We start from the raw sequence: 98,503 nt of genomic DNA on the forward strand, positions 1-98,503 counted from the left end.
CGTAACCGCCAGGTACGGCGCATGACCGCGGCAGTGGGTCTGCCGACACTGCGCCTGGTGCGCGTGCGTATTGGTGACTGGTCGATCGACGGCCTGGATCAAGGCCAATGGAAGGCAGTGCCGGCGCGTTTATAAGGCGCCGGACTCGATCAGGCCGATCACCACGCTCTTGATGATGAACGCGGCCACGCCCAGGCCCAGCACGAAAAACAGGATGAACGAACCAAAGCGCCCGGCCTTGGATTTCTTCGCCAGGTCCCAGACGATAAAGCCCATGAAAATAATCAGGATAGTGACCAGGCCGGTCATCATCCATTCTTCAAACAGGGCGGGGTCGATGTTGTTCATGGGGCTCTTCCAGCAAGACAAGCGAGCAGTATACGGCAGCGTTACCGACGCAACATTGACCTGAGTCGAAGCACAATCCAAATGTGGGAGGGGGCTTGCCCCCTCCCACATTTGACCTTCACCGGTCTTAAGTGCGCAGGTGGGTCAGGGGCAGTTCGGTGCTGTTCAATACCTGGTTCAGCACAAAGCTGGAGCGCACGCTGGTCACGCCTTCAATGCGGGTCAGATGCCCCAGCAGCAATTTCTGGTAGTGGTCCATATCCGGCACCACCACCTTCAACTGATAGTCCGCATCCATACCCGTCACCAGGCTGCACTCCAACACTTGCGGCAGGGTGCGAATGGCCGCTTCAAAATTCTCAAAGCGCTCCGGGGTGTGTCGGTCCATGCCGATCAGCACATAGGCAGTAAGGCTCAGGCCAAGCATCTTGCGATCCAGCAAGGCAACCTGGCGCGCAATGTAGCCGTCGTCCTCCAACTGCTTGACCCGGCGTGAGCAGGGCGAAGGCGACAGGCCGATACGCTCGGCCAGCTCCTGATTGGAGATCCTCGCGTCGCGCTGCAATTCCGCCAGAATACTCAGGTCGTATCGGTCAAGCTTGCTCATTGGGTTGGCCTTTGTCGTAACTATTGCGGCGAATTATCCATGAAGGGTTAAAAATTGCGCAAGCACTGTTTATTGACGCAATCTTCGCAATCATCTGCCTGGCCGGCACGCCTATGATTACCAACAGAATCACCGCCTGGACAACAGTCCACAGCAGCGCGCCCAATCAGGCCCGCTGCGGCCGCCGCCCCAGCAGGGTTGAGCCGGCCTCCAGGCTGCACACTGTCCACAAGACGGCGTGAGGTGAGCCAACGTCAAAAGCGTTGAGCATGGACGAAGTTCTCAAGGGGTGGCCGACGGGTCGCCCCTTTTCTTTGCGTGCGTCTTTTGCCTTGAGAAAATAGTGCCCGCGACTGATAACCTGCTCGAGAACCGGGTGAGGCTTTTCCAGTCTCATGTGTAGGCCCTAATCCGCAGTGAGGAATAGCATGAAGCGCATCTGGCGTATGGCAGGTGTTGGTTTGCTGGTGGTCAGCGTCGGCACGCAGGTAATGGCAGACGAGCGCGATAACTCACCGGGCCAGGGGCAACGGTCTGAAAACAATCAGCCACGCCCACAAAACCCGCATGGTGATCGCGGTGGTCAGCACGAGGGTGGCCAATGGCAAGGTCGTCCTCAAAGTAATGAGCCAGGACGACCGGCACCGCAACCCTCCAATAATCTACCTATCCAGAGCCGACCCGATACCGTGCGTCAGACCCAGGAGCCGCGCCAGGGTTACTACCGTGATATCCCTCGACGTAACGATGACAATCGGCATTGGGAGGCTGGTGGCCCCGGTTCGCGTCCGGATAATGATCGTCCCGGTGATAACCGCTGGCCAGGCCGCTCGGACGGGCACGGCAACGGCTGGGGCCCCGGTCCGCAGCATCGTCCCGGCTATGTGGTGGATCGCTTCCCCGATCGTAATTACCGCGTGCCGTACCGTGGCCAGGACTACTTTTTCTCCGGCGGCTATTGGTATCGCCCTCAAGGCCCCCGCTACGTGGTAGTGACGCCGCCGTATGGCATCCGCGTGCATTACCTGCCGGACTACGCACGGGAAGTGTGGGTCGGTGGTTCGCTGTTGTTCCTCGCTGCTGGCGCCTACTACGCCTATGAGCAAAGCACCCAGCAATACGTAGTGGTACAACCGCCGACGCAGGTGCCATCACCCCAGCCGGCGCCTCAAGGCAATGGCTATGACGTAGTGGCTTATCCTGCCAATGGCCAATCCCAAGCCCAGGTGCAGCAGGACGGTTATGACTGTTATCGCTGGGCGGTGCAGCAAAGTGGCTTTGACCCGCGCACGGTCACCTACGCCCCTGACCCGGCGGTAGTGCAAACCTACCGCCAGGCCCAGGGCAACTGCCTGGGCAGTCGTGGGTATCAGGTGCAGTACTAGGTCTTGTTGCCGGTGACCACTTCCCGCGGGTCGGCATGCACCAGCACTTCGGCGCGCGGGTAAGCCTGGTGAATGGCGTCGGCGGCCTGGTCGCTGATGCCGTGGGCCACCGACAAGGTCAATTCCCCCGGCAACTCCAAGTGCAACTGCACAAACCAGTGGCTGCCGGAAATGCGTGTGCGCAAGTCATGGGCGCCCAGCACCCCAGGTACGCCACGGGCCAGTTCCAGCATGTGCTGGCTGACATCCGGCGGCAACTCTTCATCCATCAACACCGCGAAGCTTTCCCGGGCGATCTGGATCGCGCTCCACAGAATGTAGGCGGCGATGCCCAGGCCAAACCAGGCATCGACCTGATGAAAGCCAAAGCCTGCCAGCACCAGCGCAATCAGGATGCTGCCATTGAGCAGCAAGTCCGAGCGGTAGTGCAGCGAGTCAGCGCGTACCGCGTTCGAGCCGGTCTCCCGCACCACGCGGTGTTGCAACATCAGCAGGGCCACGGTCAGCGCCAGGGATAAAATAATCACGCCAATGCTCAGCCACGGCGCGCCCACGGGCTCCGGATGTTTGAGCCGCTCAAACGCCTGGAGCGCAATCAGCACCGCACTGCCGCCGATAAACAACGCTTGCGCCATACCTGCCAGCGATTCCGCCTTGCCGTGCCCATAACGGTGATCGTCATCGGCCGGGCGCAGGGCGTAGTGCACCGCCAGCAGGTTCAACAGCGAGGTCACGCCATCGAGCAGCGAGTCGGTCAACCCGGCGAGCATGCTCACCGAGCCGCTGAGCCACCAGGCAATGGCCTTGGTGACAATCAGCACACAGGCCACGCCCACCGAGGCGCGGGTGGCCAGGCGCAGGAGCCTGGCGTGTTCGGGGCTGCTGGTCATGAGCAGTCCTTAAGCGGCTGGCTGCAGGCCCAGGGCCGCCAGTTGTTGCACGCTGCCCTTGAACTGGATCAGGCGTGGGTCATCCAGCGGCAGGGCGCGACCGGTTTCCTTCTGGATGATGCTTTGCAGCTTGGCATTGTCGACCTTGCCGTCGGCACCGATGGCTTCGTGAAGTTTCTCCGGGGCGACCTGGGCGGTCTTGCCCGGTTCGAAGTAAATCGCACCGGTGGCGAAGTCGACGCCGAACGCGATCAGGCCGGGGATCACGTAGAACAGCAAGCCGACGGCATCGAGCACGGCGATGGCCGGGTCGATCTTGCCGTCGATCTGACCACGGCGGTCGGGGTAGAAAATCGACCCGCAGGCGGTGAGTTGGCTCAGCAGGGTGACGGCGAGGACACCGCCGATGACACGGGAAGCGATAGGCATGAAAAGTCTCCTGAACACTATTTAAGGGTGACTATAAGCGAGTCTACAAGGCGATGATGTCCAAATGTGGGAGCGGGCTTGCCCGCTCCCACATCTGACTCTGTTCCCAATGGGATTATGCAGTTCGCCGTTATACTCGCCGCTCTGCTTTGGAGCCAGTATGAATTCGTTGCCGATCGATGATGTTTTACCCGCCCTGCGTGACGCCTTGGCCCATCGCCATGAAGCTGTGCTGGAAGCGCCGCCCGGCGCCGGTAAAACCACCCGTGTACCCTTGGCCTTATTGAATGAAGCCTGGCTCGCCGGGCAAACCATCCTGATGCTCGAACCCCGGCGCCTGGCTGCGCGTGCTGCCGCAGAGCGACTGGCCAGCGAGCTGGGTGAAAAGGTCGGTGAGACCGTTGGCTACCGCATCCGCCTCGACAGCAAAGTCGGCCCCAACACGCGTATCGAAGTGGTCACCGAAGGCATCCTCACCCGTCGCCTGCAAGACGACCCCGCGCTGGAGGGCGTGGGCCTGTTGATCTTCGACGAATTCCACGAGCGCAGCCTCGATGCCGACCTGGCGCTGGCCCTGAGCCTCAACGGCCGCGAGCTGTTTCGCGACGAGCAGCCGCTGAAAATCCTGCTGATGTCCGCCACCCTCGAAGGCGAGCGCCTCGCCAGCCTGCTGGACGACGCGCCGATTCTGCGCAGCGAAGGGCGCATGTTCCCGGTGCAGATGCGCTGGGGGCGGCCGTACCAGGCCGGGGAATTTATCGAGCCGCGGGTGGTGCAGACTATTCTCGAAGCCGTGCATGACGAGACCGGCAGCGTGCTGGTGTTTTTGCCGGGGCAGGCAGAGATTCGCCGGGTCAACCAGCAACTGGCCGACGCCCTGGGGGATCGCCCCGATGTGTTGTTATGCCCGCTGCATGGCGAGCTGGACCTCAACGCCCAACGCGCCGCCATCGACCCGGCGCCGGCCGGCAAGCGCAAAGTGGTGCTGGCCACCAACATCGCCGAGACCAGCCTGACCATCAACGGCGTGCGCGTTGTCATCGATGCCGGGCTGGCGCGGGTGCCGCGTTTCGACCCGGGCAGCGGCATGACCCGCCTCGACACCCAGCGCATCTCCCGCGCCAGTGCTACCCAGCGTGCCGGTCGGGCAGGGCGGTTGGAGCCGGGGGTGTGTTATCGGTTGTGGTCCGAAGACCAGCATGACGGCCTGGCCGCCTATGGCAGTGCGGAAATCCTCGCCGCCGACCTGGCCGGCCTGGCCTTGCAGCTGGCACGTTGGGGAGTGACGCCCAGCCAGTTGGTGTGGCTGGATGTGCCGCCCACTGCCGCGTATGCCCAGGCCCAGGAGCTGCTGCAACGCCTCGGCGCCTTGAACGAAGAAACCCTCACCGCCCATGGCCAGAAAATGGCCGAGTTGCCGGCCCACCCGCGTATCGCCCATCTGCTGTTGCGCGGGCAGGACTTCGGGCTGGCTGCCATGGCCTGTGACGTGGCGGCGCTGTTGGGCGAACGCGATATCTTGCGCGGTGGTGGTGCGGATTTGCACAGCCGCCTGGCGCTGATGTCCGGCGAAGAGCGTGCGCGCGGCGGCCAAGGTGGCGTGCAGCGCGCCAGGCAACTGGCTCGGCAATACCGCGGCTACTTGCGTGGCAAAGCGACCCAGCCGGTGGAGAATCCTGACCACCCGCGCTGGCTCGGCGCCTTGTTGGCGCTGGCGTACCCGGATCGCGTCGCCCAGCAACGTCGCCCCGGTGGCGCCGAATATCGCCTGGCCAACGGCCGTGCTGCGTTGTTCGCCGAGGCCGACAGCCTGATGAAGCAAGCCTGGCTGGTGATCGCTGACCTGGGCAGCCGCCAGGGCCAGCGCGAAGAGCGCATCTACCTGGCGGCGGATTTTGATCCGGCGCTGTTCGACACGGTGCTTGCCGAGCAAGTGCGCAACGTCGACCAACTCGATTGGGATGAACGCGAAGGCGTATTGCGTGCCGAACGCCAGCGCAAGGTCGGTGAGCTGGTGCTCAGTCGTGAACCCTTGACCGGCCTCGACGAATCCGCCCGCAGCCAGGCGCTGGTCAACCTGGTGCGCCGCAAAGGCCTGGAGCTGCTGCCCTGGACCCCGGAACTGCGCCAATGGCAGGCCCGTGTGATGCTGCTGCGCCAACTGGATGCCGGCAAAACCAGCGAGTGGCCCGATATCAGCGACAAAGCCCTGCTCGCCAGCCTGGAACACTGGCTGATGCCGTACCTGGGCAAAGTCTCGCGCCTGAGCCATTTCGCCAACCTGGATATTTCCAGCTTCCTGCACAACCTGCTGCCCTGGCCACTGCCCCAGCGCCTGGATGAACTCGCGCCCCAGCATGTGAAAGTGCCGTCGGGCTCGTCGGTGCGCCTGGACTACAGCGAACAGCCGCCGATCCTCGCGGTGCGCTTGCAGGAGCTGTTCGGGCTGGCGGACACCCCGCGCATTGCCGGTGGGCGCCTGGCGGTGAAGTTGCACCTGCTATCCCCGGCGCGGCGGCCGGTGCAGGTGACGCAAGACTTGGCGAACTTCTGGCGCAGTACCTATGCCGAGGTGAAGAAGGATCTCAAGGGGCGGTATCCGAAGCATTACTGGCCGGATGATCCGTTGGTGGCCGAAGCGACGGCCAGGATCAAACCGCGTAAATAGCCACGATACCGTTCAAATGTGGGAGGGGGCTTGCTCCCGATAGCAGTGGGCCAGTCAACTTATCTGTAGCTGGCCGGCCGCTATCGGGAGCAAGCCCCCTCCCACATGGGTTTCGTGGTACTGGTTATTGCGCAGCCGGCAGCAGGAACCGGGCGATCACCGGTAAATGGTTGGAGATACGCAAGGTGTCTTCCTGCCTCACCTTGGCCTCCACCCGCTTGATGCGCGGGCTGTAGAACAGGTAATCCAGGGTGCGATCCGGGCCATCAAGGCTAGGGTCGTTGGGAAAATGCGTCAGCCATTTCTCACGATCGATCCCACTGGATTCGCTGTTTCTCGGGATCATAGGGTACTTATCCCACAGCAGATGCAACTCACTGTCCGGCGAGTACTGCCCGCGCTTGCCCGCGTCCAGGCGCAGGAATTGCCCCAGTGGCAGCAAGTTGAAATCCCCGCCGATCAACCAGGGCGTGCCACGGCCTTCGAACTTATCCAACAGCTTCACCGTGGCCTGCACCTGTTGTTGCGCCGCCGAGCGGCCGGGCGCGCCGCCATCCAAACGGGTATTGAGCACCGCCAGTTGGCCGCCATCGCTCAAGGGCAGGTACGTCAGTAGCAACGCCGGCTTGGGTTGGAATTGCCGGCTGATGAAGTTGGCTTCGGGGGCCGGCAGTTGCAGGCGTTCGGCGTGTTCGATCTGGTAGCGGCTGAGGGTGGCGAGCTTGCGGCCGACGCTGCCGAAGATATGCAGGTTGGGGATAAAGTCGGCTTTCCAGTCGAACGCCTGGGTGCTGCACGGGTAGAGGTCGACCAGGCGTTCCTGCAACAGGGCAAGCTGGTCCTGGTAGTGGGACGGCTTGGCGCCTTCGTCGAGCTCCTGCAACAGCAGAATGTCGGGTTGTTCGTCGCGGATCACCCGGGCCACTTCATCCAGGCTGGCGGCCATGTCTTCCACTGTGGGACGGTCGTCCGGGCCGCTGCCGTCGGTGGTGTCGTACCAGAATACGTAGTTCTTGCCGGCCAGGTATTGCACATTCCAGGTCATCACCTTGAGCGCCTGCCCCGGCAACAAGGTCGGGGCGCGAGGTGCCCCGCAGCTGACGGGCAAGGTCTCTTTGTCGGCAGGGCGCCAGGTCAGGCTGTAGATCAGCGCCGCCAGCAGGCCGGCGATGATCAACAGGCTCAACAGGGTGATGCGCAATAAACGGGTCATCGGCTCGGCTTATTTGCGTGTCAGAAGAGGCACGGAGCATATCACCGCACGTCGGCGTCGCCACCGATCAGCATGAATAAACGGAACAGCACCACGCTGGTGAACAGTTGCAGGAAGCTGTGGGCGCTGTCCATCAGCAGCCCCAGCAACGGCGCAGGCTCAGGATAGGCCGCCACGCTGGCGCCCTTGAGCAGCCACAGCGGCGTCATCACGCACAGCAGGCACACCAGGATTCGCCAGAAGTGCCCGCGGGTCAGGCGAAAACTTTCCTTCATCGCCTCCAAGGCCGGCATGCCGCGCAGCACCAGCAGGTATTCGGCAAACGCCAACACCACCATCAGCCACAAGCCCGGCAGGAAATACAGCGACAGGCCCAGCAATATCAGCAACGTGCTCATGGCCGTCAGCAGGGCAAAGCGGGGCCACAGGCTCAAGGCCATCGCCCACACATCCTTGATACGGGGCGACTCGCCGCGGGTGCGGGCGTCGAGAAACAGGATCAGGGCGCCGGTGTACAGCGGGTACACCAATAAACCCACGATCACGCTGTAGCCGGGGAACGCATCCGGGCCCAGCGTGTGGTCCAGTACCTGTTGCAGCAGGGCTTCGAGGATTACCAATGGCAGGCACAGCTGGACGATGGCGCCCAGGTTGTGCTGGGTAAAACGGAAGGAGTCGCGCAAAACGTCTAACGGATTCATCAGGTTCATCACAGGCCTGGGAGCAGAGGGCAACACTTTAACCGATCAGGGTCCAAGCGGCGCAAACGTAAACCTTGAGTAAAGACCATTGAAACACCTCGTAACATCCCCATAACTGGAAAGCCCCCGACTTGATCACAGGCGGGACCAGAATTTTTTATCGGCAATCTAACGAGGTCGCCATGAACAGCGAAGAGCAAACCCTGATCGATGGACTGTTTACACGGTTGCAGCAAGCCGAAACGGACTCAGCCCCACGCGACGCCCAGGCCGAAGCGCGGATCAAGGAGCACATGACTCGCCAACCGGCCGCTGGGTACTACATGACCCAGTCGATCCTGGTGCAAGAACACGCGATCAAGAGTCTCGACGCGCAGAACAAGCAGCAGGCGCAGCAGATCCAGCAATTGCAGGATGAGTTGCAACAGGCCCGCGCTCAAACAGCGCAATCGGCGCCGAGCAGCGGTGGCTTTCTGTCGAGCATCTTCGGCGGTGGTTCCCGTGACCCGCAACCGCAGCAGAGCGCTCCGGCGTCGTCTGGTGGCGGCTGGCGTGAACCGGCGCGGCCTTCGTTCGGCCAGCCTGCGCCGCAGCAGCAGAACTACGCGGCGCCACAACAGAACTACCAGCAACCACCCGCAGCGCCCATGGGTAGCGGCTTCCTCGGTGGCGCGCTGAAAACCGCCGCTGGCGTGGCCGGTGGTGTGATGCTGGCAGAAGGCATCAGCAGCCTGTTCAACCACAACTCGCAACAGCCGCAAGTCGTGGAAGAAATCATCCGCGAAGAGCCGGCGCCTGCCAGTGACAACGGCGACTGGGGCAACAATGACCAGACGTTTGCCGGCAATGACAACTGGGGCAGCGACAACTCCGACAGCTTCGCCGACAACGACGATTCCTCCTCCTTCGGCGACGACGACTCCTTCGTCTGACCCACACACAACCGGGGCGCTTCGTCGCCCCGGGCTGATTTTTCGCGGAAACCTCCCCATGGCTGGCATACTGGCGCCTTTGCGGACCTTCGCGTCCGGGGTCCAAGCGGCAGCCATGAGGAAGTGCGGTGAAGAAAATTGCAGTGTTCGCCGATGTACAAAACCTCTATTACACCGTGCGCCAAGCCTATGGCTGCCACTTCAACTACGCCGCCCTGTGGGCTGACATCAGCGCCCGCGGGCAGATCGTCGAGGCGTACGCGTATGCCATTGACCGCGGCGACAGCAAGCAGCAGCAATTCCAGCAGATCCTGCGCAACCTGGGCTTTACGGTAAAACTCAAGCCGTATATCCAGCGCAGCGACGGCTCGGCCAAGGGTGACTGGGACGTGGGCATCACCATCGACATCATGGACGCCGCCGACCACGTCGACGAAATCGTACTGGCTTCCGGTGACGGCGATTTCGACATGCTGCTCGACCGCATCATCCACAAGCATGGCGTCGAAGCCGTGGCGTACGGCGTACCGGGGCTGACGGCCAACTCATTGATCCGCGCCGCCAGCCGCTACGTGCCGATCGAAGGCGCGCTGCTGCTCAAATAAGCGCTGCGGCTCAATAAATTGTCAGACGGAGTAGGAACAGGTTTGGAACGTATAGCGGTCATCGACTTTGAAACCACCGGCATCACCCCGAGCAGCCACTGCCGGGCCACTGAAATCGCGGTGGTCATCCTCGAACGTGGCCAGATCGTGGACCGCTACCAGAGCCTGATGAATGCGGGCGTCAGAGTGCCGGGCTTTATCGAGCAACTCACCGGCATCAGCAACGCCATGCTGCGCAGCGCGCCACCGGCCGAGCGGGTGATGAATGAAGTCAACGAATTCGTCGGCACCACACCGCTGATGGCGCACAACGCTGCGTTCGACCAGAAGTTCTGGGACTTTGAGCTCGGCCTGATCCGCCGCACCCGCCTGCAAAAGTTCGCCTGCTCCCTGCTACTGGCCCGGCGCCTGATGCCGACCGCGCCCAACCACAAGCTTGGCACCCTCAACACCTACGCCCAACTGCCCCATACCGGCCAGGCTCACCGGGCCATGGCCGATGCGGAAATGGCCGCCAACCTGACCGCGCACCTGGCCCAGGAACTGCGACGTACCCATGGCTTGCGCGAACTGTCCCATGAGCTGCTGTGCACCTTGCAGAAAGTGCCAGCGGCCAAAATCAATGAGCATCTGAAAAAGCATCGCGGGTTCTGACCCGGAGTGCATTTTCAAGACCAATGAAACGCCAAATGTGGGAGGGGGCTTGCTCCCGATAGCGGTGGGTCAGATACAGCCAAGCTGACTGACACACTGCAATCGGGAGCAAGCCCCCTCCCACATTTAGTCAAACGGTGCTTATCGAGGCTGCGCACACTTTCGCCATCTCCACCAAATGCATCACCGCCCGCTGCTGCACATCTATGGTCGCCCCCGACGAGTGCGCACTGCCCACCGCGCAATGCAACAAATCCGCCGCATGGGCCAGGGCATCTTCGAAGCTCAGGTTGTCATTTAGGATAAAGGTGGGCGCATCCGGGGCGGATGCTTTGAGGTAGTAGTCGATGGCGTCGGTGTGGGCGGTAGTGATGTCAGGGAATAAATGCCATCACGGCAGCGGGTGACCCCGAGCCACCCTCGAGCGCCAACACGCCGATGACCAGGGTTGCGCCGGTGGCCGGCAGGCGGTCGAGGTGGGTCAGGCACTCCAGCACAATCCCGTTTTCAGCCAGCACTGCGTGATTGATCGCAAAAGTGCTGCTTTGCCCAAAGTCCACGCCGTGGGTATCAATACCCACCCCGGCAACTTGGCGATGCTCCAGCAAAAAGCTGATGGCCGCCTCGCCAATGCCGGGAAAGTGGGAGCCTTGTGCGTCTTGCCCGAAAAATGCCGCCGGATCGTTCCAGAAGTGTTGCCAGCCGGTATACACCAACACCACCGAACCCGATTCGATAAGGCCGTGCTGGTATTCCCAGACGTGAATGTCCTGCGGGCTGATTTCGTAATCCGGGTTGCCCAGGGTTTTACCGCGCACATCGATCACCACCGCAGGCCGCACCAGCGCTTCTGCCGGGTAACCATCAATCCCCATTCCATTGGCATAAAAGCTGTTCGGCGCATTCATATGGGTCGCGCTGTGTTCGCCCATACTGAAGCGACGCAGGAAATAGCCGTCTTGCTCTAACGACGCAACCTCTTCGAATTCCACGGGTGGATCGCCCGGCCACAGCGGGATACGCGGGTTGATCGGGTGGCTGAGACTGATGACCTGCTGAAATTGCAGCTGTTTAACCGCCATGTTTGCCATTCCCCTCCAACTGCCCCAACGGCACCCGCCGCTCTATGGCGCTGGACAAAATAATCGAGGTTTTGCTGAACCCGAACTTCGCCACCCGATTAATCAGGTCTTCCAGCTGCGGCATGGTGCCCACTGCCGCTTGCATGATCACGCAAGGGTCGCCCGTGACCCGGTGGCATTCGGTCAGTTCGGGAATTTGCGCCAGGGCATCGTAAACCTTCTGGCTGCCGTGATTGGTCAGCCGCAGTTCAATCACGCACTGGATCGGCAAACCGACTTTGGATAAATCCACTTTGGCCTGGTACCCGGTGATCACACCGCTGGCCTCCAGTTTGGCCACGCGTTCGGCCACGGCGGGCGCGGAGAGGTTTACCGTGCGGGCCAATTGCGCGTAGGACGCGCGGCCGTCTTCGAGCAGGGCGCTGAGGAGCATGCGGTCGTATTTGTCCATGGTAAGGCTCCGGTTGCGCGTGGCTTTCGAAAGCACGGGTTATAGCCTTCATAACCGTGATTTGAAAAGTGTATGGGCGGTTTAAACAGGTTTTGTAACTTATGTTTATGCACCTGCCTTTCTAGAATAAGGCTCCCATCTCCTGCCATAGAGCCGCCCAATGCCTGGCCCACGTCGCTTTCCCTTACCGTTGATCGCCGCCTTTTTTGCGTTGTATGTGATCTGGGGTTCCACTTACCTGGTGATTCGCATCGGCGTGGAGTATTGGCCACCGCTGTTGCTGGCGGGGATTCGATTTTGCACCGCGGGGGTGTTGATGTATGCCTTCCTCAGGTGGCGCGGGGTGCCGGCGCCGACGTGGCCGCAATGGAAGGCGGCCGGGATGATCGGCATTTTGTTGCTGACCGTGGGCAATGGCGGCGTCAGCGTGGCGGAGCATATGGGCGTGTCGTCCGGCGTAGCGGCGCTGGCCGTGGCGACCGTGCCGTTGTTCACCCTGTTGTGTGGCTTTTTCTGGGGCGCACGTAATACGCGGCTGGAATGGGCCGGGGTGATCCTGGGGATCATCGGCATTGCCATGCTCAATATGGGCAATACTTTGCAATCGAGCCCACTGGGTGCGGTTTTGCTATTGGTTGCAGCGGCCTCCTGGGCCTTCGGCTCGGTGTGGAGCCGGCATTTGCCGCTGCCCCAGGGCGCCATGGCCAGTGCCGCGGAAATGCTCGTGGCCGGTGTGGCGTTGTTGATCGTCAGCGCGCTGTCCGGCGAGCACCTGCAGGCCATGCCGCCGTTGGAAGGCTGGCTGGCCCTGGCTTACCTGACGGTGTTCGGCTCGATAATTGCCTTCAACGCCTATATGTACCTGCTCAAGCATGTACGCCCGGCCGCGGCGACCAGCTACGCCTATGTAAACCCGGCAGTGGCGGTGTTGCTGGGGATTGTGTTCGTCGGTGAGACCATTGGCCTGGAAGAAGCCTTGGCGATGCTGGTGATCATCAGCGCCGTGCTGTTGATCAGCCTGCCACAGTGGCGTAAGCCAAAACCGGAAATAAGGTAAACTGCGGCGCAATTGCGACTTGCGCTGAATTTTTCCTACGGTAAACACATGACTTTCGCCACCCTTGGCCTGATCGAACCCTTGCTGCGCGCCCTTGAGACGCTTGGCTACCAGACCCCGACGCCGGTGCAGGCGCAAGCCATTCCGGCGGTGCTGGCCGGTCGTGACCTGATGGCTGCGGCCCAGACCGGCACCGGCAAGACCGCTGGTTTCGCCCTGCCACTGCTGCAACTGCTGACCCTGGAAGGGCCGAAAGTCGCCGCCAACTCGGCGCGTGCGCTGATCCTGTGCCCAACCCGCGAGCTGGCCGAGCAGGTTCACGCCAGTGTCGCCGAGTACGCCCAGCACCTGCCGCTGACCACTTACGCGGTGTATGGCGGTGTGAGCATCAACCCGCAGATGATGAAGCTGCGCAAGGGCGTCGACATATTGGTCGCCACCCCTGGCCGCCTGATCGACCTGTTCCGCCAGAACGCGCTGAAACTCAACCAGCTGCAAACCCTGGTGCTCGACGAAGCCGACCGGATGCTCGACCTGGGCTTCTCCGAAGAGCTTGCCAACATTTATCGCATGCTGCCGAAAAAGCGTCAGACCTTGCTGTTTTCTGCGACCTTCTCCGATGACATCCGCCTGCTCGCCGGGCAGATGCTCAACGATCCGCTGAGCATCGAAGTCAGCCCGCGCAACGTCGCCGCCAACACCGTCAAGCAGTGGGTAGTGCCGGTGGACAAGAAGCGCAAACCGGAGCTGTTTGTGAACCTGATGCGCAAAGGCCGCTGGAAGCAGGTGCTGGTGTTCGCCAAGACCCGCAACGGTGTGGACGCACTGGTGGATAAGTTGCAGGGCCTGGGCATCAACGCCGACGGCATCCATGGCGACAAACCCCAGGCGACGCGTCAACGCGCACTGGACCGCTTCAAGGCCAGCGATGTGCAGATCCTGGTCGCCACCGATGTGGCGGCCCGTGGCCTGGATATCGAAGACCTGCCGCTGGTAGTCAATTTCGACCTGCCGATCGTGGCTGAGGACTACATCCACCGTATCGGCCGTACCGGTCGCGCAGGCAACACCGGTGAGGCGATTTCGCTGGTGTGTGCCGACGAGGTGAACATGCTCTCGGCCATCGAGATGCTGACCCGCCAGACCTTGACCCGCAAGATGGAGCCAGACTTCGAGCCGGAACATCGTGTGCCTGACACCGATGCCAGCGGGCAGGTCGTCAAGAAGCCGAAAAAACCGAAGAAGCCTAAAACCTCCGGTGGTGGCGGCAAGCGCAACCTGGGCAAGTGGGTGGACAGTGGTGAAGTAGCGCCGGCGGAGCCTTCGATCAAGCCGGTGCGCAAGGTGCCGGTGTTCAATACCGGGCCGCGTAAGAAGAAGTAAGGGTTTTAAGCCAATCTGATAAAGGGTTGATGAACAAAGTGGACGGGGCAATCCCGTTCACTGTGGATGGAATCTTCTTGTAAATTTTTTCGCGTGGAACAACTGAACTCAAACCGTTCGATCGCCACTCAGGTAGGCGTCAGGAAACTGACCGCTAACCAGCAGCCTTTGAGTGGAGGTAATTGATATGGAATTTGCAGCTTCTTTTGCGACGCTATCCTTCAAGCGGGGAGAGGAAACATTCTGCGAGTACCTGAGCCGCGCAGCGCAAACGCATAGAGACACTGCCGCCGCGTCAGAGAGGAGTCATGAGGCGCGTATCAGCGAGCTGGAGAAAGAGCTGACAGATATTAAAAAAAACCAACCAGAGGCTTATGCGCAGCAAATCAAGCGGTATAAAGAATTGGCTTCGTTGCATCGGCATCATGTCAGCGTGAAACCTCACGAAACCTTGCCCCTGGATCAGGTTATCAAAGGCGTTGAATACAAAAGCCAAGAGAAAGGACTAGCCCTTAGTCGTGGCTTCAAGGCCGAGCAGGAGAGCTTGAAAGACCAACCCGTAGCGCTTGAAACGGCGCACCGCACGTATATAGACGCCCTGTCGGTAGCCCTGCCAGAAGGTGACGAGTTCTTGCGAAGGGAACTGGAAGGGTTTGAGCAGAAGTACCCGCATACCCAGGCTACTTGAGTTTTAAGGCTGCCTGTAGCCTGCCGTTCAGGCTGGGCTACGGTAGCCGCGGGGCCTACCGTGGGTGTTTCAACCATTCCAGGACACCACGCCCAGCCGCCCGACCGCTGGCAAAACATCCTGTCAGTAAGTACCCGCCGGTCGGCGCTTCCCAATCGAGCATTTCCCCCGCACAAAACACACCGGGTACTTGCTTGAGCATCAGTCGTTCATCCAATGCTTCAAAGGGCACGCCGCCGGCGGTACTGATCGCCTCATCCAGTGGTCGGGTCTTCACCAGTGTCAGGGGCAGGGCCTTGATATCCACAGCCAACTTCACCGGGTCTTGGAAGTGTTCAGCCGGCGCCAGCTCGCGCAACAGCGCTGATTTGACCCCGTCCAACCCCAACTGACTGTGCAAATGCTTGCTCATCGACCGCGAGCCACGGGGCTTGGCCAATGCTGCCTGCACGTTGTCCAGCGGCTTGCTCGGCAGCAGGTCGATATGCACCGTGGCCGCCCCGTCACGGTTGATCGCTTCACGAATCGGCGCCGACAGTGCGTAGATCAAACTGCCTTCGATACCGGTGGCGGTGATCACACATTCACCCAGCCGAGGCGGATCATCCGCCAGGCCAATGGCGACGTTTTTCAACGGCGCGCCAGCGAATTTGCTGACCATCAACTCGCTCCAGGCCGACACCTCGAAACCACAGTTGCTCGGCTGCAACCGCGCGTAGGGCACGCCTTTGTCTTCCAGCACTTTGAGCCAGGCTCCGTCGGAACCCAGGCGCGACCAACTGCCGCCGCCCAGGGCTAGCAGCACGGCATCGCTGTGGACAACTTTATCGCCGTCCGGGCTGTGGATAAGTAAGCCGCCCTCGGCATTCCAGCCCAGCCAACGATGACGCGTGTGGATAACCACGCCTTGATCACGCAGGCGTTTAAGCCAGGCGCGCAGCAGGGGAGCGGCTTTCATATCCGTCGGAAACACCCGCCCTGAGGTGCCGATAAACGTTTGAATGCCCAAGCCATGAATCCACTCGCAAAGCGCCTGGGCCCCAAACGAGCGTAACAACGGCGCCATGTGCGGTGCACGTTCGGCGTAGCGTGATAGAAACGCAGGGTAGGCTTCGGAATGGGTGATATTCATGCCGCCGACACCGGCGAGCAGGAACTTGCGGCCCACCGAGGGCATGCCGTCGTACAGGTCCACACCCACGCCTGCCTGGCTCAAGACTTCGGCGGCCATCAGCCCGGCGGGGCCGCCGCCGATAATGGTGACGTGTTGAGAAGGGGTCTGAGGCATGGCAGGGCTACGGTCGCTTGAATAGGCCGAGCATTCTACCCGACGAAGGCGCGGCTGCCTGATCAAAAAACGTACAGTTTCCTACAGGCCATACGGTTGCTAGCGTGTAGGGGCTTACGCTCAAGTTATCCACAGGCCGTTCCACAGGCATTGTGGGTAACGCCCACCGTTCAATGACAACCTGATGACGTCCATACCCGTTGTGCGCTGTGGTGCAAGATGCCGTGGCGGCGGGCAAGCGCCGGGCGGTCTTTGCTGTAGCCGCCGCCGATCACGCCCATCACCGCAATGTCGCGGCCCAGGCAGTGGCGCATCACGCTTTCATCGCGGGCGGCGACGCCTTCATCGGTCAGCTTGAGGTAACCGAGGGCGTCATCTTTGTGCACATCCACGCCGGCGTCGTACAGCACCAGGTCGGGCTGGTAGAGCGGCAACAGGTAGTTGAGCGCGTCGTCCACCACCTTGAGGTAATCGGCATCGCCCATGCCCATGGGCAGCGGGATGTCCCAGTCGCTCTGGGCCTTGCGTGCGGGGAAGTTCTTTTCACAGTGCAGCGACACGGTGATGGCGTCCGGCGTGTCGTGGAGGATGCGTGCGGTGCCGTCGCCCTGGTGCACGTCGCAGTCGAAGATCAGCACGCGATTGACTCGGCCGCTGGCCAGCAGGTAGTGGCTGATCACCGCCAAGTCATTAAAGATGCAAAAGCCCGCCGGGTAGTCGTAATGGGCGTGATGGGTGCCGCCGGCCAAATGGCAGGCCAGGCCATGCTCGAGGGCTTGTTCGGCGGCCAGTATCGACCCGCCTACTGCTCGCACGGTGCGGCGGGCCAGGGCTTCGCTCCAGGGCAGGCCGAGGCGGCGTTGGTCTTCGCGGGACAATTGGCCGCTCATGTAGCGTTCGATATACCCAGGTTCATGGGCCAGGGCCAGAATGTCTGCGGGGCACAGCTGCGGGCGCAGCAATTGGCTGTCCTCGGTCAGGCCACTGTCCACCAGGTGATCTCGCAGCAAGCGAAACTTGTCCATGGGGAACCGGTGGTCCGCCGGGAACTCGGGGCTGTAGTCTTCGTGGTAGATCAATGGCAAGGGCATGGGATTTTCTGACGGGAACCTGCGAAGGATCTTAACAGCGCTGTACACTCACGCACATGGCAAGGCAGGGGGGACCCATGGAGCCGATACTGGAATTGGAAAGTGCACGGCTGGTGCTGCGCCAATGGCGCGACAGCGACCTCACGGAGTTTGCGCGCATGTGCGCCGACTCGCAGGTGATGCGTTATTTCCCGGCTAAATTGAGCCACTTGGAAAGCGCCGCGCTGATCGGCCGGATTCGCGGGCATTTCGCTGAATACGGTTTTGGTTTTTGGGCCTTGCAGCGCAAGGACACTGGCGAATTTATCGGCCTGACCGGGTTGCAGAATGTCAGCTTCGAAGCCGGCTTTACCCCGGCGGTGGAAATCGGCTGGCGCCTGGCCCGCGAGCATTGGGGCCTGGGCTATGCCAGCGAGGCGGCCTGGACCGCGCTACGCTGTGGCTTTGATCGCTTGCAACTGGATGAAATTCTCGCCTTCACCACCGAGACCAATCTGCCCTCACAAAAAGTCATGCAGGCCATCGGCATGCATTACGATCCGCAGGCAGATTTTGAACACCCCAAGGTCGCAGCCGATGACCCGCTGCGCCATCATGTTTTGTACCGCATCACCCGCGCCCAATGGTTGGACACGCTGCACGGATAAGCAGCCCGGAATGCCCTATTGATTGTAGGAGTTGCTCTATGAGCCAAGTATTGGAAGATCTGGTGGACTTGCTGACCCTGGAACCGATCGAGGAAAACCTCTTTCGCGGCCGCAGCCAGGACCTGGGCTTTCGCCAGCTGTTTGGTGGCCAGGTACTAGGACAGTCGCTGTCGGCAGCCAGCCAGACCGTAGAAGAGGCGCGGCATGTGCATTCCCTGCACGGTTATTTCCTGCGCCCTGGCGACGCCGCTTTGCCGGTGGTGTATTCGGTAGACCGCGTGCGCGACGGTGGCAGCTTCAGCACTCGGCGGGTGACGGCGATCCAGAAGGGCCATCCGATCTTCACGTGCACCACCTCGTTCCAGTACGACGAACAAGGCTTCGATCACCAGACCACCATGCCGGTGGTGGTCGGCCCGGAAAACCTGCCGTCGGAGCTGGAGCTGACCAAGCAACGTGCACACCTGATCCCCGAGCACATGCGCGACAAGCTGCTGTGCCCCAAGCCTATCGAGGTGCGCCCGGTCACCGAGAAAGACCCGTTCAACCCGCAGCCGTCCGATCCGGTCAAGTACGTGTGGTTTCGTGCCGACGGCGCCTTGGCGGACTCGCCAGCGCTGCATAAGTACCTGCTGGCCTACGCCTCGGACTTCGGCCTGCTGACGACTTCGTTGCTGCCCCATGGCAAGACCGTGTGGCAGAAAGACATGCAGGTCGCCAGCCTTGACCACGCGCTGTGGTTCCACGCTGACCTGCGCGCCGATGACTGGTTGCTGTATGCCATGGACAGCCCATGGGCCGGCAACTCCCGGGGTTTCTCCCGGGGCAGCGTGTACAACCGCGCCGGGCAACTGGTGGCGTCGGTGACCCAGGAAGGTTTGATTCGCCATCGCAAGGACTGGGCATGAGTCTGTCGGACGTTAAGCATTGGGTGTTCGACATGGACGGCACCCTCACGGTGGCGGTGCATGATTTTGGCGCCATTCGCGTGGCATTGGACATTCCGCCTGAGGACGACATCCTCACGCACCTGGCAGCCTTGCCGGCGCCGGTTGCTGCGGCCAAGCATGCCTGGTTGCTGGAGCATGAGCGCGAGTTGGCACTGGGTTCGGTCGCGGCTGAAGGCGCGGTAGAACTGGTGCGTGAGCTGGCCGGGCGCGGTTATCGCCTGGGCATTCTGACCCGCAATGCGCGCGAGCTGGCGCACGTGACGTTAGAGGCGATTGGCCTGGCGGACTGCTTTGCCATCGAGGATGTACTGGGGCGTGATGATGCGCCGCATAAGCCTGACCCGGGTGGGTTGTTGAAACTGGCGGCGGCGTGGGGTGTGGCGCCGAGCGAGATGGTGATGGTCGGGGATTATCGTTTTGACCTGGACTGTGGCCGGGCGGCGGGGGCCAGGACTGTGTTGGTGAACTTGCCAGAGAATCCGTGGCCGGAGTTGGCGGATTGGCATGCCAAGGATTGCTCGGTACTGCGTCAAATGATCTAGCCAAGGTAATGCACTCAAATGTGGGAGGGGGCTTGCTCCCTCCCACATTTTGATCGGGTTCCTTCAGGTGCTACTGGGCAAACAGCACCTTTTCTCCCTCTGGCGAAGTAAACATCTTATCCCCGTCATGCCCCACCCCCGGCACTTCCACCAGCTTGTGACTCAACTGCGGATGGCGCAGCTTGAGGTAGTCAAAGTAGTGATGCCCACGGATCAGCCGGTACGCACCCTGCGCCTCGGCCTCGCAGCCTTTATCCAATGCCGGGTGGTTGGGGTCGGTGTCTTGCTGGCCCAACAGGTAGGTGATGTCGCGTGAAACGTAGGCGTGTTCCAGTTGCTGGGCGCCTCGGTCACCCACGTAATCCGGCAGGTTTTGCATGCCGTATTTCCAGTCATTGAAACCTGGGCAACTGGCCGTATCGAACGGCACCGGCCGCTGCGGGCTGAAGTAGGCGTAGGAGGAGGGGTTGGCGACCACATACCGCAGGCGGATGCCTTCGGTTTGCAGCAACGGGTGGTCGTGGCCGGTGAGGGCAAAGCGCTGCACCACTTGGCCGCCGCCGGAATGGCCGGCGACCACGATTTCTTTCAGCGCCGGGAACAGCGTGCGGTTGCCCAGGTGCTTGATGATCTGGTCGAGGGCGCCGTAGGAGCTGATCTGGCCTGGGCCGGTGGAGGGTTCACCGGCCATCCAGTCGTTGCCCTTCCAACGCAGCACCTGATTGCCCAAGTGATTGCCCTTCACATCCGCCTGATTGAGAAACTGCGGCGCGATCACCAGCGTGTTGGCAGCAACCCCGGCGTGTTCGGCGGCGTCTTCGCCACTGTGCAGGTAGGTCTGCGCATTGCGCAGGCGCCCGTGCACGATGATAAGCGCGCGGGTGACCTTGGGTAACGGCTGACGCCAGTCCTGGCTCAAGCCGAGGCTGAGGTCGCCGGCCTCCAGGTGAAAGCGATCGGGGCTGACCACCTTGACGCCGTGCGTTTTCTCGTCGGCCCAAGTGGTGGTGCAACAGCTGGCTACCAACCCCAGCACTAACCCCAATCGTCTATTCATTCAGAGACTCTTCGCGGTAAAGGTGTCGCATTGAGAGATCTGGCCCTGGGCGAAGCCGGTCTTGAACCAGCGCACCCGTTGGGCCGAGGTACCGTGGGTAAACGAGTCTGGCACTACGCGCCCTTGGCCCTGCTGCTGCAAGCGGTCATCGCCAATGGCGTTGGCCGCGTTCAGTGCCGCCTCGATGTCGCCGGGTTCCAGCCAGTTCAGGCGTTTCTGTGCGCGGTTGGCCCACACTCCGGCAAAGCAGTCGGCTTGCAGTTCCTGGCGTACCAGCAGGCCGCCATCGCCTTGCATCTGCCGACCCTGCTGACGCGCAGCCTGGATCTTGGACGAGATGCCCAGCAGCGTTTGCACGTGGTGCCCGACTTCGTGGGCGATCACATAGGCCTGGGCGAATTCGCCGGATGCCTGGAAGCGTTGGGACATTTCCCGGAAGAAATCCAGGTCCAGGTACACCTGCTGGTCGGCCGGGCAGTAGAACGGGCCGCTGGCCGAGGTGGCGCCACCACAGGCGGAGTTCACCCGGCCACGGAACAGGATCAGCTTCGGGTTCTTGTAGGCCAGGCCGTTTTCCTGGAAAACCTGGCCCCAGGTGTCTTCGGTGTCGCCCAGCACGGCGCGCACGAAGTCGGCCTGCTGGTCATTGGCCGGAGGCGCCTGGCGCGGCTGGGTGCTGACCGACGGTGCCTGTTCCATTTGGCCGCTCAACTGGCCAAGGATCTGCATCGGGTCCTGGCCGGTCAACCAGCCAATGCCCACGATCAGCACGATCGCCGTCAGGCTCAGGCCCTTGCCGCCTCCAAAGCGCATGCCTCCACCGCCGCCGCCACTGTCATCGCGGGCGTCCACCACGTTGTCGCTGCGTCGGCCTTTTTTCCATAGCATGGGAACAATCCTCTGTGTGCTAACCGTGATTGATTATGGTCGGTATTAACGGCAATAGCCTTCGCCAGTGGTGACGATCAGGCAGTCTTTTTTATCCGCCAGCCATTTCAGGCCGGTGGCGGCACCGTCACCGGCGCGCAGCAGTTGTGGGCCGTCGGGGCGGTTGAAGGCGATGCCGTCTTCGGCGGCTTCACCCTTGAAGGTGCCGGAGTCGTCGGCGTCGAGGCCGTATTGCATGGTGAGCAGGTAGTGGCCGCGACCAATGCTGTCGTCCTTGGCGATGGTCAGGTTCAAGCCTTCTACGCCGATCCACTTACCGACCCATTGATCGGTGGGTGGCGTTTGCGGCACGAGGGTGGCCTGTACGGAAGGTGGCGCGGGCTTGGGGGCTTCCTTGGCTTTATCGCAGGCGGTCAGCAGGGCGACAGCAGTCAGAACAAAGAGGATTTTTTTCATTGCGGCAAGGCCTTGATTAAAAAGTGTGCAACGCGGGGGCAAACGTGCAGGGTTGGACTCAATTCCCGTGATTTAGTGCGCTGTTCGCCCGGTGTTTGGTTATGCTCTTGGAGCAGACGCAAGCCCGGCTGCTAGATTACCGGGTTGAGTACCACCGCGTTCAGCTCGCCAGCAAGAGAATTCAATGACTGTCAGTACCCCCCTCTCAGGTGTCAACCATCCCTTCAAAGGTATTCTGCTGATTGTGGTGGCGACGTTCCTGTTCTCCAGCCACGACGCCTTGTCCAAATACCTGGCAGGGTTCTACCCCATCGTAATGGTGGTGTGGGCGCGCTACCTGGTGCACACGTTGCTGATGGCCGGGATCTTCCTGCCGCAATCGGGCTTGCGTGTGCTGCGCAGCAAGCGGCCGGGGATGCAGGTGGTGCGTGCCTTGTGCCTGTTGGGCACCAGCCTGTTTTTCACCGCGGCGTTGCATTACATCCCGCTGGCCGAAGCCACGGCGGTCAACTTTCTCGCGCCGATCCTGGTGACCGCGCTCTCGGTGCCGCTGCTCGGTGAGCACGTGACACGCGGCCAATGGCTGGCGGTGATCTGTGGGTTTATCGGTGTGCTGGTGATCATCCACCCAGGCGGTGAGTTGTTCACCCCAGCGGTGCTGCTGCCACTGTGTTCGGCGATGTTCTTCTGCTTCTACCAACTGCTCACGCGCATCCTCAGCCAATACGACACGCCGACCACCAGCAACTTCTTTGCCGGCCTGTGCAACACCTTGGTGATGAGTGCGCTGGTGCCGTTCTTCTGGCAGATCCCGACGCTGTGGCATGGGGTGATGATGTTGGCGCTGGGTACCTGCGGGATGACCGCGCACCTGATGCTCACCCAGGCGTTCCGCTTTGCGGCACCGGCCTTGCTGGCGCCGTTCGGCTATTGCCAGATCGTGTTTGCGGGGTTGTTGGGCTGGCTCGTGTTCAGTCATACCCCCGATACGACCACGATGGTCGGTATCGGGGTGATTTGCATGAGCGGGTTGGCGGCTGCCTGGCAGCAGCGGCGCAGGTAGATCAAACGTCGACGGTAGGAATCTTGCGCGGTGCCATGAAGTACATCCACACCAGTGCGATGAAGTACATCGCCGGGATCAGGGTGAACAACACGGTGTAGTTGTTGTTGGTCACCGTGAGAATGTGGCCGACGATCTGGGTCATGAACATGCCGCCGATGGCCGCGCACATCCCGCCGAAGCCGAACACCGTGCTCATCATGTGCTTGGGCGTGTAGTCCATTACCAGGCTCCAGATATTGGCGGTCCAGGCCTGGTGCGCGCCGATGGCCAGGGAGATGGCGAACACCGCGACCCACAGCTGGCTGGAGCCGGCCGCCATGATCACGCCGACGATGCAGCAGGCAAACAGCAGCATCGACAGCAGCCGCGCCTTGATCGGGTTCATCCCCCGGCCGATCAGGAACGACGACAGGATCCCGCCGCCCACGCTGCCGAAGTCGGCGGTCAGGTAGATGATGATCAGCGGTATGCCCATCTGCGTCACGTTGATGCCCAGGTTGTATTGCTGGTTCAAAAACGGCGGCAGCCAGTACAGGTAGAACCAGAACACCGGTGCGGTCAGCGAGTAGGCGAGGGCGAAGGCCCAGGTGCCACGCATGCGCAGGATACGGCTGAATGGCACGCGGGGTTGTTCCGGCTCGACTTCCTGCTGCACGTAGTCCAATTCGGATTGTTTGACGGTCGGGTGGTCTTCCGGGTTGTAGTACTTCAGCCCCCAGAACAGCAGCCAGATGCCGCCGAGTGCCGACATGCACAGAAACGCTGCCTGCCAGCCCCACACGTGCAGGATCAAGGGCAGCAGCATCGGCGTCATCATCGCGCCGACGTTGGTGCCAGCGTTGAAGATACCGGTGGCAACCGCACGCTCGCCGGCGGGGAACCACAGGCGGGTGGTCTTGACGCACGCCGGGTAGTTGGCGGCTTCGGTCAGCCCGAGGATAAACCGGCAGACCATAAAACCCGCCGCCGAGGTGGCCAGGCCGTGGGCGCCGGTTGCCAGGCTCCACAACAGCACGGCGCAGAAGAACACACGCTTGACGCCGACCCGGTCGATCAAGCGGCCCTGCAGCACGAAGCCGATGGCATAGCCGACCTGGAACCAGAAGTTGATGTTGGCGTAGTCCATCGCCGTCCAACTCATTTCCTTGGCGAGGATCGGCTGCATCACACCCAGGGCGGCACGGTCGATGTAGTTCAGCGTGGTGGCGAAGAACACCAGGGCCAGCATGCCCCAGCGCGTTTTACCCACGGCCAGGGCGCCGCGGATCTTGTCGCCGATGCCGGCGTGCGGGTTGCCCGGGCGCGTGGCCAGGGTGGAATTTTGCAGAGGCATGAGGTCGTACCCGTTTTTTGAAATTTTTATGGTGTGTTCTGGGTCTTTTTACTGGAGCGAATTGCGTGATCGATGGTGCGCAGTGGTTAAAAAGTCGTCAATTCGCCAAACGGGCATAGTGTTCGATAATCGCACCGAAAACTAACCGGTTCGTACATTTTAATTGCTGCGTGTAGGCTGGGGGCGAATAATTTGCCACAAACAACAATCGCCGGGAGTCACCCATGCAACGTTCCATTGCCACTGTTTCGTTGAGCGGCACCTTGCCGGAAAAGCTCGAAGCTATTGCCGCCGCCGGGTTTGACGGGGTGGAAATCTTCGAGAACGACTTGTTGTATTACGATGGCAGCCCCCGGGAAGTTAGGCAGATGTGCGCTGACCTGGGCATCGCCATCACCCTGTTCCAGCCGTTTCGCGACTTTGAAGGTTGTCGCCGCGACCGCCTGGCACGCAACCTGGAGCGCGCCGAGCGCAAGTTTGACCTGATGCAGGAACTGGGCACCGACCTGGTGCTGGTGTGCAGTAATGCCTCGGCCGATTGTGTCGGTGATGAGAGTATTTTGCTCGATGACCTGAGCCTGCTGGCCGAACACGCTGGCAAGCGTGGCGTGCGCATCGGCTATGAAGCATTGGCCTGGGGCAAACATGTGAACACCTGGCAACAGGTGTGGAACCTGGTGCGCCAGGTCGACCACCCAAGCCTGGGCGTATTGCTCGACAGCTTCCACACCCTGTCGCTCAAGGGCGACCCGAGCGGCATCGCGCAGATCCCCGGCGACAAGATCTTCTTTGTGCAAATGGCCGATGCGCCGATCCTGGCCATGGATGTACTGGAGTGGAGCCGGCATTTCCGCTGCTTCCCCGGCCAGGGCGAGTTCGACCTGGCGGGCTTTCTCGCGCCGATCATCCAGAGTGGTTATACCGGGCCATTGTCCCTGGAGATTTTCAATGATGGTTTCCGCGCCGCGCCGACCCGGGCGAATGCGGCGGATGGCTTGCGCTCCTTGTTGTACCTGGAAGAGAAAACCCGCCAGCGCCTGGCCGCAGAACAACCTGCAGCGCCGCTAGATATTCTGTTTGAAACCCCGCCGGCCAGCGAATACGACGGTATCGAATTTCTTGAGTTTGCCGTGGATGAAAGCCTTGGCGCCAAGCTGACCCATTGGCTGGAGCGTTTGGGTTTCGTCAAGGCTGGGCAGCATCGCTCCAAGAGCGTGAGCCTGTTGCGCCAGGGCGATATCAACCTGATCCTCAACTGTGAGCCTTATTCCTTTGCCCACAACTTTTTCGAGGCTCACGGGCCGTCGTTGTGTGCCACCGCAATCCGGGTCAAGGACAGCGCCAAGGCCCTGCAGCGGGCAATGGCCTACAAGGGCCAGCCGTATCGCGGCCTGGTCGGGCCCAACGAGCTGGAACTGGCTGCGGTGCGTGCGCCGGATGGCAGCCTGATTTACCTGGTGGCCCCCAGCGAAGGCGGGCTGTACGACACCGATTTCAACCTGCAACCGGCCACGGCTGCCAGCGGCGGCTTGCTGCGCATCGACCATATGGCCATGGCCTTGCCGGCCGACAGCCTCGACAGTTGGGTGCTGTTCTACAAGAGCCTGCTGGATTTCGAAGCCGATGACGAGGTGGTGCTGCCCGACCCTTACGGCCTGGTAAAAAGCCGTGCGTTGCGCAGCCGTTGCAGCTCGATTCGCCTGCCGCTGAATATTTCCGAAAACCGCAACACTGCGATTTCCCATGCACTCTCGAGCTATCGTGGTTCAGGCGTGCACCACATTGCCTTCGATTGCGCAGATATTTTCGCCGAGGTGCGCCGGGCAAAAGAAGCCGGGGTGCCGCTGCTGGATATCCCGCTCAACTATTACGACGATTTGGCGGCGCGCTTCGATTTTGACGATGAGTTCCTCAGCGAGTTGGCGTACTACAACGTGCTGTACGACCGCGACGCTCAGGGCGGTGAGTTGTTTCATGTGTACACCGAGCCGTTCGAAGGGCGGTTTTTCTTCGAGATCATCCAGCGCAAGAACGGCTATGCCGGCTACGGCGCGGCCAACGTGGCGGTGCGTCTGGCGGCGATGGCCAAGTCGCGCAGCGGTGCGGTGCGCCAGGCGCGTTTATAACCGCGGGCCGGGTGCTTCCTTCGGCGAGCGCCGCGGCCCATAATCGGCGCCTGCACAACAATGGCCGTGAGCGCACCATGACCTCGAGTCCCGATCTCCCCGCGGTGCCAGACGCACCGCGCAAGAGTCGTAAGAACAATCCGGAAAAGACCCGCGAGAATATTCTCCAGGAAGCCATTGTCGAGTTTGTTCAGCAGGGCCTGTCCGGCGCCCGCGTGGACGCCATCGCCGAGCGCATCCACACCTCCAAGCGCATGATCTATTACTACTTCGGCAGCAAGGAGCAGCTGTACGTCGAGGTGCTGGAGAAGCTCTACGGCGATATCCGCAACACCGAAACCCGCATGAACCTCACTGCCCTGGAGCCGCGTGAGGCGATTCGCCGGCTGGTGGAATTCACTTTCGATCACCACGACCAGAATGTGGATTTCGTGCGCATCGTCAGCATCGAAAATATCCACAACGCCGAGTACGTAAAGCGCACGCATACGATCAAGGCGATGAATAGCAAAATCCTCGAGGGGCTTGGGGAAACCCTGCGTCGAGGCGCTGAAATGGGGCTTTTCCGCGCAGGGCTGGAGCCGCTGGACGTGCATTTGCTGATCAACTCGTTCAGCTTTTACCGGGTGTCCAACCGCCATACCTTCAGCGAGATTTTCCAGATCGAACTGTCGGATGAGGCGATCAAGCAGCGGCACCGGGAGATGATTTGCGAGTCGGTGTTGCGTTACCTGCAAGCCTGAGAACATCTGATTTAAGGCTGAATGCAATCAATGTGGGAGGGGGCAAGCCCCCTCCCACATTTGACCTCTGGTTCGGCAGTCAGGTATTCATGCTCTGGAAGTGCGTCAGCATTCGCCCTGCATCCGCCACTTGGCCGCTGAACAACTCAAACGCCTTCACCGCCTGAAAAACCGCCATATTGCCGCCATCCAGAGTGCGGCAACCCAGGGCGCGGGCATTACGCAGCAGCTCGGTTTCCAGCGGGAAATACACGATCTCCGCAACCCACAGTTCAGCCCTCAATAATTCTGCTGGTACCGGTGTGCCCGGCAGCTTGGCCATGCCCATCGGCGTGGTGTTCACCAAACCATCGGCTTGCGCCATGGCGTTTTCCAAGTGAGTACCGACTTGGGCACGGCCGGCGGCAAACCGCTGGGCGAGGTTATCCACAAGCTCAAGGGCACGGGCGCCGTCGACATCGAAAATACTCAGTTGCTCCACGCCTTCAGCCAACAGCGCATGGGCCACCGCCGCGCCCGCGCCACCGGCACCCATCTGCACTACGCGTTGGCGCGGCACATCATGCAAGTTACGCCGGAAACCTTCGGCGAACCCCAGGCAGTCAGTGTTATGGCCGATGCGCTTGCCGTCCTTGAACACCACGGTGTTGACCGCGCCAATGCCTCGGGCTTCGGCCGACAACTCATCCAGCAACGGCAGGATTGCCTGCTTGCACGGGTAGGTAATGTTCAATCCGGTGAAGTGCATCTGCTCCGCGGCGCGCAGCAGGTCGGGCAAGGCGTTGAGGTCCAGGTGCAGCGGCTCAAGGTCGATCAGGCGATACAGGTAGCGCAAGCCCTGGGCGTCACCTTCCTGTTCATGCAGGGCGGGGGTGCGGGAGGCCTGAATACCGGCGCCGATCAGGCCGGCGAGAATACGCGGTTTCATCAAGCGTTCCCTTTGAGCGTGTGGCTGAAATGTTCCAGGGCCAGGTGGTAGCCATGGCTGCCAAACCCGGCGAGTACTGCCTTGGCGATGGGTGACACAAAGGAGTGATGACGAAACGCTTCACGGGCATGCACGTTGGATAAGTGCACTTCGATCACCGGTACTTCACTGGCGACCAGCGCATCGCGAATCGCGACCGAGGTGTGGGTCCAGGCTGCCGGGTTGATCACGATACCGGCGCAGCGGGCGCGGGCACCGTGGATCCAGTCGAGCAGTTCGCCCTCGTGGTTGGTCTGGCGAAACTCGATTTTCAGCCCGAGCTTTTCTGCGCTACGGCCACACAGGGCAGCGATGTCGGCCAGGGTTTCGTGGCCATAAGTGGCGGGCTCGCGGGTGCCGAGCAGGTTGAGGTTGGGGCCGTTGAGCACCAGCACGATGGGCGGCATAGAGGCATCTCCACAGTTCTTATTGGTTGTGGAGATAAAATGTACTGGATGGTTAATTTGGTCAATTGATCGCAGCGGATCCGTTCGATTATCGAACCGTTAATCAACGGCACTCATCAATCCAATCAGATTAGATATCAATTGAAAATCATTCTCGACAACGCTTAAGATGCCCGCCTGTTTCCTTAACATTCCAGGGAGTCGGTTTGTCGGACGTGGATCTCAAGGGCCTGTTTCTCAAGCACGCCGATACTCTGCGCGGGTATCTGGCCCGCAAGGTACGGGACCCGCAATTAGCCGCAGACCTGGTGCAGGAGAGCTTCCTGCGCCTGGCCGAAAAACCGGCCGGTGAGCGTATCGACAACTCCCAGGGCTATCTCTATCGAACGGCGAGCAATCTGCTGATCGACCATATTCGCCAGGAAGCACGGCGCAAGACGGACACCGTGCCCCACGAAGCGTTGGCCGAGATTGAAGATGAAGTGGCCGGGTTGGAGGCTCAGGCAATGGCGCAGCAACAGCGACAGGCATTGAAGCAGGCACTGGCGGAGTTGCCTGAGCGCACCCAGCAGATTTTCCGCTTGAACCGTATCGACGGCATGACCCACGCCCAAGTCGCCCGGCACCTGGAGATCTCCGACAGCTCCGTGCAAAAGCATCTGGCCAAGGCCCTGGCGTATGTGATGCAGCGCTTGCAGGAAGGCGAGGTGGCGCCATCCGACGAATGAATTACCGAAAAATGCCAGGCCAGACGTCACAGCGTCTATATAACGAAAATTCGAGATTCACACGTGAATAGCCAAGGTCCGCAACAGCACAGCATTACCGAGGAGGCTGCCGAGTGGGCGGTGCGCCTGCACGCCGGTGCCTTGAGTGAACAGGAGCAGGCCGAGTTGCGCCAATGGATCGCCCGTGACAGCCGTCACGAAGCGGCCTTGCGCTTTGCCGAGCAGACCTGGGCGGCGTTGGGCGAAGTGCACAAGGACGACTCTGTACACCGACAGCGCCCGTCTACGGCGGCCATACCCGTGCGCCGCTCCCACCGCCGCCGGCCGTGGCAACGTGCAGCCGCTGTGGCGCTGGTGCTGGTGGTAGCGGGCGTCGGCTGGGTGCGCGGGCCGGACGCCTTGCTGCGCATGCAGGCCGACTACGTCACGCGCAAAGGTGAAGTGCGCACGGTGCACCTGGCCGATGGCAGTACGGTGGAACTGGACTCCGCCAGCGCGATCCGCCTGGATTACGATGGGGTGCAGCGCGGAGTCAGCGTGCTCCAGGGCTCGGCAGTGTTTGATGTGGCGCCGATGGCGGGCGAAGAAACCCGGCCTTTCGTGGTGCACAGCGCCGGGGGCCAGACCCGAGCGCTGGGCACGCGGTTTGTGGTCGAGCGCGAGGGCGACGGTCAAGCCTGGGTCGGCGTGTTGCAGCACAGCGTCATGGTTTCCGTGCAGGGGGCGCCGACAAAAGGCGCTGCCGAGCGCATCGTCGAGCAAGGCCAGGCTGCGCGCTACAGCCCTCAGGACGGTGTGGTCAGCCTTGATCAGTTTGATATTGACCGCGCCACCAGTTGGCGGCGAGGCGTGCTGATTTTCGATCGGCAGCCGCTGGCCAAGGTTATCGAGCAACTCAACCGTTACCGCCCCGGGCGGGTGGTGTTGACCAACCCGGACCTGGGTGAGCGTGAAGTCAGCGGCGTATTCCGTCTGGACATGCTCGACACCGCCCTCGGCACCCTGGCCCATGAGCTTCAAGTGCAACGCTTGGACCTGGCTGGCCTCAGCCTGATCTACTGATCTTTCCCTTGTATCGGTAAGAGTGAACAGGCTGGCTCCTACCGTTTCTTCTCCCTGCGTTAAAAACTTCTAAAAAGTCTTACTGACTTCCCGCACCTCGCACGTCTTGCTAGGTGAGAAGCATTCGCATAAACAAAAAACGCTTAGCGCAGGGATAATCAGAAATGTCAGCACTCACCAAGGGGCGTATTACCGGTAGCCGGTTGGCCCTGGCCATTCACCTGGGGTTGTTCGCCGCCGCCGCACCGGTTTATGCGGTGCAGCCTCTCGCCGGTGCGGCCCAGCCCGCTGTGTTGATGTTTGATATCCCTGCGCAATCCCTCGGCAGTGCGGTGCTGGCTTTCGCCGACCAGGCCGGCCTGCAAGTGTTGTTCGACAGCCAGCGCCTGCAAGGTTTGAGCAGCGCTGCGCTCAAGGGCAGCTTCGACGTGCAGGAAGGGCTTGGCCGCCTGCTCGGTGCTGCTCCGGTTGAATATCGTTTCACCGGCGAGCGCCAGGTCACCTTGACCCGGGTTGAGCAACAGGCCGGTGCCCTGGCCTTGGCGACCACCACGGTCACTGGCCTGCACCCGCAGGACTGGGTGTATTCAACCCCGCGCTCGGTCAGCGTGGTCGGGCGCGAACAGTTGGATCGCAACCCGCCGCGGCATGCCGCCGAGATGCTTGAAGAGGCGCCGGGCGTCTACTCCGCCGTCAGCCAGCAAGACCCAGGCCTGTCAGTGAATATCCGCGGTATCCAGGACTATGGCCGGGTCAACATGTCGGTAGACGGCATGCGCCAGAATTACCAGCAAAGCGGTCACCAGCAGCGCAATGGCACGCTGTATGTCGACCCGGAGTTGTTGTCCGAAGTCGTGATCGAAAAGGGTGCGACCTCCACCCTGGGCGGTGCGGGAGTGATTGGCGGGGTGGCCAACTTTCGTACCGTGGAGGCCGCTGACCTGCTCAAGGATGGCAAGGAAATCGGTGGGCGCATTCGCCTCACCTCGGGGTTGGGCGGGCGCAGCAACGGCACTCATTTCATCGGCAGCTCGGCGTTTGCCGTGGGCACCGATGTGTGGGACATGCTGGTGGCTGCCAGTGAGCGTCACCTCGGCGATTACAACCCAGGCACAAAGGGCAGTATCGGCGAGCTGCGTACCGGCGCGGCTTTTATTCCGGCCAGTGAGGAGCGCATCAAAAACACCACCGTCGCCTATTCGGGGTCGGTGATGCGTTCGCGCCTGCTCAAGCTCGGGCTGAACCTGCCGGCTGACCAGCGTTTGCAACTGAGTTACCTGGCCACCGACGTCGACTACGACGACGTCAATATGATGACCGCCGAAAAGGCCCGGTTATGGGAAAAGCTCGGCAGCAGCGACGTCAAGGCGCAGAACTTCGCGCTGGACTACAGCTATGCGCCGGACGACCCGCTGATCGACTTCAAGGCCAAGCTTTACTACGTCGACACCCGCAATGACCAATCCACGCTGGCCCGGGGTATCAGCAAGGGTTACGAGGTGACCTATCAAACCAATACCTACGGCTTGCAGGCGCAGAACATCTCGACCTTTGCCCTGACTGAGCTGGCCACGTTCAAGGCCAACTACGGGCTGGAATTCTTCTACGACAAGGTCCGGCCAGACTCCAACCAGGCGGTGGAGGCCGGCTCTGCGGTGACGGCCTCGGCGGCCGAAAGCATCACGCCCAAAGGCGACCGCGCGATGGGCAGCGTGTTCGGGCGCCTGGATTTCGACTACGACGGTTGGCTGAACCTCAACGCCGGCTTGCGCTACGACCGCTATCGGCTGCGGGGCGAAACCGGCTTGAACACCCGCACGTTCATCATCGGTACCACCCGCCAAATCGGTGTGCCGGTCAATTACGACGTGGACCGGGAGGAAGGCCGCTTCTCGCCGACCTTCGGCCTGTCGATCAAGCCCGGTGTCGATTGGCTGCAACTCTTTGCCACCTACGGCAAGGGCTGGCGCCCGCCGGCGGTGACCGAAACCATGGTCAGCGGTCGGCCCCACGGCGGTGGTTCGGAATTTATTTTCCCCAACCCCTACCTCAAGCCTGAGCGATCCACCGCGTGGGAAGTCGGGTTCAATGTGCTCAAGGAAGACCTGCTGTTCTCCAATGACCGCGCGGGCATGAAGGTGTCCTACTTCAACACCCGGGTCGATGACTTTTCCTATATGGCCCTGGGCGTGCAGCCGCCTGGTTATGGCAACGTCAATATCGGCAGTGCGGCGTATGTGAACAACCTGGAAACCACGCGTTTCCGTGGCCTCGAATACCAGCTGGACTACGACGCCGGGTTTGCCTACGGCCAGTTCAACTACACGCGCATGCTCGGCAGCAATAAATTCTGCAGCAAGACCGCTTGGCTCGGCGGCGTGACCAAGACCCAGAAGCGCCCGGGCAACCGTGCGCCGGTGGACGCGATGGTGCCAGACGATGCGGCCAATGCCGGCGTGGGCTGCAGCGCGATCCTGGGTTCCTCCGAACACATGCCCATGGACCGCGGCACTGCGACGCTGGGCGCGCGGTTCTTCGAGCGCACGTTGGATGTGGGTGTTCGCGCCCGCTATAGCGCCGGCTACTACGTGAAAGGCGGCGCCGGGGTGACCACTTCGCAGACCGGCGTCTACCCCGCCGACTGGAAGCCCTACACCGTCTACGACCTCTATGGCAGCTACCGCGCCACCGACCAGCTGACCCTGCGCCTGGCCATGGAAAACGTCACCGACCGCGCCTACCTGGTGCCGCTGGGCGATGTGCTGGCCTTCACCCTGGGCCGTGGGCGCACCTTGCAGGGCACCGTTGAATATCAGTTCTGACCGCTTTTGCCCAGTGACGGGCAAAACCACAGCAGGCACTGGCTTGCTGCGGAGTGACCACCCAATGACTTGGAGTTTTGCATGAGCATTTCTATTTCATACAGCACGACCTACGCCGCCAGCACCGTCGCCCAGTACTTGAGCGATTGGTCGGCCTACTTCGGTGATCTCAACCACCGTGAAGGTTCGGTCAAAGAGGGTGTGAACACCGGTGGTTTCAATCCTGGGCCGTTCGACGGCACCCAATATGGCGTTTCGAGCAGCGTCAGTGATGCGGCGGTAGTCGCTGAAGGCAGCCTGCATTACACCTTGTTCAACCCGCCGTCGCACACGCTGTGGGGTTCGCTCGACGGCCTGACCCTGGGTGACACCCTGGCCGGTGGCGCAACCAGCGGTGGCTACACCATCGCCAACCAGGAAGTCAGCTTCACCAACCTGGGCCTGTCGAGCCTGCAGGCCGAAGGCCGTGACGGCCAGGTGCACAAAATCGTGTACGGCCTGATGAGCGGTGACAGCTCGGCACTGGCCTCGGCGATCGACACCTTGCTCAAGGGCATCGACCCAAGCCTGTCGGTCAACTCCACTTTCGATCAACTGGCCGCTGCCGGTGTGGCGCATCAGGACTCGGCTGCGTTCGCCGCTGCCGATGTGGGCCTGGTCGGCATTCAGGATGCGCCTCAAGATTTCGCCCTGGCCGCCTGATGCAAAAAAGCCGATGAACGATCACTCCTTCATCGGCCTTGTTAAACCCCCGTCGCTGCCCGAGTTTTTCGAAGGCCAGGGCGGCGGCGGGTGCGAACTCTGTGGGTACGCCAGCGGTGCTGTCAACGCACCGGGCGGGCCCTTGCTTGACTCTTCAATGGGACAACCTCCATGACTCGGCCCGGTGCCAAGCGCGCGAATGAGATGCTGGCTGCACTGACGGCCTATAAAAGCGCCTTCTTCAACATCGGCCTGTTTTCGGCGGTGATCAACCTGCTGATGTTGGCCCCGGCGCTGTACATGTTGCAGGTGTACGACCGAGTACTGGCCTCCGGCAACCAGATGACCCTGCTGATGCTGACGCTGATGATCCTCGGCCTGTTCGGCTTGATGGGCGCGTTGGAGTGGGTGCGCAGCCAGGTGGTGATTCGCCTCGGCACGCAGATGGACATGCGCTTGAACCAGCGTGTGTTCGACGCCGCCTATGAAGCGCAGCTCAAGGGCGGCACCCAGGCGGCGGGCCAGGCCTTGCATGACCTGACCACCTTGCGCCAGTTCGCCACCGGCCAGGCGTTGTTCGCCTTTTTCGATGCGCCATGGTTTCCGGTGTACCTGCTGGTGATCTTCCTGTTCCACCCCTGGCTTGGGCTGCTGGCGCTGGGCGGTGCGCTGTTGCTGATCGCCCTGGCGTGGGCCAACCATCACGTCAGCCAGGCGCCGATGGCTCTGGCCAGCCAACTGTCGATCAGCGCCAGCCAGCAGGCCACGGCCAACCTGCGCAATGCCGACACCATCGAGGCCATGGGCATGCTCGCCACTTTGCGCGGGCGCTGGTTCAGCCAACACAAGGCGTTTCTGGTGCAGCAGAACCTGGCCAGTGAAAAGACCGCCGTTGTCACCGCCTGGTCCAAGGGCGTTCGCCTGGCCCTGCAGTCTTTGGTGCTGGGCTTGGGCGCCTGGTTGGCGGTGCAGGGCGATATCACCCCGGGGATGATGATTGCCGGGTCGATCCTGATGGGCCGGGTGCTCAGCCCCATCGACCAGTTGATCGGCGTGTGGAAGCAGTGGAGCTCGGCGCGCCTGGCCTATGAGCGCTTGTCGCTGATGCTGGAGGCAAACCCGGCGCGACCGCAACGCATGGGCCTGCCCGTGCCCAAGGGCCAGGTGAGCGTGGAGCAAATCAGCGCCTGCGCACCCGGTAGCCGCCGGCCAGCGCTGGCCAACCTGGGGTTCAGCCTGCCAGCGGGCGATGTACTCGGTGTTATTGGCCCGTCGGGGTGCGGTAAATCCACCCTGGCCCGGGTGCTGGTGGGAGCCTGGGCACCGCTGGCCGGCAAGGTGCGCCTCGATGGTGCCGACCTGGCCCTGTGGGACAAGCAGCAACTGGGCCCGCATATCGGTTACTTGCCCCAGGACATTCAGTTGTTCGCCGGCAGCATCGCGCAAAACATCGCGCGCTTTGAAGCGGTGGATGCCGACAAAGTCCTCGCTGCCGCGCAAATGGCAGGCGTGCATGAGCTGATCCTGCAACTGCCGCAAGGCTACGACACCCAACTGGGGGAAGGCGGCGCGGGCTTGTCCGGTGGGCAAAAACAACGGGTGGCCCTGGCGCGTGCGCTGTACGGCCTGCCGGCGCTGATCGTGCTGGACGAGCCCAATGCCAACCTCGATGAAGCCGGTGAACAGGCGCTGCTGCAAGCCATCGCCCAGCTCAAGCAACAGCGCCGCACCCTGATCCTGATTACCCACAAGCCCAACGTGCTGAGCCTGACCGACCAGTTGCTGATCCTCAAGGACGGCCAGATGCAGGCCTTCGGCCCGACGGCGCGGGTGTTGGAGGCGCGGCAGAAACCTTTGGCGACCAAACCGGTATCGACCATGAGCATGAGCTACCGCCTCGGTGAAGGAAAACACGCATGAGCCAGAGCACACCCACATGGGTCAGCGACCCGCCGCACAACGTGCTGGCGCTGGATGACAAAAAATACTCACGCCTGGGCTGGTGGCTGGTGCTCGGGGGCTTTGCCGGGTTCCTCGGCTGGGCGGCGCTGGCCCCGTTGGACAAGGGCGTGGCCGTGTCGGGCAAGGTCATGGTCTCGGGCCATCGCAAGACGGTGCAGCACTCGGCGGGTGGGATCGTCGAGCGTATCGAGGTGCGTGACGGTGACCGGGTCAGCGCCGGCCAGGTGTTGCTGCGTTTGAAGGAGACCCCGTTGCGCGGGCAGATGCAGTCACTGCGCAGCCAGTACCTTGCGTCCCTGGCCAGCGAAGCGCGCTTGAATGCAGAGAGCGAAGGTTTGCCGGCCATCGAGTTTGCGCCTGAGTTGTTGGCTGCTCCCGAAGCCGCCGCGAACCTGAGCCTGCAACGGCAGCTGTTCGCTAGCCGCGCCCAGGCACTCGCCACCGAACAGGCGGGCCTGCGCGAAACCATCGGCGGTTTTGAGGCGCAGTTGCGCGGCACGCGGGATTCCCAGGCGAGCAAAGTGCAACAGCGAGCGGCGTTGAATGAGCAACTACAGGGCCTGCGCGAGCTGGCACGCGACGGCTATATCCCACGCAATCGCCTGCTCGACAGCGAGCGGCTGTATGCGCAAATCGACGGCGCCATCGCCGAGGATTTCGGCCGCATCGGCCAGTTGCAACGCCAGGTGCTGGAATTGCGTTTGCGCATTCGCCAGCTCGGTGAAGACTTCCAGAAAGACCTGCGCAGCCAGTTGGCCGAGACCCGCACCCGCAGCGATGACCTGCGCAATCGCCTGGCTTCGGCCGAGTTCGAACTGGCCAACAGCCTGGTACGCGCACCGGCGTCTGGCGTCGTGGTGGGGTTGGAGGTGTACACCGAGGGCGGCGTGATCAAGCCCGGCCAGGCCCTGATGGATATCGTGCCCCAGGGTGAGCCGCTGTTGGTGGAAGCGCGTGTACCGGTGCAGATGATCGACAAGGTGCACCCGGGCTTGCCCGTGGAATTGATGTTCTCGGCGTTCAACCAGTCCACGACGCCACGGGTGGCGGGTGAGGTCACGCTGGTATCGGCCGACCGTCAGGTCGATGAGCGCACCGATGAGCCGTACTACACGTTGCGTGCCCAGGTCAGTGCGGCCGGCATGCAGCAACTGGACGGCGTGCAGATCCGCCCGGGCATGCCGGTGGAAACTTTCGTCAAGACCGGTGAGCGCTCGATGCTCAACTACCTGTTCAAACCGTTGCTGGACCGCACCCACATGGCCCTGGTGGAAGAATGAAGGCGTTGTTGTTCACCCTCTGTTTGAGCTGTACACCGGCGGCGCAGGCCCTGGGTTTGTTGGACGTGTATGACTTGGCCCTGCGCAACGACCCGACCTTTCAAGCGGCGATCCAGGAACGTGAAGCCGGTGAAGAAAACCGCGTGATCGGCCGAGCGGCACTGCTGCCCAACCTGTCGTGGAGCTACAACCATTCGCGCAATGAGTCCGACGTCACCCAGAGCACCGCCCTCGGTAATGTCAGCAGCGACCGCAATTACCGCAGCTACGCCTCGACGCTGACCCTGCAACAACCGCTGCTGGATTACGAAGCCTATGCACGCTTTCGCCAGGGCACGGCTCAAGCGTTGATGGCCGACGAGCGCTTTCGCGGCAAGAGCCAGGAGCTGGCCGTGCGTGTGCTGGGCGCCTATAGCCAGGCGTTGCTGGCCCAGGAACGCATAGAGTTGAGCCGAGCGCAAAAACGCGCCTATGCCGAACGCCTGCAACTCAATGATCGCCTGCTTAAAGGCGGTGAAGGCACGCGCACCGATGTGCTCGAAACCCAGGCGCGCCTGAGCCTGGCCCAGGCCGAAGAAATCGAATCCCTGGATACACAGGACAGCGCCTTGCGCGAGCTGGAGGCCATTGTCGGCCAGCCGCTGCAGCTCGAAGAGCTGGCACCCCTGGCCCGTCAATTCGATATCGCGCCGCTGGAACCGAATCGCTTTGAAACCTGGCGTGAACTGGCCATGGCCAACAACCCTGAACTCAAGTCCCAGCACCACGCGCTGGACGTGGCGTCTTACGAAGTGGAGCGCAAGCGCGCCGGGCACTTGCCCAAGGTCAGCCTGTACGCCAGCAGCCGTCAGACCAGCTCCGATTCAGAAAGCAGCTACAACCAGAAGTACGACACCAACAGCATTGGCATTCAGGTCAGCCTGCCGCTGTTTGCCGGCGGGTCGGTGTCGGCCACCACACGCCAGGCGGCCAACCAACTGTCCCAGGCCCAGTACGAACTGGACGCACAAACCGCCGCCACGCTGGTAGAGTTGCGCAAGCAATTCAACCTCAACACCAGCGGCGCGGCGAAGGTGCGGGCCTATGAAATGGCAGTCAGTTCCGCCACGGCGCTGGTGGCCGCCACGAAGAAAAGCGTCAGTGGCGGTGAGCGCGTCAACCTCGACGTGCTCGACGCCGAACAACAACTGTTCACCGCCCGCCGCGACCTGGCGAATGCGCGGCATGCGTACCTGCTGGCGCGCATTCAGTTGAAGTATTACGCCGGGTTGCTGAGCGAGCAGGACTTACGAACGCTGGCCGGGTACTTCCAACCCTCGGCATGAGTGGTTACAACCCGGCATTCGCCGGGTTTTTTGTGGTTACTAATCTGTGAAACAGCTTCGGGAAAAGGAGCCGGTTGTCGGGTGGCAGAGGGAAATTGTTACCTGGCGGAAAATAACCTAACGGATGGGTTACGATGAGAGTAGGTGCTTACAAAGGCTATGTCATTTCGGTGTTTGTCAGGGATGAGCATTGTCCGCCTCATGTACATGTGAGGGGCAAGGAGTGGGATGCGCGGTTTCGTTTCAGTTTTCTGGATGGGGACGTTGAGTTGTGGGATGTAGAGCCTGAACGAAGGCGGCCACCCATAGCGGTTCTGAAGGAAATACGCCAGGTGATCATGCAGCGGCATTATCTGGCGCGGGCACGCAGGATTTGGTGGGAAAAACTGCAAACGGTTTGCCTGGAGAATCATTCCTGGAATTGGGACGCGGGTGAATTGGTTCCAGGGTTGGTCATTCGACCGGGTGTCTACGTCATCGCAAGCGCCCGGCACGACGTTGTCGAGCAACGGACTATTTTGAATCTGGTAAGAGCGCCAGATTGCGTGGGGATTAATTTATGAAGATCGTAAAAGCTAAGGTCAAACCTTATGTACCTCTCACTGAAGCCGACGTTGACAAGGCGATAGCCCGTGGCCGCAGGCTAAAGCGCCTGTACGCCAACGCCAGCAATGTACGCTATGAGAACGACAGCATCTCCATTGGCTTCAGCGACGGCAGCCGCGTCACGTTGCCGGTGGCTGGCCTGCCGGAATTCGAAGGCTTTTCAGAGAAGGATTTCCAGCAGTTGGAAGTGACTTTCGGTGGCAAGGCTATTAGCTGTGAGGCTCAGGATCTGGATGTTTCGATCACAGGCCTGATCGCTACAAGCCAGCCTCTGATGGACCTGGCAACCAGCCTGGTGGCATCGCGCAATGGCCGCAAAAGCAGCGCCGCCAAATCCGCCGCCGCCCGCGCCAATGGCAAGAAGGGTGGCCGGCCACGCAAGGAAGTACCGGAGACCTCAGATACAACAGACACATGAATAACCAATGTGGGAGTGGGCTTGCTCGCGAATGCTGCGTGTCAGTCACCGAATCTGTCGCCTGGTAGGCCACATTCGCGAGCAAGCCCGCTCCCCCATTATTATGTCTATACCCGCAGATTTATCGGCGCGTCAGCAACACACCCGACTCCATATGGTGCGTCCACGGGAACTGGTCAAACATCGCGCACTGGGTAATTCGGTGCGTGTCATGCAGTTGCGCAATGTTCGCCGCCAACGTCTCCGGGTTGCAGGAGATGTAGAGGATGTTATCGAAACGCCGGGTCAGTTCGCAGGTGTCCGGGTCCATGCCTGCGCGGGGTGGGTCGACGAAAACGCTACCGAATTCGTAGCTTTTCAGGTCGATGCCGTGCAGGCGGCGAAACGGGCGCACTTCATTCAGCGCTTCGGTGAGTTCCTCGGCAGAGAGACGCACCAGGGTGACGTTACTGATCGCGTTTTCATCGAGGTTGCTCAAGGCCGCATTCACCGAGGTCTTGCTGATCTCGGTGGCCAGCACTTTACGCACGCGGGTGGCCAACGGCAGGGTGAAGTTGCCGTTGCCGCAGTACAGCTCCAGTAAATCGTCCGGGCGCTCGCCCAGCGCTTCATACGCCCAGTTGAGCATCTTCTGGTTCACCGTGCCGTTGGGCTGGGTGAAGGCGCCTTCGGGTTGGCGGTAGCTGAAGGTGCGGCCACCGACATCGAGTTGTTCCACCACGTAGTCATGGCCGATCACATCGCGCTTGCCTTTGGATCGGCCGATGATGCTCACGTTCAGCTCAGCCGCCAGCTTGTTCGCGGCGGTGTGCCAGTGCTCGTCCAGCGGGCGGTGGTAGCACAGGGTGATCATCGCGTCGCCGGCCAGGGTGGTGAGGAACTCCACCTGGAACAGCTTGTGGCTCAGAGCGGCGCTGGCTTGCCAGGCGGCCTTGAGTTGCGGCATCAACTGGTTGATGCGCTGGCTGGCGATGGGGAACTCTTCGATGAGGATCGGCGTGCGCTTGTCGTCCTGGGAAAACATCGCGTAGTGGCGCTCACCGCCTTCGCGCCACAGGCGGAACTCCGCGCGCAGGCGGAAATTCTGCAGGGGCGAGTCGAAGACCTGCGGCTGCGGTGCGTCGAACGGTGCCAGCAGGTCACGCAGGCGCGTGACCTTGTCTTGCAGTTGAGCGGTGTAGCTTGCGGCGTCAAAAGTCATGCGTTGAACCAGCCCAGCTTGATCACAAACAGAATCGACAGGATCACCAGTGCCGGGTTCAGCTCACGGTAGCGGCCCGAAAGCAGCTTGATGGCGGTCCAGGCGATGAAACCGAAGGCAATGCCGTTGGCGATGGAGTAAGTGAAGGGCATCGCCAGGGCGGTGATCACCACCGGCGCTGCAACGGTAATGTCGTCCCAGTCGATTTCGGCCAGGCCCGAGGTCATCAGCACGGCAACGAACAGCAGCGCTGGCGCGGTGGCGAAGGCCGGAACGCTGGCCGCCAGTGGCGAGAAAAACAGCGCCAGCAGGAACAGAATGGCGACCACGATGGCGGTCAGGCCGGTGCGGCCACCGGCGCTCACGCCCGCAGCGGATTCGATGTAGCTGGTGGTGGTCGAGGTGCCCAGCAAGGAGCCGGCCATGGCGGCGGTGCTGTCGGCGATCAGCGCCCGGCCCATTTTCGGCATGTGGCCGTCCTTGCCCATCAGGCCGGCGCGCTTGGCGACGCCGATCAGGGTGCCGGAGTTATCGAACAGGTCGACGAACAGGAAGGCAAAGATCACGCTGACCAGGCCGATATCCAGCGCGCCCTTGATATCCAGCTGCAGGAAAGTCGGGGCCAGGGACGGTGGCATCGAGGTCACGCCGCCGAACGGGGTGACGCCCAGCAGGATCGAGACAATCGTCACCGCCAGTATGCCGATCAACACGGCGCCGCGTACTGCCAGGGCTTCCAGCGCAACGATCAGCACGAAACCGAGGGTGGCGAGGATCGGCGCCGGTTGTTTCAGGTCGCCCAGGCCCACCAGGGTGGCCGGGTTGGCGACCACGATACCGGCGTTGTGCAGGGCGATCAGCGCCAGGAACAGGCCGATACCGGCGGCAATCGCCGAGCGCAGGGGCAGGGGGATACTGTTGATGATCCACTCGCGGATGCGGAAGATCGACAGCAGGAAGAACAGCACCGCCGAAATGAATACCGCACCCAGCGCCACTTGCCAGGTATGGCCCATGTGCAGGACCACGGTGTAGGTAAAGAAGGCGTTGAGGCCCATGCCCGGTGCCAGCGCAATCGGGTAGTTGGCGATCAGGCCCATCACGGTGGAACCGATGGCGGCCGCCAGGCAGGTCGCGACAAACACCGCGCCCTTGTCCATGCCGGTCTCGCCGAGGATGCTCGGGTTCACGAACAGGATGTAGGCCATGGCCAGGAATGTGGTGATACCCGCGAGAATCTCGGTGCGCACATTGGTGTTGTGTGCTTTGAGTTGAAACAGCTTTTCCAGCATACCGGCTCCCTGTGACGCTATTTTGCGTCGTTATTTGTTGACCTCTAAGTCAAAGCACAAATTGCGCCAAGCGCCTGTGGTTTCAGAGAGGATCGGAAAAAGCGGCGCATCATACCAGCAGCCGACGCCGTGTGGCGCATGGGCTGCGTATTCTCGATCATGGCCTTGAGGCATACTGCGCCGACGTTCAATACAGGGTCATTGCCAGCATGAAAAAAGCCAACGCGTGGAGTCTAGCTCTGATCACCTGTATCAGCCTGTGGCTGGGCGCAGCACCGGCGTGGGGCGCAGCTGCACCGGCCTTGAGCGAAGTGCGGGTGTTCAAGGTGGAATCGGCCAAGTGCAGCGAAGCGATACCGGAACGGGTGAACACCACCCAGATGTGCGAACACCGTGGGGCCACCCAGGTCTCGGTCATGGAGGTCGGCCTGGGCAACAGCCCGATGGGGCGCTTCAACGGCGCAGAGTTGAACGGGCAACGCACGGCGGTGTGCCAGGTCGGCAACATCAGTGAGGCGTGTAATGGTGTAGGCACGCTGATGGGCTACATCTATGTGTTCGACCTGAACGTGCAAGCCCAGGGCTGGTTCGAGTTCACCAATACCTCGATCAACCCTCCGCAAAACACTTTGAAAGCCCAGCTCAATATCCGCTGATCAATTGTCTTGAACGCTCAAAACACCGGGAAGTCGTACCCCTGAGACGGCGACTTTCCTGAACGCCGCGGATGTACACCAACCCGTGAGGTGTTTTATGAGCGCGACCCCTAATGGCGCGGCGGCCCAACCGTTCGTCGCCCACTCGATTCGATTGACCCTCAATGGCCAGGATCGCCAATTGGACGTGCTGCCCTGGACCACCTTGCTGGACCTGCTGCGCGAACAACTGGACCTGGTCGGTAGCAAAAAAGGCTGCGACCACGGCCAATGCGGCGCCTGCACCGTATTGCGTGACGGCAAGCGCGTGAATGCCTGTTTAACCCTCGCCGTCATGTGCGACGGCGCCGAGCTGACCACCATCGAAGGCTTGGCCGACGGCGACCAACTGCACCCGATGCAGCAAGCCTTTATCAAGCACGACGCGTTTCAGTGCGGCTACTGCACCCCCGGCCAGATCTGTTCCGCAGTCGGCCTGGCCAATGAAGGCCGTGCCCATGACAGTGCACAAATCCAGGAACTGATGAGCGGCAACCTGTGCCGCTGTGGCGCCTACACCAATATCCGCGATGCCATCGAAGAGGCGTTGCCGGCCTGCCGCAGCCAGGGAGGCGAGCAATGAACCCCTTCCATTACAGCAAGCCGGCCGATGTGCGCGAGGCGGTGCACCTGAGCAGTGCGGTATCGCGCTTCATTGCCGGGGGCACCAACCTGCTGGACTTGATGAAAGAAAACATCAGCCGCCCCGAGCACCTGATCGACATCACTGGCCTGCCGCTGCATGCGGTTGAAGAAACGGCCGAGGGCGGTGTGCGTATCGGCGCGCTGGTGAGCAATGCCGACCTGGCCTGGCACCCGCTGATCGAACAGCGCTACCCGTTGCTGTCCCAGGCGATCCTGGCCGGGGCGTCGCCGCAGCTGCGCAACATGGCGAGTACTGGCGGCAACCTGTTGCAGCGCACCCGTTGTTACTACTTTTATGACGCGACGGTGCCGTGCAACAAACGCGAGCCCGGCAGCGGATGCCCGGCGCGCAGCGGTCTGAACCGCATCCATGCGATCCTCGGTGCCAGCGAGCAGTGTGTGGCTACGCACCCGTCGGACATGTGCGTGGCCCTGGCGGCGCTGGAGGCGCGCGTGCATGTAGAGGGGCGCGGCGGTGCGCGAGTGATCGAGTTTGCCGACTTCCACCGTTTGCCCGGTGATGCACCGCAACGCGACAACCAATTGGCCGACGACGAACTGATCACCGCCATCGAGTTGCCCGCTGACCACCTGGCCCGGCACAGCCACTACCTGAAAATCCGTGACCGAGCGTCCTATGCCTTTGCCTTGGTGTCCGTCGCCGCGGCCCTGGAACTGGACGGCGACACCATTATCGATGCGCGCCTGGCCCTCGGCGGTGTGGCGCACAAACCCTGGCGCGACCGCGCAGTAGAAGCTGCATTGATCGGCCAGACCGTCAGCCGCGAAACCTTCAGCAATGCCGCCGACGCTCTGCTGCAAGACGCAGAGCCACTGGAACACAACGGCTTCAAGATCAAGCTGGCACGTCGCGCAATCATTCGTGCCTTGAGCGACGCCGCCGTCGCAGGAGAACAGCCATGAGCGCCATCGGCAAACCCCTGGACCGTGTCGACGGCCTACTCAAAGTCACCGGGAAAGCGCGTTATGCCGGTGAGTTTCCCGAGCCGGGCCTGCTGCATGGCAGCGTGGTCTCCAGCACTATCGCCAAGGGGCGGGTCGTCAGTATCGATGCGTCCAAGGCCCTGGCGTTGCCCGGCGTGGTGGCGGTGATCGATCACCTCAACCGGCCGAAGATCGCCAGTTACGACGATGCCTTCGCCGATGACGATGCCGCCGATGGCTCGCCGTTTCGCCCGCTGTACAACGACCGTGTGCTCTACAGTGGCCAGCCGCTGGCCCTGGTGATCGCCGATAACCTGGAGTTGGCACGGCATGCCGGCTCACTCGTGGAAATTGAATACGAGCGTGAAAGCTTCGAGACCGATTTGCTCACCCAGCAGGATCTGGCCTACCCCTCGCCACAGACGCCACCCAAGCCCCGTGGCAACTTCCAGGCCGAGTGGGCCGGCGCGGCGGTCAGCCTCGATCTGCACTACAGCACGCCCATCGAACACCACAACCCGATGGAACCTCATGCCAGCACCGTGCTGTTCCAACCGGACGGCACCCTGCATATCCACGACAAGACCCAGGGCCCGCAGAACTGCCAAGCCTACGTGCAGAAAGTGTTCGGCCTGGATAAGAACCAGGTGCGCATCTTTGCCGCCTTCGTTGGCGGTGCCTTCGGCTCGGGGCTGCGCCCGCAATACCAATTGCCGTTGGCGGTGATGGCGTCCCTGGCGCTCAAGCGTTCGGTACGCGTCACCCTGACTCGCCAGCAGATGTTCACCTTCGGTTATCGCCCGCGCACCTTGCAGCGTTTGCAGATGGGCGCCGCCGCCAACGGGCGCTTGCTGGCCTTGGGGCATACCGCGATTGGCCAGACCTCGCGCTTCGAGGATTTCAGCGAGCACGTGGTGGAATGGAGCGGCATGCTCTATCACTGCGACAACGTGCAACTGACCTACAAATTGGCGCCGCTGGATGTGTTTACGCCCTTGGACATGCGCGCACCCGGCGCCGCATTGGGCGTGATCGGCCTGGAGTGCGCCATGGACGAACTGGCCTGCGCCTTAGGCATGGACCCGGTGCAACTGCGCCTGATCAACTACGCCGAGCGCAACCAGAACGAAGACAAACCCTGGTCGAGCAAGGCCCTGCGTGAGTGCTACAGCGAAGGCGCCGAGCGTTTCGGCTGGAGCCAGCGCAACCCGGAACCGCGCAGCATGCGCGACGGTCGCCAATTGATCGGCTGGGGCATGGCAGGCGGCGTGTGGGAAGCCATGCAGATGAAGGCCAGTGCCAAGGCGCGTATCGACGCTGAGGGCAAGCTCACCGTCAGCAGCGCCACTACGGATATCGGCACGGGCACTTACACGGTAATGACTCAGATCGCCGCCCAGGCCAGTGGTGTGGCAATGGCTGATATCGACTTTCTGTTGGGCGACTCTTCGTTACCCACCGCGCCATTGCAGGGCGGCTCGTTTACCGTATCTTCCGTCGGCACCGCCGTGCAGCAAGCGTGTGAAGCGCTGAATGCCAAGTTGCTGGAGGTCGCCCGGCAGACCTATCCGGTGTTCAAGGACGCGCAAGCCGTGCGTTTTGAAGACGGCCAGTTGCATACCGGTAACGTGAGTGTGTCGCTGGCGCAACTGGTCAAGGACAGCGGTGAAGAGGCGTTGCAAGTGCAGGTCGACAGCGAACCCGACAAGAAACGCCAGGGTTATGCCGCCGCGACTCACTCGGCGGTGTTTGTCGAAGTGCGGGTAGACGAAGACTTGGGCACCATCAAGGTCAGCCGTGTGGTCAGCGCGATTGCCGCCGGGCGGGTGGTCAACCCCAAGATGGCCCGTAGCCAGATCCTTGGCGGCGTGGTGTGGGGCATTGGCATGGCCCTGCATGAAGAAACCCAGGTCGACCATCAACTGGGGCGCTACATGAACCACAGCCTGGCCGAGTACCACATCCCGGTGAATGCCGACATTGGCGAGATTGACGTGCTGTTTGTCGAGGAGCACGACGAGATCGTCAATGCGCTGGGCTCCAAGGGCGTGGGGGAAATCGGTATTGTCGGGGTGGCGGCGGCGGTGGCGAATGCGATTTACCATGCCACTGGCAAACGGGTGCGGGAGTTTCCGATCACCCTCGACAAGGTGCTCTGACGCGATCTAGCAAACACTGAAGATCCAAATGTGGGAGGGGGCTTGCTCCCGATGGCGGCGTTTCAGTCCAAGCATAAATTGACTGATCCACCGCTATCGGGAGCAAGCCCCCTCCCACATGGGTTATGCGGTAGTTTTTTGAGTGGGCTGTTCCACCGGCACATGCATACGGTCACGGTTCGCCAGGGTCGGAAACAGCTTGATCCACACCCCCGTCACCACCAGCGTGCCGATACCGCCCATGACCACCGCCGGCACGGTGCCAAACCAGTGGGCGGTGATCCCGGATTCGAACTCGCCCAGTTGATTGGATGCGCCGATAAACAGGCCATTGACCGCACTGACTCGCCCGCGCATCTCATCCGGTGTTTCCAGTTGCACGAACGAGGCACGGATCACCATGCTGATCATATCCGCTGCGCCCAGTACCACCAGCACCGCCAGGGAGAACCAGAATGAGGTCGACAGGCCGAAGGCAATGGTCGCCACGCCAAACACGCCGACGGCGGTGAACATCACGCGGCCCACTTTGCGGTCGACTGAGAAGCGCGCCAGCCACAATGACATCAACAACGCTCCCACTGCCGGCGCCGAACGCAGCAGGCCCAGGCCCCAGGCGCCGGTGAGCAGGATGTCCTTGGCGAACACCGGCAGCAGGGCGGTGGCACCGCCCAGCAATACGGCAAACAAGTCGAGGGAGATGGCGCCGAGGATGTCCGGGCGGCTGCGGATAAAGCGAATGCCCGCCAGCAGCGAGTCCATGGTGGCCTTGCCTTTGTTCAACGGGGTCTGGCGGGCGGGCAGGTTCAGGGTCAACACGCAGGCGATCAGGTAGAGCGCCACGGTCGGGCCGTACACCCACACACTGCCAAACGCGTAGAGCAAACCGCCGAGGGCCGGCGCGACGATGGTCGCCAATTGTTGGGCTGATTGCGAGGAGGCCACGGCCCGAGGGAACAGGGCGCTGGGCACGATGCTTGGCAGCAGCGCCTGAGTGGTGGGCATTTCAAACGAACGTGCCGCGCCGAGCAGGAAGGCAAGGATAAAGATCATCTCGCGGGTCACGTTGCCGGTCAGGCCGCCGATGGCCAGCGACAAGGCAATCAGCGCCTGCACGGTCTGGCAGATGGCGGCGACTTTGCGCCGCTCATAGCGATCAGCCACATGCCCGGTGTGCAGCATGAACAGCACGCGCGGTACGAACTCCACCAGGCCCACCAGACCCAGGTCCAGCACATTGCCGGTCAGTTGGTAGAGGTTCCAGCCGATAGCCACGGTGAGCATCTGGAAGCCGCTGGCGGTAAAGATCCGCGCCAGCCAGAACGCGATGAAAGGGCGGTGGTGACGTAACAGCAACGCGGGTTCGCTAGGCATCGGGCATTCAGGTCAGGGCTGGGGGAAAAGCGAGATTAGCACCAAGCTGTAACAAATAGTTGCGAGAACATGGCTGAGGCAAGCTGTCACGCGGCAAAAGACCACACAGTCCTACAGCTAAAATAGGACTACGCTTTGAGCAATGCTTGATCCAGATCAAAACCTGCCCCGGGATTGTTCTGGCGGTCGCAAGACCAGATTCCCTGCGTGATGGGTAAAAAAAGAAACGAATTGAAATTCGCCACACTCCATATCCGTGGGGGCAGTGGGTGCAGGCTCCCAGCCAGCAGCCGGTATTACCTGACAGAGGAAGACTTATGTTCGGTTTGGAGGCGCTAGATCTCGCCCGAATTCAATTCGCGTTCACCATCTCATTCCACATCCTGTTCCCGGCGATCACCATCGGCCTGGCCAGTTACCTTGCAGTGCTGGAGGGCTTGTGGCTCAAGACCCACAACGACACCTACCGTGACCTTTACCATTTCTGGTCGAAGATCTTTGCCGTCAACTTCGGCATGGGGGTGGTTTCGGGTCTGGTCATGGCCTATCAGTTCGGCACCAACTGGAGTCGCTTCTCCGACTTCGCCGGCGCGGTCACCGGGCCGTTGCTGACGTATGAAGTACTCACGGCGTTCTTCCTCGAGGCCGGTTTCCTCGGTGTGATGCTGTTCGGCTGGAACAAGGTGGGGCGCAAGCTGCACTTTTTCTCCACCGTGATGGTGGCCGTCGGTACATTGATTTCCACCTTCTGGATTCTCTCGTCCAACAGCTGGATGCAGACGCCCCAGGGCTTTGAAATCATCGACGGTCGCGTGATTCCTACCGATTGGTTCGCTGTCGTCTTCAACCCTTCATTCCCCTATCGCCTGGCGCACATGGCCACGGCTGCCTTCGTGGCGACCGCGTTCTTTGTCGGCTCCTCGGCGGCCTGGCATTTGCTGCGCGGCAGGGATAACCCGGCAATCCGCACAATGCTCTCGATGGCGATGTGGATGGCCCTGATCGTCGCGCCAATCCAGGCGGTGATCGGCGACTTCCATGGCCTTAACACCCTCAAGCATCAGCCGGCAAAAATCGCCGCGATTGAAGGTCACTGGGAAAATATCGGCAACGAGCCAACGCCGCTGATCCTGTTCGGCTGGCCGGACATGAAAGCCGAGAAAACCAAATACGCCGTCGAGATCCCGTACCTGGGCAGCCTGATCCTGACCCACTCCCTGGACAAGCAGGTGCCGGCCCTCAAGGAGTTCCCGCCAGAGGACCGCCCCAACTCGACCATTGTGTTCTGGTCATTCCGGGTCATGGTCGGCCTGGGCTTGCTGATGATCTTCACCGGTCTGTTCAGCCTGTGGCTGCGCCGGGGCGACAAGATGTACACGTCCAGGCCATTCCTGTACCTCGCGCTGTGGATGGGCCCGTCTGGCCTGATTGCGATTCTCGCCGGTTGGTTCACTACCGAAATCGGTCGCCAGCCGTGGGTGGTCTACGGGTTGATGCGCACGGCGGATGCTTCATCCGGGCATAGCCTGGCGCAAATGACCATCACCCTGGTGTTGTTCGTGGTGGTGTACTTCGCACTGTTCGGTGCTGGCCTGGGCTACATGATGCGCCTGGTGCGCAAAGGGCCTCAGCCCCACGAAGGCAGCGAACCTACCCACGGTGGCCCTGGCCAGAAACGTACACCGGCTCGTCCGCTTTCCGCCGCCGATGATGGTAGCGATAACGACCAAGCCCACATCCAGCACAAGGAGCATTGAGATGGGTATTGATCTTCCGCTGATCTGGGCCGTGATCATCATCTTCGGCATCATGATGTACGTGGTCATGGACGGCTTCGACCTGGGCATCGGCATCCTCTTCCCGTTTATCCCGGGCAAGGTCGACCGTGACGTCATGATGAATACCGTGGCACCCGTATGGGATGGTAACGAAACCTGGCTGGTACTCGGCGGCGCGGCGTTGTTTGGCGCGTTTCCGCTGGCCTATTCGGTGGTGTTGTCGGCCTTGTATCTGCCGCTGATCCTGATGTTGATCGGGCTGATCTTCCGCGGCGTGGCCTTTGAGTTTCGCTTCAAGGCCAAGGACCACAAGCGTCACCTGTGGGACAAGGCGTTTATCGGTGGCTCGCTGGCGGCGACCTTCTTCCAGGGGGTGGCGCTGGGTGCCTTTATCGACGGCATCCCGGTGGTGGACCGCCAGTTTGCCGGTGGCTCACTGGACTGGCTTACACCGTTCACGATGTTCTGCGGTGTGGCGCTGATCGTGGCCTATGCCTTGCTCGGTTGCACCTGGCTGATCATGAAGACCGAAGGCAAGTTGCAGGAGCAGATGCATAACCTGGCGCGGCCGTTGGCGTTCGTGGTGTTGGCGGTGATCGGTATCGTCAGCATCTGGACGCCGCTGACCCACCCGGAAATCGCATCGCGGTGGTTTACCTTGCCGAACCTGTTCTGGTTCCTGCCGGTGCCGATCCTGGTGCTGGTGACCATGTACGGGCTGATTCGCGCCGTGGCACGTAATGCGCACTACACGCCGTTCCTGCTGACGCTGGTGCTGATCTTCCTCGGCTACAGCGGCCTGGGCATCAGCCTGTGGCCGAATATCATCCCGCCGTCCGTATCAATCTGGGATGCCGCCGCGCCGCCGCAAAGCCAGGGCTTCATGCTGGTGGGCACGCTGTTCATCATCCCGTTCATCCTGGGCTACACCTTCTGGAGCTACTACGTGTTCCGCGGCAAGGTCACCCACGAAGACGGCTATCACTAGGAGGGGCTCTTCATGTCCGGCAAACCTACGTTGCACGAGATTGAGCAGGCCGAAAAGCAGCCGCTGTGGCGGCGCCTGGGTTGGTTGGTGATGATCTGGACCGGTAGCGTGGTGGCCCTGTTCATCGTGGCCAGCCTGATGCGCATGTTCATGAATGCGGCCGGCCTGACCACGCACTGATATCCCGGGCGGGGCTTTGCGGTCCGCAGCCTGCTAACTTGAGCGGCAAGCCCTGCTCTTCTTTTGGAAGGGCAGGGCTTTTTTATTTGCGCGCCTTGAGGATGACGAACTTCGGCGTGGCGGCGACTTGCTCGACGCCGCGGAACAACCGCGCCAACTTGCTGTGATAACCCAGGTGACGGTTACCGACGATATACAGGGCGCCGCCGACTACCAGGGCTTCCCGTGCCTGCTGGAACATGCGCCAGGCGAGGAAGTCGCCGACTACCTGTTGCTGGTGGAACGGTGGGTTGCACAGCACCACGTCCAACGACTGCGCCTCCTGGCCGGCCAGGCCGTCATCGGCGCGTACCCTGACCTCACGCGCGCCCAGGGCGGCCTGCCAGTTTTCAGCGGCGGATTGCACGGCCATGTAGGACTCATCCACCAGGGTGTACTGGGCGTCGGGGTTTTGCAGGGCGCTGGCAATTGCCAACACGCCATTGCCGCAGCCCAGGTCTGCCACGCGGGCACTGCCCAGGTTTTTTGGCAGGTGTGGCAGGAAGGCGCGGGTGCCGATGTCCAGGCCTTCGCGGCAGAACACATTGGCGTGGTTCAGCAGCTCGATGGCCGGCGTGTCCAGGGGGTAGCGGGTCGGGTAGGGCGAGACCGCTACGGGGCGGTCGGCGACGGTGGCGATCAGCAGGCGCGCCTTTTTGACGGCCAATGAGGCCTGCATTGGCCCGATATAGCGCTCCAGCAGCTCGCCCGCGGCCCGGGGCAAGTGCTTGATCATCGCCCCAGCGATCACTTCGGCGCCCGGCGCCAGTTGCCCTTGCAGGCGGATCAGTTGTTCCTCCAGCAGCGCCAGGGTTTTGGGTACACGGATCAATACGCGATCGAATGGTCCGGTGGCTACCTGGCTGGCTGGCGTGAATTTCACTGCATCAAAGGCCTTGCCGTTGCGTACCAGGTTTTTTTCCAGGCCCTGGGCCGCGAGGAATGAGTCACCGCTGGAGGTCACCTGCACATGTCCTTCCAGGCTGGCTGCCAAGGCGCCGAAGCTATCATTCAGGATAAGCACGCGGGTGGCAGCGTGGGGCTGCTGCTCGGCGAGATGGCTGAGCAGGTACTCGTCGGCGGCATCGAAGGCTTGCAGCGGATCATTGTGCTGCTCTGGCTGGCGAATCAGATCGAGCTGGGCGAAGGGGCTGTCGAGCAGGGGCATGGCGGGGAGGCTCTGGGTAATCGGCGGGCCGTCTGAATGAACCACGAAGCAACGCCCTCAAGGGGCAGTCTCAACACTCAGAATTGGCCGCAAATGTTACTTTTTTTTGAGCCCGATGACATGCGGTGTTTCATGCGCAGGTTAAAACAGCCCTGCTTTCGAGGCGCTGAGCACGGCAGCGATTTTGTTGTTGACCCCCAATTTCTTGAAGGTACTGCTGATATGAAAGCCCACTGTGCGTTCCGCGAGGCAGAGGATAGTGGCAATCTCCGAGGCGGTTTTGCCCTTGGCTGACCACATGAGGATCTCCGTTTCCCGTGGGGTCAATTTGCTCGATGGGTTCATGCTCGGCTCAGTAGCATATTTCTGCGCTACCACGGCGTGCATGGCATGGCATAACCACAGCACTTGGCCGGCTTTTTCGTAAAGTTCCTCGGGGCTGACGGCGTCATGACTGCGGCCCACGCTCAGCATACTGAAGACGCCCTGGAAGTCGTGGACAGCCTGGCTCCAACCCAGGTGGATGCCGAACGACTGGGTCAACGCCCACAAATGCGGTGCCGTGCTGAACGCCTTCTCTTCCCAGACCAATGGTAGAACGCAGCGCTTGCAGTGAGCCACGACGGGATCTGTGTCAAAAAAGTGGGCTTGCTTATACAAGGAGTTGAATTCATTTGGATAGTTGTTGATTTGTACGGTATTTACCTGGCTGGTTGGAAGTTGGGAGCTCATCGTGAAGGAGCAGTATTCAAAGCCCAGTTCATAGGTGTGGTTAATGACCATCTCAAAAACACTGGTGACCTCGTTCTCACCTTCGAGTTTTGGGAGTCGTGTATTGCGCCAGTTGACCATCGGCAAATCTCCATGAAGTGGTGTGACTTGGGTACGTCCTGATCCCAATGCGATACGGAAAAGAGTGTAGGACACGGACTACGATGCGGGATGAATTTTTCGCTCTTTTGTGACCGATTTTAGGAATGTTCTCGCTCGGTTCGTTCGCGTGTCTGCCACCCATTAAGTTAGTTTTTTTGCGGTGTATTAATGGGTTAGGTAAGCGTCTTAAGCGCAATGTGTACACCGTTTTTGGCACTGATTAAGCTAGATAGGTGGGGTGCAAATAGCCAATTGATCAAAGGTGATGCTAAAGAGCTATCAATGTTGGTGGGCTTGATGCCACTACTGTTCATCGGTGTTTTAATGCGCCACTTTGGGGGACACTAGGGCCCCTGTTGAACGGAGTGCCCCATGACGGCCAGCGCTGAGAAATATACCTGCCAGACCCTGCTCGACGTGCAATCGTTGACGTCCAGCCTGTTTACGCTGCGCACCACGCGTGACGCCGGCTTTCGTTTCACGGCGGGGCAGTTTGTACGCCTGGGAGTGACCAAGGCGGATGGCAGTGTTGTCTGGCGTGCTTACTCCGTGGTGTCGTCGCCTTTCGACGAATACCTCGACTTTTTTTCCATCGTCGTTCCCGATGGGGAGTTCACCAGCGAGTTGAGTCGCTTGCGGGTCGGCGATACGTTGTTGGTAGAGCGCCAGGCCACGGGTTTCCTGACGCTGAGTCGTTTCGTTGATGGGCGCGACCTCTGGCTGCTGGGGACCGGCACAGGCGTGGCGCCGTTCCTGTCGATCCTGCAGGACTTTGAAGCCTGGGAGAAATTCGAGCGAATCATTCTGGTGTACAGCGCGCGCGAAGCCAAGGAGCTGGCCTATCAGTCATTGATCAAGACACTGGGGGAGCGAGAATACCTGGCCGAATATGCGCATAAACTCACCTACATCCCGATCGTCACTCGCGAGCAACATCCGGGCGCGTTGAACGGGCGCATTACTACCTTGATAGAAAATGGTGAGTTGGAGCGTGCGGCCGGCGTCGAGTTGAGCCCACAACACTCACGTGTACTGATTTGCGGCAACCCGGCGATGGTGGATGACACTCGTCAGTTGCTCAAGCAGAGGGACATGCAGCTGAGCCTGAGCCGACGCCCTGGCCAGGTTGCAGTGGAAAACTACTGGTAGAAAAAAGGCGCCTTACGAGGCGCCTTTCTGCATCCGCGGTTTAAAGCGGCTTGTCATGCTGTGCCTTGAGCAGATCGCGGATCTCACCCAGCAGCACCTCTTCCTTGGTCGGCGTCGGCGGCAAGCTCGGGGCTACGGCCTCTTCGCGCTTCAGGCGGTTGATGGCCTTTACACCCATGAAAATCGCGAAAGCGACGATCACGAAGTCGATGATGCTCTGGATGAACTTGCCGTAAGCCAGGACCACGGCAGGTACATCACCTTGTGCGGCCTTGAGGGTGACTGCCAAATCGGCGAAGTCCACACCACCGATCAGCAGGCCGATGGGTGGCATTATTACGTCGCCTACAAACGAGGAAACGATTTTTCCGAAGGCGGCGCCGATGATGATACCGACGGCCATGTCGACCACATTACCTTTGACCGCGAAGGCCTTGAACTCACTGATCACGCCCATAGGTTATTCCTTGTTACAGTTGAGGAGGGTGGAAGTCAGTGTAATTCAGTCGTACAAGGCTTGCTCGACACAACTGTTAACACTGTCGATTTTTATCGACACATTAAATCGCAAATAGTTTGCAAAGTGCCACCAGTCGCGCGCGAATTACCCGTCATTTCAGCCAGTTACCAGATTATTTTCTTAATCGGGCCTGTGGTGTTTTTCTATTTATCTTCTGATTCCCAGGTCACTAGCCTCTGACAAGCACAACCGAATGTGCACTAAAAAAATCAGAGGAAACCTCGATGAACACTCCACTCAGCCGCAGGCCGGTGTCAGCGCGCCATGCGCTGGCACTGGTAACCGCCAGCCTGCTTTCCCTCTCGGTGCAAGCCGCCAACCTGACCCGCGATAACGGGGCCAACGTCGGTGATAACCAGAACTCGCAAACAGCCGGGGCCAACGGCCCAGTGTTGCTGCAGGACGTGCAACTGATCCAGAAGCTGCAACGCTTCGACCGCGAACGCATCCCAGAGCGTGTGGTACACGCCCGCGGTACGGGTGCCCATGGTACGTTCACCGTGACCGACAACCTCAGTGACCTGACCAAGGCCAAGGTGTTCGCGGCCGGTGAGACCACGCCAGTGTTCGTGCGCTTCTCGGCGGTAGTCCACGGTAACCACTCCCCGGAAACCCTGCGTGACCCACGAGGCTTCGCCACCAAGTTCTACACCGCTGAAGGCAACTGGGACCTGGTCGGTAATAACTTCCCGACGTTTTTTATCCGCGATGCCATCAAATTCCCGGACATGGTCCATGCCTTTAAACCGGACCCACGCACTAACCTAGATGATGACTCGCGCCGTTTCGACTTCTTCTCCCATGTTCCAGAGTCCACTCGTACACTGACCGAGTTGTACTCAGACTCAGGCACCCCGGCCAGTTACCGCGAAATGGACGGTAATGGCGTGCACGCCTACAAGTTGATTAACGCCAAGGGCGAAGTGCACTACGTCAAGTTTCACTGGAAGAGCCTGCAAGGCATCAAGAACCTTGACCCTAAACAAGTCACCGAAGTCCAGGGGCGTGACTACAGCCACATGACCAATGACTTGGTCACTCACATCAACAAGGGCGACTTCCCTAAGTGGGACTTGTATGTGCAAGTACTCAAGCCAGAGGACTTGGCCAAGTTTGATTTCGACCCACTGGACGCCACCAAGATCTGGCCGAATGTGCCGGAGCGTAAAGTCGGGCAAATGGTGCTGAACCGTAACCCGGCCAATGTCTTCCAGGAGACCGAACAAGTCGCGATGGCCCCGGCCAACCTGGTACCTGGCATCGAGCCGTCGGAAGACCGTCTGCTGCAGGGCCGGGTGTTCTCCTATGCCGATACGCAGATGTACCGCCTTGGCGCGAACGCCCTGCAACTGCCGATCAACGCCCCACGGGTCACCGTCAACAACGGCAACCAGGACGGTGCGATGAACTTCGGCAAGACCACCACCGGCGTGAACTACCAGCCAAGCCGCCTGCTGCCACGGGAAGAGCCGCAAACTGCGCGCTACAGCCAGTCGCCGCTGTCGGGCAGCACCCAGCAGGCGAAGATCCAGCGTGAGCAGAACTTCAAGCAGGCTGGCGATCTGTACCGCTCCTACACCAAGAAAGAGCGTCAGGACTTGATCGACAACTTCGGCGGCTCGTTGGCCACCACCGATGACGAGAGCAAGCACATCATCCTGTCGTTCCTCTACAAGGCTGATCCGGAATACGGCACAGGCGTTGCGAAGGTCGCCAAGGGTGATCTGGCTCGCGTGAAGGCGCTGGCTGAAAAACTGACTGACTGATCCGTTGGTCGTGGTCGGCGCCCTTATGGGGCGTTGACCTTTGGCAGGAGAAAACCCCATGCGTATCTCAATCGGTTTGCTGATGACAATGCTGGCTTTCGTCGCCCATGCCGCGTCTTCCGACCCGGTGGCGCTCAAGGCCCAGTTGCAAGACTACTATTTCGACGCTGCCCGCCGTGGCGATCTCGATATGCTCAACACGTTTATTGAGTCTGGCTACGGCCTCAACACTCAGGATGACAAAGGCTATACCGCGCTGATCCTCGCCGCTTATCACGGCCAAGGCCCGTATGTGGAGCGCCTGCTCGACGCGGGAGCCAACGCCTGCGTGCAGGACAAGCGCGGCAATACAGCGCTGATGGGCGCCATCTTCAAGGGGGAGCTGAAAATCGCCCAGCGCCTGCTGGCGACGGACTGCAACCCTGACCAACGCAACGGTGCCGGGCAGACCGCTGCCATGTATGCGGGGCTGTTCAAGCGCGTCGAGCTGCTGGGCGAGCTGCAAGCCAAAGGCGCTGACCTGAACGCCGAAGATCCCATCGGCAACAGCGCTTCACGTTTGGCCAATGGCGAAATCCGGACCCCGGCGTCGCGCTGAGCTATCATCGCGGTTTTTCGGTTGGAGGTTTCTCACATGGCAAAGGCCAAGCGCATGTACGGCTGCACAGAGTGCGGCGCGACCTTTCCCAAATGGGCGGGCCAGTGTTCCGAGTGCGGTGCGTGGAACACCCTGACTGAAACCATGATCGAGAGCGGCGGGGCAGCAGCCCCTACCGGCCGCGCCGGCTGGACCGGGCAACAGGCGCAGATCAAGACCCTGGCCGAAGTCAGCGTCGAAGAGATCCCGCGTTTTTCCACCGCCTCCGGCGAGCTGGACCGAGTGCTCGGCGGTGGCCTGGTCGACGGCTCGGTGGTGCTGATCGGCGGTGACCCGGGCATCGGCAAGTCGACGATCCTCTTGCAAACCCTGTGCAGCATCGCCAGCCGCATGCCGGCGCTGTATGTCACCGGCGAAGAATCCCAGCAACAAGTGGCCATGCGCGCCCGGCGCCTGGGCTTGCCCCAGGACCAACTGCGGGTCATGACCGAAACCTGCATCGAAAGCATCATCGCCACGGCGCGGATCGAAAAACCCAAGGTCATGGTCATCGACTCGATCCAGACGATTTTCACCGAGCAACTGCAATCGGCACCGGGCGGGGTGTCCCAGGTGCGTGAAAGCGCGGCACTGTTGGTGCGCTATGCCAAACAAAGCGGCACGGCGATCTTCCTCGTCGGCCATGTGACCAAGGAAGGCGCGTTGGCCGGGCCACGGGTGTTGGAACACATGGTCGACACCGTGCTGTATTTCGAAGGCGAATCCGATGGTCGCCTGCGCTTGCTGCGGGCCGTGAAGAACCGTTTCGGTGCCGTCAACGAGTTGGGTGTGTTCGCCATGACCGACCGTGGGCTGAAAGAAGTCTCCAACCCCTCTGCGATTTTTCTCACCCGTGCCCAGGAAGAAGTCCCGGGCAGTGTGGTGATGGCAACGTGGGAAGGCACCCGGCCAATGCTGGTGGAAGTCCAGGCGCTAGTGGATGACAGCCATCTGGCCAACCCGCGGCGGGTCACGCTCGGCCTCGACCAGAATCGCTTGGCGATGTTGCTGGCGGTACTGCACCGCCACGGCGGCATCCCGACCCACGATCAGGATGTGTTCCTCAACGTGGTCGGCGGGGTCAAGGTACTGGAGACCGCGTCCGATCTGGCGCTGATGGCGGCGGTGATGTCCAGCCTGCGCAACCGGCCGCTGCCCCACGACCTGCTGGTATTCGGCGAAGTCGGCTTGTCCGGCGAAGTGCGCCCGGTACCGAGCGGTCAGGAGCGTTTGAAGGAGGCGGCCAAGCACGGCTTCAAACGCGCGATTGTGCCCAAGGGCAATGCGCCCAAGGAAATGCCACCGGGATTGCAGGTGATTGGGGTGACGCGCCTGGAGCAGGCGCTGGATGCTCTGTTCGAGTAGCCAGCGACACCGCGAAACCAATGTGGGAGGGGGCTTGCTCCCACATTTGAATTGTGTTGGCTTCTAGATTTCCAGCAATGCCGCCAGCTCTCTGTGGAGCTCATCCTCATCACCCAGGTTCAACTCAACCAGCCGCCGCAAATGGCTGATCGAATCCAGGTCGATGTGTTGGCACACGAAGCCCAACTGCCCATGGTGCTCATGGGTCAGCCGTACTTGCATCTTTATATGGGCCTTCGGATCCAGGCGTATGTCGACCTCAAACGGCAGCGCTTTATTGCCCTTCCAGCCTTCTGGCCGTTCCAACAGCAAGCCCTTTAGTGAAAGATCCACCAATTTAACCGGCAATTCCCACCCGTTTTGCCGAATTTCGGTTTTGGCATCAAAAGCGATCCGGCGAAAACGGCGGCGGTCAGACGGTTGCTCGGTCATTATGAAGCCCTCTGTGGATAGATGGATTGTAGCCTTGCGCCATCAGGTGGCATTTATTTCCGCTTTTTTGCCGCTTGAAGGCTCTAGACCAACGTAGGGGGCTGGTCTTTGGAGCCAGTAGCGCTAAACTCGGGCTGGCTGTCCTTTCTGTCCACCCTGGCTGGAATATAAAAATGAAAAATAATAATAGCCTGCTACGCCACCTACCCTGGCTGGTGCTGGCAATCGTAGGAGCGTGCGCCCTGGGCGTAGTGGCCTTGCGCCGCGGCGAGGCGATCAACGCCTTGTGGATCGTGGTCGCTGCCGTAGCCATCTACCTGGTTGCGTACCGTTACTACAGTCTGTTCATCGCCAATAACGTGATGCAACTCGATCCTCGGCGGGCCACCCCCGCAGTGGTCAACAACGATGGTCTGGACTATGTGCCGACCAACAAACACATCCTTTTCGGTCACCACTTTGCGGCGATTGCCGGTGCAGGCCCGTTGGTTGGCCCGGTACTGGCGGCGCAAATGGGCTACCTGCCCGGCACGCTGTGGCTGATTGCCGGCGTGGTGCTGGCGGGTGCGGTGCAGGACTTCATGATCCTGTTCCTGTCCACCCGTCGCAACGGCCGTTCCCTGGGGGATATGGTGCGTGAAGAGATGGGCCGCATTCCCGGGACCATCGCGCTGTTCGGCTGCTTCCTGATCATGATCATCATCCTTGCGGTGCTGGCGCTGATCGTGGTCAAGGCCCTGGCCGAGAGCCCGTGGGGCATCTTTACGGTGATGGCGACCATCCCGATTGCGATGTTCATGGGCATCTACATGCGCTACATCCGCCCGGGCCGCATCGGTGAAATCTCGATCATCGGCGTGCTGTTGCTGCTCGGTTCGATCTGGCTGGGCGGGCAGATTGCCGCTGACCCGGTCTGGGCCAAGGCGTTTACCTTCACCGGGATCCAGATCACCTGGATGCTGATCGGCTACGGTTTCGTTGCGGCTGTGTTGCCGGTATGGCTGATCCTGGCGCCCCGCGACTACCTGTCGACCTTCCTGAAAATCGGCACCATCATCGCCCTGGCGATTGGCATTCTGGTCACCATGCCTGACCTGAAAATGCCGGCGCTGACTCAGTTTATCGACGGCACCGGCCCAGTGTGGAAGGGCGGCCTGTTCCCGTTCCTGTTCATTACCATCGCCTGCGGTGCGGTCTCGGGCTTCCATGCGCTGATCTCCTCGGGCACCACGCCCAAGTTGCTGGCCAGTGAAAGCCACGCCCGTTACATCGGTTACGGCGGCATGCTGATGGAGTCGTTCGTAGCCATCATGGCGATGGTTGCCGCTTCGGTGATCGAGCCTGGCGTGTACTTCGCCATGAACAGCCCGGCCGCAATCGTCGGCTCCGACGTGGTTACCGTGGCACAAACCGTCAGCAGCTGGGGCTTTGCCATCACTCCCGAGGCGCTGTCAGCCGTCGCCCACGATATCGGTGAAACCACCATCCTGGCGCGTGCCGGCGGTGCGCCGACGTTAGCGGTGGGCATCGCGCAGATCCTGCACAGTGTGCTGCCGGGTGAAAACACCATGGCGTTCTGGTACCACTTTGCGATCCTGTTCGAAGCGCTGTTCATCCTCACGGCGGTCGATGCCGGTACCCGTGCCGGTCGCTTCATGCTGCAGGACCTGCTGGGTTCGTTCGTACCGGCGCTGAAACGCACCGAGTCCTGGACCGCCAACCTGATCGCGACTGCCGGTTGTGTGGCGATGTGGGGGTACTTGCTGTACCAAGGCGTGATCGACCCGCTGGGTGGCATCAACACCTTGTGGCCGTTGTTCGGTATCTCCAATCAGATGCTGGCGGGCATTGCGCTGATGCTGGCGACCGTTGTGCTGATCAAAATGAAGCGCCAGCGCTATATCTGGGTGACTATGCTGCCGGCCGTCTGGCTGCTGATCTGCACCACCACCGCAGGCTTCATCAAGTTGTTCGACGCCAACCCGGCCATCGGCTTCCTGTCCCTGGCCAAGAAATACAGCGACGCCCTGGCCAACGGTCAGATCCTCGCGCCGGCCAAGAGCATCGACCAGATGCAGCACGTGATCTGGAACGCCTACACCAACGCAACGCTGACGGCGCTGTTCCTGTTCGTGGTGTTCAGCATCCTGTTCTATGCGCTCAAGGTAGGCATCGCCGCCTGGGGCAACAAAGAACGTACGGATAAAGAAGCGCCGTTCCAGGCTGTTCCGGACGCGTAAACGAGGATTGCAACCATGTTCAATGACATCAGTCGCCTCGGTAAATACCTCGGTCAGGCTGCGCGCCTGATGGTCGGCATGCCCGACTACGACACCTACGTCGAGCATATGCAAACCAAGCACCCGGACAAGCCGGTGATGGACTACAAGGCGTTCTTCCGGGAGCGCCAGGAAGCCCGTTACGGCGGCAAGGGTGGGCCTAAGTGCTGTTGAGTTAACGCAACTCCCTGTGGGAGGGGGCTTGCTCCCGATAGCAGTGTGTCAGTGACAGATAAGTGCCTGACACACTGCTATCGGGAGCAAGCCCCCTCCCACATTTGTTTCAGTGTTCCTTCAAGGAGATTTTTTTGTCCTCTCCCATTCCAGTGACCGTCCTTAGCGGCTTCCTCGGTGCCGGCAAAACTACCTTGCTGCGCCACCTCCTCAAAGCCGAGCACGGCCTGAAAATCGCCGTGATCGAAAACGAATTCAGCGACGCCGGTATCGACACCCAGCTCCTGGGCGAAGAGCCGGTGCAAGTCATGACCCTGTCCAACGGCTGCGTGTGCTGCACCATCCACACCGACCTGACCAAGGCCCTGTACCTACTGCTTGAACGTCTGGACAGTGGCGAAATCGCCTTCGATCGCCTGGTAATCGAATGCACCGGCCTGGCCGACCCAGCGCCGGTAGCACAGACCTTCTTCATCGACGAAGAGCTACGCGAGCGCTACATCCTCGATGGCATCATTACCCTGGTGGACGCGGCCCACGCCGAGCACCACCTGACCCAGACCATCGCCCAGGCCCAGATCGGTTTTGCCGACCGCCTGCTGGTGAGCAAGCGCGACCTGGTGGACGACGCGACGTTTGACGCCCTCAGCCAGCGCCTGACCCGCATCAACCGGCGTGCGCCGATTCGCGTGGTCGATCACGGCACGATTGACCTGGCCGAATTGCTCGATGTGCGCGGCTTTAACCTCAACGCCGGCATGAGCCTGCGCCCAGTGAGTGCCGCGCCCTCCGTCGACCGTATCTCCAGCCTGGTATTGCGCACTGAGCAGCCGCTGGATATCGACCGCCTCAGCGAGTTCATGAACGAGCTGCTGGAAGACCACGGCAAGCAACTGCTGCGCTACAAAGGCGTGCTCAATATTGCCGGGGAAGACCGGCGCATGGTGTTCCAGGGCGTGCTCAAGCTCTACGGGTTCGACTGGGACACCGAATGGGCCGAGGGTGAGGCGCGGGAGAGTGTGATTGTGTTTATTGCCGATGAGTTGCCCGAAGACAAAATCCGCGAGGGCTTTGCCAAAGTCCACCAATCCTGACCTGAAATGCAATTTAAATGTGGGAGGGGGCTTGGACAGCATTTCAAACTGGAATAAAAAAGCCCGGCTCAAGAGCCGGGCTTTTCATTCAAGCAACTGCAATCAAGCGCCGTACACCGGCAGCTTCTTGCAGATGGCCTTGACCTTCTCACGTACCGCGTCGATCACGGCTTCGTTGTTCAGGTCTGCCAGGATGTCGCAGATCCAGCCGGCCAGTTCCTTGCACTCTGCTTCCTTGAAGCCACGAGTGGTCACTGCCGGGGTGCCGAAGCGCAGGCCGGAGGTGACGAACGGCGAACGTGGGTCGTTCGGCACGGAGTTCTTGTTCACGGTGATGAAGGCTTTGCCCAGGGCAGCGTCAGCATCTTTACCGGAAATATCCTGCTTGATCAGCGACAGCAGGAACAGGTGGTTTTCGGTACCGCCGGACACCACGTCAAAACCGCGTTCGATGAACACAGTGGCCATGGCCTGGGCGTTCTTCACTACCTGTTGCTGGTAGGTCTTGAACTCAGGCTGCAGGGCTTCCTTGAAGCAGATCGCTTTAGCGGCGATCACGTGCTCCAGCGGGCCACCTTGGGCGCCCGGGAATACCGCGGAGTTTAGTTTCTTCTCGATCTCGGCATTGGCGCGCGCCAGAATCAGGCCGCCACGTGGACCGCGCAGGGTCTTGTGGGTGGTGGTGGTGACGACGTCAGCGTAAGGCACCGGGTTCGGGTAGACGCCAGCGGCGACCAGACCGGCTACGTGAGCCATGTCGACGAACAGGTAAGCGCCAACCTTGTCGGCGATTTCACGGAAACGTGGGAAGTCCAGGATCTGCGAGTAGGCAGAGAAACCAGCCACGATCATTTTTGGCTTGTGCTCGACCGCCAGGCGCTCGACTTCGTCGTAGTCGATCAGGCCGTTGGCATCGATACCGTATTGAACGGCGTTGTACAGCTTGCCGGAGGAGGAAACGCTGGCGCCGTGGGTCAGGTGACCGCCGTGGGCCAGGCTCATGCCCAGGATGGTGTCGCCGCCTTGCAGCAGGGCCAGGTACACGGCGCTGTTGGCTTGGGAGCCGGCGTGCGGCTGGACGTTGGCGTAATCGGCGCCGAACAGTTCCTTGGCGCGGTCGATTGCAAGCTGCTCAACCACGTCGACGTACTCGCAACCACCGTAGTAGCGCTTGCCTGGGTAGCCTTCGGCGTACTTGTTGGTCAGAACCGAACCTTGAGCCTCCATCACCGCAGGGCTGGTGTAGTTTTCCGAAGCGATCAGCTCAATGTGCTCTTCCTGGCGCACGGCTTCTTGCTCCATGGCGGCGAAGAGATCGGCGTCGTACTTGGCAATAGTCAAATCACGGCTGAACATGGCGGTCCTCAAGGATCGGGGGCAGAAAAGGAGGGCATTCTAACCCAATGGGTTTTAGATGGCATATGAAAGGACATCATGTCGCGGACAAGTGGGGCTCATCTGGAGATGAGTGGTGACTGTGCTGGCCTCATCGGGAGCAAGCCCCCTCCCACATTTGAAGGTATTCACAGTTCAAAAGGTGGGAGGGGGCTTGCTCCCGATGAGGCCATAAGCCTCACAACAGCAGGTCAGTCGAACATGAACAGCGCATCATTGCTGAACTGCGCCTCGAACCGATTCGCCGGCATCGGCCGCCCGAACAGGTAACCCTGCACCTCATCACACCCATGCTCTCGCAGGAAGTCCAACTGCTCATGGGTTTCCACACCCTCGGCAATCACCGCCAGGTTCAAGCTGTGGGCCATGGCGATAATCGCCCGGGCAATTTGCGCGTCCTGCTCACCCGAGGGCAGGCCATCGACGAATGTGCGGTCGATCTTCAGCACGTCGATGGGAAACTGCTTGAGGTAGTTGAGTGACGAATAGCCGGTGCCGAAGTCGTCCACCGCGATGCTCAGGCCCAGGTTCTTCAGGCTGGCGAGGATCTGCATGGCTTCGTTGACTTCGCGCATCAGGATACTTTCGGTCAGCTCCAGCTCCAGGCACGCCGGCGGCAGGCCGGTGTCCTTGAGGATGGTGGCGATGCGCGTGCCCAACTGGCCATCGGAGAACTGTCGCGCCGAGATGTTCACCGAGACTTTCGGCACCCGCACCTTGTTCTGGTGCCAGGTCTTGAGCTGGCGACAGGCTTCACTGATCACCCAGTCGCCCACATCCACCACCAGCCCCAATTCCTCCAGCACAGGGATGAAGTCGCCTGGCGGTACCAGGCCGCGACGCGGATGGCGCCAGCGCAGCAGGGCCTCGGCGCCGGTCAGGCGTTTGCCGTCGCCGCTGAATTGCGGTTGGTAATAAAGCACGAATTCGTTCTGCTCCAGGGCGTGGCGCAGGTCGCTTTCCAGCTCCAGGCGTTCCAGGGCGCTGGCGTTCATGTCGGCCTGGTAAAACTGGAAGTTGTTCTTGCCGCGCTCCTTGGCGTGATACATCGCAGTATCGGCGTTCTTCATCAATTGGCTCAGCTCGTTACCGTCTTGCGGGCTGAGGGCGATGCCGATGCTGGCGGTCACAAAAAACTCGCGGCCTTCCAGCACGAAGGGCTTCACCAGGCTGGCGAGAATCTGCTCGGCCACATGTATCGCGCGGTTCAACGCCATCTCGCGGCTGACCCGCGGTTGCAGGAGCAAGGTGAACTCGTCGCCGCCCATACGTGCCACGGTGTCGTCTTCGGCCACGCAACCGAGCAGGCGCGTGGCCATTTCCTTGAGCATACGGTCGCCGGCGGCGTGGCCGAGGGAGTCGTTGATCGGCTTGAAGCGGTCGAGATCGAGGAACATCAGTACCACCCACGACTTCTGCCGCTCGGCTGACTGCAACGCGGTGTGCAGGCGGTCCTGGAACAGTGTGCGGTTGGGCAGGTGGGTCAGGGCATCGTAGTAAGCCAGGCGGTGGATGCGCTGTTCGCTGGCCTTGCGCTCGCTGATATCGCTGAAGAAGCATACGTAGCTGGCCAAGTCGCCTTCATCGTCGAACACGGCGGTAATACCGACCCAGGCTGGGTAATGCTCGCCGTTGCGGCGCTTGAGCCACACTTCGCCTTCCCAGGTGCTGTGCTGGTGCAGTTGCTTGAGCACATAGCGCAAATGGGCTTCCTGCTGCTCATCGACGGTGAGCATGTTCGGCAGTTGGTCGAGCACATCGCTCACCGCATAACCGCTGACCCGGCTGAACGCCTCGTTGGCCTGCACGATATAGCCGGCCGGGTCGGTGATCAGGATGGCCGAGGTGGAATGCTCAAATACCGTGGCCGCCATGCGCAGGTCTTTTTCGGCACGGCGTTGCTGGCTGATATCGCGGCCCACGCCGAGGATGCCTTCAAACGCACCATGTTCATCCCACACCAGCACCAGGCGCAGTTCAATCGGCACTTTGCGCCCATCGGCACGCAGGCAGTCGAACAGGAACAACTGGGTCTGGACTTCATCGCGCAGCGTATTCAACGCTTCGGGGTTGCCCAGGGCGCGGCTGACCTGTTCCATCAGGCTATAAATGCCGGTCAACTGTTGCGGGTTGGCAATGATCGACTGCCAGCCATTCTTGAACACCCAGTCCACGTCATAGCCGAGCACGGCGTTGACCGACGGGCTGATGTAATTGAGGGCCAGTTGGCTGTCAGTGGAGCAGATCACGTCGCTGATGCTTTCGGCCAGCATGCGGTAGCGCTGCTCGCTGTCGCGCAGCGATTCGCTGGCCTCGATCTGGTCGGTAATGTCCTTGGCCACGCCGATGATCCGGGTGACCACCGCGGACGTGTCCCGGGCCAGGGCTTGTTCGCGGATATCGAAGCGTCGCCATTGGTTATTGCGGTGACGAAAGCGCAGTTGGCAGTGCAGTTGGATCGTATAGCCGACCTCGCGTTGCTGTTGGCGCAAGTCGTGGTAGTGCTCGGCGTCTTCGGGGTGCAGCAGGATTTCCCAGAAGTACTCGCCCATTTGCTGCAATTCGGCCTTGTTGTAGCCGAGGGTATGGCCCAGGTGATGGTTGCTGAAAATCATGCGCTGGCTGATCACGTCCTGCACATACAGGTGGTCGGGTACGGTGCGCACCACGTCCGACCAGAAGCTCTCGCGCTCCACCAGCGACAGTTCGATCAGCTTGCGGCTGGTGATATCGCTGATGCTCAGGATCACCGCCTTGAAGTCGTCCTGTTGCTCCGGCAGGCGCATCACCAGCCACAGGTATTGTTCGTTGCCGGCTACATCGTTGAGCTGGATTTCCAGTTCCAGTTGTTTTTGCTGGGTCAGCACGGCTTCCAGCACGGGATAGCCGATGGCGGTGGCATTGCGTGGGCAATCATCGATCAGGCGTTCCCAGGCCTGTTCGCAAGAGCCCACATTCAATAGGCGCACCGCCACCTGGTTGACCTCGGTGACCCGCAGTTCCTTGAGCAGTTGCTGGCGTTCGGCGGGGTTGGCCTGCAACCAGGCGTGCAATTGCTCGCGGCTGTGTACTTGGGTCTTGTCGAAAAACGCTTTGAGCCCCGACAGGTCAAGCACGCACAAGGCCACGCCTGTGCCTTCGAAAATGTCCTGATAGCGCCGCCGGCCTTCATGCACCTGGCGCTGGCGGCGGCGCATGTTCAACAGCACGATCACCGGGATCAGCGAGAACGCCAGCCCCAGCAGGCACTTGCCGATAAACGCCGGCAACAGTTGTTCCAACACTGCACTTCGGTCGAACAGCCCGCGCAGTTGCCAGTCACTTTTGCTCAAGGGGCTGACCAGCACACTGCGGTTCAATTCTTCCGGGGTCAGGGCGCCGGACCACTGCGCCGGCATGCCGCTGTCACGGCTGACCACGCGGTGGTTCAGACGGTTCTCGATCGCCCACATCGGGCGCTGGGCCTGGACGTCCTGGCGCGTGAGGTTGGCCAGGAAGTTCGGCGCCAGGCGTAAGGCCCAGTACACCTTCGAGCCCCCGCTGGGCTGGTGCAGCAACAGGTAGATGACGGTGCCGTCGTTGTCGTTGCTCAGGTAATAGGGCTGGGAGTGGCTGCGTTTGACCAGCTCTTCAAGCCAGGCGCTGTCCCGGCTGTCGCCGTCGGTGTCGCTGATCAGCGCGCCGCTGGGGGCGAGCAGGGCGAAGCTGCGCAGCTCCGGCAATGAGCGCTGCAAGGTGCGGATCAACGCCTGTTGCTGTTCGGCGTTGCGCGGCGGTTCGACGATGGGCAGCAGATTAAGGGCGATCTGCGCGCTCAGGGCCATGTTCAGGCTGATCTGTTCGGCGAGGTCGGCGCTGTAATCAATGGTGTATTGCTGTTGGTCTTTCTGGTTTTGCTGCAATTGGTCGAGCAGTTGCCAGAACAATAACGCGAGCAACAGCAGGACAAGCGTCGCCAGCGCGCCCTTCAAGGTACCGTGCAGGGGCACTCCCGGCGCAATATGAGCGGCGCGCAAGGGAGTTGGCGGCGTGACTTTGGACAAGCTGTGATCCTGCGGTTTGGCTGGACTGGCGCGCGACGTGCACTATAAGCCGGACGCCCGGAGGGCGGCTAGCATGCCTTGAGTTGTGGCAAAGTGCCAGTCTTCCCTGGCTGGACTGCCCCAGCGCATTCAGGTAGCTTTGCCGGTTACGCGGGGGCGTTCCAGCCCCAGACATTCAGGCTTTTTCCCCACGCAGGCATTGATCACTATCAACGGCCCGCGCGGCGCATGGCCTGGCACGGGCTTCGTCCGCTTAATTCATCAGTCACTGACGCTAGGTTCACCATGGCTCAATACGTCTTCACCATGCATCGGCTGGGAAAAGTTGTTCCGCCGAAGCGGGAAATCCTGAAAAACATTTCGCTGTCCTTCTTCCCAGGCGCCAAGATCGGCGTGCTCGGCCTCAACGGTTCGGGTAAGTCCACGCTGCTGAAAATCATGGCCGGCGTCGACACCGAGTTCGAAGGCGAAGCCCGCCCGATGCCGGACCTGAACATCGGCTACCTGCCGCAAGAACCGATCCTGGATCCGACCAAGACCGTGCGCGAAGTGGTCGAAGAGGCCGTCAGCGTGATCAAGGACGCCCAGGCGCGCCTGGACGAGGTCTACGCCGCCTACGCCGAGCCGGATGCCGACTTCGACAAGCTGGCCGCTGAACAGGCCAAGCTCGAAGCCATCCTGCAGGCCGGCGACGGTCACAACCTGGAGCGCCAGTTGGAAGTCGCCGCCGATGCGCTGCGCCTGCCGGCGTGGGACGCCAAGGTCGAATTCCTGTCCGGTGGTGAAAAACGCCGTGTGGCCCTGTGCCGCCTGCTGCTGTCGGCCCCCGACATGCTGCTGCTCGACGAACCGACCAACCACTTGGATGCCGATTCCGTCGCCTGGCTGGAACATTTCCTTCACGATTTCCCGGGCACCGTGGTCGCGATCACGCACGACCGGTACTTCCTGGACAACGTCGCCGGCTGGATCCTCGAGCTCGACCGCGGCGCCGGTATCCCTTACGAGGGCAACTACTCCGGTTGGCTGGAAGCCAAGTCCGACCGTCTGGCCGCCGAATCCAAGCAGCAATCGGCCCACGAAAAAGCCATGAAGGAAGAACTGGAGTGGGTGCGCAAAGGCGCCAAGGCCCGCCAGTCCAAATCCAAGGCACGTCTGCAACGCTTTGAAGAAATGCAGTCGCAGGAATTCCAGAAGCGCAGCGAAACCAACGAGATCTACATCCCGGCCGGCCCGCGCCTGGGTGACAAGGTCATCGAGTTCAAGAACGTTTCCAAAGGCTATGGCGACCGCGTGCTGATCGACAATCTGTCGTTCTCCATGCCAAAAGGCGCAATCGTCGGCGTAATTGGTGGTAACGGTGCAGGTAAATCCACACTGTTCCGCATGCTGATGGGCAAGGAAACTCCGGATTCGGGCACCATCGAAGTCGGCGACACCGTGCAACTGGCCTGTGTCGACCAGAGCCGCGAAGACCTCGACGGCAGCAAGACGGTGTTCCAGCAGATTTCCGACGGTTCCGACCAGATCCGCATCGGCAACTATGAAATCCCGTCGCGCACCTACGTCGGTCGTTTCAACTTCAAGGGCGGCGACCAGCAGAAGTTCGTCAAGGACCTGTCCGGTGGTGAGCGCGGTCGCTTGCACCTGGCCCTGACCTTGAAAGAAGGCGGCAACGTGTTGCTGCTCGACGAACCGTCCAACGACCTCGACGTTGAAACCCTGCGTTCCCTGGAAGAAGCCCTGCTGGACTTCCCGGGCGCTGCCATTGTGATCTCTCACGATCGCTGGTTCCTTGACCGTGTGGCGACGCACATCCTGGCGTACGAAGACGACTCGCAAGCGGTGTTCTTCGAAGGCAACTACACCGAGTACGAAGCGGACCGTAAAAAGCGCTTGGGCGAAGCCGCTGCCCAGCCGCACCGTGTGCGTCACAAGAAACTGGCCTGATTCGGGCTGGTTTGAAAAAAGCGGAGCCTTCGGGCTCCGTTTTTTTTGCTGGTGTTTCAGGAGTACCGCGTTGAATGCATTCGCGAGCAAGCCCGCTCCCACATTTGATCGGGTTTCAACTTTGAAATGTGGTCGAATGTGGGAGCGGGCTTGCTCGCGAAGGCGGTTTAACTGTTGGTGCATCTTCTAAGCTGAAATACCCTTTTTGGGGCGTTAAGACTTAATTATTTATATCCAATGCACCATTTAAATTCACAAAAGCGACATTTCGCCCTGTCACGGTGCGAAACGAATTGTTAAAGTCCGGCTCAATCTCTGTTTAACAACAATCAATTTGCCGAGACTTTTCATGATCGAATCCGTCGAATCCTTCCTGGCCCGCCTCAAGAAACGTGACCCCGATCAGCCGGAATTCCACCAGGCTGTAGAAGAAGTCCTACGCAGCCTGTGGCCCTTTCTTGAGGCCAACCCCCACTACCTGACCTCGGGCATCCTGGAGCGCGTCTGCGAGCCGGAGCGCGCAATTACCTTCCGAGTGTCGTGGGTGGATGATCACGCAAAGGTCCAGGTCAATCGCGGTTTCCGTATCCAGATGAACAGCGCCATCGGCCCTTACAAAGGCGGCCTGCGTTTTCACCCCTCGGTGAACCTGGGCGTATTGAAATTCCTCGCCTTCGAGCAAACCTTCAAGAATTCCCTGACCTCGCTGCCCATGGGCGGCGGCAAAGGCGGCTCGGACTTCGACCCCAAGGGCAAGAGCGACGCTGAAGTGATGCGCTTCTGCCAGGCGTTCATGAGTGAGCTGTACCGCCACATCGGAGCGGACGTCGACGTGCCGGCCGGTGACATCGGTGTGGGCGCACGGGAAATCGGTTTCCTGTTTGGCCAGTACAAACGCCTGAGCAACCAATTCACTTCGGTGCTGACTGGCAAAGGCATGACCTATGGCGGCAGCCTGATTCGCCCGGAAGCCACCGGTTTCGGCTGCGTGTATTTCGCCGAGGAAATGCTCAAGCGCCAGGGGCAGCGGGTCGAAGGCAAGCGCGTGGCGGTCTCCGGTTCCGGTAACGTGGCGCAATACGCGGCGCGCAAGGTCATGGACCTGGGTGGCAAGGTGATTTCCCTGTCGGACTCCGAAGGCACCCTGTACGCCGAAAGTGGGTTGAGCGAGGACCAATGGGCGGCCTTGCTGGAGCTGAAAAACGTGCAACGCGGACGCATCAGTGAGTTGGCCGAACGGTTCGGCCTGGAATTCCGTAAAGGCAAGACGCCTTGGGAGCTGGCCTGCGACATCGCGCTGCCATGCGCCACCCAGAACGAACTCGACGCCGATGCTGCGCACGCCTTGCTGCGCAATGGCTGCACCTGCGTGGCCGAAGGCGCCAACATGCCGACCACCCTTGAGGCTGTGGATATCTTTATCGACGCGGGCATTCTGTTCGCGCCGGGCAAGGCATCCAACGCTGGTGGCGTGGCGGTGAGCGGCCTGGAAATGTCGCAGAACGCCATGCGCCTGCTGTGGACCGCCGGCGAAGTCGACAGCAAGCTGCACAACATCATGCAGTCGATCCACCATGCCTGCGTGCATTACGGTGAAGAGAACGGCCGCATCAACTACGTCAAGGGCGCGAACATCGCGGGCTTCGTGAAAGTGGCTGACGCGATGCTGGCCCAAGGCATCGTCTAAACCTCGGGCTCGATACGCAGCACTTCGATCAACTGATCGCCGACGGGGCGCTGCCACAGCACCTCGTCACCTACCTGGGCACTGAGCAAGGCGCGGCCCAGGGGCGAGCCCCAGTTGATCAAACCGGCGTTGGCGTCGGCTTGATCCTCACCCACCAACTGAATGCGCTGCTGCTCGTCCTGCTCGTTGGCGAACGTGACCCAGCTGCCGATCTGCACCTTGTCGGTGGATGTCGCCGGCGCGACCACCTGTGCGCTCTGCACCCGCTGGTTGAAGTAACGCAGGTCCCGCTCAAGATCAGCCTGGCGCTGCTTATCGGCCTGCTCACCTTTGGCGGACTCGGCACTGTACTCAAGCTGCAATTGCGCCACCTTGGCTTGTAACTGCGCCAACCCTTGCGCGGTCAAACGGTTAGGTTGCGCGCTGACCTGACGCTCCACCGGCTGCTCGGCCTGGGCGGCGGCGTTGTCTTCATTTACAAAAGCTCGGCTCATGGCATTCTCCCTCTATGGAGTTTGGTCCATGTTCGCCGCGCATTAGTTTCGATGGATGTCTGGAAGCGACCTATTGCGAGCGATAGGCCTTGGCCGCATCGCGATCTTTCTCCTGTTGCCAGGCACGTTCACGGTCGTCCCTGCGGTTTTCCTGGTAGTCACGCAGCTCTTCGTTTTCACGCATGGCTTTGCACTGGCGAAAACCATCTTCCCAGCCTTCGGCGTATTGACGGTCTTTCAGATAGCGCGGCACGTTCTTGCGAAACTCCCCGGTAATCACCCCAGCGGCCTGGCGGCCACTGCTGCAACCATCGTCAAAGCCGTCGGCGAAGGCGGGTGGATAACCCTTGGCCAGCAACTCTTGATGGGTTGATTGGCAGCCTGACAACCACACCATTGCACACAGCATTACCGCATACCGCCACATGGCGTACTCCCTGGCCGGTTCACGGCTGATAAGGGGAGTTTAGTCAGTGATTTGTCAGCTGTATGTGAAAGGTGGGTCAGGGGGATGTGGAGGACTTTTGGCCAAGCACAAAACCAAACGTGGGAGGGGGCTTGCTCCCGATAGCAGTTTACCAGTCTCAGTATTTTTGACTGACCCACCGCTATCGGGAGCAAGCCCCCTCCCACATTTTGTGTTTCACCAGGCTTGAGTCAGTAGTGGTACCACTTCACTTCAAGCATCACTTCATTCACGGGTGTGGATAAGTGGCTGTATTCACGCTGCGCACTCAAGCGCAGGCCCAGGTTGCGGGACAGTTCCCACTGCTGGTTGAGGCTGATGCTGCGCCGCACTTCGCCGTTGGTAAAGAAGTCGCCCTTGGCTTCCAGGCTCAGGTTGCCCAGTGGGTTTTTCCACAGCACGCCGGTGTTGAAGCCGGCGGCGGGTGAGATGGCTTCGCTGAAATCGTTGTTGTGTTCCACGCGCACTGTGCCGAGGGCGAAGCCGAGCATGTCGTCGCTCAGTTGCCAGGTGCCGCCGGCGCCGCCGTTGACGTGGGCGACCAGAGTTTCGTCGTCGTGTTTGCCGGGTACCCGTTCCAGGCCGCCAGTCACTTGCCATGACCAGGGCTGCAGCAGCGCATTACGTGGGGTCAGGGAGCGGATAGTGGCCAGGTCGAGTTGCTGCAACTGCCAGTGGTTGCCTTCGTACTGGCGCAGTTTCATTTGCAGGATTTCGATCTGGGCGCCGAGCGGGAAGCCTTCGGCGTTGTCATTAAGGTCGTGATAGGCCATGCGCAGGCCGTATTCGCCGAAGGCCTTGTCGCCACGGGTGCCTATGCCGGCTTGCCAGGTGCGCGATTCGTGGCCGTTTTCCGGCAGGCCAGGCGGCGTGATCTTCAGGTCGGGCGCAGGGTTCTGATTGATTGCGCGCAGCAGTTCGAAGCTGCGCTGGGAGCGTTCAGTGTCGCGCTCCAGCCCATTGGCGCGGTAGCGGCCCAGGCGGTAGGCGGCATCCACAATCAGCGCCTGGCGCTCGCGGGGCAGCGCTTTGAAGGTCGGCTCCTGCAATTGCTTCTGGTCATCGCTGATTTTCAGCACCCATTGCTGCTCATCGCTATCCAATGGTTTGGCGCGTTCGAGCAGTTCGCGTTCGCGGGAGGGCCGATAGTCGATTTTTTCGACCAGGCCGGCGTCTTTAACGGCCTTGACCGTGTCGGTAGGGATCGCAGTGAGCGGGAATTGCTCGGTCAGGCGCAAGCCGGGGCGGGCCACTTGCAACAGTTCCAGCAGACGGTAGGAGCAGTTTTCGTCGAAAAAGAAGTAGTCGAACTGGATCTGCTTGAGTTCCCACACATGCTCGACCATGCGCTCGGTCTCGACCTGGGTCAGGTTCAGGCGGTATTCCCACAGGTCGCGGTTCTCAAGGCTGCGGTATTCCGAGAGCTTTTCCTGGTAGGGCACCAGGGCGAACAGGCCGGGGTAGCCGCCCATCAGGCCCTTCCAGGCGTAGAGGATGCTGTTGTCGGAGCCTTCGATATAGGCGCCGAAGTTGATCGCATAGCTGAGCAGGGCGGTGTTGTTGCTTTGCACGTCCGCCTGGTCGATACGCAGCAGGGTGTGGCCGAACATCGACGACGGGCTGTTGAGGTAGGCCGCCGGGAAGATCATCACCGCGCTATGGGGCGCGACGTCTTTGAACCACTGCTTGAATTCGGTGCAGTCCACGGTCGGCAGGTCAGTGAGGTGCAACTGATCCTTGAGCCAGCGGGTACGTGCGGGGTAGACGCATTGGGTGTGCTTTTCACCCAGGCTGGCCGGTGCATACAGCGCATCGACAGTGGCCTTGAGTTCGGCGTCCGGATGGTGAGCGCCATCGGCAGCAAGAAAGAACTTTTTATCGCTGACATAGCTGCGCCAGCCACTGATTTTGCCGGCTTCGTAATGCCCCAGCGAAAGCCAGAACGGATCATTGGCCAGTTGCTGCAAACGTTGATCATCAAGGTGCGGGGCCGCGTAGAGCGGGGCGCAGGCGAAGAGTGCCAACCAGGCAAGGCGTTTGAGCATAGGGGCAACTTAAGTCGGAAATAGTGAGACCCAAAGGGGAGGCGGGTCCAAAAATAGAACCCGCGCCTCGAAAGGCGCGGGCAGGTCGAGCTTAAGCCTGGGTGGCGTATTTCGCCAGACGGGCATCACTTTTCAGTACAGCAATGGTGTTGTTGTGCACGTCGTCAGCGGTCACGTCAGCCTTGCTGAAGATCTGCTGGAAGTGCTCGTGGGTCACGGCCGCGAAGTGATCGCGATCTTCCGGGGCAACACCCAGTACCACCGCGTAGGTGGTCAGTGCTTCGCCGTTGCCTTTGGCCATGTCTTCGGACAGCTCGTTCATCATGCCATTCATGGCAATCCAGGACTTGCCGCCGTAGGTCAGGGCGCTGTTGGTGTTACAGCCGTTGGTACCGGAGGTCATGCCGAATGTGGCGTTACCCGAGGTGCCGTTGGTGGTGGAAGCCAGGAAGTGGGCTGGAGTACCGCGCTGGCCTTCGAACAACATGTTGCCCCAACCGCAGTTCGGGCCACCTGGTGCTTCTGCCATTGCATTGAGGGAGACGACGGTGAAGAGAGTACCAAGAAGGATCCGTTTCATAGCTTTGTTCTCTATTGTGTGCAAACCAATGGACAAGGGTTCAGGCGCGTGAACGCACCCTAGGGGCCAGTTATTAGTCCAACCCGCGCAGTTTGGAGTTTAGGCACGTTCCAGGGGTTCCGTGTTTTTTTATAAAACAATCAGAGTTCTCGCGAATTTTTTGTAGGGTATGTTCCGTGTCTATGCTTTCCCTAAGGCTCGCCTTGCCAGAGCGCGCAAGGGGGAGCCAGAATGCCGTCATCTGCCCCGCCTGATGTAAGGAAGCCCGATGCCTGATCCTGTTGCTGCCAGCTTGCGTCTAGCGCCCGAAGCGCTGACTCGCCCTTTCTCCGCTGAACAGTTCAGCTTCTCGACCACCAATGATTTGGAGCCCTTTCGCGGTGTGCTTGGCCAGGAACGTGCGGTCGAAGCCTTGCAGTTCGGTGTGGCCATGCCACGCCCCGGTTACAACGTGTTTGTCATGGGTGAGCCCGGTACCGGCCGCTTTTCGTTCGTCAAACGCTATCTGAAAGCCGAAGGCAAACGCCTGCAGACCCCGGCGGACTGGGTCTATGTGAATAATTTCGATGAGCCGCGCGAGCCCCGCGCCCTGGAATTGCCAGGGGGCGGCGCGGCGGCGTTTATCGCTGATATCAACGGGTTGGTCGACAACCTGGTAGCGACCTTCCCGGCGGTGTTTGAACACCCGACTTATCAACAGCGTAAAAGCGCCATCGATCGGGCGTTCAACCAGCGTTACGACAAGGCGTTGGACGTGATCGAGCGTCTGGCCCTGGAAAAAGACGTGGCGCTTTACCGGGACAGCTCCAACATCGCCTTCACGCCGATGCTCGATGGCAAGGCGCTCGACGAAGCCGAGTTCTCGCAACTGCCTGAAGTGGATCGCGAGCGCTTCCACACCGACATCTCCGAGTTGGAAGAGCGCCTCAACGAAGAGTTGGCCAGCCTGCCGCAGTGGAAGCGTGAGTCCAACAACCAACTGCGCCAGTTCAACGAAGAAACCATCACCCTGGCCCTGCAGCCGTTGCTGGCGCCGTTGTCGGAAAAATACGCAGAAAACGCCGGTGTCTGCGGTTATCTGCAAGCCATGCAGGTGTACCTGCTGAAAACGGTGGTCGAGCAGTTGGTGGACGACGCCAAGACCGACGCCCAGGCGCGTAAGCTGCTCGAAGAGCAATACTGCCCCAGCCTGGTGGTAGGCCATCCGGTCAACGGTGGTGCGCCCGTGGTGTTTGAACCGCACCCGACCTACGACAACCTGTTCGGCCGGATCGAATACAGCACCGACCAAGGGGCGCTCTACACCACCTATCGCCAATTGCGTCCGGGTGCCTTGCACCGCGCCAATGGTGGTTTCCTGATCCTTGAAGCCGAGAAAATGCTCAGCGAGCCATTCGTGTGGGATGCGCTCAAGCGTTCCCTCCAGTCGCGCAAGCTGAAGATGGAATCGCCCCTGGGTGAGCTGGGCCGCTTGGCCACGGTAACCCTCAACCCGCAAATGATCCCGTTGCAGGTCAAGGTGATCATCATCGGTTCGCGCCAGTTGTACTACGCGTTGCAAGACGCCGATCCGGACTTCCAGGAGATGTTCCGCGTATTGGTGGATTTCGACGAAGACATCCCGATGGTCGACGAAAGCCTGGAGCAGTTCGCCCAGTTGCTCAAGACCCGCACCTCTGAAGAAGGCATGGCACCGCTGACTTCGGACGCAGTGGCGCGCCTGGCGACCTATAGCGCACGTCTGGCGGAGCATCAGGGCCGGTTATCGGCGCGGATTGGCGATTTGTTCCAGTTGGTCAGTGAGGCAGATTTCATTCGCCACCTGGCGGGCGACGAAATGACCGATGCCGGGCATATCGAGCGTGCACTCAAGGCCAAGGCTACGCGCACGGGTCGTGTGTCGGCGCGGATTCTTGACGATATGCTCGCCGGGGTGATCCTGATCGACACCGCCGGCGCCGCTGTAGGCAAGTGCAACGGGCTGACGGTGCTGGAGGTGGGCGATTCGGCGTTCGGTGTGCCGGCGCGAATTTCCGCCACGGTGTATCCGGGCGGCAGCGGTATTGTCGACATCGAGCGCGAAGTTAACCTCGGCCAACCGATTCACTCCAAGGGCGTGATGATCCTCACGGGTTACCTGGGCAGCCGTTATGCCCAGGAATTCCCGCTGGCGATCTCGGCTAGCATCGCCTTGGAGCAGTCCTACGGCTATGTGGACGGCGACAGTGCGTCTCTCGGTGAGGCGTGCACCTTGATCTCAGCGTTGTCGAAGACGCCGCTCAAGCAGTGTTTTGCCATCACTGGCTCGATCAACCAGTTTGGTGAAGTGCAGGCGGTGGGCGGGGTCAACGAGAAGATCGAAGGCTTCTTCCGTCTCTGCGAAGCGCGCGGCTTGACCGGTGAGCAGGGCGCGATCATCCCTCAAGCCAACGTTGCTACGCTGATGCTCGATGAGAAAGTGTTGCAGGCCGTGCGTGCCGGGCAATTTCATATCTATGCGGTACGCCAGGCGGATGAGGCGTTGAGCCTGTTGGTGGGCGAGGATGCCGGTGAGCCGGACGCAGAGGGGCAATTCCCGGAAGGCACTGTGAATGCGCGAGTGGTGGAGCGTTTGCGGGCGATTGCCGAGATGATCAGTGAGGAAGACTTGAAGGAGGCGGAGAAAGAGCTGGCGCAACAGGCGTTGGCTGAAGCCAAGCCGACCTGATCCCTGAAGCTCAATGGGAATCAAATGTGGGAGGGGCGGTGCGACGATTCGACTTGCTCCCGATAGCGGTGGGTCAGTCAAAATTACTTAGACTGGCACACCGCAATCGGGAGCAAGCCCCCTCCCACATTTAGTTCGGTGTATGTCACTAAATTGACAGCTATGCCGGACCAACGCCCGTTGGTCCCTACAACCTTGGTTCGTTGCGTTTTTCTTCTATTCTCAGAGACAGGGATATCCACAGGAGTCGCAGGATAGAGACAGCCTCGCCTTGCGCTGGGCTGAATACCGATCTACCGAGGGTCGCCGCCATGTCGCGCAACCTTTGCCTTACCCGCCAGTGGCTGGGCCTGGTCACCCGTATCGAATGCTCCATTCGCCCCCTCGCGGGGGATAACGGCATGTGGACGTTATTGTTTGCCGCCGGGATGTCGGGTGAGCAGCCGTCCACCATTAAATCCCAGGGCCCGTTCCCTGGGCCCTTCGTGGCAGAAAGAATGCTGGGGTCCATCGTTGATAGCCTGACGTTGCATGGCTACGAGCAAATGGACGAGCCGCAGATCTGGTGCCTGCACCTGCAAGCCCACCTGCGACAACTCAATGGCGGCCAAGAGCAGCTGGCGCTGTAGCGCCGATTATTTGCTCTCAGGCTTGTCCAGCTTGACCTCAAAGCCGTATTGCACGGTGCTGAGGTCGGTGCGCTGGTAACTTTCCAGCGTGGTCGGCTGGCCGTAAAAGTAATGCACGTCGAACATCGCCGTGCCGTATTCCTCTGCGCGGTGGCTGACGCCGAGGATTTCCTTGAGGTAATTGCCGCTGGCGTCCTTGGCGTAGAAACGCCAGCTGTCGGAAGGGAAGTCCTTCTGATCGACGATCAGCGCGTTGTCCTTGAGCGACAGGCCCTTGGGCAGCTTGGTGGCGTCAATCGTGGCTTTCTCGATGGTCGCCAGGAACAGCGGCACTGAGCCCACCACGAACGCCGGAGTTTCCGGGAACAGGTTGAGGTCGTAAGTGAGCGTGCCGCTGCCGGCGTTCAGCTCGAAAGCCTCGGTCGGCACCTCGATGGGCTCGCCGCGCTTGCCCTTGTCGTCGGCGGTGAAGAAGGTGATAGGTGCGTCGCTGTTGTTGCGTTCGGCGCCGACCAGGTCGTCATTGAAGGTAAAGGGGTGGTCAAATACGACTTTCGCGGCACTGGCGTCTTCGGTCGATTGGCTGATGGTGACGCTCTTTTTGAGCTGCTCCTCAGTCATCGAGGCATCTTTGAGCCAGCTGGCGGCGCTGTCGTCATACACCGTGACCGGCATCGGCAGGGCTTGCACGCTTTGCTGCAGGCTGTTCCTGTCGAAGCGCATCACCGGCAGGTCCAGGTCCTTGTGGGTGACCGTGGCCGTGGAAAAGTCCAGGACGTTAACCTGCAGGTTGTCGATCAGCCCGTTGAAGTACACCTTGGCGTAGTGGCTGGTTTGCTTGCGTTCGAAGGCTTTTTGCTCGTCGGTGAGCTGTTTCTCGAAGGCGTCGGACCAGGCCTTTTGCTTGTGCATTTCGGCCAATTGTTTCTCGTAGAACGCCACTTGCGCGGCACTTTCATTGATCGAGCCTGAGCGGGTGAGAAATTGCCCGGTGCTGTCCTGTGCCTGCACCAGCAGCGGGTTCGGCGATTCTTCGCCGACTTCGGCTGCCAGGGGCTCGCTGTTGGTCAGTTCGATCTCGGCGTAGTTCTTTTCCAGCAACAGCAGGTTGAGGGTGATATTGCCCTCGGTGCGTTTATGGCCCACGTCTTTCTTGGTCAGATCGAACGTCAGCACCTTGCCCGGCGTAACCACTTCAACCGCACCCTTGAGGCTGACCGGCTGTGGCTGGCTTTTGTTTTCCGTCTCGATACCTTCGATAAACGGGTAGGTGACCGTCAGATCGTCGGGGTTGGTCAGGTTGGAGCTGCTTGGGCTCAGTTGGATACCGGGGTCGGTTTCCGACCATTCCGGCTGGAAAGGAATGACTTTATTGTTGCTCAGGGTGACCGATTGCCATTCCAGGCCATGGGGGAACGGGAACCGCTCAGGCGCGTTGAAGTTGAACGGGAAGACCGGCTGCAAATCCGTCAGGTAGTCGGAATGGGAGGCTTTGCGCAGCACGAAAAGGCCGTTGATGTAGGTGTCCACCAGGGCTTGCGGCGTGGGGTAATGCTTGAGCAGGGCCAGGGTGTCTTCGCCGTACTCGGCTTCGATGGGCTTGCTGGCGAGCTTGAGGCGCGCACGTTCCAGCAACAGCAGCGAGCCGCCGAGGTCGGCGATGGCATCGCGCAGCTTGGGGTCCTGGATGTCGTCCAGGGACTGTTCGAACTTCGTGGTTTTCTCTTCGAGGGTCGCCTGCTTCTGCTCTTCTTTGGGGGAGCAGCCGCTGGCCATCAGCAACGCCGCGCACAGGCCGAAAGTGGCCAAAGGGGATCGCACATCCTTCATCTGAGTCTTCCTGTCCGACATCATCGAGCCGAGTTAATGGTCTCGACACTAGCAGAAAAACTCTCTTACAGATGCCACTTGGGTCAGTTTTCTCACGGTGACAGAGGCCGGGGGGCGGCTGGTATACTCGGCGCCATTTTTAGCCAAGCTGTGTGAGATTCAATGGAACGCTTTATCGAAAATACGATGTACGCCTCGCGTTGGCTGCTGGCACCGATCTACCTGGGGCTGTCCCTGGGCTTGCTGATCCTGGCGCTGAAATTCTTCCAGGAAATCATTCACGTGATTCCCAACATCTTCACCATGTTGGAAGCGGAAGTGATCCTGCTGCTGCTGTCGCTGATCGACATGGCCCTGGTCGGCGGCTTGCTGGTGATGGTGATGATTTCCGGCTACGAGAACTTCGTCTCGCAGCTGGATATCGATGAAAACAAGGAAAAGCTCAACTGGCTGGGCACCATGGACTCTTCGTCGCTGAAGATGAAAGTAGCGGCCTCCATCGTGGCGATTTCCTCCATCCACTTGCTGCGCATCTTCATGGACGCCAAGAACGTCGATCCGCAACACCTGATGTGGTACGTGATCATCCACATGACCTTCGTGGTCTCGGCGTTTGCCATGGGCTACCTGGACAAACTCACCAAGCACTGATGCCCCGCGCCGGCCTTACAGCTCGACGAAGTAGTAAGGCTGGCGGTTGATCGCCATTTCCTTGATCACCGTGACCTTCTCGTTCAGCCGGTCGGTGTGGTCCATCAACGCAATGTTGCCGGGCTTGGCGGTGAGAAAGGCGCGCAGTTCGGGTTCGGTCTGCAGGATCGGCAGGTAGGCTTGCAGATAAAACACGCTGGCGCCGGCGATCCGCTCGTTGGGCTGGAACATTGCCACCGCTTTTCCTTCGTCTTGCAGCGTCTGGATCTGACGGATCACCGGCACGAATGACTGACGCACGTCGGCTTTTGGTGCAAACCAGAAGGCTGCGATCAGGTAGCAGACCACGGCCAGGGTGAAAACCCCAGCGATGATGCGCCGGTGGTAACGGTACAGCGCGGGCTTGTGTGCCTTGGCCCACTCCAGCAGCACCCGTGCATATTCGGCGGCCAGCACCGCGGCGGCTGGCGTCAGCGCCATCAAGTACACCGTGCGTTTGCTGGAAGCCAACGTCAGCAGGGTGAACTGCGCCACCAGCCACACGCTGAAAAACAGACGGTAACGGTTGCGCACCAGACTCTTACGAAAGTGCCACAGGCCCAGGTACACCAGGATGTTCCAGGGTAGAAAAGCTTCGGGTAGTTTCGCGATGTAATAGTAGAAGGGCTCGTAGTGCCCGGCTTCGACAAACGAGCCGCTGAAGCGTCCGACGCTGTTGGTCCACAACACCTCACCCACGGCCTGCATCCCGCCGCGCTGAAACAGAAACCCCAGCCAGATCAGCAACGGCACCAAGGCCAGCATCGTGAACAGCGCCGGCTTCAGCCAATCGCCGATGCGCAGGCGCTTATCCATCAGGCTGGTACTGGCCAAATACACAAAGATCACGATGCCAGGCATGGCCAGGCCCAACACGCCTTTGCTCAGGGTGGCGATGACCATGCCAGCGGTAAACAACGCCCAGGCCCACACACTGGACCCTTCGCGTTCGGGCCGTACGGCCTGGTAAAACGCCAGCAGGGCAGTGGTCACGCCAAGGCTGAGCAACGAATCCTCACCCACACCCCGCACATTGCCCCAGTAACTGGCCATGGTCGCCAGGATCAGCGCGGCACTGAATGCCAGTGTCTGCGGCCGCCCGAATCGGCGCAGCATCCCGTACAACAGCATCACGCTGAACAAACCGGCGAACGCCGAGGCCAAACGCACAGCCCCAGTGCTGGCGCCAAACAGGCGAATCGCGCCGGCATCCAGCCACAGGCTCAGCGGCGGTTTTTCCAGGAACGGCTCGCGAAACAGCCGCGGCACCACCCAGTCATCGTCCAAGTGCATAGCCATGGCGATCCCGGAAACCCGGGCTTCGGTGGAGCCTTGCAGCTCGTGATTGCCGAGGGCGAAGAAGAACAACAGGGCAGCGAGCAGGAGCAGCAGGGGAGCGGGACGCGTCATGGAATCGGGCTACCGGGGAAGAGGACCGTTCGGGGGATCGGCCATTGCAGTTGGCTAGTATCTGTCAGCGTTTCTGAACGTTTAGTGAACGGATGGGAAAATATTGATGAGGGGCTCTGGCCTGACGCTGACTTGTTCGTAGGCAAGTCATAGGCGCGCAGTGTTTGTCACAACAATCCCGAATAGCCCGCTACGTTTTTCCACCCGCACCCTACCCTGATCACCGCGGCTGCTGTTGCGGCAGATTTTGATCAGTTTGTTCACTTCCGGATCGAATACCAGGATGCCTGAGCAGCTACGGCTGCCGCCTGGGGTGTATTCGTACTGGGTCACGTAGCTGCTGAGCGTCGTACTTGTAAGAAGAATGAGCACTGCTAGCAGGGCGGCCATCACCATGGCACTCGCAATGAGCGCACCGAGAAAAACCTTCAAGTGCTCCATTGGTCTTCTGCGCAGAAATTCGGGTTTTCTCATGCGCCACAGGTTCAACATCCAGGCAATAGCCAGCACTGGCGATGAGATCTGGCAGGTTTTTTCAGCCACCGGTTTGAAGTGCACAGACGGCCAAATAATGAATACCCAGGCCAGGATCAGCGCCATGAACAGCAGCATGCCAATGGCGGCCGGTATTACGAAAGCATAGGAATTTTTGTTCAATGCGATGTTCGTCCTTGTCATCAAAGCCTTCCGCCTGTGTCTTTTGAGGGCTGGGGCGGTTAATTCATTACGCGGGCGTATTCTGCGCTGTTGATACAGTCAATCCAAATAAAGGGTGGCGATGACGCGCTGGGGTTTCTGAGGCGGCTGACAGCAAAAGGCCGAGTCGCTGAATGCGCCTCGGCCGCCTCTCTTGGGTTAGAACTTGTACCCGCTCTACCAACAGTTCACCCAGCACGATCAATTGCTGAGTGGCCAGCAGCTTGTGACGGTTGGCGCCTTCCAAACGAAAAGGGTGGCGACCATACGCGGGTTAGCAGACCAGGAATCAAGGAACCCGGCGCACCCGAAAGTGCCCCACGCACAGCCGACATGATACGAACCAGCGGATGCTGAACGCATTGCTCGAACGGATGGTGGCTTTGCAGGCCTTGATATTAACCGAGCTGCTAAACCCGGTCGCTGATTTTGCAGCGACAGAGGAAGGCTAGGCTTGTTGGTTGGAGTGCGCCAGTTCATCGACAGCGCGGCATGTTGCGGGAAAATTCTGATGCCCCGCCTTGGCGGCTTCTATCGTTAGACTTTCCGGCTGGCAAGACAACGTCCAATGTCGCCTCAGTGCGCAAAACAGTCGTCTGGGTTCAAGCCACCAGCGCCCACTTATCGCATGCTTGAGTTCAAATGCTGGCATAAAGGAGGCCACGCTGATGCAATCCCAAGAAAAGGACCTGTCTCTTGTTAACAACCTCTTGCTCAACAGCGACGAAATCGAAGCATTTCGTCGCCAGGGGTTTATCAAACTCAAAGGCTTTTTATCTGAGCACGCCATTCAATCCTTGAAGCAGGCGGCTCGTTCGAAAGTGATCTCCGCACGGGAGTCGAAGTCTGCCTATGGGGATTCTTTCAGCCGGTTGACCTATGATTTGGGGACAACCGACGCGGTGAAAAACATCTATTCCTCAATCGCGTTCAGGACGGCCTTGGTGACGTTAATCGGGCATCCGCTGATCATGACCGAGTCCCAGAGTTTCGAGCTTACCCCGCATAAAGAGGGCTTTGCCTGGCACTACGATTCCCTGAGCTTCAGGTACATCCGCCCTCAGGACGCGGCTTTCAGCGTGTGGATCCCGTTGGATCCTATCGACAATTCAGGCCAGCGCGGGGGCATGGCTTATTTAGCCGAAGACATCTATAGCGCGAAGGCTAATTTTCAGATGGCCAGCCTGCTTTCCAAAAGAATGGTTGCCGGCGTCGCCGTGGAGGATTTTTCCGCGCATTTGAGAGCTGTGTTCCAAACACCCAGCCTGCTCACAGACCTGTTTGAAGCGTATAAAACCCAGGATGATTTTGAAGTGGGCGATGTACTGTTGTTCACCAAGTCGATGTGGCACCGCTCTGAACCGCTCTTGCCTGGGCCGCTCGCGACTCGCCTGGCGGTGACCATGCGTTTTCTCGATTGGCGTTCACGATTGGACAAAACGATGTTCGAAGGCGAGTCTGAAAGCGGTGGCGGTGTAGGGATGGGGGTCAACTGGGGCAGGCCGACCCAGACCGCCTATGGTTCGCAATTTATCGACATCAATGACGGCGAGGAAATTCGCACTTCCGCGTATTGCGGCCCTGTCATCTGATGTCCCCGCAAAGGTTGCCTGCTGAGGAGCGCTAATGTCCAGATCCTACGCGCTGGGGGTGGCAGCTGCAGTATTTGCCACCTTCAGCTGGGCGCTTAATTTTCTGTCGCCCTACATGATGGGCGCCTTCGGTCCGATTGACTTCATCACCCTGCGGTTCATCGTATCCGGCTGCATCGGCCTGGTAATGCTGCGCATCTATTGGCCTGGCGACCCCGTTTTAACCAGGCGCTCAATCCTCAACGCCGGGCTGCTTGGCGTGCTTGGCTATGCGGTGTACATCGGTTGCATCATGGGCAGCGTGCTCAATGGCGGCGCTATCATCGCACCGGCATTCCTGAGCGCTACACCGGTCATCATCGCGGTCGCGGGCAATATGATCGAGCGCACCACCACCTGGAGCAGCCTCGCCGTCCCGATCATCCTGGCGGTTTGCGGGTTGGTCGCGGCGAACTATGGCACCTTGGTCGGGGTTTTAGACAATGACCTGACCTCCTACCTGGCCGCGGTCAGCTACGCCGTGGGTGCGGTGCTGACCTGGCTGATGTTCAGCATACTCAACCAGAAGATGCTGGCGAAAATCCCCAGGGTACACGCAGGCCTATGGACCGGCCTGATGATGGTCGGCGCTGGTTTGAGCGTGGTTGTGTTCGTGCCGTTCGGGCTGGTATTGGACCTGTACACCTATCCACACCTGGACCTGCACTTGAGCAATACCCTGCCGGTGCTGGCTGCCGCAGCGGCGCTGGCCTGTGTTGCTTCCGTTGGCGGCGCATGGGCCTGGAATTTTGCCAGCCAGAGGCTACCGATGGCCCTGTCCGGGCAGCTTATTTCAGTGGAAACCATATTCGCAGTCGCCTTTGGGCTGATCGCCGAGCAGCGCTTGCCTACCGGCCTTGAGGTTCTGGGTATCGTTGGGCTGCTGGCAGGTGCTTCGATTGCGGTGAGGGTGATGGCTCAAGGTAATCGCGAAGGGGTGAAGGTGCAGGCTTGAGTGATCGAGCTGGCGGGTGCGGGCGGGGTATGGGGATAGCTGCGTAGGTGAACAAAAGTGCAGATCAGAACTTAATCCACCTGAAACGATAGGCCACGACCAGCACCGTTGGCCAGAACAGTGTATTGGCGATGTCATGGAGGCTCGCGGCCCAACGCCAGTATCCCAAGCTCGCCTTATCATCCATAAGATCGAACAACTCGATGAGACATGCCCCCGCCAACACCACCAGCCAACTGCTGAAGGAACCCAGGGATTTTCGAGAGATGCAGCTGGCAGCGATCAGCAATGCCAGGCCTACATAGATATGCAGGGCATCCCTCGAGAGGCCAGTGGCTGAAATAATCCCAAGCTTGAGTGATTGCAGTGTGGAAGCGTCCATTGAGTGTTTCCTCGTTTATCGGGGCTTAGGTCCATGATAGCTACCCGTGGATTGATTGGTTGTCACGCTCAATAGCCGGGGTTGAAGCTCATTCGTTTCAGGGCCGCGTTGGCTGTCTGGCTTACGATGGGCTGGGGGAGTGGGCATTGCTTTCGTTTGGCAGGACGCCGTAGAGGGTGTTGCTGAAAAGCGGCTGAATCTTGCGAGAGTCCGCATCAATCGATAACCACTTGTCATGCATCCAGATGCAGAAAAACCCGCACTGGGCGGGCTTCTCTGGTGTGTCGATTGGTGGAGCCGGGGGGGGGATCTGGTTGGTAAGATATTAATTTATAAAATTCATATAGATTTATTTTTTTTGGAATACCACTTGGAATACGGCGCTCCACGTGGCCACCCGTTTTGGCAGTCGATCTGACAACACGCTTCATAATCATGATTGGCAGTGAACTGCCTATAGCTGCCGATGGCGACAAGTAGAAATCGACCAAGAGCAGATAACGCAGACAAGATTTTTTGGGAGGGGTCAGTAACTAAAGAATAGGTCTTTGAGGCTAACTTTTATCCCGGGCAGATATAGGTCTAATGACTCTTTTTTTATATTTTCATCTATGTGCGTTTGTTCTTTTAATAGTTGTTCAAAAATATCACCAAATACATCAATGCTTTTTCCAATGCTATAGCGAACTCGACGAAACATTGGAAAGTTACAACAGGCTATATGGCTGGCCTCGCGACTGTAGCCATAGCCTTGAACACGGAAGGTCGACCAAGAGATTCCAAAAAGATAAATTTTGGTAATTGATCTTCCTTCTGGAAGCTTCAGTCGCAGCGTTTTTACAAGATCATCTGAACTTTTGTCTTTCAGCCATGATTCTACAGCCTCCCCCCACGAATCTATCTCGGAAGCAAGATTTTTTGCCTTGCTTCGAAATTTTTTAACATCAAAAACAAAATAGTCCTGCCACTTCAACTGAAAAAGCGCAAGGTTTCCTGAAACAGTATCATAAATAGCGCCGTCTAGATCAGTGATTGTTCGCCCTGCATCGCGTAGCTTAATGTTTCCGGTCACCCGCTTGTATCGATTTCCCATGAACATGTAATAAATGTGGTTTCTAAACCATTCTTCTCTGGGGAGCGCGATAGCGTTGGTTATATTCATGTCTCTTTGCGTGAGTAGTTCAATAATCGAATGAAAGGGATTTCTGAGTATGCTGGAGACGGGCCGAAGAAGCATGCCATTACCCATGTCAAGTAGTAGCGGTGATATATAAGTTCCGCTTTTGAATGTGGGAAGGTCTGATATTTTAAAAGATATTATGTCAAGGATTTCAGATGTCAGGTCTTTCTCGAAGCTTGTATGAGCCATAATTGCATCTATAAGGTCATTTCGCGTAGTCCAGATGGTCAGGCTTTGCGGTATTGATATTTCCTTTATTTTATGAAGTGCTATATCTGCAAATGTAATATGTTTAGTATGCAGTGCTATGACCACAGCAGTGACGACTATGATGTGTACGGCGCTTATTCCGTTGATTTTTACGCTAGGATGAAGGCCTGCTTGGTCTCGTGCCTCTCTTATCCAGTCAAGGGCAAAGGAGAAGAAATGATTATCAACTCTAGGGTCAGCACCGTACCCCATCATGACCCCATGCCCCAAGTCATGAGGGAATAACAATGGTTCCATCAGTGCTCTTACATTTTCAATCTTTTCGTCTTTGTGTAGGCTGGAGTTATTGAAGCCATAGAATGCACCAACTGCTTTTATTTCATCGAATTCGTCATCAAAGCTAAAAACTTTCCATCCATTCGAGAAGCCGGTAGTGTTTTTCCTCACCGCTAGATCGATTTGAGATGCGTATGTGGACTGTAGTGCATCCATAAGTTGATATGTGATCTCCTCTCGTGCGGTCACTGTTATTTGGTCAGTGGAGGTGTGGATATCTATTAGTCCGGTACAGTTCAAGTCTGAAATATTTTTTAGGAAGGCAATCGCGCCTAGTCGATACAATACTTGAGCTGCAAGTTTTCTTGTTTCGGCAGTACTTTCCCTAACAGGTATTCCCGGCTTTCCGATGTCTATAAAAAAATGCTTTATGGCCATTCCCCAGCCAAGTCTATATAGCTCTGACTCTGCGGTTGAAGCTCTTTGCTCCTTAGGTAATGAGTCTTTATATACGCTCAAATAATCTAGAAACCTCATCATGTCTATGAGTAAGGTCATTTTTGATATCGGATCTTTAGGGAGTAAATCTAATATTTGCATTAGCTCTGAGTCGGCTAGATTTCTTAAATTTTGCTCCGCTGAAAGGTCCATGTTTAGTATCCCTATGAAATTAAATTTGTATTAACTGAAGTCTTGGAGTCGGCTATTTGGGTTATGTTTATAAAGCTGTTTGACGGTTTTTTTTGTCATAAGATGGTCTTTGAAAAGGTAAGTTTTTAGCGCTTCTAAGATATTTTTTTGGTTGTATCTGTTACGTAGTCATCTGTTGCACCTGCTTCCAAGTTTCAGATTTATTTTTCTCATTTTAAATTTTCAGGGGTGCAGTTCTCTGGGATGTTTTTCTCTGCTTCAGAATAGCGGTTATCACTTACCTGTCCCCAGCACTCTTGTTTCTTGGCCCATTCAGAGATCATTTTTCCACCAGCGCCGCGATGAAGTGCTTCATTTACCTCATGCGCCCAAGTTGCTAGTTGTCTTTGCAACTGCGGTGAAATGGCTTGCGTCTGCCAGACACGTTGAAAATTGAAATTATTACCCATTTTAAGCGCGAGCACCGAGACCGTGTAGACCGTGATGTTTCCTTGGAATGCGGGGAACATGGGTCTGATAATCTTCTGGGCAGACTTGAAGAGGATTGCCTTTGCGATCATTTCTTTGAACTGCTCTTGATCCGGGATCACATTCTCCCCAGCACCCTCTCGTTCGGCTAACTCATCCATGAATGCCTGAAAATTCTTCTGGCTACCCAACCCAACAACATGAGGTTTTTGCTCCCAAGTGAGCAGAAACTTCGCTAGATCGGGCTTGGTGATCTTGCGGAATGTCGGGATGGCAGCCTGCAGTTTTTTCTTTTGGACAGGTGTAGTCGTCTCCTTTTCCAGCATCACCTTGTAGCTTCCTGCTGATCGTTCGTAGAACCAGCGGCCCACACCATCCGGACAATATGTGCGCATGGACAGTTTCTCCAGCTCACGGTGGAATGGCTTGTTTGCGGAAAGGTCTGACTGCTTGACGACATTCTGGCTGTTGGCATAGCGAGAAATATTCGAGATCAGCTCTTCGTCATCGCCTTGCCCATTTCGCAGCACGATGATCTTGGCTGGGACTCGTACGTTACTCAGATCTATCTCAGGATTTTTCTTTTTGGCGAAGTAGATAGAGGCAGTCGTCTGCCCGCCGTTAACTATTTGCATACCCTGCAGCCACAGGATGCCCGTTGATCCATCTTTAGCACGGTCCAGTTTGGCGGCATCGGCCACAACAACGATGCCATTGTTGTATGCCATGAAACGGTCAGGATTATTTCGCAGGCTGTCGCGAATCCCCTTGTTCACCCCTTTGCTGTTTACCCCAAGGAATGAGCGTACGTTGGCTTCAAGAATCCGCGGGCCGTATTTTTCGTAGAGAAAGCGTAGTGCCTCACCAGGTACTGCTGTCAGAGCATAGTCATACTCGTCGACACCTGAGCCCGGAACCCATACGCTTGGTAGCGCTGTCCCGCAGAGGTCCTGAAAATTGACTACTAGTTCATCGCGCGGTCGGCCTTGTTGCCAATGGTTAAACAAGCGCTGAATATCCATGACTTCAAGTCGGACCTGCTTGCCCTCGACATCATGGGGGGCGTAGGTCCTTGTTTTGACCAGCGCGTCAGTAATTATGAAGATCCTTATGCTGTCGAGTGTCTTGAAGATACGTTCGACTTCCGTTACCAGAGCGTAGGCATCATTGGTTTCATCGAGCTTTCCGGCTAGCTGCCCGGTTGCGCAGAACCTGAGGAACTGCAGGCCTTCTTTTGCCGCCTTGCCTACTTCTTGGTCGGGAAGGGATTCAATTTCGTCCAGTGCCTTATAGAGACTGACAAAAAGATCGAGCCTGTCGGGGCTTCCATTTTCGTCTGTGGTTTCGGACACCGAGTAGCCACTGATTCTGACCTTATAGGCCGCGCTTTTCCCGCCGATGCTGCCTCCGACTCTTGCCTCGTAATGACAGACCGTTGGCTCAAAGGTGATGCCTTCATCTGCCATGTGTGTCATTACCTGCTCGGTGAAAACGGCCTCGGCAGGAACCGGCGCTGCACCTGGAGCAACATCTTTCTCTATTTCTTCTCTGATTGATGCCTGCGTTTCTCGCAGAAAGTCCACAAGTTCCATCAAACGACTCCAAGTTTCTCAAGCACATCCGAAAGAGGGCAGTTATCGACCGGAAGCAATGCCAGGTCGAGTTCATACTGCGCTCGGCGAATAGGTGTAGGGATGTTGAAAGGTGTCAGCTTAGGAAATTCTGAATCCACGAGATGGATCCTGATCTCGCCTAGCGAAAAACGACGTGTGTAGGTTTCTGCCTGCATGTCCAGATAGCCGACATGAAGCAGTGCCTGCTCGAAAAGTCTTGTCGCTGCAGGATCGGGCTCCAGAAGATGACGAGTATTCGATACGTACTCGGGAAGCGTTATGCCCGACTCGTTCGACCCAAAGCGGAGCGCTGCAAGGAAGAGTGGCGGGCACTGGGAGTCGTCCAACTGGTCCAAAGAGGCAATCCTTACTGGAAAGCCTTCCGTGGCCATTGTTGATTTGACCTCTATTGCACCTGTCCCCAGTTGGAAGTCATGCAGGCCGTCGAGCGGTCCTTTCCATCCATCAACTGCAGAGAAAAGCGGTACGCCTTCATCAAAAAGGTAGCGCAGCAGGCAGATCTCACCTACAAGCCCCAGTTCGGCCTCGACGCTAAGCCCTTCACGGCCCCTGCGCATGAACTCCTGCCATCCGCGTACCCTTCCAAGCAGCCGTTGATACAGCAGCTCTTCAGGGCAGCTATCGGATGAGTCAATAAGCCCGCAGACATCCGTCACAACAGTGGCAAACAGTTCAAGATTGCCCGCAAATTGGCGAACGACTGCAAGCCATTGATATTCGCCAGCAGTCTCGCCAAGAGTCGCTCTTTCCATGCGAAACCCCTGTCCTTGGGGTAGCTGTGAAGTCGGAGCTAACTTGGCACTCGAAAACCCAATCAGAATGGCCTCTTCATTTCCGGGAGCATGCCTGGCGGCTTTTACTCGAAAGGTGCCTGACTGAAAGAGATCTATGGCTCTCCATCCGGGGATCGATGCGTTACCGGGAAGCGCCCTCCAGGTACTCAGAATTTCGGTGCTACTCAGCGCCGCCATATTGCTGCTCCCACAGAAGGTTTGTGACGACATAGGGCACTGATTTCCCCGCATGGCTCGAAGGAAAGCTGATAGCAAATGCAATGATAGGAGTTTTAACGCCTGAAACGTCAGATTGCTCCGGGTCGAGAATAGATATCAGCAGCAGCCCTCTTTCGGGGGCGGGGACTACGGTGTCGGCCCCAAGGCCACGGATACGTCTGATGTAGGGACCGCTTGGAACCTCAGGCAATTCTCTGCCTCTTGAGCGACCCGGGTCGGGTTTCCAACTTTTCTGCGTCAACTCAAGTGCGGCATTCCATGCCGGCTCGTCGATATCCAGCGCCTCGTCCTGAGGTGACAGCAGGCGGCCAATGGAATACTTATCGTCAGTATCTAGAGATTTGTTTTTTCGCTTCATGCGTTTGATCTGAAAGCCCGCAACGTTCTCCGTCTCCGCAACACCACCACCGATTACGGCAACAGTCCAAGAGGTAAGCTCGCCGATGCGACTCATTTCCTCTATGAAGTTCGCGAGTAGATCGCTTCTAACCTTCCGGGAATCCGGGTGCGTTTGATACGACCTTAGAAAGTCGACTACCGGCTGCACCGGAACATCAACCCAATTCACACCGTTCCAGTTGTCTTTTCGGCCATTTCGGCTCCGAGAAGGGATTAAGGACGGCATTCCCAAGCTATCGGCAAGGAAGTTGAAAGCACCTAGGTTCTGTTCGAGCTTTGCAGGGTTTTTGAAGAAACTGACCGTTTCGACAATGTCACCGCTGAAAGACAGATGCAGGGTTTTTGCCGTCCGCATTTTCAGCGGTGATGTGACCATCAATACGGGATGGGACACTACCTTGAGACCATAGTCGCGTGGCGTAAGGCCGCTATCCATCATGAAGTCGAATTCGGCTCTAAGCTCTTCGGCAGCATCGGCAATGTGTTCGAACCATTCGACAAGATCTTCCGTGGTGTAAAGGCGACACAAATCTAGGTAACCTGGTCGATAGCCAAACCAGCGGCCCATTTGCATCAGTGTGTCGTACATCTTGGAGGCGCGGAGAAAGTAGCTGACGCATAGTCCCTCAAGCGTAAGCCCACGTGCCAGTTTGTCACCGCCGATGGCAATGACTTTTAGTCCCGTGGCGCTGTCGGCATAGTCCAATGCATCCTTTGCCGTACCATTGATCATGCGCACATCGATCTGCTCCAGCAGATCCGGTAGAGCCTGTTCTATCTCAATCCAGTCTGTAATTGTGCGGTGATGCGACTCCGATGTTTGCTTTTCAACGCTGTCGCTAGTTGACAGGAAGTCACGGCTCCACAGGCTACGCAGTTCGGATAGAGCGCCCTGATGATCAATGCGTCGTCTGAGACGCTGTTTCAAATGCATGACGTAATCGTGGACTTGTCCGTGTACATGCTGCTGAACAAGGTTGAAGCGGGTAACGTGAACCAGCATGGAGCTGTGCTCTGCTCCCTGGCCACGAAGTTGTCGAATTGTGCATGCAAGGATGAATGCCTGTATTGCCTCGATAAGTGAGGGCGGCATGATATCTGGGGGCGTATGACTGCTTTTGTGACTAACAGGCATCCAGCCACTCTTGCCATCTTCTGAGCATTGGTCCGTGACCGGGCGAACCAGATCGAGCGCACCGAGTCGCCCATTTTCGCTAGCCAGCCCGAAGACTCTTGACGGACCTACGTAACTGGATGGGGCTGAGAGATTGGTGATAAATGCTGCCGGGAACAGGTCTGGTCCTTCCTTGGTGGTTTCGCCTTGTTCATGGATATAGATGTTCGCAAACGGCGTGGCGGTGTAGCCGATATAGGCCTTTCTTGAAAAGGAGTGCAGTATTTGGCGAATGAGGCTGTTGATTGCCGTTGGCTCGTGTTCAAGGTCCGGCTGGCCGTTGTCGTCGACAACTTTCTCTCCTGTATCCACTGATGCATGGTCCGCCTCGTCGTCAACGATCAGAAGGGGGAGATGCGTTACCAGTGGGCGGCCAGTCTCCGGGTCCGTCGTTTCAGCCACATGTTTGTGAATCCACTTCAAAAGGCGCTGTAGGACTGTCTTGTTCTTCTTTACTACGAAAAGCCACGGCTTCTGTTCAGGCGATACGCCAAGGTTCTTTACGAACTTGGTATTGAAGTCACCTGTCTCTGTCCTATTGGTTACGTACTGCGGGCGTAGAGCCGGTGAAGGATCAATCTTTCCTACTCCAATTGCAACGTTGCCTTCACCCTCAATGGGGCTGGTCTCGTAGCCAAGAAATCCTTCATCCAGTCGCATTTGCGTTTGGGAACGCAGGTTGTTGTGAAGGCCTGCCAGTACGATGATTATCTTGTAGCCAGCATCGGCTGCCTTGCAGATCAGGCCCGTATAGTTCCCTGTCTTTCCTGACTGCACATGACCAACCACCATACCGCGACGATCCCATGAGCCTCCGCGTTTCGGATCTTCGAGCATCGAGAGGATGTTGTCGGTTGTCTTGTCGAGTGCTTCTATAGCGCTCCATGGCAGTTTCTTCTCCTGCCATTCTCTGTATCGCCGCCAGTAGCGCCACTCCTTCTTTCGCTCGCTGGTAAGCCAGGGTATGTGCCCGGCCATATCGACAAGCGACGAATCATCACCAACCCAGATACTGAATCGTCTAATGAGTTCGTCAGTGACAGCGGTGCGGTCGAGCCCTTCTGCCTTGTTCGGCATGATCTTCAGCACCATGTCGATCTTTTGCGAAATCAGGGTCGGAGTAATTGCTGACTTGTCCTGTTCGTCTGCAAGCATTTCCTGGACGATTTTGACCACACTCCATTTGTTGTCCTCGGACATTCGCTACGACTCCTTATAAATTGTCAGGCAGAGCATCTACCAAGTAAGGGAAGGCATGGAAGGGTTCTGTCGCTCGGAGTTGTTCCTTGGCGGAGGAGGCTGAATATCCCTTCCTCTCGACCATGCCGCGGTACATGACCATCAGAATCTCACTGACCTCGCTGGATGGTGCCTTCTCGAACCCCGTACACGGGGTATCCTTGTTTTCTGCCGTATCAATCCATATCCGTTGGACAGGAACGGTTTCTTCGATAACTCGCAGCATTGCCTTGATCTGGGGGAGCAATGTTCCTGCTTCATCCAGAACGTCTCTTACTGCAGGGTGGTCGCTATCTATTTTGTATCGTATTCCACTGGCGAGCCGTTCGACCTTCCATGCTTCAGCAACCTGCTTGTTGCCAAGCAATGTTGGTCGTCCTCTATGGGCAAAAGCTCGTCTGGCGCGGGCACGGGTCGCTTCGGCTAAGCTGGTCAACCAGTCTCTAAGATAGATGGGGGGCCGTGCTGTGGACTTCCTGATATCGATTTTCCAGTCGGCATCTGCAGAGTTCGGGATATCAATCCGGATTCTGGCCAGGCGATGGGCTTCGTCCTTTGTCCAAGATCTACCGGTTCCCAGCCCAAGCCAGCTGCCTGCTACCAGAAGGCGTTCGTTGCGGTAAACGTAGAATCCCTGTTGCGCTGTCCAGCCATCAGGGCCGCCCAAGCGCTCGAAGTCTTCAGGCGAAAGCATGTCCTTGTGCGGTAGAACATGACATTCGGCCTCGATACCTCTGATGGATGGATGTTTGAATACGGGAGGGTTGTATGGCTTTCCCGGATGGTCCGTCATAAAGGGATCCCAGGGCCTTACGGGCTGACCATTGAGCAGAACTCTGAGGCGGGGCCTGCTTCCTTCAAGGTATCGGTGAAACACCATTCCGAGATGCTGCTCCACTTTGTCGGCAAGGTTAAGAAAGTCCTGAACCGTACTTCCCGGTGTAATAATTCTGTCTAGTTCCTCCCACAGCACCATTGTTCCTTTGCCTGCATCAGAAAGAGGCTCCAGACATTTCTCCGAGCCTGGGTGGGGGCCCTCTAGAAGGTGCCAGCCGCCATCATGGCTATTGGCTAGGTAGTCGAGGTCCCAGCGTAGAGACTGCATGTTGTCGGTGCCGATTGTCGCTACAGTCAGCCTGCGACACTGTGAGAAGGAGGCGGTCTTGAGTCCAAGGCCAAAACGACCAAGATCAGACTTTGATCGCTCCTCTAGCGGGTTTCGCTCGCCCAGTCTCATGGCAAGATCAAGCCCGGCTGCTGACATTCCAGTGCCGTTGTCTAGGCAGATAATTCGACTCTCTGTCTCTGCCCAGATGAGTTCGACTCTGACTTCCGACGCACCTGCCGCTACACTGTTGTCGATAATGTCGGCCAGTGCTGTCTGTGTGTTGTAGCCAAGCCCACGCAGTGCCTCGACCATTGCGCTGGCCTTTGGAGGGGCATTTCGACTCTTGAATGACGGTGGCAAGTGAACTCTCCCTGTCGAGCATGTAGTGCCTGGATTGACTCTATCTCGTGTCTTTTCCGTTTCTGATAATGCGAGCTACAACATCTGCAATCTGTCGAGCCAGAAGTGGTGGAACTGCGTTGCCCACTTGATGGAATTGCTGCGTTCTGTTTCCGAGAAAGAAATAGTTGTCAGGGAAGGTTTGCAGTCGGGCGGCCTCGCGGACCGTCAGGCTTCTGCATTGTCTGGGATCATAATGAATAAAGTAGTGACCGTCCTTGGCGATATGGCTGGTTATCGTCGTGGAGGGAATGCCCGATCTCTGTACCCGGAAGCGGTCGCTGAACTTTCCGGTCTTCCAGTTTTTATGGTCTGGTTCGAGTCCTGGCAGGTTGAAGTCATGGTGGCCTTTGGGCGAGTCCTTGTATGTCTCGGCAAAGGCGGTAGCGTAAACGTATCTACGCAGATCGGAGCTCATGTGCCCTCGTGCTTCATGATTGAGCCAATACTTGAGCCGAGGATCCAGCAGCCAGCCATCGAGGTGGGTGCCTGTCACGCCATTCCATGCACTCTTTTTGAGAACACGTAATCCTCCCGAGTTCAGGTCTCTACCATCGTAGCTGCTGGCGAGAATGCCGAGTTTTGTGGCTAGACCTAGTCTTTCAGGCGTATCGGGTACCTGTAGAAGGCACTCTTGGTTCAGCTCCCTCAGATGCTCACGCACGGTATCTGCCCAGACATCAGGAGAGTCCTTTACTTTGGTAAGAGTGCTTCGCAAGGGTGGTAGGCAGCCGATTACCTTGTCTATTGATGGTCCTTGGGCTGGTAATAGCTTGTGATCACCAAGAGCGTTTAGATACTCCTCGGAAACACCGAGAAGTATCACTCGATGCCTGGCCTGAGGAACGCCGTAGTTCTCGGCCCGAATGATGTAGTTGCTTGGTTCGATGCTGTCCGGATCAGCTCCGCTTTCGTAGATGTCATCGGCTACCAGCGAACAGATCCTGTACTTTGGCCCGTTTTCGCTTTCTCCCAATGCTGCGTCCGGGTCAGCGAGGTCTCGCAGGATCTGTGGAAACATCTGCTCGCCAGCTACTTTCGATGAAAGAATCCCTTTCACGTTCTCCATCACGAAGACTGCGGGTCTTTTCTTTTGAATGATCCTCAGGTATTCGCGATAGAGAAAGTGTCGATGATCGTCCTCTGCTCGATAGTCCAGTTTTCCGCGATTTCTTGCACGCCCGACGATTGAGTAGGCCTGGCATGGTGGGCCGCCGATCAGAACCCATGGTTTGGTTTCGTCGAGGCGATGTTCCAGCATTCTGTCGAGCCGGATGTTGCCTTCTTCTGTACCCAGCTCCAGCAGCTGCGCCTCGTTGTCAGCATGCTTCCAGGCCTCAAGACTTCTGTTTGTGTAGGGCTCCGCTACATCTGCTGTTTCGCAAAAGTTGTAATAATCCTCTAGGGCCTCGGGTTGTTTGTTTTTCAGCAGCCGGTAGAAAGCCCGGAGTCGCAGGGTGGAGCGAGCCGAGATCTCCATCTCGGCTGAGACCTTGATCTCGAAGGTCTCAGCATTGTTGCTGGAGTGAGAGGAAAAGCCCTCACCGAGACCGCCTGGGCCAGCAAAGAGATCCACGACCTGGATGGGATAGCTACGACTCATGAAACCACGCTGTTTTGAGGAAGTACTAAATGGATGTCGTCGACCGCGCCACAAGATCCCGCATGATGGCTGGCATCAAAGGGAAGGGCACCAAGCCGGAAATGACAGTCAGGCGCTTTCTGCACGCCCATGGCTACCGGTTCCGACTTCATCGCAAAGACCTGCCGGGAAAACCGGATATTATACTGTCTAGACTCAGGGTCTGTATTTTTGTACATGGGTGTTTTTGGCATCGCCATGTTGGATGTAAATATGCTGTCTTGCCCAAGACACGAGTCGATTTCTGGGCGGCCAAGCTTCAATCCAATGTTGAAAGAGACTTGACGGTATTGCAGAGGTTGGAGAGTGATGGATGGAACGTTCTGGTCTTGTGGGAGTGCGAGCTCAGACATCCTGAGACCGCCCTGCTTGCGTTGCTTGAGCGCCTGAGGGCTCTTGAGTAGTGCGGCAGATTGCCAGTGAGCATCCCTGCGCTCTGATGCGTTCACAAGACTTCGTCGAGGGCGGTTAGAATGCTTAAAGCCCACGGGTGGCATTCCCATCCACCTGGCCCGCTTCTCTTCAGGTAGTGGCTTAGGGAGCCCGTAAGTAGTTTGTTGATATCCGCGACAGGGTATCCAAGCACCGATTCAGCGTGGGCAGCTCGGTCCCCCGGGTTGTCTGCAAAGTATCTCAATAGGTCCAATGCGATGGTTCCGAGTTTTGCCGTGCGCTCCAAAAGCGTGTTCTCCCCAAGTGAGGAAGTGCGACCTTGTGGAGGGAGAAGAAGCTCTTCGACCCATACTGATTCGCTCAGAGATTCGGCGAGGTCCGAAATCACTGCGCCACGTTCTATGGTGCGGTAGGCGCCTATAGTTTCCTGTGTGCATTCGGCCTGTGTTCTCAGGACTTGGTCATCTACTTCTGGTTTTTGCGCCTCATCTGCTGGTATCCAATCCCAGTCCAGTGTTTTTTCATCTTCGATGGATATGGCTGTATTGATCTCAGACTCTGTATTTTCAGCAGATGGATTTGTATTCGTAGGGGGGAGCGGGGTGCTGGATCTTTCGCTGAAAAGCAGCTGCATCTGTATCAGCTTGCTCAGGCGTTCTGAGTCGTGCTTTTCGCGCAGGAAATCTACTAGGGATGGTCTGAAGTAGCCATGTATTTCCCCGGCATACCACCTAGCGCAACTTTTAAACTCGCCAAATGATCAAAAAACAATCAATTCGACGAGTATTTCTTACGTTTTCGCCACCCGGACCCCA

Annotated in this window: 87 protein-coding genes and 1 pseudogene (1 of these 88 cut by a window edge); 46 read left to right on the forward strand and 42 right to left on the reverse strand. The window is 59.3% G+C overall.

Annotated features, from left to right (window positions below):
• Nucleotides 1-135: the final stretch of a pseudouridine synthase gene (locus JFT66_RS15400; RefSeq protein WP_153872580.1), read on the forward strand. It extends 501 nt beyond the left edge of the window; only the last 135 of its 636 coding nucleotides appear in the window; its start codon lies off the left edge, out of view; it ends in the stop codon at nucleotides 133-135.
• Here the strand turns inward: JFT66_RS15400 and JFT66_RS15405 are convergent.
• Complete coding sequence (locus JFT66_RS15405) at nucleotides 130-339, reverse strand: DUF2788 domain-containing protein (protein WP_025999909.1); 210 nt, start codon at nucleotides 337-339, stop codon at nucleotides 130-132. The two genes, JFT66_RS15400 and JFT66_RS15405, sit on opposite strands and share 6 nt — an antisense overlap.
• Nucleotides 340-475: 136 nt before the next feature.
• Nucleotides 476-955 (reverse strand): Lrp/AsnC family transcriptional regulator, encoded by a 480-nt coding sequence (locus JFT66_RS15410; RefSeq protein WP_003194418.1) that lies wholly within the window; start codon nucleotides 953-955, stop codon nucleotides 476-478.
• Nucleotides 956-1,383: 428 nt separating this feature from the next.
• Between JFT66_RS15410 and JFT66_RS15415 the strand changes: the two genes are divergently transcribed.
• Nucleotides 1,384-2,340 carry a DUF6515 family protein gene (locus JFT66_RS15415; RefSeq protein ID WP_198859563.1) on the forward strand — a complete coding sequence of 319 codons (957 nt, stop codon included), beginning with the start codon at nucleotides 1,384-1,386 and terminating at the stop codon, nucleotides 2,338-2,340.
• Here the strand turns inward: JFT66_RS15415 and JFT66_RS15420 are convergent.
• Together JFT66_RS15420 and JFT66_RS15425 are read right to left on the reverse strand one after the other, a co-directional pair.
• Nucleotides 2,337-3,230 carry a cation diffusion facilitator family transporter gene (locus JFT66_RS15420; protein WP_153839448.1) on the reverse strand — a complete coding sequence of 298 codons (894 nt, stop codon included), beginning with the start codon at nucleotides 3,228-3,230 and terminating at the stop codon, nucleotides 2,337-2,339. The two genes, JFT66_RS15415 and JFT66_RS15420, sit on opposite strands and share 4 nt — an antisense overlap.
• A gap of 9 nt (nucleotides 3,231-3,239) precedes the next feature.
• The gene (locus tag JFT66_RS15425; RefSeq protein WP_198859564.1) at nucleotides 3,240-3,659 is read right to left on the reverse strand and encodes a polyribonucleotide nucleotidyltransferase; all 420 of its coding nucleotides are present in this window, start codon (nucleotides 3,657-3,659) and stop codon (nucleotides 3,240-3,242) included.
• Nucleotides 3,660-3,819: 160 nt separating this feature from the next.
• Between JFT66_RS15425 and hrpB the strand changes: the two genes are divergently transcribed.
• On the forward strand, nucleotides 3,820-6,327 hold the full coding sequence (hrpB, locus tag JFT66_RS15430; RefSeq protein WP_198859565.1) for an ATP-dependent helicase HrpB: 2,508 nt from the start codon (nucleotides 3,820-3,822) through the stop codon (nucleotides 6,325-6,327).
• A 124-nt stretch (nucleotides 6,328-6,451) separates the two neighbouring features.
• On the opposite strand, the gene JFT66_RS15435 is transcribed toward hrpB, so the two are convergent.
• Nucleotides 6,452-7,540 (reverse strand): endonuclease/exonuclease/phosphatase family protein, encoded by a 1,089-nt coding sequence (locus JFT66_RS15435; protein ID WP_198859566.1) that lies wholly within the window; start codon nucleotides 7,538-7,540, stop codon nucleotides 6,452-6,454.
• A 41-nt stretch (nucleotides 7,541-7,581) separates the two neighbouring features.
• Complete coding sequence (locus JFT66_RS15440) at nucleotides 7,582-8,241, reverse strand: YciC family protein (protein WP_034117927.1); 660 nt, start codon at nucleotides 8,239-8,241, stop codon at nucleotides 7,582-7,584.
• Nucleotides 8,242-8,423: 182 nt separating this feature from the next.
• Here JFT66_RS15440 and JFT66_RS15445 point away from each other — a divergent pair, with 182 nt between their 5' ends.
• The 3 genes from JFT66_RS15445 to JFT66_RS15455 all read left to right on the forward strand — a co-directional run bounded on the left by JFT66_RS15445 (nucleotide 8,424) and on the right by JFT66_RS15455 (nucleotide 10,432).
• Nucleotides 8,424-9,173, forward strand: coding sequence for a DUF2076 domain-containing protein (locus tag JFT66_RS15445; RefSeq protein WP_198859567.1), 750 nt, complete (start codon nucleotides 8,424-8,426; stop codon nucleotides 9,171-9,173).
• Nucleotides 9,174-9,301: 128 nt separating this feature from the next.
• Nucleotides 9,302-9,778 (forward strand): LabA-like NYN domain-containing protein, encoded by a 477-nt coding sequence (locus JFT66_RS15450; protein WP_034117765.1) that lies wholly within the window; start codon nucleotides 9,302-9,304, stop codon nucleotides 9,776-9,778.
• A 42-nt stretch (nucleotides 9,779-9,820) separates the two neighbouring features.
• Entirely contained in the window at nucleotides 9,821-10,432 is a 612-nt protein-coding gene (locus JFT66_RS15455; protein WP_034117766.1) for a 3'-5' exonuclease, read from the forward strand.
• Between the two features lie 130 nt (nucleotides 10,433-10,562).
• Here the strand turns inward: JFT66_RS15455 and JFT66_RS15460 are convergent, their stop codons facing one another.
• Genes JFT66_RS15460 through JFT66_RS15470 form a run of 3 tightly spaced genes read right to left on the reverse strand, consistent with a single transcriptional unit; the run spans nucleotide 10,563 to nucleotide 11,965 of the window.
• Complete coding sequence (locus JFT66_RS15460) at nucleotides 10,563-10,805, reverse strand: DUF3077 domain-containing protein (protein ID WP_198859602.1); 243 nt, start codon at nucleotides 10,803-10,805, stop codon at nucleotides 10,563-10,565.
• A gap of 1 nt (nucleotide 10,806) precedes the next feature.
• The gene (locus tag JFT66_RS15465; protein ID WP_233097106.1) at nucleotides 10,807-11,514 is read right to left on the reverse strand and encodes a cyclase family protein; all 708 of its coding nucleotides are present in this window, start codon (nucleotides 11,512-11,514) and stop codon (nucleotides 10,807-10,809) included.
• Nucleotides 11,504-11,965 (reverse strand): Lrp/AsnC family transcriptional regulator, encoded by a 462-nt coding sequence (locus JFT66_RS15470; protein WP_034117768.1) that lies wholly within the window; start codon nucleotides 11,963-11,965, stop codon nucleotides 11,504-11,506. Before JFT66_RS15470 ends, JFT66_RS15465 begins: the two co-directional genes overlap by 11 nt.
• Nucleotides 11,966-12,125: 160 nt before the next feature.
• Here JFT66_RS15470 and yedA point away from each other — a divergent pair, with 160 nt between their 5' ends.
• From yedA to JFT66_RS15485, 3 genes are all read left to right on the forward strand, one after another.
• The gene (gene yedA, locus JFT66_RS15475; protein ID WP_034117769.1) at nucleotides 12,126-13,022 is read left to right on the forward strand and encodes a drug/metabolite exporter YedA; all 897 of its coding nucleotides are present in this window, start codon (nucleotides 12,126-12,128) and stop codon (nucleotides 13,020-13,022) included.
• Nucleotides 13,023-13,070: 48 nt separating this feature from the next.
• Entirely contained in the window at nucleotides 13,071-14,405 is a 1,335-nt protein-coding gene (locus JFT66_RS15480; protein ID WP_034117770.1) for a DEAD/DEAH box helicase, read from the forward strand.
• A gap of 187 nt (nucleotides 14,406-14,592) precedes the next feature.
• Complete coding sequence (locus JFT66_RS15485; RefSeq protein WP_198859569.1) at nucleotides 14,593-15,093, forward strand: hypothetical protein; 501 nt, start codon at nucleotides 14,593-14,595, stop codon at nucleotides 15,091-15,093.
• A gap of 55 nt (nucleotides 15,094-15,148) precedes the next feature.
• Here JFT66_RS15485 and JFT66_RS15490 read toward each other — a convergent pair whose 3' ends face one another.
• Together JFT66_RS15490 and JFT66_RS15495 are read right to left on the reverse strand one after the other, a co-directional pair.
• Nucleotides 15,149-16,381 carry a TIGR03862 family flavoprotein gene (locus JFT66_RS15490; RefSeq protein WP_034117772.1) on the reverse strand — a complete coding sequence of 411 codons (1,233 nt, stop codon included), beginning with the start codon at nucleotides 16,379-16,381 and terminating at the stop codon, nucleotides 15,149-15,151.
• Nucleotides 16,382-16,551: 170 nt separating this feature from the next.
• The gene (locus JFT66_RS15495) at nucleotides 16,552-17,472 is read right to left on the reverse strand and encodes a histone deacetylase family protein (protein ID WP_153839439.1); all 921 of its coding nucleotides are present in this window, start codon (nucleotides 17,470-17,472) and stop codon (nucleotides 16,552-16,554) included.
• Nucleotides 17,473-17,549: 77 nt separating this feature from the next.
• Here JFT66_RS15495 and JFT66_RS15500 point away from each other — a divergent pair, with 77 nt between their 5' ends.
• From JFT66_RS15500 to JFT66_RS15510, 3 genes are read left to right on the forward strand one after another with little or no spacing between them, the layout of a single operon-like run.
• Nucleotides 17,550-18,119, forward strand: a complete 570-nt coding sequence (locus tag JFT66_RS15500) for a GNAT family N-acetyltransferase (protein WP_153839438.1) — start codon at nucleotides 17,550-17,552, stop codon at nucleotides 18,117-18,119.
• Between the two features lie 38 nt (nucleotides 18,120-18,157).
• Nucleotides 18,158-19,027 carry an acyl-CoA thioesterase II gene (tesB, locus tag JFT66_RS15505; RefSeq protein ID WP_034117775.1) on the forward strand — a complete coding sequence of 290 codons (870 nt, stop codon included), beginning with the start codon at nucleotides 18,158-18,160 and terminating at the stop codon, nucleotides 19,025-19,027.
• Entirely contained in the window at nucleotides 19,024-19,611 is a 588-nt protein-coding gene (locus JFT66_RS15510; protein WP_153872587.1) for an HAD family hydrolase, read from the forward strand. Before tesB ends, JFT66_RS15510 begins: the two co-directional genes overlap by 4 nt.
• A 70-nt stretch (nucleotides 19,612-19,681) precedes the next feature.
• Here JFT66_RS15510 and JFT66_RS15515 read toward each other — a convergent pair whose 3' ends face one another.
• Genes JFT66_RS15515 through JFT66_RS15525 form a run of 3 tightly spaced genes read right to left on the reverse strand, consistent with a single transcriptional unit; the run spans nucleotide 19,682 to nucleotide 22,012 of the window.
• Nucleotides 19,682-20,668: an alpha/beta hydrolase gene (locus JFT66_RS15515; RefSeq protein ID WP_198859570.1), complete on the reverse strand. Its 987-nt coding sequence runs from the start codon at nucleotides 20,666-20,668 to the stop codon at nucleotides 19,682-19,684.
• On the reverse strand, nucleotides 20,669-21,556 hold the full coding sequence (gene ypfJ, locus JFT66_RS15520) for a KPN_02809 family neutral zinc metallopeptidase (RefSeq protein WP_034117778.1): 888 nt from the start codon (nucleotides 21,554-21,556) through the stop codon (nucleotides 20,669-20,671).
• A 45-nt stretch (nucleotides 21,557-21,601) separates the two neighbouring features.
• Nucleotides 21,602-22,012 carry a membrane lipoprotein lipid attachment site-containing protein gene (locus JFT66_RS15525; protein WP_034117779.1) on the reverse strand — a complete coding sequence of 137 codons (411 nt, stop codon included), beginning with the start codon at nucleotides 22,010-22,012 and terminating at the stop codon, nucleotides 21,602-21,604.
• A gap of 184 nt (nucleotides 22,013-22,196) precedes the next feature.
• Between JFT66_RS15525 and JFT66_RS15530 the strand changes: the two genes are divergently transcribed.
• Nucleotides 22,197-23,075 (forward strand): DMT family transporter, encoded by an 879-nt coding sequence (locus JFT66_RS15530; protein WP_034117780.1) that lies wholly within the window; start codon nucleotides 22,197-22,199, stop codon nucleotides 23,073-23,075.
• A gap of 1 nt (nucleotide 23,076) precedes the next feature.
• Here the strand turns inward: JFT66_RS15530 and JFT66_RS15535 are convergent, their stop codons facing one another.
• Nucleotides 23,077-24,411, reverse strand: coding sequence for an MFS transporter (locus tag JFT66_RS15535; RefSeq protein ID WP_198859571.1), 1,335 nt, complete (start codon nucleotides 24,409-24,411; stop codon nucleotides 23,077-23,079).
• Nucleotides 24,412-24,635: 224 nt separating this feature from the next.
• Here JFT66_RS15535 and quiC point away from each other — a divergent pair, with 224 nt between their 5' ends.
• The gene (gene quiC, locus JFT66_RS15540; RefSeq protein WP_198859572.1) at nucleotides 24,636-26,537 is read left to right on the forward strand and encodes a 3-dehydroshikimate dehydratase QuiC; all 1,902 of its coding nucleotides are present in this window, start codon (nucleotides 24,636-24,638) and stop codon (nucleotides 26,535-26,537) included.
• A gap of 77 nt (nucleotides 26,538-26,614) precedes the next feature.
• A complete protein-coding gene (locus JFT66_RS15545) occupies nucleotides 26,615-27,280 on the forward strand; it encodes a TetR/AcrR family transcriptional regulator (RefSeq protein ID WP_034117783.1) in 666 nt (221 codons plus the stop codon).
• Between the two features lie 79 nt (nucleotides 27,281-27,359).
• On the opposite strand, the gene JFT66_RS15550 is transcribed toward JFT66_RS15545, so the two are convergent.
• The gene (locus JFT66_RS15550; protein ID WP_442963608.1) at nucleotides 27,360-28,208 is read right to left on the reverse strand and encodes a shikimate dehydrogenase; all 849 of its coding nucleotides are present in this window, start codon (nucleotides 28,206-28,208) and stop codon (nucleotides 27,360-27,362) included.
• On the reverse strand, nucleotides 28,208-28,654 hold the full coding sequence (gene aroQ / locus JFT66_RS15555; protein WP_034117785.1) for a type II 3-dehydroquinate dehydratase: 447 nt from the start codon (nucleotides 28,652-28,654) through the stop codon (nucleotides 28,208-28,210). Before aroQ ends, JFT66_RS15550 begins: the two co-directional genes overlap by 1 nt.
• Before the next feature lie 206 nt (nucleotides 28,655-28,860).
• On the opposite strand from aroQ, the gene JFT66_RS15560 reads away from it, so the two are divergent.
• From JFT66_RS15560 to JFT66_RS15600, 9 genes are all read left to right on the forward strand, one after another.
• Nucleotides 28,861-29,382, forward strand: coding sequence for an RNA polymerase sigma factor (locus JFT66_RS15560; protein WP_034117786.1), 522 nt, complete (start codon nucleotides 28,861-28,863; stop codon nucleotides 29,380-29,382).
• Nucleotides 29,383-29,445: 63 nt separating this feature from the next.
• Nucleotides 29,446-30,444, forward strand: coding sequence for a FecR family protein (locus JFT66_RS15565; RefSeq protein ID WP_162524957.1), 999 nt, complete (start codon nucleotides 29,446-29,448; stop codon nucleotides 30,442-30,444).
• A 164-nt stretch (nucleotides 30,445-30,608) separates the two neighbouring features.
• Complete coding sequence (locus JFT66_RS15570) at nucleotides 30,609-33,266, forward strand: TonB-dependent receptor (RefSeq protein WP_198859574.1); 2,658 nt, start codon at nucleotides 30,609-30,611, stop codon at nucleotides 33,264-33,266.
• A gap of 81 nt (nucleotides 33,267-33,347) precedes the next feature.
• Entirely contained in the window at nucleotides 33,348-33,968 is a 621-nt protein-coding gene (locus JFT66_RS15575; RefSeq protein ID WP_034117789.1) for a heme acquisition protein HasA, read from the forward strand.
• Nucleotides 33,969-34,139: 171 nt separating this feature from the next.
• Nucleotides 34,140-35,888, forward strand: a complete 1,749-nt coding sequence (locus tag JFT66_RS15580) for a type I secretion system permease/ATPase (protein ID WP_198859575.1) — start codon at nucleotides 34,140-34,142, stop codon at nucleotides 35,886-35,888.
• Nucleotides 35,885-37,210: an HlyD family type I secretion periplasmic adaptor subunit gene (locus JFT66_RS15585; protein WP_198859576.1), complete on the forward strand. Its 1,326-nt coding sequence runs from the start codon at nucleotides 35,885-35,887 to the stop codon at nucleotides 37,208-37,210. The genes JFT66_RS15580 and JFT66_RS15585 overlap by 4 nt, the downstream gene beginning before the upstream one ends.
• The gene (locus JFT66_RS15590; RefSeq protein WP_198859577.1) at nucleotides 37,207-38,535 is read left to right on the forward strand and encodes a TolC family outer membrane protein; all 1,329 of its coding nucleotides are present in this window, start codon (nucleotides 37,207-37,209) and stop codon (nucleotides 38,533-38,535) included. Before JFT66_RS15585 ends, JFT66_RS15590 begins: the two co-directional genes overlap by 4 nt.
• A gap of 134 nt (nucleotides 38,536-38,669) precedes the next feature.
• A complete protein-coding gene (locus tag JFT66_RS15595) occupies nucleotides 38,670-39,098 on the forward strand; it encodes a DUF4160 domain-containing protein (RefSeq protein WP_034117793.1) in 429 nt (142 codons plus the stop codon).
• The gene (locus JFT66_RS15600) at nucleotides 39,095-39,559 is read left to right on the forward strand and encodes a DUF2442 domain-containing protein (RefSeq protein ID WP_153839424.1); all 465 of its coding nucleotides are present in this window, start codon (nucleotides 39,095-39,097) and stop codon (nucleotides 39,557-39,559) included. Before JFT66_RS15595 ends, JFT66_RS15600 begins: the two co-directional genes overlap by 4 nt.
• A 121-nt stretch (nucleotides 39,560-39,680) precedes the next feature.
• Here the strand turns inward: JFT66_RS15600 and trmA are convergent, their stop codons facing one another.
• Nucleotides 39,681-40,760, reverse strand: a complete 1,080-nt coding sequence (trmA, locus tag JFT66_RS15605; RefSeq protein WP_034117795.1) for a tRNA (uridine(54)-C5)-methyltransferase TrmA — start codon at nucleotides 40,758-40,760, stop codon at nucleotides 39,681-39,683.
• Entirely contained in the window at nucleotides 40,757-42,052 is a 1,296-nt protein-coding gene (locus JFT66_RS15610) for an NCS2 family permease (protein WP_034117796.1), read from the reverse strand. Before JFT66_RS15610 ends, trmA begins: the two co-directional genes overlap by 4 nt.
• 209 nt (nucleotides 42,053-42,261) lie before the next feature.
• Here JFT66_RS15610 and JFT66_RS15615 point away from each other — a divergent pair, with 209 nt between their 5' ends.
• The 4 genes from JFT66_RS15615 to JFT66_RS15630 all read left to right on the forward strand — a co-directional run bounded on the left by JFT66_RS15615 (nucleotide 42,262) and on the right by JFT66_RS15630 (nucleotide 46,496).
• Nucleotides 42,262-42,708, forward strand: a complete 447-nt coding sequence (locus JFT66_RS15615) for a DUF4879 domain-containing protein (RefSeq protein WP_198859578.1) — start codon at nucleotides 42,262-42,264, stop codon at nucleotides 42,706-42,708.
• 97 nt (nucleotides 42,709-42,805) lie between these two features.
• On the forward strand, nucleotides 42,806-43,330 hold the full coding sequence (locus tag JFT66_RS15620) for a (2Fe-2S)-binding protein (protein WP_034117797.1): 525 nt from the start codon (nucleotides 42,806-42,808) through the stop codon (nucleotides 43,328-43,330).
• Nucleotides 43,327-44,316, forward strand: coding sequence for an FAD binding domain-containing protein (locus tag JFT66_RS15625; protein ID WP_153839421.1), 990 nt, complete (start codon nucleotides 43,327-43,329; stop codon nucleotides 44,314-44,316). Before JFT66_RS15620 ends, JFT66_RS15625 begins: the two co-directional genes overlap by 4 nt.
• Nucleotides 44,313-46,496, forward strand: coding sequence for a xanthine dehydrogenase family protein molybdopterin-binding subunit (locus JFT66_RS15630; RefSeq protein ID WP_198859579.1), 2,184 nt, complete (start codon nucleotides 44,313-44,315; stop codon nucleotides 46,494-46,496). The genes JFT66_RS15625 and JFT66_RS15630 overlap by 4 nt, the downstream gene beginning before the upstream one ends.
• A 123-nt stretch (nucleotides 46,497-46,619) precedes the next feature.
• Here JFT66_RS15630 and JFT66_RS15635 read toward each other — a convergent pair whose 3' ends face one another.
• Complete coding sequence (locus JFT66_RS15635; RefSeq protein ID WP_034117800.1) at nucleotides 46,620-47,870, reverse strand: MFS transporter; 1,251 nt, start codon at nucleotides 47,868-47,870, stop codon at nucleotides 46,620-46,622.
• Nucleotides 47,871-48,187: 317 nt separating this feature from the next.
• Between JFT66_RS15635 and JFT66_RS15640 the strand changes: the two genes are divergently transcribed.
• From JFT66_RS15640 to JFT66_RS15650, 3 genes are read left to right on the forward strand one after another with little or no spacing between them, the layout of a single operon-like run.
• Nucleotides 48,188-49,627 (forward strand): cytochrome ubiquinol oxidase subunit I, encoded by a 1,440-nt coding sequence (locus tag JFT66_RS15640; protein WP_198859580.1) that lies wholly within the window; start codon nucleotides 48,188-48,190, stop codon nucleotides 49,625-49,627.
• 1 nt (nucleotide 49,628) lies between these two features.
• The gene (gene cydB / locus JFT66_RS15645; protein WP_014720024.1) at nucleotides 49,629-50,636 is read left to right on the forward strand and encodes a cytochrome d ubiquinol oxidase subunit II; all 1,008 of its coding nucleotides are present in this window, start codon (nucleotides 49,629-49,631) and stop codon (nucleotides 50,634-50,636) included.
• 12 nt (nucleotides 50,637-50,648) lie between these two features.
• The gene (locus JFT66_RS15650) at nucleotides 50,649-50,816 is read left to right on the forward strand and encodes a DUF2474 domain-containing protein (RefSeq protein ID WP_080752921.1); all 168 of its coding nucleotides are present in this window, start codon (nucleotides 50,649-50,651) and stop codon (nucleotides 50,814-50,816) included.
• 82 nt (nucleotides 50,817-50,898) lie between these two features.
• Here JFT66_RS15650 and JFT66_RS15655 read toward each other — a convergent pair whose 3' ends face one another.
• Nucleotides 50,899-52,023, reverse strand: a complete 1,125-nt coding sequence (locus JFT66_RS15655) for a methyltransferase (protein ID WP_198859603.1) — start codon at nucleotides 52,021-52,023, stop codon at nucleotides 50,899-50,901.
• Nucleotides 52,024-52,164: 141 nt separating this feature from the next.
• Nucleotides 52,165-52,875 carry a helix-turn-helix transcriptional regulator gene (locus JFT66_RS15660; RefSeq protein ID WP_153872599.1) on the reverse strand — a complete coding sequence of 237 codons (711 nt, stop codon included), beginning with the start codon at nucleotides 52,873-52,875 and terminating at the stop codon, nucleotides 52,165-52,167.
• A 393-nt stretch (nucleotides 52,876-53,268) separates the two neighbouring features.
• Here JFT66_RS15660 and JFT66_RS15665 point away from each other — a divergent pair, with 393 nt between their 5' ends.
• On the forward strand, nucleotides 53,269-54,045 hold the full coding sequence (locus JFT66_RS15665; RefSeq protein ID WP_198859581.1) for a ferredoxin--NADP reductase: 777 nt from the start codon (nucleotides 53,269-53,271) through the stop codon (nucleotides 54,043-54,045).
• 40 nt (nucleotides 54,046-54,085) lie between these two features.
• Here the strand turns inward: JFT66_RS15665 and mscL are convergent, their stop codons facing one another.
• Complete coding sequence (gene mscL / locus JFT66_RS15670) at nucleotides 54,086-54,502, reverse strand: large-conductance mechanosensitive channel protein MscL (RefSeq protein ID WP_034117805.1); 417 nt, start codon at nucleotides 54,500-54,502, stop codon at nucleotides 54,086-54,088.
• Between the two features lie 287 nt (nucleotides 54,503-54,789).
• Here mscL and katB point away from each other — a divergent pair, with 287 nt between their 5' ends.
• From katB to radA, 3 genes are read left to right on the forward strand one after another with little or no spacing between them, the layout of a single operon-like run.
• Complete coding sequence (katB, locus tag JFT66_RS15675) at nucleotides 54,790-56,331, forward strand: catalase KatB (RefSeq protein WP_034117806.1); 1,542 nt, start codon at nucleotides 54,790-54,792, stop codon at nucleotides 56,329-56,331.
• A gap of 58 nt (nucleotides 56,332-56,389) precedes the next feature.
• The gene (locus tag JFT66_RS15680) at nucleotides 56,390-56,929 is read left to right on the forward strand and encodes an ankyrin repeat domain-containing protein (RefSeq protein ID WP_198859582.1); all 540 of its coding nucleotides are present in this window, start codon (nucleotides 56,390-56,392) and stop codon (nucleotides 56,927-56,929) included.
• A gap of 36 nt (nucleotides 56,930-56,965) precedes the next feature.
• Nucleotides 56,966-58,333: a DNA repair protein RadA gene (gene radA, locus JFT66_RS15685; RefSeq protein ID WP_034117808.1), complete on the forward strand. Its 1,368-nt coding sequence runs from the start codon at nucleotides 56,966-56,968 to the stop codon at nucleotides 58,331-58,333.
• Between the two features lie 63 nt (nucleotides 58,334-58,396).
• On the opposite strand, the gene JFT66_RS15690 is transcribed toward radA, so the two are convergent.
• Entirely contained in the window at nucleotides 58,397-58,765 is a 369-nt protein-coding gene (locus JFT66_RS15690) for a PilZ domain-containing protein (protein ID WP_198859583.1), read from the reverse strand.
• Between the two features lie 173 nt (nucleotides 58,766-58,938).
• Between JFT66_RS15690 and JFT66_RS15695 the strand changes: the two genes are divergently transcribed.
• From JFT66_RS15695 to yjiA, 3 genes are all read left to right on the forward strand, one after another.
• Nucleotides 58,939-61,005: a carbon starvation CstA family protein gene (locus JFT66_RS15695; protein ID WP_034117810.1), complete on the forward strand. Its 2,067-nt coding sequence runs from the start codon at nucleotides 58,939-58,941 to the stop codon at nucleotides 61,003-61,005.
• Between the two features lie 15 nt (nucleotides 61,006-61,020).
• Nucleotides 61,021-61,218 carry a YbdD/YjiX family protein gene (locus JFT66_RS15700; RefSeq protein ID WP_003194308.1) on the forward strand — a complete coding sequence of 66 codons (198 nt, stop codon included), beginning with the start codon at nucleotides 61,021-61,023 and terminating at the stop codon, nucleotides 61,216-61,218.
• Between the two features lie 134 nt (nucleotides 61,219-61,352).
• On the forward strand, nucleotides 61,353-62,312 hold the full coding sequence (gene yjiA / locus JFT66_RS15705) for a GTPase (protein ID WP_153839416.1): 960 nt from the start codon (nucleotides 61,353-61,355) through the stop codon (nucleotides 62,310-62,312).
• Between the two features lie 102 nt (nucleotides 62,313-62,414).
• Here yjiA and glyA read toward each other — a convergent pair whose 3' ends face one another.
• Together glyA and JFT66_RS15715 are read right to left on the reverse strand one after the other, a co-directional pair.
• The gene (gene glyA, locus JFT66_RS15710) at nucleotides 62,415-63,668 is read right to left on the reverse strand and encodes a serine hydroxymethyltransferase (RefSeq protein ID WP_153839415.1); all 1,254 of its coding nucleotides are present in this window, start codon (nucleotides 63,666-63,668) and stop codon (nucleotides 62,415-62,417) included.
• A 230-nt stretch (nucleotides 63,669-63,898) separates the two neighbouring features.
• On the reverse strand, nucleotides 63,899-67,750 hold the full coding sequence (locus JFT66_RS15715) for a sensor domain-containing protein (protein WP_198859584.1): 3,852 nt from the start codon (nucleotides 67,748-67,750) through the stop codon (nucleotides 63,899-63,901).
• Between the two features lie 285 nt (nucleotides 67,751-68,035).
• Between JFT66_RS15715 and ettA the strand changes: the two genes are divergently transcribed.
• Nucleotides 68,036-69,700, forward strand: a complete 1,665-nt coding sequence (gene ettA / locus JFT66_RS15720; protein WP_034117814.1) for an energy-dependent translational throttle protein EttA — start codon at nucleotides 68,036-68,038, stop codon at nucleotides 69,698-69,700.
• A gap of 349 nt (nucleotides 69,701-70,049) precedes the next feature.
• Nucleotides 70,050-71,387 carry an NADP-specific glutamate dehydrogenase gene (gdhA, locus tag JFT66_RS15725; protein ID WP_034117815.1) on the forward strand — a complete coding sequence of 446 codons (1,338 nt, stop codon included), beginning with the start codon at nucleotides 70,050-70,052 and terminating at the stop codon, nucleotides 71,385-71,387.
• On the opposite strand, the gene JFT66_RS15730 is transcribed toward gdhA, so the two are convergent.
• From JFT66_RS15730 to JFT66_RS15745, 4 genes are all read right to left on the reverse strand, one after another.
• On the reverse strand, nucleotides 71,384-71,881 hold the full coding sequence (locus JFT66_RS15730; protein ID WP_198859585.1) for a GreA/GreB family elongation factor: 498 nt from the start codon (nucleotides 71,879-71,881) through the stop codon (nucleotides 71,384-71,386). The two genes, gdhA and JFT66_RS15730, sit on opposite strands and share 4 nt — an antisense overlap.
• Nucleotides 71,882-71,951: 70 nt before the next feature.
• Nucleotides 71,952-72,308, reverse strand: a complete 357-nt coding sequence (locus JFT66_RS15735) for a hypothetical protein (RefSeq protein WP_153839411.1) — start codon at nucleotides 72,306-72,308, stop codon at nucleotides 71,952-71,954.
• A 230-nt stretch (nucleotides 72,309-72,538) separates the two neighbouring features.
• A complete protein-coding gene (locus JFT66_RS15740) occupies nucleotides 72,539-74,392 on the reverse strand; it encodes an Lnb N-terminal periplasmic domain-containing protein (protein ID WP_153872604.1) in 1,854 nt (617 codons plus the stop codon).
• Nucleotides 74,393-74,483: 91 nt separating this feature from the next.
• Nucleotides 74,484-74,972, reverse strand: coding sequence for a DUF3015 domain-containing protein (locus JFT66_RS15745; RefSeq protein ID WP_034117820.1), 489 nt, complete (start codon nucleotides 74,970-74,972; stop codon nucleotides 74,484-74,486).
• Between the two features lie 268 nt (nucleotides 74,973-75,240).
• Here JFT66_RS15745 and JFT66_RS15750 point away from each other — a divergent pair, with 268 nt between their 5' ends.
• Together JFT66_RS15750 and JFT66_RS15755 are read left to right on the forward strand one after the other, a co-directional pair.
• Complete coding sequence (locus tag JFT66_RS15750) at nucleotides 75,241-77,679, forward strand: Lon protease family protein (protein WP_065925342.1); 2,439 nt, start codon at nucleotides 75,241-75,243, stop codon at nucleotides 77,677-77,679.
• Between the two features lie 311 nt (nucleotides 77,680-77,990).
• Nucleotides 77,991-78,308 carry a PA4575 family protein gene (locus JFT66_RS15755; protein WP_198859586.1) on the forward strand — a complete coding sequence of 106 codons (318 nt, stop codon included), beginning with the start codon at nucleotides 77,991-77,993 and terminating at the stop codon, nucleotides 78,306-78,308.
• Nucleotides 78,309-78,314: 6 nt separating this feature from the next.
• Here the strand turns inward: JFT66_RS15755 and JFT66_RS15760 are convergent, their stop codons facing one another.
• Nucleotides 78,315-80,138, reverse strand: coding sequence for a hypothetical protein (locus JFT66_RS15760; protein WP_198859587.1), 1,824 nt, complete (start codon nucleotides 80,136-80,138; stop codon nucleotides 78,315-78,317).
• A 162-nt stretch (nucleotides 80,139-80,300) separates the two neighbouring features.
• Between JFT66_RS15760 and JFT66_RS15765 the strand changes: the two genes are divergently transcribed.
• Nucleotides 80,301-80,789, forward strand: a complete 489-nt coding sequence (locus JFT66_RS15765; RefSeq protein WP_005791582.1) for a TIGR00645 family protein — start codon at nucleotides 80,301-80,303, stop codon at nucleotides 80,787-80,789.
• 15 nt (nucleotides 80,790-80,804) lie between these two features.
• Here JFT66_RS15765 and JFT66_RS15770 read toward each other — a convergent pair whose 3' ends face one another.
• From JFT66_RS15770 to JFT66_RS30230, 3 genes and pseudogenes are all read right to left on the reverse strand, one after another.
• Nucleotides 80,805-82,238 (reverse strand): ArnT family glycosyltransferase, encoded by a 1,434-nt coding sequence (locus tag JFT66_RS15770; RefSeq protein WP_198859588.1) that lies wholly within the window; start codon nucleotides 82,236-82,238, stop codon nucleotides 80,805-80,807.
• Between the two features lie 147 nt (nucleotides 82,239-82,385).
• On the reverse strand, nucleotides 82,386-82,895 hold the full coding sequence (locus tag JFT66_RS15775; protein WP_198859589.1) for a hypothetical protein: 510 nt from the start codon (nucleotides 82,893-82,895) through the stop codon (nucleotides 82,386-82,388).
• 208 nt (nucleotides 82,896-83,103) lie between these two features.
• Nucleotides 83,104-83,187: pseudogene (locus tag JFT66_RS30230) on the reverse strand (DUF6124 family protein); the annotation flags it as partial.
• 415 nt (nucleotides 83,188-83,602) lie between these two features.
• Here JFT66_RS30230 and JFT66_RS15780 point away from each other — a divergent pair.
• Both JFT66_RS15780 and JFT66_RS15785 read left to right on the forward strand, forming a co-directional pair.
• Nucleotides 83,603-84,526 carry a phytanoyl-CoA dioxygenase family protein gene (locus tag JFT66_RS15780; protein WP_198859590.1) on the forward strand — a complete coding sequence of 308 codons (924 nt, stop codon included), beginning with the start codon at nucleotides 83,603-83,605 and terminating at the stop codon, nucleotides 84,524-84,526.
• 34 nt (nucleotides 84,527-84,560) lie between these two features.
• Entirely contained in the window at nucleotides 84,561-85,520 is a 960-nt protein-coding gene (locus JFT66_RS15785; RefSeq protein WP_198859591.1) for a DMT family transporter, read from the forward strand.
• Nucleotides 85,521-85,584: 64 nt separating this feature from the next.
• On the opposite strand, the gene JFT66_RS15790 is transcribed toward JFT66_RS15785, so the two are convergent.
• From JFT66_RS15790 to JFT66_RS15820, 7 genes are all read right to left on the reverse strand, one after another.
• The gene (locus JFT66_RS15790) at nucleotides 85,585-85,902 is read right to left on the reverse strand and encodes a hypothetical protein (RefSeq protein ID WP_198859592.1); all 318 of its coding nucleotides are present in this window, start codon (nucleotides 85,900-85,902) and stop codon (nucleotides 85,585-85,587) included.
• A gap of 526 nt (nucleotides 85,903-86,428) precedes the next feature.
• Complete coding sequence (locus JFT66_RS15795) at nucleotides 86,429-88,219, reverse strand: hypothetical protein (RefSeq protein ID WP_198859593.1); 1,791 nt, start codon at nucleotides 88,217-88,219, stop codon at nucleotides 86,429-86,431.
• A gap of 209 nt (nucleotides 88,220-88,428) precedes the next feature.
• A complete protein-coding gene (locus tag JFT66_RS15800; protein ID WP_198859594.1) occupies nucleotides 88,429-90,279 on the reverse strand; it encodes an AIPR family protein in 1,851 nt (616 codons plus the stop codon).
• Nucleotides 90,279-91,346, reverse strand: a complete 1,068-nt coding sequence (locus tag JFT66_RS15805; protein ID WP_332875117.1) for a PD-(D/E)XK motif protein — start codon at nucleotides 91,344-91,346, stop codon at nucleotides 90,279-90,281. Before JFT66_RS15805 ends, JFT66_RS15800 begins: the two co-directional genes overlap by 1 nt.
• The gene (locus tag JFT66_RS15810; protein ID WP_198859596.1) at nucleotides 91,276-94,107 is read right to left on the reverse strand and encodes a Z1 domain-containing protein; all 2,832 of its coding nucleotides are present in this window, start codon (nucleotides 94,105-94,107) and stop codon (nucleotides 91,276-91,278) included. The genes JFT66_RS15805 and JFT66_RS15810 overlap by 71 nt, the downstream gene beginning before the upstream one ends.
• Nucleotides 94,108-94,120: 13 nt before the next feature.
• Complete coding sequence (locus JFT66_RS15815) at nucleotides 94,121-95,566, reverse strand: ATP-binding protein (RefSeq protein ID WP_198859597.1); 1,446 nt, start codon at nucleotides 95,564-95,566, stop codon at nucleotides 94,121-94,123.
• Nucleotides 95,567-95,654: 88 nt separating this feature from the next.
• Nucleotides 95,655-97,256, reverse strand: a complete 1,602-nt coding sequence (locus JFT66_RS15820; protein WP_198859598.1) for a DNA cytosine methyltransferase — start codon at nucleotides 97,254-97,256, stop codon at nucleotides 95,655-95,657.
• 29 nt (nucleotides 97,257-97,285) lie between these two features.
• Here JFT66_RS15820 and JFT66_RS15825 point away from each other — a divergent pair, with 29 nt between their 5' ends.
• A complete protein-coding gene (locus JFT66_RS15825; protein ID WP_198859599.1) occupies nucleotides 97,286-97,699 on the forward strand; it encodes a very short patch repair endonuclease in 414 nt (137 codons plus the stop codon).
• Between the two features lie 41 nt (nucleotides 97,700-97,740).
• Here JFT66_RS15825 and JFT66_RS15830 read toward each other — a convergent pair whose 3' ends face one another.
• On the reverse strand, nucleotides 97,741-98,322 hold the full coding sequence (locus JFT66_RS15830) for a hypothetical protein (RefSeq protein ID WP_198859600.1): 582 nt from the start codon (nucleotides 98,320-98,322) through the stop codon (nucleotides 97,741-97,743).
• Between the last annotated feature and the right edge of the window lie 181 nt (nucleotides 98,323-98,503).

It is taken from the genome of Pseudomonas sp. MF6755, assembly GCF_016405635.1.
Taxonomy (GTDB): domain Bacteria; phylum Pseudomonadota; class Gammaproteobacteria; order Pseudomonadales; family Pseudomonadaceae; genus Aquipseudomonas; species Aquipseudomonas haemolytica.

What these genes read in the sequence shown, in the direction of transcription:
- JFT66_RS15495 (WP_153839439.1), bottom strand. Translation starts at nt 17,472, where the DNA reads ATGCCCTTGCCATTGATCTACCACGAAGACTACAGCCCCGAGTTCCCG.
- JFT66_RS15665 (WP_198859581.1), top strand. Translation starts at nt 53,269, where the DNA reads ATGACGGCCAGCGCTGAGAAATATACCTGCCAGACCCTGCTCGACGTG.
- JFT66_RS15690 (WP_198859583.1), bottom strand. Translation starts at nt 58,765, where the DNA reads ATGACCGAGCAACCGTCTGACCGCCGCCGTTTTCGCCGGATCGCTTTT.
- JFT66_RS15630 (WP_198859579.1), top strand. Translation starts at nt 44,313, where the DNA reads ATGAGCGCCATCGGCAAACCCCTGGACCGTGTCGACGGCCTACTCAAA.
- JFT66_RS15575 (WP_034117789.1), top strand. Translation starts at nt 33,348, where the DNA reads ATGAGCATTTCTATTTCATACAGCACGACCTACGCCGCCAGCACCGTC.
- JFT66_RS15425 (WP_198859564.1), bottom strand. Translation starts at nt 3,659, where the DNA reads ATGCCTATCGCTTCCCGTGTCATCGGCGGTGTCCTCGCCGTCACCCTG.
- JFT66_RS15750 (WP_065925342.1), top strand. Translation starts at nt 75,241, where the DNA reads ATGCCTGATCCTGTTGCTGCCAGCTTGCGTCTAGCGCCCGAAGCGCTG.
- JFT66_RS15700 (WP_003194308.1), top strand. Translation starts at nt 61,021, where the DNA reads ATGTTCAATGACATCAGTCGCCTCGGTAAATACCTCGGTCAGGCTGCG.
- quiC (WP_198859572.1), top strand. Translation starts at nt 24,636, where the DNA reads ATGCAACGTTCCATTGCCACTGTTTCGTTGAGCGGCACCTTGCCGGAA.
- JFT66_RS15440 (WP_034117927.1), bottom strand. Translation starts at nt 8,241, where the DNA reads ATGAATCCGTTAGACGTTTTGCGCGACTCCTTCCGTTTTACCCAGCAC.
- JFT66_RS15655 (WP_198859603.1), bottom strand. Translation starts at nt 52,023, where the DNA reads ATGCCCCTGCTCGACAGCCCCTTCGCCCAGCTCGATCTGATTCGCCAG.
- JFT66_RS15420 (WP_153839448.1), bottom strand. Translation starts at nt 3,230, where the DNA reads ATGACCAGCAGCCCCGAACACGCCAGGCTCCTGCGCCTGGCCACCCGC.
- JFT66_RS15515 (WP_198859570.1), bottom strand. Translation starts at nt 20,668, where the DNA reads ATGAATAGACGATTGGGGTTAGTGCTGGGGTTGGTAGCCAGCTGTTGC.
- JFT66_RS15480 (WP_034117770.1), top strand. Translation starts at nt 13,071, where the DNA reads ATGACTTTCGCCACCCTTGGCCTGATCGAACCCTTGCTGCGCGCCCTT.
- JFT66_RS15500 (WP_153839438.1), top strand. Translation starts at nt 17,550, where the DNA reads ATGGAGCCGATACTGGAATTGGAAAGTGCACGGCTGGTGCTGCGCCAA.
- yedA (WP_034117769.1), top strand. Translation starts at nt 12,126, where the DNA reads ATGCCTGGCCCACGTCGCTTTCCCTTACCGTTGATCGCCGCCTTTTTT.
- JFT66_RS15680 (WP_198859582.1), top strand. Translation starts at nt 56,390, where the DNA reads ATGCGTATCTCAATCGGTTTGCTGATGACAATGCTGGCTTTCGTCGCC.
- JFT66_RS15620 (WP_034117797.1), top strand. Translation starts at nt 42,806, where the DNA reads ATGAGCGCGACCCCTAATGGCGCGGCGGCCCAACCGTTCGTCGCCCAC.
- JFT66_RS15445 (WP_198859567.1), top strand. Translation starts at nt 8,424, where the DNA reads ATGAACAGCGAAGAGCAAACCCTGATCGATGGACTGTTTACACGGTTG.
- JFT66_RS15785 (WP_198859591.1), top strand. Translation starts at nt 84,561, where the DNA reads ATGTCCAGATCCTACGCGCTGGGGGTGGCAGCTGCAGTATTTGCCACC.
- JFT66_RS15740 (WP_153872604.1), bottom strand. Translation starts at nt 74,392, where the DNA reads ATGCTCAAACGCCTTGCCTGGTTGGCACTCTTCGCCTGCGCCCCGCTC.
- JFT66_RS15435 (WP_198859566.1), bottom strand. Translation starts at nt 7,540, where the DNA reads ATGACCCGTTTATTGCGCATCACCCTGTTGAGCCTGTTGATCATCGCC.
- JFT66_RS15410 (WP_003194418.1), bottom strand. Translation starts at nt 955, where the DNA reads ATGAGCAAGCTTGACCGATACGACCTGAGTATTCTGGCGGAATTGCAG.
- JFT66_RS15570 (WP_198859574.1), top strand. Translation starts at nt 30,609, where the DNA reads ATGTCAGCACTCACCAAGGGGCGTATTACCGGTAGCCGGTTGGCCCTG.
- ypfJ (WP_034117778.1), bottom strand. Translation starts at nt 21,556, where the DNA reads ATGCTATGGAAAAAAGGCCGACGCAGCGACAACGTGGTGGACGCCCGC.
- JFT66_RS15830 (WP_198859600.1), bottom strand. Translation starts at nt 98,322, where the DNA reads ATGCAGCTGCTTTTCAGCGAAAGATCCAGCACCCCGCTCCCCCCTACG.
- JFT66_RS15510 (WP_153872587.1), top strand. Translation starts at nt 19,024, where the DNA reads ATGAGTCTGTCGGACGTTAAGCATTGGGTGTTCGACATGGACGGCACC.
- cydB (WP_014720024.1), top strand. Translation starts at nt 49,629, where the DNA reads ATGGGTATTGATCTTCCGCTGATCTGGGCCGTGATCATCATCTTCGGC.
- JFT66_RS15525 (WP_034117779.1), bottom strand. Translation starts at nt 22,012, where the DNA reads ATGAAAAAAATCCTCTTTGTTCTGACTGCTGTCGCCCTGCTGACCGCC.
- JFT66_RS15625 (WP_153839421.1), top strand. Translation starts at nt 43,327, where the DNA reads ATGAACCCCTTCCATTACAGCAAGCCGGCCGATGTGCGCGAGGCGGTG.
- JFT66_RS15490 (WP_034117772.1), bottom strand. Translation starts at nt 16,381, where the DNA reads ATGCCTCAGACCCCTTCTCAACACGTCACCATTATCGGCGGCGGCCCC.
- aroQ (WP_034117785.1), bottom strand. Translation starts at nt 28,654, where the DNA reads ATGCCGCCCATCGTGCTGGTGCTCAACGGCCCCAACCTCAACCTGCTC.
- hrpB (WP_198859565.1), top strand. Translation starts at nt 3,820, where the DNA reads ATGAATTCGTTGCCGATCGATGATGTTTTACCCGCCCTGCGTGACGCC.
- JFT66_RS15650 (WP_080752921.1), top strand. Translation starts at nt 50,649, where the DNA reads ATGTCCGGCAAACCTACGTTGCACGAGATTGAGCAGGCCGAAAAGCAG.
- JFT66_RS15770 (WP_198859588.1), bottom strand. Translation starts at nt 82,238, where the DNA reads ATGACGCGTCCCGCTCCCCTGCTGCTCCTGCTCGCTGCCCTGTTGTTC.
- JFT66_RS15760 (WP_198859587.1), bottom strand. Translation starts at nt 80,138, where the DNA reads ATGAAGGATGTGCGATCCCCTTTGGCCACTTTCGGCCTGTGCGCGGCG.
- JFT66_RS15810 (WP_198859596.1), bottom strand. Translation starts at nt 94,107, where the DNA reads ATGTCCGAGGACAACAAATGGAGTGTGGTCAAAATCGTCCAGGAAATG.
- JFT66_RS15825 (WP_198859599.1), top strand. Translation starts at nt 97,286, where the DNA reads ATGGATGTCGTCGACCGCGCCACAAGATCCCGCATGATGGCTGGCATC.
- JFT66_RS15615 (WP_198859578.1), top strand. Translation starts at nt 42,262, where the DNA reads ATGAAAAAAGCCAACGCGTGGAGTCTAGCTCTGATCACCTGTATCAGC.
- JFT66_RS15590 (WP_198859577.1), top strand. Translation starts at nt 37,207, where the DNA reads ATGAAGGCGTTGTTGTTCACCCTCTGTTTGAGCTGTACACCGGCGGCG.
- JFT66_RS15595 (WP_034117793.1), top strand. Translation starts at nt 38,670, where the DNA reads ATGAGAGTAGGTGCTTACAAAGGCTATGTCATTTCGGTGTTTGTCAGG.
- JFT66_RS15735 (WP_153839411.1), bottom strand. Translation starts at nt 72,308, where the DNA reads ATGTGGCGGTATGCGGTAATGCTGTGTGCAATGGTGTGGTTGTCAGGC.
- JFT66_RS15755 (WP_198859586.1), top strand. Translation starts at nt 77,991, where the DNA reads ATGTCGCGCAACCTTTGCCTTACCCGCCAGTGGCTGGGCCTGGTCACC.
- katB (WP_034117806.1), top strand. Translation starts at nt 54,790, where the DNA reads ATGAACACTCCACTCAGCCGCAGGCCGGTGTCAGCGCGCCATGCGCTG.
- gdhA (WP_034117815.1), top strand. Translation starts at nt 70,050, where the DNA reads ATGATCGAATCCGTCGAATCCTTCCTGGCCCGCCTCAAGAAACGTGAC.
- JFT66_RS15795 (WP_198859593.1), bottom strand. Translation starts at nt 88,219, where the DNA reads ATGGACCTTTCAGCGGAGCAAAATTTAAGAAATCTAGCCGACTCAGAG.
- JFT66_RS15610 (WP_034117796.1), bottom strand. Translation starts at nt 42,052, where the DNA reads ATGCTGGAAAAGCTGTTTCAACTCAAAGCACACAACACCAATGTGCGC.
- ettA (WP_034117814.1), top strand. Translation starts at nt 68,036, where the DNA reads ATGGCTCAATACGTCTTCACCATGCATCGGCTGGGAAAAGTTGTTCCG.
- JFT66_RS15465 (WP_233097106.1), bottom strand. Translation starts at nt 11,514, where the DNA reads ATGGCGGTTAAACAGCTGCAATTTCAGCAGGTCATCAGTCTCAGCCAC.
- JFT66_RS15600 (WP_153839424.1), top strand. Translation starts at nt 39,095, where the DNA reads ATGAAGATCGTAAAAGCTAAGGTCAAACCTTATGTACCTCTCACTGAA.
- JFT66_RS15660 (WP_153872599.1), bottom strand. Translation starts at nt 52,875, where the DNA reads ATGGTCAACTGGCGCAATACACGACTCCCAAAACTCGAAGGTGAGAAC.
- JFT66_RS15730 (WP_198859585.1), bottom strand. Translation starts at nt 71,881, where the DNA reads ATGAGCCGAGCTTTTGTAAATGAAGACAACGCCGCCGCCCAGGCCGAG.
- JFT66_RS15745 (WP_034117820.1), bottom strand. Translation starts at nt 74,972, where the DNA reads ATGAAACGGATCCTTCTTGGTACTCTCTTCACCGTCGTCTCCCTCAAT.
- JFT66_RS15545 (WP_034117783.1), top strand. Translation starts at nt 26,615, where the DNA reads ATGACCTCGAGTCCCGATCTCCCCGCGGTGCCAGACGCACCGCGCAAG.
- JFT66_RS15485 (WP_198859569.1), top strand. Translation starts at nt 14,593, where the DNA reads ATGGAATTTGCAGCTTCTTTTGCGACGCTATCCTTCAAGCGGGGAGAG.
- glyA (WP_153839415.1), bottom strand. Translation starts at nt 63,668, where the DNA reads ATGTTCAGCCGTGATTTGACTATTGCCAAGTACGACGCCGATCTCTTC.
- mscL (WP_034117805.1), bottom strand. Translation starts at nt 54,502, where the DNA reads ATGGGCGTGATCAGTGAGTTCAAGGCCTTCGCGGTCAAAGGTAATGTG.
- trmA (WP_034117795.1), bottom strand. Translation starts at nt 40,760, where the DNA reads ATGACTTTTGACGCCGCAAGCTACACCGCTCAACTGCAAGACAAGGTC.
- radA (WP_034117808.1), top strand. Translation starts at nt 56,966, where the DNA reads ATGGCAAAGGCCAAGCGCATGTACGGCTGCACAGAGTGCGGCGCGACC.
- JFT66_RS15695 (WP_034117810.1), top strand. Translation starts at nt 58,939, where the DNA reads ATGAAAAATAATAATAGCCTGCTACGCCACCTACCCTGGCTGGTGCTG.
- JFT66_RS15530 (WP_034117780.1), top strand. Translation starts at nt 22,197, where the DNA reads ATGACTGTCAGTACCCCCCTCTCAGGTGTCAACCATCCCTTCAAAGGT.
- JFT66_RS15580 (WP_198859575.1), top strand. Translation starts at nt 34,140, where the DNA reads ATGACTCGGCCCGGTGCCAAGCGCGCGAATGAGATGCTGGCTGCACTG.
- JFT66_RS15470 (WP_034117768.1), bottom strand. Translation starts at nt 11,965, where the DNA reads ATGGACAAATACGACCGCATGCTCCTCAGCGCCCTGCTCGAAGACGGC.
- JFT66_RS15640 (WP_198859580.1), top strand. Translation starts at nt 48,188, where the DNA reads ATGTTCGGTTTGGAGGCGCTAGATCTCGCCCGAATTCAATTCGCGTTC.
- tesB (WP_034117775.1), top strand. Translation starts at nt 18,158, where the DNA reads ATGAGCCAAGTATTGGAAGATCTGGTGGACTTGCTGACCCTGGAACCG.
- JFT66_RS15780 (WP_198859590.1), top strand. Translation starts at nt 83,603, where the DNA reads ATGCAATCCCAAGAAAAGGACCTGTCTCTTGTTAACAACCTCTTGCTC.
- JFT66_RS15805 (WP_332875117.1), bottom strand. Translation starts at nt 91,346, where the DNA reads ATGCGGGGAAATCAGTGCCCTATGTCGTCACAAACCTTCTGTGGGAGC.
- JFT66_RS15800 (WP_198859594.1), bottom strand. Translation starts at nt 90,279, where the DNA reads ATGGAACTTGTGGACTTTCTGCGAGAAACGCAGGCATCAATCAGAGAA.
- JFT66_RS15550 (WP_442963608.1), bottom strand. Translation starts at nt 28,208, where the DNA reads ATGAAACCGCGTATTCTCGCCGGCCTGATCGGCGCCGGTATTCAGGCC.
- JFT66_RS15585 (WP_198859576.1), top strand. Translation starts at nt 35,885, where the DNA reads ATGAGCCAGAGCACACCCACATGGGTCAGCGACCCGCCGCACAACGTG.
- JFT66_RS15820 (WP_198859598.1), bottom strand. Translation starts at nt 97,256, where the DNA reads ATGAGTCGTAGCTATCCCATCCAGGTCGTGGATCTCTTTGCTGGCCCA.
- JFT66_RS15790 (WP_198859592.1), bottom strand. Translation starts at nt 85,902, where the DNA reads ATGGACGCTTCCACACTGCAATCACTCAAGCTTGGGATTATTTCAGCC.
- JFT66_RS15765 (WP_005791582.1), top strand. Translation starts at nt 80,301, where the DNA reads ATGGAACGCTTTATCGAAAATACGATGTACGCCTCGCGTTGGCTGCTG.
- JFT66_RS15535 (WP_198859571.1), bottom strand. Translation starts at nt 24,411, where the DNA reads ATGCCTCTGCAAAATTCCACCCTGGCCACGCGCCCGGGCAACCCGCAC.
- JFT66_RS15815 (WP_198859597.1), bottom strand. Translation starts at nt 95,566, where the DNA reads ATGGTCGAGGCACTGCGTGGGCTTGGCTACAACACACAGACAGCACTG.
- JFT66_RS15635 (WP_034117800.1), bottom strand. Translation starts at nt 47,870, where the DNA reads ATGCCTAGCGAACCCGCGTTGCTGTTACGTCACCACCGCCCTTTCATC.
- JFT66_RS15415 (WP_198859563.1), top strand. Translation starts at nt 1,384, where the DNA reads ATGAAGCGCATCTGGCGTATGGCAGGTGTTGGTTTGCTGGTGGTCAGC.